General features: G+C 67.3%; 103 protein-coding genes and 2 tRNA genes. 64 read left to right on the top strand and 41 right to left on the bottom strand.

Annotated features, from left to right (window positions below; all coding sequences use genetic code 11):
- Complete coding sequence (gene tuf / locus ACO1BU_RS18895; RefSeq protein WP_424137502.1) at positions 1-1,188, top strand: elongation factor Tu; 1,188 nt, start codon at positions 1-3, stop codon at positions 1,186-1,188.
- A 96-nt stretch (positions 1,189-1,284) separates the two neighbouring features.
- Entirely contained in the window at positions 1,285-2,841 is a 1,557-nt protein-coding gene (locus ACO1BU_RS18890) for a hypothetical protein (protein ID WP_424137512.1), read from the top strand.
- Between the two features lie 4 nt (positions 2,842-2,845).
- Here ACO1BU_RS18890 and ACO1BU_RS18885 read toward each other — a convergent pair whose 3' ends face one another.
- Positions 2,846-3,907 carry a glycosyltransferase family 4 protein gene (locus tag ACO1BU_RS18885; protein WP_424137511.1) on the bottom strand — a complete coding sequence of 354 codons (1,062 nt, stop codon included), beginning with the start codon at positions 3,905-3,907 and terminating at the stop codon, positions 2,846-2,848.
- Positions 3,908-4,216: 309 nt separating this feature from the next.
- Between ACO1BU_RS18885 and ACO1BU_RS18880 the strand changes: the two genes are divergently transcribed.
- The 43 genes from ACO1BU_RS18880 to ACO1BU_RS18670 all read left to right on the top strand — a co-directional run bounded on the left by ACO1BU_RS18880 (position 4,217) and on the right by ACO1BU_RS18670 (position 36,331).
- Entirely contained in the window at positions 4,217-6,073 is a 1,857-nt protein-coding gene (locus ACO1BU_RS18880) for an ABC transporter ATP-binding protein (protein WP_424137510.1), read from the top strand.
- 52 nt (positions 6,074-6,125) lie between these two features.
- The gene (locus ACO1BU_RS18875) at positions 6,126-6,557 is read left to right on the top strand and encodes an RDD family protein (RefSeq protein ID WP_424137509.1); all 432 of its coding nucleotides are present in this window, start codon (positions 6,126-6,128) and stop codon (positions 6,555-6,557) included.
- A gap of 121 nt (positions 6,558-6,678) precedes the next feature.
- Positions 6,679-6,755 (top strand) — tRNA-Trp (locus ACO1BU_RS18870).
- A gap of 85 nt (positions 6,756-6,840) precedes the next feature.
- The gene (gene secE, locus ACO1BU_RS18865; RefSeq protein WP_424137508.1) at positions 6,841-7,035 is read left to right on the top strand and encodes a preprotein translocase subunit SecE; all 195 of its coding nucleotides are present in this window, start codon (positions 6,841-6,843) and stop codon (positions 7,033-7,035) included.
- A gap of 90 nt (positions 7,036-7,125) precedes the next feature.
- Positions 7,126-7,662: a transcription termination/antitermination protein NusG gene (nusG, locus tag ACO1BU_RS18860; protein ID WP_209379229.1), complete on the top strand. Its 537-nt coding sequence runs from the start codon at positions 7,126-7,128 to the stop codon at positions 7,660-7,662.
- A 198-nt stretch (positions 7,663-7,860) separates the two neighbouring features.
- Positions 7,861-8,295 carry a 50S ribosomal protein L11 gene (rplK, locus tag ACO1BU_RS18855; protein WP_424137507.1) on the top strand — a complete coding sequence of 145 codons (435 nt, stop codon included), beginning with the start codon at positions 7,861-7,863 and terminating at the stop codon, positions 8,293-8,295.
- 3 nt (positions 8,296-8,298) lie between these two features.
- Positions 8,299-8,994 (top strand): 50S ribosomal protein L1, encoded by a 696-nt coding sequence (gene rplA / locus ACO1BU_RS18850; protein WP_424137506.1) that lies wholly within the window; start codon positions 8,299-8,301, stop codon positions 8,992-8,994.
- A 318-nt stretch (positions 8,995-9,312) separates the two neighbouring features.
- Positions 9,313-9,849, top strand: coding sequence for a 50S ribosomal protein L10 (rplJ, locus tag ACO1BU_RS18845; RefSeq protein WP_424137505.1), 537 nt, complete (start codon positions 9,313-9,315; stop codon positions 9,847-9,849).
- 88 nt (positions 9,850-9,937) lie between these two features.
- Entirely contained in the window at positions 9,938-10,321 is a 384-nt protein-coding gene (gene rplL, locus ACO1BU_RS18840) for a 50S ribosomal protein L7/L12 (RefSeq protein ID WP_377116314.1), read from the top strand.
- A 207-nt stretch (positions 10,322-10,528) separates the two neighbouring features.
- On the top strand, positions 10,529-14,719 hold the full coding sequence (gene rpoB, locus ACO1BU_RS18835) for a DNA-directed RNA polymerase subunit beta (protein WP_424137504.1): 4,191 nt from the start codon (positions 10,529-10,531) through the stop codon (positions 14,717-14,719).
- 95 nt (positions 14,720-14,814) lie between these two features.
- Positions 14,815-19,053, top strand: a complete 4,239-nt coding sequence (gene rpoC / locus ACO1BU_RS18830) for a DNA-directed RNA polymerase subunit beta' (protein ID WP_424137503.1) — start codon at positions 14,815-14,817, stop codon at positions 19,051-19,053.
- A 373-nt stretch (positions 19,054-19,426) separates the two neighbouring features.
- Positions 19,427-19,798 carry a 30S ribosomal protein S12 gene (rpsL, locus tag ACO1BU_RS18825; protein ID WP_073139794.1) on the top strand — a complete coding sequence of 124 codons (372 nt, stop codon included), beginning with the start codon at positions 19,427-19,429 and terminating at the stop codon, positions 19,796-19,798.
- A 12-nt stretch (positions 19,799-19,810) separates the two neighbouring features.
- Positions 19,811-20,287, top strand: coding sequence for a 30S ribosomal protein S7 (rpsG, locus tag ACO1BU_RS18820; protein ID WP_184518573.1), 477 nt, complete (start codon positions 19,811-19,813; stop codon positions 20,285-20,287).
- Between the two features lie 33 nt (positions 20,288-20,320).
- A complete protein-coding gene (tuf, locus tag ACO1BU_RS18815) occupies positions 20,321-21,508 on the top strand; it encodes an elongation factor Tu (RefSeq protein ID WP_424137502.1) in 1,188 nt (395 codons plus the stop codon).
- A gap of 1 nt (position 21,509) precedes the next feature.
- Positions 21,510-21,824 carry a 30S ribosomal protein S10 gene (rpsJ, locus tag ACO1BU_RS18810; RefSeq protein ID WP_043835383.1) on the top strand — a complete coding sequence of 105 codons (315 nt, stop codon included), beginning with the start codon at positions 21,510-21,512 and terminating at the stop codon, positions 21,822-21,824.
- A 20-nt stretch (positions 21,825-21,844) separates the two neighbouring features.
- Entirely contained in the window at positions 21,845-22,531 is a 687-nt protein-coding gene (gene rplC, locus ACO1BU_RS18805) for a 50S ribosomal protein L3 (RefSeq protein WP_424137501.1), read from the top strand.
- A 10-nt stretch (positions 22,532-22,541) separates the two neighbouring features.
- Positions 22,542-23,162 carry a 50S ribosomal protein L4 gene (rplD, locus tag ACO1BU_RS18800; protein ID WP_424137500.1) on the top strand — a complete coding sequence of 207 codons (621 nt, stop codon included), beginning with the start codon at positions 22,542-22,544 and terminating at the stop codon, positions 23,160-23,162.
- Positions 23,163-23,188: 26 nt separating this feature from the next.
- Positions 23,189-23,485 (top strand): 50S ribosomal protein L23, encoded by a 297-nt coding sequence (locus ACO1BU_RS18795; protein ID WP_424137516.1) that lies wholly within the window; start codon positions 23,189-23,191, stop codon positions 23,483-23,485.
- Positions 23,486-23,488: 3 nt separating this feature from the next.
- A complete protein-coding gene (rplB, locus tag ACO1BU_RS18790; protein ID WP_424137499.1) occupies positions 23,489-24,325 on the top strand; it encodes a 50S ribosomal protein L2 in 837 nt (278 codons plus the stop codon).
- Between the two features lie 5 nt (positions 24,326-24,330).
- Positions 24,331-24,609 (top strand): 30S ribosomal protein S19, encoded by a 279-nt coding sequence (gene rpsS / locus ACO1BU_RS18785; protein ID WP_073130835.1) that lies wholly within the window; start codon positions 24,331-24,333, stop codon positions 24,607-24,609.
- 4 nt (positions 24,610-24,613) lie between these two features.
- Positions 24,614-25,015 (top strand): 50S ribosomal protein L22, encoded by a 402-nt coding sequence (rplV, locus tag ACO1BU_RS18780; protein ID WP_424137498.1) that lies wholly within the window; start codon positions 24,614-24,616, stop codon positions 25,013-25,015.
- Position 25,016: 1 nt separating this feature from the next.
- Positions 25,017-25,697 carry a 30S ribosomal protein S3 gene (gene rpsC, locus ACO1BU_RS18775; protein WP_184518583.1) on the top strand — a complete coding sequence of 227 codons (681 nt, stop codon included), beginning with the start codon at positions 25,017-25,019 and terminating at the stop codon, positions 25,695-25,697.
- 24 nt (positions 25,698-25,721) lie between these two features.
- A complete protein-coding gene (gene rplP / locus ACO1BU_RS18770) occupies positions 25,722-26,144 on the top strand; it encodes a 50S ribosomal protein L16 (protein WP_424137497.1) in 423 nt (140 codons plus the stop codon).
- Between the two features lie 4 nt (positions 26,145-26,148).
- Positions 26,149-26,355, top strand: coding sequence for a 50S ribosomal protein L29 (gene rpmC / locus ACO1BU_RS18765; protein ID WP_073130843.1), 207 nt, complete (start codon positions 26,149-26,151; stop codon positions 26,353-26,355).
- Between the two features lie 16 nt (positions 26,356-26,371).
- Positions 26,372-26,680 (top strand): 30S ribosomal protein S17, encoded by a 309-nt coding sequence (rpsQ, locus tag ACO1BU_RS18760; RefSeq protein ID WP_424137496.1) that lies wholly within the window; start codon positions 26,372-26,374, stop codon positions 26,678-26,680.
- Positions 26,677-27,045, top strand: coding sequence for a 50S ribosomal protein L14 (gene rplN / locus ACO1BU_RS18755; RefSeq protein ID WP_263966711.1), 369 nt, complete (start codon positions 26,677-26,679; stop codon positions 27,043-27,045). The genes rpsQ and rplN overlap by 4 nt, the downstream gene beginning before the upstream one ends.
- Positions 27,045-27,359 (top strand): 50S ribosomal protein L24, encoded by a 315-nt coding sequence (gene rplX / locus ACO1BU_RS18750; RefSeq protein ID WP_424137495.1) that lies wholly within the window; start codon positions 27,045-27,047, stop codon positions 27,357-27,359. The genes rplN and rplX overlap by 1 nt, the downstream gene beginning before the upstream one ends.
- A complete protein-coding gene (rplE, locus tag ACO1BU_RS18745; protein ID WP_424137494.1) occupies positions 27,356-27,919 on the top strand; it encodes a 50S ribosomal protein L5 in 564 nt (187 codons plus the stop codon). The genes rplX and rplE overlap by 4 nt, the downstream gene beginning before the upstream one ends.
- A gap of 66 nt (positions 27,920-27,985) precedes the next feature.
- Complete coding sequence (rpsN, locus tag ACO1BU_RS18740; RefSeq protein ID WP_424137493.1) at positions 27,986-28,291, top strand: 30S ribosomal protein S14; 306 nt, start codon at positions 27,986-27,988, stop codon at positions 28,289-28,291.
- 11 nt (positions 28,292-28,302) lie between these two features.
- Positions 28,303-28,701, top strand: a complete 399-nt coding sequence (gene rpsH / locus ACO1BU_RS18735) for a 30S ribosomal protein S8 (RefSeq protein WP_424137492.1) — start codon at positions 28,303-28,305, stop codon at positions 28,699-28,701.
- Between the two features lie 16 nt (positions 28,702-28,717).
- Positions 28,718-29,251, top strand: a complete 534-nt coding sequence (rplF, locus tag ACO1BU_RS18730) for a 50S ribosomal protein L6 (RefSeq protein ID WP_424137491.1) — start codon at positions 28,718-28,720, stop codon at positions 29,249-29,251.
- A complete protein-coding gene (gene rplR / locus ACO1BU_RS18725) occupies positions 29,251-29,613 on the top strand; it encodes a 50S ribosomal protein L18 (protein ID WP_424137490.1) in 363 nt (120 codons plus the stop codon). The genes rplF and rplR overlap by 1 nt, the downstream gene beginning before the upstream one ends.
- A 12-nt stretch (positions 29,614-29,625) precedes the next feature.
- Positions 29,626-30,294, top strand: coding sequence for a 30S ribosomal protein S5 (rpsE, locus tag ACO1BU_RS18720; RefSeq protein WP_424137489.1), 669 nt, complete (start codon positions 29,626-29,628; stop codon positions 30,292-30,294).
- On the top strand, positions 30,287-30,475 hold the full coding sequence (gene rpmD / locus ACO1BU_RS18715; RefSeq protein ID WP_424137488.1) for a 50S ribosomal protein L30: 189 nt from the start codon (positions 30,287-30,289) through the stop codon (positions 30,473-30,475). The genes rpsE and rpmD overlap by 8 nt, the downstream gene beginning before the upstream one ends.
- A 3-nt stretch (positions 30,476-30,478) precedes the next feature.
- The gene (gene rplO / locus ACO1BU_RS18710) at positions 30,479-30,964 is read left to right on the top strand and encodes a 50S ribosomal protein L15 (RefSeq protein ID WP_424137487.1); all 486 of its coding nucleotides are present in this window, start codon (positions 30,479-30,481) and stop codon (positions 30,962-30,964) included.
- A 96-nt stretch (positions 30,965-31,060) separates the two neighbouring features.
- Positions 31,061-32,449 (top strand): preprotein translocase subunit SecY, encoded by a 1,389-nt coding sequence (gene secY / locus ACO1BU_RS18705; protein WP_424137486.1) that lies wholly within the window; start codon positions 31,061-31,063, stop codon positions 32,447-32,449.
- Complete coding sequence (locus ACO1BU_RS18700; RefSeq protein ID WP_424137485.1) at positions 32,446-33,096, top strand: adenylate kinase; 651 nt, start codon at positions 32,446-32,448, stop codon at positions 33,094-33,096. The genes secY and ACO1BU_RS18700 overlap by 4 nt, the downstream gene beginning before the upstream one ends.
- 205 nt (positions 33,097-33,301) lie before the next feature.
- Positions 33,302-33,679: a 30S ribosomal protein S13 gene (gene rpsM, locus ACO1BU_RS18695; protein ID WP_424137484.1), complete on the top strand. Its 378-nt coding sequence runs from the start codon at positions 33,302-33,304 to the stop codon at positions 33,677-33,679.
- 1 nt (position 33,680) lies between these two features.
- Positions 33,681-34,079, top strand: a complete 399-nt coding sequence (gene rpsK / locus ACO1BU_RS18690; RefSeq protein WP_424137483.1) for a 30S ribosomal protein S11 — start codon at positions 33,681-33,683, stop codon at positions 34,077-34,079.
- Between the two features lie 27 nt (positions 34,080-34,106).
- Positions 34,107-35,120 carry a DNA-directed RNA polymerase subunit alpha gene (locus ACO1BU_RS18685; protein ID WP_424137482.1) on the top strand — a complete coding sequence of 338 codons (1,014 nt, stop codon included), beginning with the start codon at positions 34,107-34,109 and terminating at the stop codon, positions 35,118-35,120.
- Positions 35,121-35,146: 26 nt separating this feature from the next.
- Entirely contained in the window at positions 35,147-35,572 is a 426-nt protein-coding gene (gene rplQ, locus ACO1BU_RS18680) for a 50S ribosomal protein L17 (protein WP_424137481.1), read from the top strand.
- Between the two features lie 59 nt (positions 35,573-35,631).
- Positions 35,632-36,054, top strand: a complete 423-nt coding sequence (locus ACO1BU_RS18675; RefSeq protein ID WP_424137480.1) for a hypothetical protein — start codon at positions 35,632-35,634, stop codon at positions 36,052-36,054.
- Between the two features lie 91 nt (positions 36,055-36,145).
- Complete coding sequence (locus ACO1BU_RS18670; protein WP_424137479.1) at positions 36,146-36,331, top strand: hypothetical protein; 186 nt, start codon at positions 36,146-36,148, stop codon at positions 36,329-36,331.
- A 1-nt stretch (position 36,332) separates the two neighbouring features.
- On the opposite strand, the gene ACO1BU_RS18665 is transcribed toward ACO1BU_RS18670, so the two are convergent.
- Entirely contained in the window at positions 36,333-37,301 is a 969-nt protein-coding gene (locus ACO1BU_RS18665) for a Bug family tripartite tricarboxylate transporter substrate binding protein (RefSeq protein WP_424137478.1), read from the bottom strand.
- Between the two features lie 260 nt (positions 37,302-37,561).
- Between ACO1BU_RS18665 and ACO1BU_RS18660 the strand changes: the two genes are divergently transcribed.
- Complete coding sequence (locus ACO1BU_RS18660) at positions 37,562-38,389, top strand: NAD kinase (RefSeq protein ID WP_424137477.1); 828 nt, start codon at positions 37,562-37,564, stop codon at positions 38,387-38,389.
- A 4-nt stretch (positions 38,390-38,393) separates the two neighbouring features.
- Here the strand turns inward: ACO1BU_RS18660 and ACO1BU_RS18655 are convergent, their stop codons facing one another.
- On the bottom strand, positions 38,394-39,275 hold the full coding sequence (locus ACO1BU_RS18655) for an alpha/beta fold hydrolase (protein ID WP_424137476.1): 882 nt from the start codon (positions 39,273-39,275) through the stop codon (positions 38,394-38,396).
- Between the two features lie 186 nt (positions 39,276-39,461).
- Between ACO1BU_RS18655 and ACO1BU_RS18650 the strand changes: the two genes are divergently transcribed.
- Complete coding sequence (locus ACO1BU_RS18650) at positions 39,462-40,448, top strand: Bug family tripartite tricarboxylate transporter substrate binding protein (protein WP_424137475.1); 987 nt, start codon at positions 39,462-39,464, stop codon at positions 40,446-40,448.
- Positions 40,449-40,651: 203 nt separating this feature from the next.
- Here the strand turns inward: ACO1BU_RS18650 and ACO1BU_RS18645 are convergent, their stop codons facing one another.
- The 3 genes from ACO1BU_RS18645 to trxB all read right to left on the bottom strand — a co-directional run bounded on the left by ACO1BU_RS18645 (position 40,652) and on the right by trxB (position 43,210).
- The gene (locus tag ACO1BU_RS18645) at positions 40,652-41,032 is read right to left on the bottom strand and encodes a DUF6481 family protein (RefSeq protein WP_424137474.1); all 381 of its coding nucleotides are present in this window, start codon (positions 41,030-41,032) and stop codon (positions 40,652-40,654) included.
- A 295-nt stretch (positions 41,033-41,327) separates the two neighbouring features.
- Positions 41,328-42,221: a LysR family transcriptional regulator gene (locus ACO1BU_RS18640; RefSeq protein ID WP_424137473.1), complete on the bottom strand. Its 894-nt coding sequence runs from the start codon at positions 42,219-42,221 to the stop codon at positions 41,328-41,330.
- Positions 42,221-43,210, bottom strand: a complete 990-nt coding sequence (gene trxB, locus ACO1BU_RS18635; protein WP_424137472.1) for a thioredoxin-disulfide reductase — start codon at positions 43,208-43,210, stop codon at positions 42,221-42,223. The genes ACO1BU_RS18640 and trxB overlap by 1 nt, the downstream gene beginning before the upstream one ends.
- A 174-nt stretch (positions 43,211-43,384) precedes the next feature.
- Here trxB and ACO1BU_RS18630 point away from each other — a divergent pair, with 174 nt between their 5' ends.
- The gene (locus tag ACO1BU_RS18630; protein ID WP_424137471.1) at positions 43,385-43,864 is read left to right on the top strand and encodes an Lrp/AsnC family transcriptional regulator; all 480 of its coding nucleotides are present in this window, start codon (positions 43,385-43,387) and stop codon (positions 43,862-43,864) included.
- 375 nt (positions 43,865-44,239) lie between these two features.
- On the opposite strand, the gene ACO1BU_RS18625 is transcribed toward ACO1BU_RS18630, so the two are convergent.
- From ACO1BU_RS18625 to carA, 7 genes are all read right to left on the bottom strand, one after another.
- Positions 44,240-46,432, bottom strand: a complete 2,193-nt coding sequence (locus ACO1BU_RS18625; protein WP_424137470.1) for a transglycosylase domain-containing protein — start codon at positions 46,430-46,432, stop codon at positions 44,240-44,242.
- Positions 46,433-46,534: 102 nt separating this feature from the next.
- Positions 46,535-47,782, bottom strand: a complete 1,248-nt coding sequence (locus ACO1BU_RS18620; protein ID WP_424137469.1) for a threonine ammonia-lyase — start codon at positions 47,780-47,782, stop codon at positions 46,535-46,537.
- Between the two features lie 16 nt (positions 47,783-47,798).
- Positions 47,799-48,272 (bottom strand): transcription elongation factor GreA, encoded by a 474-nt coding sequence (gene greA, locus ACO1BU_RS18615; protein WP_424137468.1) that lies wholly within the window; start codon positions 48,270-48,272, stop codon positions 47,799-47,801.
- Positions 48,273-48,477: 205 nt separating this feature from the next.
- Positions 48,478-51,726, bottom strand: a complete 3,249-nt coding sequence (carB, locus tag ACO1BU_RS18610) for a carbamoyl-phosphate synthase large subunit (RefSeq protein WP_424137467.1) — start codon at positions 51,724-51,726, stop codon at positions 48,478-48,480.
- 71 nt (positions 51,727-51,797) lie between these two features.
- Entirely contained in the window at positions 51,798-52,046 is a 249-nt protein-coding gene (locus ACO1BU_RS18605; RefSeq protein WP_424137466.1) for a hypothetical protein, read from the bottom strand.
- Positions 52,043-52,687, bottom strand: coding sequence for a LysE family translocator (locus tag ACO1BU_RS18600; protein WP_424137465.1), 645 nt, complete (start codon positions 52,685-52,687; stop codon positions 52,043-52,045). The genes ACO1BU_RS18605 and ACO1BU_RS18600 overlap by 4 nt, the downstream gene beginning before the upstream one ends.
- A 1-nt stretch (position 52,688) precedes the next feature.
- Positions 52,689-54,098 (bottom strand): glutamine-hydrolyzing carbamoyl-phosphate synthase small subunit, encoded by a 1,410-nt coding sequence (carA, locus tag ACO1BU_RS18595; RefSeq protein ID WP_424137515.1) that lies wholly within the window; start codon positions 54,096-54,098, stop codon positions 52,689-52,691.
- Between the two features lie 152 nt (positions 54,099-54,250).
- Here carA and ACO1BU_RS18590 point away from each other — a divergent pair, with 152 nt between their 5' ends.
- From ACO1BU_RS18590 to ACO1BU_RS18565, 6 genes are all read left to right on the top strand, one after another.
- Positions 54,251-54,709, top strand: coding sequence for a GatB/YqeY domain-containing protein (locus ACO1BU_RS18590; RefSeq protein ID WP_424137464.1), 459 nt, complete (start codon positions 54,251-54,253; stop codon positions 54,707-54,709).
- A 41-nt stretch (positions 54,710-54,750) separates the two neighbouring features.
- Positions 54,751-56,667, top strand: a complete 1,917-nt coding sequence (gene dnaG, locus ACO1BU_RS18585) for a DNA primase (protein ID WP_424137463.1) — start codon at positions 54,751-54,753, stop codon at positions 56,665-56,667.
- 71 nt (positions 56,668-56,738) lie between these two features.
- Complete coding sequence (gene rpoD / locus ACO1BU_RS18580) at positions 56,739-58,676, top strand: RNA polymerase sigma factor RpoD (RefSeq protein WP_424137462.1); 1,938 nt, start codon at positions 56,739-56,741, stop codon at positions 58,674-58,676.
- 111 nt (positions 58,677-58,787) lie between these two features.
- On the top strand, positions 58,788-59,342 hold the full coding sequence (locus ACO1BU_RS18575) for a GNAT family N-acetyltransferase (RefSeq protein ID WP_424137461.1): 555 nt from the start codon (positions 58,788-58,790) through the stop codon (positions 59,340-59,342).
- A gap of 69 nt (positions 59,343-59,411) precedes the next feature.
- A complete protein-coding gene (locus ACO1BU_RS18570; protein ID WP_424137460.1) occupies positions 59,412-60,215 on the top strand; it encodes an alpha/beta hydrolase in 804 nt (267 codons plus the stop codon).
- 54 nt (positions 60,216-60,269) lie between these two features.
- A complete protein-coding gene (locus ACO1BU_RS18565) occupies positions 60,270-60,560 on the top strand; it encodes a hypothetical protein (RefSeq protein ID WP_424137514.1) in 291 nt (96 codons plus the stop codon).
- 107 nt (positions 60,561-60,667) lie between these two features.
- On the opposite strand, the gene ACO1BU_RS18560 is transcribed toward ACO1BU_RS18565, so the two are convergent.
- Together ACO1BU_RS18560 and ppa are read right to left on the bottom strand one after the other, a co-directional pair.
- Positions 60,668-62,359, bottom strand: coding sequence for an HWE histidine kinase domain-containing protein (locus tag ACO1BU_RS18560; protein WP_424137459.1), 1,692 nt, complete (start codon positions 62,357-62,359; stop codon positions 60,668-60,670).
- A gap of 288 nt (positions 62,360-62,647) precedes the next feature.
- Positions 62,648-63,175, bottom strand: a complete 528-nt coding sequence (ppa, locus tag ACO1BU_RS18555) for an inorganic diphosphatase (RefSeq protein ID WP_424137458.1) — start codon at positions 63,173-63,175, stop codon at positions 62,648-62,650.
- Positions 63,176-63,332: 157 nt separating this feature from the next.
- On the opposite strand from ppa, the gene ACO1BU_RS18550 reads away from it, so the two are divergent.
- A complete protein-coding gene (locus ACO1BU_RS18550; protein ID WP_424137457.1) occupies positions 63,333-64,613 on the top strand; it encodes an E22 family MetX-like putative esterase in 1,281 nt (426 codons plus the stop codon).
- 26 nt (positions 64,614-64,639) lie between these two features.
- Positions 64,640-64,712, top strand: a tRNA-Ile gene (locus tag ACO1BU_RS18545).
- A 22-nt stretch (positions 64,713-64,734) separates the two neighbouring features.
- Here the strand turns inward: ACO1BU_RS18545 and ACO1BU_RS18540 are convergent.
- Together ACO1BU_RS18540 and ACO1BU_RS18535 are read right to left on the bottom strand one after the other, a co-directional pair.
- Complete coding sequence (locus ACO1BU_RS18540) at positions 64,735-67,293, bottom strand: AsmA family protein (protein WP_424137456.1); 2,559 nt, start codon at positions 67,291-67,293, stop codon at positions 64,735-64,737.
- 28 nt (positions 67,294-67,321) lie between these two features.
- Entirely contained in the window at positions 67,322-68,296 is a 975-nt protein-coding gene (locus ACO1BU_RS18535) for an RluA family pseudouridine synthase (protein ID WP_424137455.1), read from the bottom strand.
- 125 nt (positions 68,297-68,421) lie between these two features.
- On the opposite strand from ACO1BU_RS18535, the gene ACO1BU_RS18530 reads away from it, so the two are divergent.
- Together ACO1BU_RS18530 and ACO1BU_RS18525 are read left to right on the top strand one after the other, a co-directional pair.
- Positions 68,422-68,973, top strand: a complete 552-nt coding sequence (locus ACO1BU_RS18530; RefSeq protein ID WP_424137454.1) for a GNAT family N-acetyltransferase — start codon at positions 68,422-68,424, stop codon at positions 68,971-68,973.
- A gap of 94 nt (positions 68,974-69,067) precedes the next feature.
- Entirely contained in the window at positions 69,068-69,535 is a 468-nt protein-coding gene (locus ACO1BU_RS18525) for a YybH family protein (protein ID WP_424137453.1), read from the top strand.
- Positions 69,536-69,544: 9 nt separating this feature from the next.
- On the opposite strand, the gene crcB is transcribed toward ACO1BU_RS18525, so the two are convergent.
- Together crcB and ACO1BU_RS18515 are read right to left on the bottom strand one after the other, a co-directional pair.
- Positions 69,545-69,934 carry a fluoride efflux transporter CrcB gene (crcB, locus tag ACO1BU_RS18520; protein ID WP_424137452.1) on the bottom strand — a complete coding sequence of 130 codons (390 nt, stop codon included), beginning with the start codon at positions 69,932-69,934 and terminating at the stop codon, positions 69,545-69,547.
- 54 nt (positions 69,935-69,988) lie between these two features.
- The gene (locus tag ACO1BU_RS18515) at positions 69,989-70,372 is read right to left on the bottom strand and encodes a VOC family protein (protein ID WP_424137451.1); all 384 of its coding nucleotides are present in this window, start codon (positions 70,370-70,372) and stop codon (positions 69,989-69,991) included.
- Positions 70,373-70,518: 146 nt separating this feature from the next.
- Here ACO1BU_RS18515 and ACO1BU_RS18510 point away from each other — a divergent pair, with 146 nt between their 5' ends.
- Together ACO1BU_RS18510 and ACO1BU_RS18505 are read left to right on the top strand one after the other, a co-directional pair.
- On the top strand, positions 70,519-71,505 hold the full coding sequence (locus ACO1BU_RS18510) for a Bug family tripartite tricarboxylate transporter substrate binding protein (protein ID WP_424137450.1): 987 nt from the start codon (positions 70,519-70,521) through the stop codon (positions 71,503-71,505).
- Positions 71,506-71,722: 217 nt separating this feature from the next.
- Complete coding sequence (locus ACO1BU_RS18505) at positions 71,723-71,944, top strand: hypothetical protein (RefSeq protein WP_424137449.1); 222 nt, start codon at positions 71,723-71,725, stop codon at positions 71,942-71,944.
- 67 nt (positions 71,945-72,011) lie between these two features.
- Here ACO1BU_RS18505 and ACO1BU_RS18500 read toward each other — a convergent pair whose 3' ends face one another.
- The 8 genes from ACO1BU_RS18500 to cyoA are packed head-to-tail and all read right to left on the bottom strand — an operon-like array spanning position 72,012 to position 80,570.
- Complete coding sequence (locus ACO1BU_RS18500; RefSeq protein ID WP_424137448.1) at positions 72,012-72,821, bottom strand: alpha/beta fold hydrolase; 810 nt, start codon at positions 72,819-72,821, stop codon at positions 72,012-72,014.
- 14 nt (positions 72,822-72,835) lie between these two features.
- A complete protein-coding gene (locus ACO1BU_RS18495; RefSeq protein ID WP_424137447.1) occupies positions 72,836-73,672 on the bottom strand; it encodes an SDR family oxidoreductase in 837 nt (278 codons plus the stop codon).
- Between the two features lie 27 nt (positions 73,673-73,699).
- Positions 73,700-74,233 carry a response regulator transcription factor gene (locus ACO1BU_RS18490; protein ID WP_424137446.1) on the bottom strand — a complete coding sequence of 178 codons (534 nt, stop codon included), beginning with the start codon at positions 74,231-74,233 and terminating at the stop codon, positions 73,700-73,702.
- The gene (locus ACO1BU_RS18485; RefSeq protein WP_424137445.1) at positions 74,223-76,385 is read right to left on the bottom strand and encodes an SURF1 family cytochrome oxidase biogenesis protein; all 2,163 of its coding nucleotides are present in this window, start codon (positions 76,383-76,385) and stop codon (positions 74,223-74,225) included. The genes ACO1BU_RS18490 and ACO1BU_RS18485 overlap by 11 nt, the downstream gene beginning before the upstream one ends.
- A gap of 2 nt (positions 76,386-76,387) precedes the next feature.
- Positions 76,388-76,792 (bottom strand): cytochrome o ubiquinol oxidase subunit IV, encoded by a 405-nt coding sequence (gene cyoD / locus ACO1BU_RS18480; protein ID WP_424137444.1) that lies wholly within the window; start codon positions 76,790-76,792, stop codon positions 76,388-76,390.
- Positions 76,789-77,436 carry a cytochrome o ubiquinol oxidase subunit III gene (gene cyoC, locus ACO1BU_RS18475; RefSeq protein ID WP_424137443.1) on the bottom strand — a complete coding sequence of 216 codons (648 nt, stop codon included), beginning with the start codon at positions 77,434-77,436 and terminating at the stop codon, positions 76,789-76,791. Before cyoC ends, cyoD begins: the two co-directional genes overlap by 4 nt.
- Before the next feature lie 4 nt (positions 77,437-77,440).
- The gene (gene cyoB / locus ACO1BU_RS18470; RefSeq protein ID WP_424137442.1) at positions 77,441-79,441 is read right to left on the bottom strand and encodes a cytochrome o ubiquinol oxidase subunit I; all 2,001 of its coding nucleotides are present in this window, start codon (positions 79,439-79,441) and stop codon (positions 77,441-77,443) included.
- A 7-nt stretch (positions 79,442-79,448) separates the two neighbouring features.
- Entirely contained in the window at positions 79,449-80,570 is a 1,122-nt protein-coding gene (gene cyoA, locus ACO1BU_RS18465; protein ID WP_424137441.1) for a ubiquinol oxidase subunit II, read from the bottom strand.
- 215 nt (positions 80,571-80,785) lie between these two features.
- Between cyoA and ACO1BU_RS18460 the strand changes: the two genes are divergently transcribed.
- Positions 80,786-82,132: an MFS transporter gene (locus ACO1BU_RS18460; RefSeq protein ID WP_424137440.1), complete on the top strand. Its 1,347-nt coding sequence runs from the start codon at positions 80,786-80,788 to the stop codon at positions 82,130-82,132.
- A gap of 24 nt (positions 82,133-82,156) precedes the next feature.
- Here the strand turns inward: ACO1BU_RS18460 and ACO1BU_RS18455 are convergent, their stop codons facing one another.
- Positions 82,157-83,524, bottom strand: a complete 1,368-nt coding sequence (locus ACO1BU_RS18455; RefSeq protein WP_424137439.1) for a replication-associated recombination protein A — start codon at positions 83,522-83,524, stop codon at positions 82,157-82,159.
- 113 nt (positions 83,525-83,637) lie between these two features.
- Between ACO1BU_RS18455 and ACO1BU_RS18450 the strand changes: the two genes are divergently transcribed.
- The 3 genes from ACO1BU_RS18450 to panB all read left to right on the top strand — a co-directional run bounded on the left by ACO1BU_RS18450 (position 83,638) and on the right by panB (position 85,958).
- Positions 83,638-84,618: a Bug family tripartite tricarboxylate transporter substrate binding protein gene (locus ACO1BU_RS18450; protein ID WP_424137438.1), complete on the top strand. Its 981-nt coding sequence runs from the start codon at positions 83,638-83,640 to the stop codon at positions 84,616-84,618.
- The gene (arsC, locus tag ACO1BU_RS18445; protein WP_424137437.1) at positions 84,618-84,971 is read left to right on the top strand and encodes an arsenate reductase (glutaredoxin); all 354 of its coding nucleotides are present in this window, start codon (positions 84,618-84,620) and stop codon (positions 84,969-84,971) included. Before ACO1BU_RS18450 ends, arsC begins: the two co-directional genes overlap by 1 nt.
- Positions 84,972-85,133: 162 nt before the next feature.
- Positions 85,134-85,958, top strand: coding sequence for a 3-methyl-2-oxobutanoate hydroxymethyltransferase (gene panB / locus ACO1BU_RS18440; RefSeq protein WP_424137513.1), 825 nt, complete (start codon positions 85,134-85,136; stop codon positions 85,956-85,958).
- Positions 85,959-86,010: 52 nt separating this feature from the next.
- Here panB and ACO1BU_RS18435 read toward each other — a convergent pair whose 3' ends face one another.
- The 13 genes from ACO1BU_RS18435 to ACO1BU_RS18375 form a co-directional block, all read right to left on the bottom strand.
- Positions 86,011-86,415: a hypothetical protein gene (locus ACO1BU_RS18435; RefSeq protein WP_424137436.1), complete on the bottom strand. Its 405-nt coding sequence runs from the start codon at positions 86,413-86,415 to the stop codon at positions 86,011-86,013.
- A gap of 35 nt (positions 86,416-86,450) precedes the next feature.
- A complete protein-coding gene (gene moaA, locus ACO1BU_RS18430; protein WP_424137435.1) occupies positions 86,451-87,452 on the bottom strand; it encodes a GTP 3',8-cyclase MoaA in 1,002 nt (333 codons plus the stop codon).
- A 105-nt stretch (positions 87,453-87,557) separates the two neighbouring features.
- Positions 87,558-87,740 carry a DUF3553 domain-containing protein gene (locus ACO1BU_RS18425; RefSeq protein WP_424137434.1) on the bottom strand — a complete coding sequence of 61 codons (183 nt, stop codon included), beginning with the start codon at positions 87,738-87,740 and terminating at the stop codon, positions 87,558-87,560.
- 78 nt (positions 87,741-87,818) lie between these two features.
- The gene (locus ACO1BU_RS18420) at positions 87,819-88,676 is read right to left on the bottom strand and encodes a tyrosine-type recombinase/integrase (protein WP_424137433.1); all 858 of its coding nucleotides are present in this window, start codon (positions 88,674-88,676) and stop codon (positions 87,819-87,821) included.
- A gap of 64 nt (positions 88,677-88,740) precedes the next feature.
- The gene (locus ACO1BU_RS18415; RefSeq protein WP_424137432.1) at positions 88,741-89,013 is read right to left on the bottom strand and encodes a helix-turn-helix transcriptional regulator; all 273 of its coding nucleotides are present in this window, start codon (positions 89,011-89,013) and stop codon (positions 88,741-88,743) included.
- The gene (locus ACO1BU_RS18410) at positions 89,013-89,585 is read right to left on the bottom strand and encodes a hypothetical protein (protein WP_424137431.1); all 573 of its coding nucleotides are present in this window, start codon (positions 89,583-89,585) and stop codon (positions 89,013-89,015) included. The genes ACO1BU_RS18415 and ACO1BU_RS18410 overlap by 1 nt, the downstream gene beginning before the upstream one ends.
- The gene (locus tag ACO1BU_RS18405) at positions 89,578-89,970 is read right to left on the bottom strand and encodes a hypothetical protein (RefSeq protein ID WP_424137430.1); all 393 of its coding nucleotides are present in this window, start codon (positions 89,968-89,970) and stop codon (positions 89,578-89,580) included. Before ACO1BU_RS18405 ends, ACO1BU_RS18410 begins: the two co-directional genes overlap by 8 nt.
- A gap of 97 nt (positions 89,971-90,067) precedes the next feature.
- Positions 90,068-90,265, bottom strand: coding sequence for a hypothetical protein (locus ACO1BU_RS18400; RefSeq protein ID WP_424137429.1), 198 nt, complete (start codon positions 90,263-90,265; stop codon positions 90,068-90,070).
- Positions 90,262-90,471 carry a hypothetical protein gene (locus ACO1BU_RS18395; RefSeq protein WP_424137428.1) on the bottom strand — a complete coding sequence of 70 codons (210 nt, stop codon included), beginning with the start codon at positions 90,469-90,471 and terminating at the stop codon, positions 90,262-90,264. Before ACO1BU_RS18395 ends, ACO1BU_RS18400 begins: the two co-directional genes overlap by 4 nt.
- Entirely contained in the window at positions 90,464-90,871 is a 408-nt protein-coding gene (locus ACO1BU_RS18390; protein ID WP_424137427.1) for a hypothetical protein, read from the bottom strand. The genes ACO1BU_RS18395 and ACO1BU_RS18390 overlap by 8 nt, the downstream gene beginning before the upstream one ends.
- Complete coding sequence (locus ACO1BU_RS18385; protein WP_424137426.1) at positions 90,864-91,085, bottom strand: hypothetical protein; 222 nt, start codon at positions 91,083-91,085, stop codon at positions 90,864-90,866. The genes ACO1BU_RS18390 and ACO1BU_RS18385 overlap by 8 nt, the downstream gene beginning before the upstream one ends.
- 223 nt (positions 91,086-91,308) lie before the next feature.
- The gene (locus ACO1BU_RS18380) at positions 91,309-91,713 is read right to left on the bottom strand and encodes a hypothetical protein (RefSeq protein WP_424137425.1); all 405 of its coding nucleotides are present in this window, start codon (positions 91,711-91,713) and stop codon (positions 91,309-91,311) included.
- Positions 91,710-92,011: hypothetical protein (locus tag ACO1BU_RS18375; RefSeq protein ID WP_424137424.1), on the bottom strand; the 302-nt coding region annotated here is incomplete at its 5' end. The genes ACO1BU_RS18375 and ACO1BU_RS18380, both read right to left, overlap by 4 nt.

The following is a 92,011-nucleotide window of genomic DNA, read 5'->3' as shown; positions in this document are numbered from 1 at the left end:
ATGGCGAAGGCGAAGTTCGAGCGGACGAAGCCGCACTGCAACATTGGGACGATTGGCCATGTGGACCATGGCAAGACGTCTCTGACGGCAGCGATCACGAAGGTTCTGGCGAAGTCGGGTGGTGCGTCCTTCACGGCGTATGACCAGATCGACAAGGCTCCGGAGGAGCGGGCGCGCGGCATCACGATCTCGACGGCGCATGTCGAGTACGAGACGGCCAACCGGCACTACGCTCACGTGGACTGCCCTGGTCACGCGGACTACGTGAAGAACATGATCACGGGTGCCGCGCAGATGGACGGCGCGATCCTGGTGGTTTCGGCGGCTGACGGCCCGATGCCGCAGACGCGCGAGCACATCCTGCTGGCCCGCCAGGTGGGCGTGCCTGCGCTGGTCGTGTTCCTGAACAAGATGGACCTGGCCGATCCGGACCTGGTCGAGCTGGTCGAGATGGAGGTGCGCGAGCTCCTCTCCTCCTACCAGTTCCCGGGCGACGACATTCCGATCATCAAGGGCTCGGCGGTGGCCGCGCTTGAGGACAAGACGCCTGAGATCGGCGAGCAGGCGATCCTTGCGCTGATGGAGGCGGTGGACAGCTACATTCCGCAGCCGGAGCGCCCGAAGGACCTGCCCTTCCTGATGCCGATCGAGGACGTGTTCTCGATCTCGGGCCGCGGCACGGTGGTGACCGGGCGCGTGGAGCGCGGCATCGTCAAGGTGGGCGAGGAAGTCGAGATCGTCGGCCTGAAGGACACCGTGAAGACGACGGTGACCGGCGTCGAGATGTTCCGCAAGCTGCTGGACAGCGGCGAGGCGGGCGACAACATCGGCGCGCTGCTGCGTGGCACGAAGCGTGAGGACGTGGAGCGCGGCCAGGTTCTGGCCAAGCCCGGCTCGATCACGCCGCACACGAAGTTCAAGGCCGAGGCCTACATCCTGACGAAGGAAGAGGGCGGCCGCCACACGCCGTTCTTCACCAACTACCGTCCGCAGTTCTACTTCCGCACGACCGACGTGACGGGCGTGGTGCAGCTGCCGGAAGGCGTCGAGATGGTGATGCCGGGTGACAACGTGGCCATGTCGGTCGAGCTGATCGCCCCGATCGCCATGGACCAGGGCCTGCGCTTCGCCATCCGCGAGGGCGGCCGTACCGTCGGCGCCGGCGTCGTCGCCAACATCGAGAAGTAAGCCTCCGCCGCAAGGCGGGTGCTGGAAGAGGGGGCGGGCTGCCGGAGGGCGGCCCGCCCCTTTTGACTCCAGACTTCCGCTGGTAAATGGCGCGCGATGGAGGATCGTTCCGCGATGTTGCCCGATGAGGTTCTCCTTCCTCCGCCCTGGAACGAGCCCGAGGCGGAGGCGACCCGGCAGGCGATTCGCGACCTCGCCATCCTATGCGGCCTGGATGCCCGCCACTTCCGTCATCCCGGCAAGAAGACCCCGCCCGATTTCGGGGCCAGGGCACTGGCCGCGACCTGTGAGATCCTTGACCCCCTCGGCGGAGTCGGGCCGGAAGGGGATGGCAGCAGGCGGGATGCCGACCTGCCGCTGCGGGCACGGCAAGCCTATGCCCACAAGCCGGGCCTTGCGCGCTACGAGGCGCTGAACGCCGCCTTCCTGGCACATGAGAAAACCCGCCGCATCCCATCGCCCCTCTCAGGAGGGGAAGCCTCTATCCTCGGCAGCCTTCCCGTCGGGCCCTACCAGGTCACTTCCTGCCTGGAACAAGGGCGGCTGATCCTGCATCTCGGCGTCGGCTATATGACCGTGGGCCTCTATGACCCGGCCGAGAACCTGCTGCTCGTGCTCAACCCTTTCCGGCTCGAGTTCCGCAAGGTGCTCTACATCGCGCTGTCCTATCTCTTGGACCGCCCGCTTGCCTATGCCGGCTGGCTTCGGCGGGCCATGACCACGGGGCTGCGCCGGGCCTATGTCATCGGTGACGAGCGGCCCAGCCACTTCATCCGTCAGAGCCTCGCCTATCTCGACCAGCAGGAAGCGGCGGTCCTGGAATTTGGCCGGCGCGGCGGCCTGCTGGTGGCCGTTACGGACTGGTGCGCGATGGACCCCTTCGCGGTCATCCCCTCCCTGGCCTCACTGGACCGGCTGTCGCTGCGCAGCGAGCGGCTGACCGACACTCTCCTCCAGGCGGGCGTCGACGGGCACCGCGTCTACCGTGTCGATCTCCGCCGCAACGCCGGCTGGTTGCGTGCCCGCCTGCTGCCCGGGGCCCCATCACAACCCGCGCCTGCGACGAAGGGGCGGTTCCGGGTCATGTTTTCGGTCGATGCGGAACGCCAGCGCTTCGTGAACCAGGTCGAGGCCTTCCGCCTCGTCCTGCGCTGGCTGGGCGAGGCCTGCCAGGACAGCAAGCTCATCCTCGACCTGGTCTGGGATGGCTGGACGGTCCCTGGCGAACCTTCGGCGCGCGATCGGGAGGTGATGGGCCGGATCGAGGATGTCATCGCCCGTGTCACGGAGGAGCTGCCTGTTTCACTTGGCGAGCAGCTGCGGATCTTCAGCCTCTCCTCCCTCGCCAAGGTGCCGGAAATCGCGCGTTGCGACCTCGCCCTCACGACCCGGGGAACGGGCGCGCTCATCTCCTCCTGGCTACTCCGGCGGCCGACCATCGTCTATCACGCGGCTGCCGGGGCAGGGCACAACGCCGAGCTGGACGAAGCCACCGTCGTCCCGGTCGATCAGCGGGCAATCAGCGAGCCGCCAGCCGATCCGGCCAGGCCGGGGCTGTGCTTCTCCATCGCGCCCTGGGGGCTGGAGGAGGCGCTGCGCCGGGCTGTCGGGGACCGGCTGGCCATCCGGTCCGAATGCGCGGCCCCGGCCTGACGCTTCAGTGCCCGGCCACCACGCGCAGATGCGGCCGCCTGCCGGCCACCATCTGTGCGTAGAGCGCCTCGTAATCCGCGGCCATCCGGTCGGCGGTGAAACGCTCCTCGAAGCGCGCCCGGATTTTCGCGCGATCCAGTTCGCCCAGTCTTGCGACCGCGGCAGCGGCCTCTTCCTCGTTCCGGACGATGAAGCCGGTCAGGCCGTCCTCCACCACTTCCGGCACCGATCCAGCGGGATAGGCGATCACCGGCGTGCCGCAGGCCATGGCCTCGATCATCACCAGTCCGAAGGGCTCCGGCCAGTCGATCGGCACCAGCAGCGCGCGGGCTTTCGACAGGAAGTCCGGCTTCTGCCGGTCACAGATCTCACCGATGAACTCGACATGGGATTGGCCGAGCAGCGGCTCGATCTCCTCGGCGAAGTAGGTCGCATCGGCCCGGTCCACCTTGGCGGCAATCTTCAGGGGCAACCCGGCCAGGCCCGCGATCTTGATCGCGCGGTCCGGCCGCTTCTCCGGCGCGATACGGCCAAGGAAGGCGAGATAACCGTCAGAGCCATCGGCCTGGGGCGTGAGCAGATCCCGGGGCAGCCCGTGATGGATGGTCGCGGCCCAGTTTGCACGGGGCAGGGGGCGGCGCTGTGCGTCTGAAATCGAGACCACCCTGGCCGTCGGGAAGGTATCGAAGACCGGCTCCAGTTCCGGCAGGTCCAGCCGTCCATGCAGGGTGGTCACCCAGGGCACTGGCTGCCGGCTGAAAAGCGGGAAGGGCAGGTAATCCAGGTGGAAGTGGATCACGTCGAATTCATCGGCCCGGCGCAGGACCGACTCAAGCAGGAGGGTGTGAGGGGCGCCGGGGTCCCGGACAGTGGGGTCCAGCCGAAGCGCCTTCTCGCGTACCGCCACAAGCTCGGCCTTGGTCACGGCGTCGCCGGTGGCGAAAAGGGTCACGTCATGGCCCCGCTCTACAAGGGCCTCAGTGAGGAAGGAGACGATCCGCTCCGTCCCGCCATAGAGCTTTGGGGGCACCGCCTCATAGAGCGGGGCAACCTGAGCGATACGCATGCGTGGTCCTTTCATGCGGTTCCGCGCACCTCCCCGTCACTTCTGTTCTGTCTGAGTTGAAACACACCTATTGCGACAGGAAGGAGGCAGCGTCGTCCAGATTTTGCCAGAAACCGTGGCCATTCCCTGCGTTTCCTGTCCGGCCCGGTCCGCAGGCGTGTTCCGTCGGGACCGGCAGGCAGGCCATCGCGGCGCACAGGACCGCGAGCTGGGGAGAGACGCAGACCCATGCAGAGCGGCAGGGCGGGCAGCCGCCTGAACCGGCGCTGCACGATCCGGAGCCACTAGGCCCGGGCGCAAGGAGAACGCATGTCGGCCACAGCCTATGGCGCATTTCGTCCAACGCCTCGCGCGAACCTGACCGCAGCTTCCCCCGAAGGGCAGGGAGGGCGGGAGGAGGACCACACCGCCCTGCTTCCCTATGCGAGCAGGCCCATCGGCTTCCTCTTCCGCTACGTGCTGCTGCACCGTCTGGCCCATGCGGTGGTCCTGGCAGCCGTGCTGGCGGCGGTGGCCTGCTCGGTCGGGTCTCAATATGCCGTGAAGCACCTGGTGGATGTTCTCTCCGCCGGGCCACGGGAGGGTGATGGGCCCTGGATGGCCCTGGCCGTTCTGGCGGCGATCATCGCGGGCGACAACCTGCTCTGGCGCCTGGGCGGCTGGGTCTCGGCCGACAGCTTCACGCGCGTGACCGGCGCCATGCGGGCGGACCTGTTCCACCACCTTTCCGGCCACGCCCCGGACTATTTCGCCGACCGCTCCCCAGGCGTGCTGGCCAGCCGGATCTCGGCCACCGCCAATGCGGCCTGGACCGTGCTTTCCACCATGACCTGGAATGCGCTGCCGCCCACCGTGGCCGTCTGCATTGCCATCGCCTTCCTGGTGACGGTGGACCCGGTGATGGCCGGCACGCTTTTCCTGATCGCCAGCTCCATGGCCTTCCTGCTGACCTGGCTGGCCGGGCGGGGGCGGGACCTGCACCAGGATTACGCCGCCAAGGCCGCTGCAGTGGATGGCGAGCTGGTGGATGTGGTCCAGAATATCAGCCTGGTCCGAGCCTTCGGCGCCACCATTCGCGAACGCGAGCGCTTCGGCGCGACGGTCGGGAGCGAGGTCGCCTCCCGCAAGCGCAGCCTGCGCTACCTGGAAAAGCTGCGGCTGGCCCATGCCGTCATGACCGCGCTGCTGACGGTCGGGCTGCTCTGCTGGGCGCTGGCGCTGTGGCAGGCCGGCCGGGCGACCACCGGCGACATCGTCATGACCTGCGGCCTGGGCTTCACCATCCTGCACGGCACGCGGGACCTGGCGGTGGCGCTGGTGGATCTGATCCAGCACGTGGCGCGGCTCTCTGAGGCGGTGCAGGCGCTACTCGTGCCCCATGCACTGCCGGACCGGCCCGATGCCCGCCCGATTCGCCCCATGGGCGGCGCAGTCGCCTTTCAGGACATATCCTTCATCTACCCCGGGAAAACCGAGCGGGTGCTGCGGAACCTGAACCTTTCCATCGCTCCCGGTGAGCGGGTCGGTCTGGTGGGGCGCTCCGGGTCGGGCAAGTCCACGGCGCTGGCGCTGCTGCAGCGCCTCGCGGCGCCTCAGGCAGGCCGGATCCTGATCGACGGCCAGGACATCGCCGGCGCCACCCAGGCCAGCCTGGCCGCCATGCTGGCCGTGGTGCCGCAGGATGTGTCCCTCTTCCAGCGTTCGGTGCTGGAGAACATCCGCTATGGCCGCCCCGACGCCACGGATGCCGAGGTGATGCGCGCCGCCGAGGCTGCCCATTGCCGCGAGTTCATCGAGGCCATGCCCGAGGGCTTCCACACCCAGGTTGGTCAGCGCGGCGTGCGGCTCTCCGGCGGGCAGCGGCAGCGCCTCGCCATTGCCCGTGCCCTGCTGAAGGACGCCCCGATCCTGCTGCTGGACGAGGCGACCTCCGCCCTGGACAGCGAATCGGAGATGGCGGTGCAGGCAGCTCTTGAGCGGCTGATGCGCGGCCGTACGGTGATCGCCGTAGCCCATCGCCTGGGCACGCTGCGCCATTTCGACCGGATCGTGGTGATCCAGGACGGGCAGGTGCGGGAGCAGGGATCCCCCACCGAACTGGCTGCGCGGCCCGGCATCTACCGCGACCTGCTGAACAGCCAGGGCATGACGGCCGCTGCGGCCTGAGGGCTGGACAAGGCACCGTGCCCCACGGACAAACCCTCAACTGGAGGGCGGCATGACCGAGCAGCGCGGGACGGAACTGGCCGGATTCGGCGTACGGCTGGTGGCGCAGCTGCTGGATGCGGCCTGGATGCTGCCCGTTGGGGTGCTCCTGGCGATGATCGGCGAATTCGTGCAGGGCGGGCGCGGACTCTCGCCCGGCGCGAATTTTTTTCTGCAGCTGATCTCTGCGCTGCTGGTCATCCTTTTCTGGGCCTCGCGGGAAGCGACCCCAGGCAAAATGCTGATGCGGCTGCGCATCGTTGACGCCGATACTGGCCGGACCCCGGCCCTGCCGCAGCTGGTAGCCCGCTATGTCGGCTATGTGCTGTCCGGCATCTGCCTTGGCCTCGGCTATCTCTGGGTTCTCTGGGACCCGCGCCGCCAGGGATGGCACGACAAGATCGCCCGCACTCTGGTGGTGCGGGACCCGCCGCTGCGGGGATGAGGGCAGGATCCGGCGCCCGGGAATAACGGGGCGAAGGAGGCTGGCGTGCCTTTGCTGGCCGGGGCCCTCTCGACAGCGGCCGCGCCTTGCCGTAAGGCACGCCCCCTGCGCGGACCCGCTTAGGGGCGTAGCTCAATTGGCTAGAGCGCCGGTCTCCAAAACCGGAGGTTGGGGGTTCGAGACCCTCCGCCCCTGCCAGGGCGGGCCGCGCATGAAGTTTCGAGGCATCGCGCCGCAGCGTCCAGGGGCGGTCCCAGGGGGCCCGGCGCCGGGAGGGGGCCACGTGGCCGGTTTCAACCCCGTTGGCTATCTGCGCGACGTCCGGCAGGAGATCGGTCGCGTCACCTGGCCGAGCCGGAAGGAAACCCTGATCACCACAGGCCTGGTGTTGGGGCTTTCGGCCCTGGCTGCAGTTTTCTTCCTGGTAACCGACTGGCTGATCCAGCTTGCCATGCGGCTGCTTTTCGGATTCGCCTGAGGACATAGGTTTTCCGCGCCCCGCGCCGGAGGCCGGGACCGATTCCCGGGCCGGAGGTGAGGGGCGCCACAGATCGGGAGCTTCGCGGCCATGGCCGACAAGAAGTGGTACGTGGTCCACGTCTATTCCGGCTTCGAGAAGAAGATCGCGAGCCAGATCAAGGAGCAGGCCGCCCAGAAGGGCTTGGCCGACAAGATCGAGGACGTGCTCGTTCCCTCAGAGGAGGTGGTCGAGGTACGCCGCGGCCAGAAGGTCAACACCGAGCGCAAGTTCTTCCCCGGCTATGTGCTGGTGAAGATGGAAATGACCGACGACGCCTGGCATCTGGTGAAGGACACGCCCAAGGTCACGGGCTTCCTCGGCGCCCGCAACAAGCCCAGCCCGATCCCGGAGCGTGAGGCGATGCGCATGCTCCAGCAGGTCCAGGACAACGCCGAAAAGCCCCGTCGTCCCTCCATCACCTTCGAGGTGGGCGAGAATGTCCGCGTGGCGGATGGTCCCTTCACCAGCTTCAACGGCGTGGTCGAGGAAGTGGACGAGGAGAAGGGGCGGGTGAAGGTCTCCGTCTCGATCTTCGGCCGCGCGACGCCGGTGGAACTCGAATACGGGCAGGTCGAGAAGGCCTGAGGTCCTTTTCAGTAGGGTTCCAGCTTTTCGCTGGACTCCTGTCACGTGGGCGCCTATATGCGGCCCCCGCGCCGGCCGGGCTGGGGTTCTCCCCGCCCGGCCGCCGCGCGTTTATCAGGAACGCGGGAGGTCCGGCCCCAGCCTAGATGGGGCGGGCCGTAGGCACCGCGGGCCTCTGAAGTAGAGAGGTGCCAGAGAATGGCGAAGAAGATCGTCGGCTACATCAAGCTGCAGATTCCGGCGGGCAAGGCGAACCCCTCGCCGCCGGTCGGCCCCGCGCTGGGTCAGCGCGGCCTGAACATCATGCAGTTCGTGAAGGAATTCAACGCGGCTACCCAGGGCATGGAGCCCGGGACCCCGACGCCGGTGGTCATCACCGCCTACTCGGACCGCACCTTCTCCTTCATCACCAAGACCCCGCCCAACACCTACTTCCTGCTGAAGGCGGCGAAGATCGAGAAGGGCAGCCAGACTCCGGGCAAGGGTGGCGTCGTGGGCCGCGTGACGAAGTCGCAGCTGGCCGAGATCGCCAAGGTCAAGATGAAGGACATGAACTGCGAGACCGAAGAGGCCGCGGTTCGGATGCTGGCCGGGTCCGCCCGTGCCATGGGCATGAGCGTGGTGGAGGGCTGATCGATGGCCAAGCAGGGCAAGCGTCTCCGCAAGATCGCCGAGAGCCTGGATCTCGAGAAGGCCTATCCGCTGGCCGAGGCCATCGCGACGGTGAAATCCACGGCGAATGCCAAGTTCGACGAGACCGTTGAGATCTCGATGAACCTGGGCATCGACCCGCGCCATGCCGACCAGATGGTTCGCGGCGTGGTAGGCCTGCCGAACGGCACCGGTAAGACGGTGCGCGTGGGCGTCTTCGCCCGCGGCCCCAAGGCCGAGGAGGCCCGCGCCGCCGGTGCTGACGTGGTGGGCGCCGAGGATCTGATGGAGGCCGTGCAGGCCGGGACGATTGATTTCGACCGCTGCATCGCGACCCCCGACATGATGGGCCTCGTGGGCCGTCTGGGTAAGATCCTGGGCCCGCGCGGCCTGATGCCGAACCCCAAGCTCGGCACTGTCACCATGGACGTCCGTGGCGCCGTGACGGCGGCCAAGGCTGGTCAGGTGGAGTTCCGTGCCGAGAAGGCTGGCATCGTCCATGCCGGCATCGGCAAGGCGAGCTTCGACGCTGAGAAGCTGCTCGAGAATGCGAAGGCCTTCGTGGACGCCATCCAGCGCGCCCGCCCGGCCGGCGCCAAGGGCACCTATGTGAAGAAGGTGGCTGTCTCCTCTTCCATGGGCCCGGGCCTGAAGGTGGATGTAGCGAGCCTCTCCGCCTGAGTGAAAGCCTCGGGCTTCGGCCTGGGGCGCGAAATACGCCCGCCCTGAAAAGGGCGGGCGGGCAGGGCGGGGAAACCCGCCTGACCTGTCCGAGACCCGGTGTGTCCCCAGCCATTGCTATGGCGGGACTTGATGGGCGAGAGCCCGCAACGGGGAGACGGGGTGCCAGAGACGATGATCCGCCGGTCCTCCGGCGGGCTTGGCTTGGCTTCCGGCTTAGATCTGACAGGCGAACCGGGGTGGCCTTTTGCGAGGTCATCCCTGCGTGAACCGGCCGGGGCCCCTCCACAAGGCGCCGGTTAATCGTAGGAGACGGGAATGGACCGTACGGAGAAGCGCGAGTTCGTCGCCACCCTCGGTTCGGTGTTCGCCGACACCTCCTTCGTGCTCGTCGCCCAGAACAATGGGCTGACGGTCGCGGCGGTGGATGATCTGCGGCGCCGGATGCGGGCGGCTGGTGCGACGTACAAGGTCGCGAAGAACCGCCTGGCCAATCTCGCCCTCGAAGGCACCCGCTTCCAGGGCATCTCGCCGCTGCTGAAGGGTCCGACCGCGCTCGCGTGGTCGAAGGATCCGGTGGCGGTGGCGAAGACCGCCGTGGAGTTCGCCAGGGGTAACGACAAGTTCGTGATCCTGGGCGGGGCGATCGGGAACCAGACCCTGGACGTCAATGGCGTCAAGGCTCTGTCCGAGCTGCCCTCGCTCGAAACGCTGCGGGCGCAGCTGCTGGGTCTGATTCAGACCCCGGCGACGCGCATCGCGGGCGTGCTGCAGGCTCCGGCCGGGCAGCTGGCGCGGGTGTTCAAGGCCTATGCCGACAAGGATGGGTCTACCGAGGGCGCGGAAGCCGCCTGAAACGCCGTATCCCCGGGCCGGTTGCCTATAAAGGCATCACCTGGGGTTGCAAACATCAAGCCAAGCCATTAGATCGAAGGACACAATCATGGCCGATCTCGCGAAGCTCGTCGACGAGCTGTCCTCCCTCACCGTCCTGGAGGCCGCTGAGCTCTCCAAGATGCTCGAGGAGAAGTGGGGCGTTTCCGCCGCGGCTCCGGTTGCCGTGGCTGCTGCCCCGGCCGCTGGCGGCGGCGCTGCTGCTGCCCCGGTTGAGGAGCAGACGGAGTTCACCGTTATCCTCGCCTCCGGTGGTGACAAGAAGATCAACGTCATCAAGGAGATCCGCACGATCACCGGCCTGGGCCTGAAGGAGGCCAAGGACCTGGTCGAGGGCGCTCCGAAGACCGTGAAGGAAGGTGTCTCGAAGGACGAGGCGGAGAAGATCCGCAAGGTTCTCGAGGAGAACGGTGCCAAGGTCGAGGTCAAGTAAGACCCCGATCGGCGTATCCCTGGCCGCCTGCCTTGGTAGGCCGGCCGGGGGACAGAGTGGTTCGAAGGGCCGGGCGGAAACCCTTGGGGTTTCCGCCCGTGTCCGCTTTTCGCCGGACGGCGGGTGCCGTGCGGTGGTGATGCGAGGGGTTGGGGCGCGCGGCGGCGCCCAGGCCGCTCGGGTAGGGTGAAGGGACGCAGGGCTGGCATGAACGCGATCTCGAAGGGTTTCGAGGGCAGGGGCTTCACCGGGCGCAAGCGCATCCGCAAGTCCTTCGGGCGGCTGCCCGAGGTGGCGCCGATGCCGAATCTGATCGACGTGCAGCGCGCGTCTTATGAGGCTTTCCTGCAGATGGAGGTGGCGCCCGAGATGCGGGCGAATGCCGGCCTTCAGGAGGTCTTCAAGAGCGTTTTTCCGATCAACGACTTTGCCGGCCGCGGCAGCCTGGAATTCGTACGCTACGAGTTCGAAGAGGCAAAGTACGATGTGGAAGAGTGCATCCAGCGCGGGCTGACCTATGCCGCCCCGCTGAAGGCCCATCTGCGTCTGATCGTCTGGGACATCGACGAGGATACGGGCAGCCGCTCCATCCGCGACATCAAGGAGCAGGGCGTCTACATGGGCGACATCCCGCTCATGACGGACAACGGCACCTTCATCGTCAACGGGACCGAGCGCGTAATCGTGTCGCAGATGCACCGTTCGCCCGGTGTGTTCTTCGACCACGATAAGGGCAAGACGCACTCCTCCGGCAAGTTCCTCTTTGCCGCCCGCGTGATCCCCTATCGTGGCTCCTGGCTCGACTTCGAGTTCGACGCCAAGGACATCTGCTATGTGCGTATCGACCGGAAGCGGAAGCTGCCGGCCTCTACCCTGCTCTATGCGCTGGATTCCGCCGATACCGAGGCCAAGCGCGCTGAGCGTGGTGAGGCCCTGGAGCCGGGTGAGGTGCGCGGCATGGACGCGCAGGAGATCCTGGGTACCTTCTATGGAAAGGTCATCTTCTCCTTTGGCAAGCAGGGCTGGTCGCGCCCCTATGAGCCTGAGGCCTTCCGCGGCCTGAAGCTGACCGAGGATCTGATCGACGCCGCTACCGGGCAGGTCGTGGCCGCCAAGGACACGAAGCTGAATCCGCGTGCCGCGCGTAAGATCGCGGAGGAGGGCACCAAGGAGGTGCTCGTCGGCCGCGCCGACCTGCTGGGCCGCTTCGTGGCCGAGGATCTGGTGGACATGTCCACCGGTGAAATTCACGCCGAGGCCGGCGAGGAGCTGACCGAGGCCAAGCTCGCCGCCATCGAGGCCGCGGGCTACGACCGCCTGCCTACGCTGGCCATCGACTCGAGTGTCGGTCCCTGGATGCGCAACACGCTCGCGGTGGACAAGAACGCCAACCGCGACGACGCGCTGATGGATATCTACCGCGTCATGCGCCCCGGTGAGCCGCCGACGCCGGAGACGGCCGAGACGCTGTTCAAGGGCCTGTTCTTCGATCCGGAGCGCTACGACCTCTCGGCCGTTGGTCGCGTGAAGATGAACATGCGGCTCGGCTTCTCGCTGGAGGATGTGCCGGACACGATCCGCACCCTGCGCAAGCAGGACATCCTGGCCACCGTAAAGACGCTGCTCGAGCTGAAGGACGGCAAGGGCCAGATCGACGACATCGACAATCTCGGCAACCGCCGGGTGCGTTCGGTCGGCGAGCTGATGGAGAACCAGTACCGCGTTGGCCTGCTCCGCATGGAGCGCGCCATCAAGGAGCGCATGGGCTCGGTCGACATCGACACGGTGATGCCGACCGACCTTATCAATGCCAAGCCGGCTGCTGCCGCTGTGCGCGAGTTCTTCGGTTCCTCGCAGCTGTCGCAGTTCATGGACCAGACCAACCCGCTTTCGGAGGTGACGCATAAGCGCCGCCTCTCGGCGCTTGGCCCGGGTGGTCTGACACGTGAGCGCGCCGGCTTCGAGGTGCGCGACGTGCACCCCACGCATTACGGCCGCATCTGCCCCATCGAGACGCCGGAAGGCCCGAATATCGGCCTGATCAACTCCCTGGCCACCTTCGCCAAGGTGAACAAGTACGGCTTCATCGAGACGCCGTACCAGATGGTCCGTGACGGCAAGATCACGGGCGAGCCGCGCTACCTCTCCGCCATGGAAGAGGAGAAGCTGGTCGTCGCGCAGGCTGATGCCGAGGTGGACCGCGAGACGGGCGAGTTCCGCTCCGAACTGGTTTCCGTCCGCCAGGGCGGCGACTTCCGGCTGGTGAAGCCGGAGGAGGTGACCGCCATTGACGTGTCGCCGAAGCAGCTGGTCTCGGTTGCCGCCGCGCTGATCCCGTTCCTTGAGAACGACGACGCGAACCGCGCGCTGATGGGCTCCAACATGCAGCGCCAAGCGGTGCCGCTGGTGAAGTCCGATGCGCCGCTGGTGGGCACGGGCATGGAGGCCGCGGTTGCGCGGGACTCCGGTGCCTCCATCGTCGCGCGCCGTGACGGCGTGGTGGACAGCATCGACGGTGCCCGCATCGTGGTGCGCGCCACCGGCGAGGACGGCACGACGCAGGGCGTGGATATCTACCGGCTGCGGAAGTTCCAGCGCTCCAACCAGTCGACCTGCATCAACCAGCGTCCGCTGGTGCGCGTGGGTGACCAGGTGCAGGCCGGCGACATCATCGCCGACGGACCGTCGACGGAGCTGGGCGAGCTGGCCCTGGGCCGGAACGCGCTCTGCGCCTTCATGCCCTGGAACGGCTACAACTTCGAGGACTCCATCCTGATTAGCGAGCGTATCGCCCAGGATGACGTCTTCACCTCGATCCACATCGATGAGTTCGAGGTCAGCGCCCGCGACACCAAGCTGGGCCAGGAAGAGATCACCCGCGACATCCCGAATGTCGGTGAGGAGGCGCTGCGGAACCTCGATGAGGCCGGCATCGTCTATATCGGCGCCGAAGTGAATCCGGGCGACATCCTGGTCGGCAAGGTGACGCCGAAGGGCGAGAGCCCGATGACGCCGGAGGAGAAGCTCCTCCGCGCCATCTTCGGCGAGAAGGCCTCTGACGTGCGCGATACGTCGCTGCGTCTGCCGCCGGGCGTCTCTGGCACGATCGTGGACGTGCGCGTCTTCTCCCGCCGCGGCGTGGACAAGGACGAGCGCGCCATGGCGATCGAGCGCGCCGAGATTGAGCGTCTGGCCAAGGACCGCGACGACGAGCGTGCCATTCAGGAGCGTTCCTTCACGGGCCGTCTCCGCGAGGTGCTGCTCAACCGGAAGGCGGGTGGCGGCTTCAAGGGCGTCAAGCAGGGCACGGTCATCACCGACGAGGTGCTGAACGAGTTCAACCGCATGACCTGGCGCCAGATCACGGTTTCGGACGACGCCGCTCAGGCGCAGCTCGAGGCCCTGAAGCGCGAGTTCGACGCTGCGGTGGAGCGCCTGCAGAAGCGGTTCGAGAGCAAGGTCGAGAAGCTGCAGCGCGGCGATGAGCTGCCGCCCGGCGTGATGAAGATGGTCAAGGTCTTCGTCGCGGTGAAGCGGAAGCTGCAGCCGGGCGACAAGATGGCCGGCCGCCACGGCAACAAGGGCGTGGTCTCCCGCGTGGTGCCGATTGAGGACATGCCGTTCCTTGAGGACGGTACCCCGATCGACCTCGTGCTGAACCCGCTCGGCGTGCCCTCGCGCATGAATATCGGCCAGATCCTCGAGACGCATCTGGGCTGGGCCTGCGCCAACTTGGGCAAGCAGATCGGTGAGGTGGTCGAGGATTACCGCCGGGCCGGTGCCGCCCGCGAGGCGCTGATCGACAAGCTGCGTGACGTTTATGGCGACGAGATCACCGACCGTGAGATCGTCAACATGAGCGAGGACCAGCTGCTTGAGCTCGGGGAGAACCTGAAGCGTGGTGTGCCCATCGCCACGCCGGTCTTCGACGGCGCGCGCATCTCGGACATCGAGAGCATGCTGACCAAGGCGGGGCTCGACACCTCCGGCCAGGTCCAGCTGGTCGATGGCCGTACGGGTGAGCTGTTCGAGCGCAAGGTGACCGTCGGCTACATCTACATGCTGAAGCTGCATCACCTTGTGGACGACAAGATCCACGCCCGCTCCATCGGCCCCTACTCGCTCGTCACCCAGCAGCCGCTGGGCGGTAAGGCGCAGTTCGGCGGCCAGCGCTTCGGCGAAATGGAGGTTTGGGCGCTGGAAGCTTACGGCGCCGCCTACACGCTGCAGGAGATGCTGACGGTGAAGTCGGACGACGTGTCCGGCCGTACCAAGGTCTATGAGGCGATCGTCCGTGACCAGGACAGCTTCGAGGCCGGTATTCCGGAGAGCTTCAACGTTCTGACGAAGGAGCTGAAGAGCCTCGGCCTGAACGTGGATCTCGAGAACCGCGGCTGAACCAGAAAAGGATCGCGCCGGCCCCTTCCCAGCGGGGCCGGCCGCTGATTTCGCTGCGCTTCGGCGTGGCAGGCTGGACCTAGAAGGAAGGCCCCATGAACGAGCTGATGAAGATCCTTGGCCAGACTGGCCAGGCCGTGAGCTTCGATCAGATCAAGATCACCATCGCCTCCCCGGAGCAAATCCGCTCCTGGTCCTATGGCGAGATCAAGAAGCCTGAGACGATCAACTACCGCACCTTCAAGCCGGAGCGGGACGGGCTTTTCTGCGCGCGCATCTTTGGTCCGATCAAGGACTATGAGTGCCTGTGCGGCAAGTACAAGCGGATGAAGTTCCGCGGCATTATCTGTGAAAAGTGCGGCGTCGAGGTGACCCTGGCCAAGGTGCGCCGCGAGCGCATGGGCCATATCGAGCTTGCCTCGCCCGTCGCCCATATCTGGTTCATGAAGTCCCTTCCGAGCCGTGTCGGCCTGATGGTCGATATGTCGCTCAAGGAGCTGGAGAAGGTCCTGTACTTCGAGAGCTATGTGGTTCTCGAGCCGGGCCTGACGGACCTCAAGCTGCACCAGCTGCTGACTGAGGATGCCTACCAGACGAAGATGGACGAGTTCGGCGAGGACGCGTTCACCGTCGGCATCGGCGCCGAGGCCGTGAAGCAGATGCTGACCGGTATCGACCTGGGCAAGGAGAGCACCCGGCTGCGCGCCGAGCTGAAGGAGACGACCTCCGAAGCCAAGCGCAAGAAGCTGGTGAAGCGGCTGAAGCTGATCGAGGCTTTCGCCGAAGGCGGCGCGCGCCCGGAGTGGATGATCCTGGACGTGGTGCCGGTGATTCCGCCCGAGCTGCGTCCGCTGGTTCCGCTGGATGGTGGCCGCTTCGCGACCTCCGACCTGAACGACCTGTACCGCCGCGTCATCAACCGTAACAACCGCCTGAAGCGGCTGATTGAGCTGCGCGCTCCGGACATCATCGTCCGCAACGAGAAGCGCATGCTGCAGGAGGCTGTGGACGCGCTGTTCGACAATGGCCGCCGCGGCCGCGCCATCACGGGCGCCAACAAGCGCCCGCTGAAGTCGCTCTCCGACATGCTGAAGGGCAAGCAGGGCCGGTTCCGTCAGAACCTGCTCGGCAAGCGTGTCGACTACTCCGGCCGTTCGGTGATCGTCGTCGGTCCCGAGCTGAAGCTGCACCAGTGCGGCCTGCCGAAGAAGATGGCGCTCGAGCTGTTCAAGCCCTTCATCTACAGCAAGCTCGAGAAGTACGGCCACGCCACCACCATCAAGGCCGCGAAGCGGATGGTGGAGAAGGAGCGTCCCGAGGTGTGGGACATCCTCGAAGAGGTGATCCGCGAGCACCCGGTCATGCTGAACCGGGCGCCGACGTTGCACCGCCTGGGCATTCAGGCCTTTGAGCCGATCCTGGTCGAGGGCAAGGCGATCCAGCTGCATCCGCTGGTCTGCACCGCCTTCAACGCGGACTTCGACGGCGACCAGATGGCCGTGCACGTCCCGCTGAGCCTCGAGGCCCAGCTGGAGGCGCGTGTGCTGATGATGTCGACGAATAACATCCTCAGCCCGGCCAACGGCAAGCCGATCATCGTGCCGTCCCAGGACATCGTGCTCGGCCTCTACTATCTCAGCCTGGAGACGCCGGAGTTCCGGACGGACCAGGCCAAGATCGAGGCTATGCGGTCTCTGATCGCGGGCATCGCCGGCAAGTCTGTCGCCCAGCTCACCGACGAGGAAAGGGAGGCGCTCTCCTTCCGCCCCACCGTCTTCGACGGCCTGGGTGAGGTGGAGCAGGCCCTGGCCGCCGGTACCGTGAACCTGCACACCGCCATCCTGGCGGCTGTACCGGGCTTCAAGGACGGCAAGCCGAGCCGCGAGACGGTCATCACCACGCCGGGCCGCCTGATGATGGGCACGCTGCTGCCGCATCATCCGAACGTGCCCTACTCGATCATCAACCGGCAGCTGACAAAGCGCAGCATCTCGGACGTGATCGATGCCGTGTACCGCCATTGCGGCCAGAAGGAGTCGGTGATCTTCGCCGACCGCCTCATGGGTCTTGGCTTCCGCAACGCGGCGAAGGCAGGCATCTCCTTCGGTAAGGACGACATGATGATCCCGGCCTCCAAGGCCGAGATGATCGATCGCACCAAGAATGAGGTGAAGGAGTTCGAGCAGCAGTATCTCGACGGCCTGATCACCGCGGGCGAGCGCTACAACAAGGTGGTGGACGCCTGGTCACGCGCGACCGAGGAGGTCGCCGGCGCGATGATGAAGGAGATCTCCCGCCAGGAAGTGGGCAAGCAGACCAACTCGGTCTGGATGATGTCCCACTCCGGTGCGCGTGGGTCGCCGGCGCAGATGCGTCAGCTCGCGGGTATGCGCGGCCTGATGGCCAAGCCTTCGGGCGAGATCATCGAGCAGCCGATCATCTCGAACTTCAAGGAAGGCCTGACCGTTCTCGAGTACTTCAACTCCACCCACGGTGCCCGTAAGGGCCTGGCGGACACGGCGCTTAAGACGGCGAACTCGGGCTACCTGACCCGTCGTCTCGTCGACGTGGCGCAGGACTGCATCATCGTGGACCAGGATTGCGGCACCGAGCGCGGCATCACGGTTCGCGCCGTGATGGACGGCGGCGAGGTGGTGTCCTCGCTCTCCGAGAGGATTCTGGGCCGGACGTCGCAGCGCGATATTGCCGACCCGGAGACGGGCGAGGTGATCGCGCCGCGCGGCACGCTGATCGACGAAGTGGTTGCTGATCGTGCCGAGAAGGCCGGGGTGGAGGAGGTCTATATCCGCTCCGTCCTGACCTGCGACGCGCGGCAGGGCGTCTGCGGCATGTGCTACGGCCGTGACCTGGCCCGCGGCACGCCGGTGAACACCGGTGAGGCCGTCGGCGTCATTGCCGCGCAGTCCATCGGGGAGCCCGGTACGCAGCTGACCATGCGCACCTTCCACATCGGCGGTGCGGCGCAGCGCTCGGCTGAGCAGGCGCATGTCGAGGCGACCAGCGACGGCGTGGCCAAGGTGGTCAACAAGCAGGTCGTGACGAACAGCGAGGGCGTCACGATCGTCATGAGCCGTAACTGCGAGATCGTGCTGAGCGATGCGCAGGGCCGTGAGCGCGCCCGCTACCGCGTGCCCTATGGCGCGCGGCTGCTGATTGGCGACACGGCGGAGGTCACGCGCGCCCAGAAGCTGGCCGAGTGGGACCCCTTCACCCTGCCCATCATCATCGACCGTGCCGGTATCGTGGAGTACACGGACCTCATCGAGGGCTTCACGCTTTACGAGGAGACGGACCCGGTGACGGGCCTGACCTCGAAGGTGGTGCGCGAGCCGGTCGAGCGGGCCAAGAACGCCAATCTCCGCCCCAGCGTCGTGCTGCGGGAAGGAGGTAAGGTGGTGGCGCAGTTCGCGCTGCAGCCGGCCTCCATCCTGAACGTGGAGAATGGCGCGACGGTCCATGCCGGCGACATCATCGCCCGTCTGCCGCGTGAATCCTCCAAGACCCGCGACATCACCGGCGGTCTGCCGCGTGTGGCGGAGCTCTTTGAGGCTCGCCGGCCCAAGGATGCCGCGATCATCAGCGACATCGATGGGCGGGTGGAGTTCGGCAAGGACTACAAGGCCAAGCGCCGCATCATCGTGGTGCCGGACGCCGTCGGCGACGAACAGCCCGCCTCGCGCGAGTACCTGGTGCCTAAGGGCAAGCACGTCTCCGTTCAGGAGGGCGACTATGTCCGGGCCGGTGACCCGCTGGTGGACGGCCCCCGTGTGCCGCACGACATCCTGCGCGTGCTGGGCGTGGAGGCTCTGGCCAACTACCTGGTCAACGAGATCCAGGACGTCTATCGCCTCCAGGGCGTGAAGATTAACGACAAGCACATCGAGGTGATCGTTCGCCAGATGCTGCAGAAGGTCGAAATCATCGAGCCCGGCGATACGACTTACCTGATCGGCGAGCAGGTGGACCGCATCGAGTTCGATATCGAGAACGAGAAGCGGATCGCGGCCAAGGAGCGGCCTGCGCGGGCCGAGCCGGTGCTCCAGGGCATCACCAAGGCCAGCCTGCAGACCAACTCCTTCATCTCCGCCGCCTCCTTCCAGGAGACGACCCGGGTGCTCACCGAGGCGGCCGTGGCCGGCAAGGTGGACCGGCTGGAGGGCCTCAAGGAGAACGTGATCGTCGGGCGCCTCATCCCGGCGGGTACAGGCTCCGTCATGAACCGCCTACGGGCCCTGGCAGCCCAGCGGGACAAGGGGCGCCTGCCAGGCTCCCCGCCCGCCCTGCCGGGCGGCGAGCAACAGGCCGCAGAGTAAGCTGCCGAGTAAGTAGAGTGCATTGGGCGGCCCCCCAGGGGGCCGCCCGGCCAGCCATGGACCGGGCCGGGGTCTGATCCCCGGCCCAGTTCTTTTCAAAATAGCCTAAATCGCTTGACTCTGGGGGTAGGGGGGGGTAGGTGTCCGGCCCTCCACGGACCCCACCGGCAGCGCCACGGGTTCAACGAGTTTGGACGACCATTCAGCGTCGCCGACGCCTCCGCCCCAGATGGAACACGGGTAACCAATCCCGGGTTTGGTGGGCGGGTCAGGCCGGGGACGGGAAGTAGCCCGCAGGGCCGCAATGCGGCTTGGCGGGCGCCTTCGCTTGGACGCTGGTTGGTCGACTTGAGAGACGGGTCAAAGGGGCGTCATGCCGACGATCAACCAGCTTATCGCGCAGGGGCGCGAGCCGAAGCCGAGCCGCAACAAGGTGCCGGCCCTGCAGAGCTGCCCCCAAAAGCGCGGCGTTTGCACCCGCGTGTACACCACCACGCCGAAGAAGCCGAACTCGGCTCTTCGTAAGGTCGCCAAGGTGCGCCTGACGAATGGCTATGAGGTGGTGAGCTACATTCCGGGTGAAGGCCACAACCTTCAGGAACACTCGGTCGTCCTGATCCGCGGCGGTCGCGTGAAGGACCTTCCGGGCGTTCGTTACCACATTCTGCGCGGCGTGCTCGACACTCAGGGCATCGCCAAGCGCCGCCAGCGCCGTTCGCTGTACGGCGCGAAGCGGCCGAAGTGAGGAACTGAGAGCATGTCGCGTCGCCATCGCGCAGAGAAGCGTGAGGTTCTCCCCGATCCGAAGTTCGGGGATGTTGTGCTTAGCCGTTTCATGAACGTGCTGATGTATGACGGCAAGAAGAGCACGGCCGAAGGTATCGTCTACGGCGCCATGGACACGCTGAAGCGCCGTGGCGGCGCCAACAGCGATCCGCTTCGCTTGTTCCATGAGGCCATGGACAATGTGAAGCCGGCCGTTGAGGTGCGCTCCCGGCGTGTTGGCGGTGCCACCTACCAGGTGCCCGTCGAGGTCCGCCCCGAGAGGCGTCAGGCTCTGGCGATCCGCTGGATCATCGAGTCCGCCCGCAAGCGGGGCGAGCACACGATGGAGGACCGCCTCTCCGCTGAGCTGATGGACGCGGCGAACAACCGCGGCGCGGCTGTGAAGAAGCGCGAAGACACGCACCGGATGGCCGAAGCCAACAAGGCTTTCAGCCACTACCGCTGGTAACCCTTAGAAGACCCATCCGGGCAGAGGCATACAATGGCGAAGGCGAAGTTCGAGCGGACGAAGCCGCACTGCAACATTGGGACGATTGGCCATGTGGACCATGGCAAGACGTCTCTGACGGCAGCGATCACGAAGGTTCTGGCGAAGTCGGGTGGTGCGTCCTTCACGGCGTATGACCAGATCGACAAGGCTCCGGAGGAGCGGGCGCGCGGCATCACGATCTCGACGGCGCATGTCGAGTACGAGACGGCCAACCGGCACTACGCTCACGTGGACTGCCCTGGTCACGCGGACTACGTGAAGAACATGATCACGGGTGCCGCGCAGATGGACGGCGCGATCCTGGTGGTTTCGGCGGCTGACGGCCCGATGCCGCAGACGCGCGAGCACATCCTGCTGGCCCGCCAGGTGGGCGTGCCTGCGCTGGTCGTGTTCCTGAACAAGATGGACCTGGCCGATCCGGACCTGGTCGAGCTGGTCGAGATGGAGGTGCGCGAGCTCCTCTCCTCCTACCAGTTCCCGGGCGACGACATTCCGATCATCAAGGGCTCGGCGGTGGCCGCGCTTGAGGACAAGACGCCTGAGATCGGCGAGCAGGCGATCCTTGCGCTGATGGAGGCGGTGGACAGCTACATTCCGCAGCCGGAGCGCCCGAAGGACCTGCCCTTCCTGATGCCGATCGAGGACGTGTTCTCGATCTCGGGCCGCGGCACGGTGGTGACCGGGCGCGTGGAGCGCGGCATCGTCAAGGTGGGCGAGGAAGTCGAGATCGTCGGCCTGAAGGACACCGTGAAGACGACGGTGACCGGCGTCGAGATGTTCCGCAAGCTGCTGGACAGCGGCGAGGCGGGCGACAACATCGGCGCGCTGCTGCGTGGCACGAAGCGTGAGGACGTGGAGCGCGGCCAGGTTCTGGCCAAGCCCGGCTCGATCACGCCGCACACGAAGTTCAAGGCCGAGGCCTACATCCTGACGAAGGAAGAGGGCGGCCGCCACACGCCGTTCTTCACCAACTACCGTCCGCAGTTCTACTTCCGCACGACCGACGTGACGGGCGTGGTGCAGCTGCCGGAAGGCGTCGAGATGGTGATGCCGGGTGACAACGTGGCCATGTCGGTCGAGCTGATCGCCCCGATCGCCATGGACCAGGGCCTGCGCTTCGCCATCCGCGAGGGCGGCCGTACCGTCGGCGCCGGCGTCGTCGCCAACATCGAGAAGTAAGATGGCCGCTGACGCGCAGAACATCCGGATCCGCCTCAAGGCGTTCGATCACCGCGTGCTGGATGGCAGCACGCGGGAGATTGTGAACACCGCGAAGCGGACCGGCGCTCGGGTGCGGGGTCCTATCCCGCTTCCGACCCACATCGAGCGGTTCACCGTGAACCGCTCCCCGCATGTCGATAAGAAGTCGCGCGAGCAGTTCGAGATTCGGACTCATCGCCGTCTTCTGGATATCGTCGACCCCACCCCGCAGACCGTGGACGCGCTGATGAAGCTCGACCTCGCCTCGGGCGTGGACGTCGAGATCAAGATCTGAGTCTGAGGGGCGCATACACCATGGCCGCGAAAGATGGCCGCACTGGCCTGATCGCCCGGAAGCTGGGCATGTCCCGGCTGTTCAACGAGGACGGCTCCACCGTGCCGGTGACGCTGCTGCACGTGGATGACGTTCGCGTCGTGGCGGTGCGCTCCGCCGACAAGGACGGGTACACCGCCGTTCAGCTTGGCGCCGGGCATGCCAAGGCGAAGAATGTCTCCAAGCCGAACCGCGCACACTTCGCCAAGGCTGGCGTTGAGGCGCCGGCCAAGGTGGTGGAGTTCCGCACTGCCGCCGATGCGGTGCTGGAGGCGGGCGTGAAGCTCTCCCCGGCCCACTTCGTGAAGGGTCAGAAGATCGACGTTACCGGCGTCAGCAAGGGCAAAGGCTTCGCCGGCGCCATGAAGCGCTGGAACTTTGCCGGTCTCGAAGCTTCGCACGGCGTGTCGATCAGCCACCGTTCCCATGGCTCGACCGGTAACCGTCAGGATCCGGGCAAGGTCTTCAAGAACAAGAAGATGGCCGGTCACCTCGGCGTCGAGCGCATCACCACCCAGAATCTGGAAGTGGCGGGTGTGGACGTTGAGAAGGGTCTGCTTTTCGTGAAGGGCGCCGTCCCCGGCGCCACGAACAGCTGGGTAATGGTGCGCGACGCCGTAAAGCGGAAGCGCCATGCCGACGCGCCGTATCCGGCGGCGACGGCCTGAGGATCGGGTGATGCAAGTGAAGGTCATCACGCTCGACAACGCCGAAGCCGGCGAGATCGAGCTTCCCGCGGAGGTGTTCGGCGCCGAGCCGCGCGCCGACATCATGGCGCGGGTCGTGCACTGGCAGCTGGCGAAGCGCCGCGCCGGGACGCACAAGGTAAAGGGCATGGGCGAGGTCTCCGGGACCACGAAGAAGCCTTATCGCCAGAAGGGTACGGGCAACGCCCGCCAGGGCTCGCTGCGGGCACCGCAGTTCCGCACGGGCGGCATCGTTCACGGCCCCGTCGTCCGGAGCCACGAGTACAGCCTGCCGAAGAAGGTCCGTAAGCTGGGCCTGATCAGCGCGCTGAGCGAGAAGGCGGCGACCGGCAAGCTGGTTGTTCTGGACGCTGCAGCCCCGGGCGAGAACGCGAAGACGAAGACCCTGGCCGCCCAGGTCAAGGCCCTCGGCTGGAACAGCGCGCTGCTGTTCGACGCGACGCCGGATGCCGGTCTGGTACGCGCTGCGCGGAACCTGCCGAAGATCCAGGTTCTGCCGACCGTCGGTGCCAATGTGTACGACATCGTCCGCCACGACGTGCTTGTCGTGACACGTGCCGGCGTTGAGGCCCTGAAGGAGCGTCTGTCGTGAGCGAGACGCAAGCGAAGAAGCCGGTCATCTCGCAGGAGCGGATGTACCAGCTGATCGTTGCCCCGGTGATCACCGAGAAGGCGACGGTTCTGAACGAGGTTGGCCAGGTCACCTTCAAGGTGACTTCGGACGCCACGAAGCCCGAGATCAAGGCGGCCGTCGAGGGGCTCTTCGGCGTGAACGTCACCGCGGTAAACACCGTGGTGGTCAAGGGCAAGTCCAAGCGGTTCCGCGGCCGTCCCGGCCAGCGTTCCGATTGGAAGAAGGCGATCGTGACGCTGGCCGAAGGCCAGAGCATCGATCTCACGACGGGGCTCGCGTAAGCCATGGCGCTGAAGCAATTTAATCCGGTCACCCCGAGCCTTCGCGGCACGGTGCTGGTCGACCGTTCGGAGCTGTGGAAGGGGAAGCCCGTCAAGCAGCTGACCGAGGGCAAGAACCACACGGGCGGCCGTAACAATCACGGCCGCACCACGGTTCGGTTCCGTGGTGGCGGACACAAGCAGTCCTACCGCTATGTGGACTTCAAGCGCCGCGCGAAGTTCAACGTGCCGGCGACCGTCGAGCGCCTGGAATACGATCCGAACCGGACGGCCTGGATCGCTCTGATCAAGTATGAGGACGGCGAGCTGTCCTACATCATCGCGCCGCAGCGCCTGAAGGCCGGCGACACGGTGATCGCGGGCGACCGCGTGGACATCAAGCCGGGCAACGCCATGCCGCTGGCCTCCATCCCCGTGGGCACGATCGTGCACGCGCTGGAGATGAAGCCGGGCGCCGGTGCCAAGATCGCGCGTTCGGCCGGCACCTACTGCCAGCTGGTCGGCAAGGATGCCGGTTACGCCCAGGTGAAGCTGATGTCCGGCGAGGTACGGCTCCTCCGCGCCGAGTGCCTGGCCTCGATTGGCGCCGTGTCGAACCCGGACAACTCCAACCAGCAGCTTGGCAAGGCCGGGCGTAGGCGCTGGATGGGCTTCCGTCCGCATAACCGCGGTGTCGTCATGAACCCGGTCGACCATCCGCATGGTGGTGGTGAGGGCCGGACCTCGGGCGGCCGTCACCCCGTCACCCCGTGGGGCAAGCCGACCAAGGGCTACAAGACCCGCACCAACAAGCGCACGGACCGTCTCATCGTCCGTCGTCGCACCGCGAAGAAGGGCTGATCGCCATGTCGCGCAGCGTTTGGAAGGGGCCGTTCGTTGACGGCTACCTGCTTAACAAGGCGGAGGCGGCTCGCAGCTCCACGCGCAACGAGATCATCAAGATCTGGTCGCGGCGCAGCACGATCCTTCCGCAGTTCGTGGGTCTGACCTTCGGCGTCTATAACGGCAAGAAGTTCATCCCCGTCCAGGTGTCCGAGAACATGGTGGGCCACAAGTTCGGCGAGTTCTCGCCGACACGCACCTTCACCGGGCACTCCTCGGATAAGAAGGCCAAGCGGGGCTGATCTGATGAGCAAGCCGAAGCACGAGCGCAGCCTCGCCGACACCGAGGCTCAGGCCGTTACCCGGAACATCCGGGTTTCGCCGCGCAAGCTGAACCTGGCCGCCGGCCTGATCCGCGGGCGCGCGGCGTCCGACGCGGTTGCCGTGCTGACCTTCAGCAAGCGTCGCATTTCCGACACGGTGAAGAAGACGCTCGAGAGCGCTATCGCCAATGCCGAGAACAACCACAGCCTGGACGTGGACAAGCTGGTGGTTGCGCGGGTTGAGGTGGGTCGCTCGATCGTCATGAAGCGCTTCCAGGCGCGTGGTCGCGGCAAGGCGGCCCGCGTGGAGAAGTGGTTCAGCCACCTGAAGATCGTCGTCGCCGAGCAGCAGCAGCCGGCGCCGGTGGCCGAGGAGGCCGCGTAAGATGGGTCACAAAGTCAATCCGATCGGGCTCCGGCTCGGGATCAACCGCACATGGGACAGCCGCTGGTATGCCGGCGACGCCGACTATTCCGGCCTGCTCCATGACGATCTGAAGCTGCGCAACAAGCTGCGCGAGCGGCTGAAGGGCGCGGGCGTGGCAAAGGTCGTGATCGAGCGCCCGGCGAAGAAGCCGCGCGTGACGATCCACGCCGCACGGCCGGGCGTCGTGATCGGCAAGAAGGGCGCCGACATCGAGGTGCTACGCAAGGACCTGGCGAAGATGGCCGGGGCCGAGGTGGCGCTGAACATTGTCGAGATCCGCAAGCCGGAGCTGGACGCCACTCTGGTGGCCGAGAGCATCGCGCAGCAGCTCGAGCGTCGTGTGGCGTTCCGCCGTGCGATGAAGCGCGCCGTGCAGTCCGCCATGCGCCTTGGCGCGGGTGGCATCCGTATCAACTGCTCCGGTCGCCTGGGCGGGGCCGAGATCGCGCGCATGGAGTGGTACCGCGAGGGCCGTGTGCCCCTGCACACGCTCCGCGCCGATATCGACTTCGGTGTGGCGACCGCGAAGACGACCTATGGCACCTGCGGTGTGAAGGTCTGGATCTTCAAGGGCGAGGTGATGGCCCATGATCCGATGGCGCAGGACAAGCGCGCCGCGGAGCAGGCGCCGCAGCGCTGAGCGACGGTCTGAGGAACACGTAACATGTTGTCGCCGAAGCGCACGACGTATCGGAAGGCCCATAAGGGCCGCATCAAGGGCGTGGCCAAGGGCGGGTTCACCCTGTCTTTCGGCGGCTATGGCCTGAAGGCGCTGGAGCCGGAGCGGGTGACCGCCCGGCAGATCGAGGCGGCCCGCCGCGCGATCACCCGCGCCATGAAGCGCCAGGGGCGCGTGTGGATCCGCATCTTCCCGGATGTGCCCGTTTCCACCAAGCCGGCCGAGGTCCGCATGGGCTCCGGTAAGGGCGCTCCTGAGTACTGGGTGGTCCGGATCAAGCCGGGCCGCATTATGTTCGAGATCGACGGCGTGAGCCAGGAGACGGCCCGTGAGGCGCTGGCTCTCGGGGCCGCCAAGCTGCCGATCAAGACGAAGGTCGTCGCCCGTCTGGGCGCGACGGAGGCTTGAGGCCATGACGAAGATCGCGGATGTCCGCGGCAAGACCGCGGATGAGCTGAAGACGATGCTGCTCGACCTGCGGAAGGAGCAGTTTAACCTGCGCTTCCAGCGGGCGACCGGGCAGTTGGAGGCGGTGGGGCGTATTCGTGCTGTTCGGCGCGACATTGCTCGTGTAAAGACCGTCCTGGGCCAGCAGGCCCGTCAATCCCAGAAGTCCTGAGAGGAGACCGCGGCATATGCCGAAGCGCGTCCTCACCGGGCGGGTGACCAGCGACAAGCAGGACAAGACCGTAACGGTCTTGGTCGAGCGTCGCGTGATGCATCCGCTCTACAAGAAGTTCATCCGTCGCTCGAAGAAGTATGCGGCGCACGACGATACCAACCTGTGCCGCGAGGGCGACACGGTGTTGATCGAGGAGTGCCGCCCGATCTCCAAGCGCAAGTCCTGGCTGGTGATCCAGCGCAACGGCGAGGCCGTGGCGCGCCCGGCCGCCTATGAGCTGCTCGAGAACATCGTGCTGCCCGAAGACCAGGTGTCGGCATGATCCAGGTCGAATCCAATCTCGACGTCGCCGATAATTCCGGCGCGCGTCGCGTTCAGTGCATCAAGGTGCTGGGCGGCTCCAAGCGCAAGACGGCCTCGGTGGGCGACATCATCGTCGTCTCCGTCAAGGATGCCATTCCCCGCGCCAAGGTGAAGAAGGGCGAGGTGCATCGCGCCGTGATCGTGCGGACGGCCTATGCCGTGCGCCGTCAGGACGGTACCGCGATCCGCTTCGATAACAATGCGGCTGTTCTGATCAATAAGCAGAATGAGCCGATTGGCACCCGCATCTTCGGGCCGGTGGTGCGCGAGCTTCGCGCCCGTCGTTACATGAAGATCATCTCCCTGGCTCCGGAGGTGCTGTGATGGCCGCGAAGATCAAGAAGGGCGATCGCGTCCAGGTCCTCGCCGGCAAGGACAAGGGTAAGCGCGGCGAGGTTCTCTCGGTGATCCCCGCTGAGAACCGTGCCGTGGTGCAGGGCGTGAACATCGTGAAGCGTCACAGCAAGCCGACGGGCATGAACCAGCCCGGTGGCATCCAGGAGAAGGAGGCCCCGATCCACCTCTCCAACCTGGCGCTGATCGACCCGAAGAGCGACAAGCCGACCCGCGTGGGCTTCCGCATGGACGGGGACAAGAAGGTCCGGGTGGCCAAGGCCTCCGGCGAGGTGATCGCATGAGCGAGACCCAGACGAAGGAGCTGCCGCGTCTGCAGCAGCACTACCTTGAGCAGGTCCGTAAGGCCCTGGTCGAGGAGTTCGGCTACAAGAACCCGATGGAGGTTCCGAAGCTGGAGAAGATCGTCATCAACATGGGCGTGGGTGAAGCTGCGGGCGACCAGAAGAAGCTGGACGCTGCGGTGGCCGACCTGACGGCTATCGCCGGCCAGAAGCCGGTGAAGACCCGTGCCAAGAAGGCGATCGCCGGCTTCAAGATCCGCGAGGGCCAGGCCATCGGCACGAAGGTGACGCTCCGGCGTGCCCGGATGTACGAGTTCCTGGACCGCCTGGTGACGATCGCGCTGCCGCGCGTGCGTGACTTCCGCGGCGTTTCCGGCAAGGGCTTTGACGGCCGTGGCAATTACGCCATGGGCCTGAAGGAGCAGATCATCTTCCCGGAAATCGCCTACGACAAGGTGGACGCGATCCGCGGCATGGACATCGTTTTCGTCACCACGGCGAAGACGGACAAGGAAGCCAAGGCCCTGCTCAAGGCCTTCCAGCTTCCCTTCATCAATTGATCTTGGAAAACCACCGGGCCGGCGTCCTGCGCCGGCCCCGGACAGGTTCCGGAGGACACTGATCGAATGGCCAAGACTTCGTCAGTCGAGAAGAATAAGCACCGCATGCACCTTGCCAAGGCGCATGCCGCGAAGCGTGCCGCCCTTAAGAAGGTGGTGATGGATCGCGAGTTGCCTGTCGAGGACCGCTTCGAGGCGACGATCAAGCTCGCCCAGCTGCCGCGGAACGGTGCGAAGAACCGCATCCGCCTGCGCTGCGAGCTGACCGGTCGTCCGCGCGGCAACTACCGCAAGTTCAAGTTGAGCCGGAACATGCTCCGGGAGCTGGCCTCGAACGGCCAGATTCCGGGGCTGGTCAAGGCCTCCTGGTAAGGTAAGGGGCCATGCAGCTCTCCGATCCATTGGGTGACATGCTCACCCGCATCCGCAACGGCCAGCGCGCTCGTCATGCGCGCGTCGTTTCCCCTGCCTCCCGGCTCCGCTCCGACGTCTTGGACGTGCTGAAGCGCGAGGGCTATATCCGCGCCTGGCGCGCGGAGGAGCTCCGCCCCGGTATCAAGGTGCTCGATATCGAGCTCAAGTATTCCGAGGGCGAGCCCGCCATTAAGGAGATCACCCGCGTGTCCAAGCCGGGCCGCCGGGTTTACTCCAAGATCAAGGAGCTGCCGAAGTTCTACAACGGGCTCGGCATTTCGATCCTCTCCACGCCCCGCGGCGTGATGAGCGACCTTGAGGCTCGCGCCGCCAATGTGGGCGGCGAAGTCCTCTGCCGCGTATTCTGACGGAGGGCAGAGGAACATGTCTCGCGTAGGCAAGTATCCGGTGAAGGTGCCCGCTGGCGTCACCCTCACCGTTCAGGACAATGTCGTGGTGGCGAAGGGCAAGCTCGGCGAGCTGCGCCTGCCGCTGACCGACAAGGTCGACGTCAAGGTCGAGAACGGTGAGGTCGCCGTCGCTCCGCGCGGCGACGACCGGGCTGCTCGGACGATGTGGGGCACCACGCGCTCCCTCATCAACGGCATGGTCACGGGCGTCTCCACTGGCTTCTCGAAGTCGATGGAGATCACGGGCACGGGCTATCGTGCGGCGGTGCAGGGGAAGGACCTGGTCCTGAACCTCGGCTACTCGCACGAGATCCGGTACCCGATCCCCGAGGGCATCAAGATCACGACCGAGCGCCCGACGGCCATCAAGGTCGAGGGTGCTGACAAGCAGCGTGTCGGTCAGGTTGCGGCGGAAATCCGGGCGTATCGTGGTCCCGAGCCCTATAAGGGCAAGGGGATCAAGTACGACAACGAGACGATCCTCCGGAAGGAGGGTAAGAAGAAGTAATGTCCAGCAAGCTCGTACTGACGCAGCGCCGCCGTTCGCGTGCGCGCTACCAGATCAAGCTGAAGGGCGGTGGGCGCGTGCGCCTCTCCGTCCATCGCTCGGGCCGGCACATCTACGCCCAGGTGATCGACGACAAGGCGGGCCGTACGCTCGCCGCGGCGTCGACGCTGGAGAAGGCTGTGCGGGAAGGCAGCAAGACCGGCGCCGACGTCGACGCGGCGGCGGCCATTGGCAAGCTGGTGGCCGAGCGTGCGCTCGCGGCCGGCGTGACCGAGGTGGTCTTCGACCGCGGTCCCTATCTCTACCACGGCCGGGTCAAGGCCCTGGCGGACGGCGCCCGCGAGGGCGGGCTGTCGTTCTGAGGAGCCGATAGAATGGCATACGCACCGCGTTCCAACGCGCCGCGTCCGGGCGGAGAGGGCGGCGACGGCGCCGACCGCCGCCGGGGCCGCGGCCGTCGTGACGACAATCGTGATCAGCGTCAGGATCGCGAGAACGACGAGTTCAAGGACAAGCTCGTCACCATCAACCGTGTCGCCAAGGTCGTGAAGGGCGGCCGGCGCTTCTCCTTCGCGGCCCTCGTGGTCGTGGGCGATGAGAAGGGCCGCGTCGGCTGGGGCGCCGGCAAGGCGCGCGAGGTGCCGGAGGCGATCCGCAAGGCGACGGAGCGGGCCAAGCGCGGCCTGATCCGCGTGCCGATGCGCGAGGGCCGCACCTTGCACCACGACGTCGTCGGTGAGTTTGGCGCCGGCCGGGTGATCCTCCGTGCGGCTCCGGCCGGTACGGGCATCATTGCCGGTGGCCCGATGCGCGCGGTGTTCGAGGTACTGGGCATGGGCGACGTAGTCGCCAAGTGCACGGGCACCACGAACCCCCACAATATGGTCAAGGCGACCTTCGCTGGCCTGGCCCGCTGCAGCTCCCCCCGGGCTGTTGCCGCGCGCCGTGGTAAGAAGGTGGCTGACCTCCTCCCGAGCCCGCGTGGCGGCGACGCCGCCAACGTGTCCGGCGAGGCGTCGTCCACGGAGACGGCCAATGTCTGAGACCACGAAGAAGACGGTGAAGGTGACCCAGATCGGGTCGCCGATCGGCCGCAAGCCCGGTCAGCGCGAGACGCTGATCGGCCTCGGCTTGAACAAGATGCACCGGAGCCGCGAGCTGGAGGACACCCCTGCCGTGCAGGGCATGATCCGCAAGGTCGCGCATCTGGTGAAGGTGGGCTGAACCATGAAGCTCAATGAGCTGCGCGACAACGAGGGTGCCCGCCCGAAGTTCAAGCGCATCGGCCGGGGCATTGGCTCCGGCAAGGGCAAGACCGGCGGACGCGGCGTGAAGGGTCAGAAGGCCCGCACCGGCGTGTCGCTGAACGGCTTCGAGGGTGGTCAGCTTCCGCTGTACCGTCGACTGCCGAAGCGCGGCTTCAAGAACCTGTTCCGCAAGGAATACGCCGTTATCAATCTCGGGACGCTGGAGAAGGCGTTCGAGGCCGGCGTCCTTCCGGCTGGCGAGACGGTGGACGAGGCGGCGCTGGAGAAGGCGGGGCTGGTCCGCGTTGGCAAGAAGGCGGGTGTCCGCCTGCTGGCCAAGGGCGAGATCAAGCGCGCCGTGACCCTGTCCGTGACGGGTGCCTCCGCCGCTGCCATTGCGGCGGTGCAGGCCGCTGGCGGCAGCGTGACGGTGCGCGGTGCCGCTGAGGAAGCCCCCGCGGCTTGATCGCGGCGGTTGCGGCCGCTACCTGACATGACGGAATGTACTGCGGCGCCGCGGGCCTATCCCCCGGCGCCGCAGTCGTGAGAGAGGGGCATCCCCATGGCGTCCGCCGCCGAGCAGCTCGCGGCCAATCTCAACCTCGGCGTGCTGTCCCGCGCGACCGAGCTGAAGAATCGGCTCTGGTTCACCCTGGGTGCACTGATCGTGTACCGCCTGGGCACCTACATCCCGGTGCCGGGCGTGGACGCGGCGGTGATGGCCGAGATCCTGTCGCAGCATGGCGGCGGCATCCTCGGCATGTTTGACATGTTCACGGGCGGCGCCCTGGGACGGATGACCGTCTTCGCCCTGAACATCATGCCCTATATTTCGGCCTCGATCATCGTTCAGCTGATGTCGGCCGCCATCCCGTCCTGGGAGGCGCTGAAGAAGGAGGGCGAGTCCGGCCGGAAGCGGCTGAACCAATATACGCGCTACCTGACCGTCCTGATCGCGTTCTTCCAGGCCTATGGTATCGCGGTCGGGCTGGAAGGAATGCGCGGTAATTTCGGCGCGGCCGTGCTCGACCCTGGCCTGTTCTTCCGCGTCTCCTGCGTCACCACTCTGGTGGGTGGGACCATGTTCCTGATGTGGCTGGGCGAGCAGATCACCGCCCGGGGTGTCGGCAACGGCATTTCGCTCATTATCTTTGCCGGTATTGTGGCGAACCTGCCCCATGCCCTGATTTCCACCCTGGAGCTTGGACGGACGGGGGCCTTGTCGCCCTTCTTCATCCTGTTCTTCCTCGTCCTGGCGCTGGCCGTGATCGCCTTCGTGGTTTTCATGGAGCGGGCCCAGAGGAAGATCCCGGTGCAGTATCCCAAGCGCCAGGTCGGCAACCGCATGTTCGGCGGCGACGCGACCCATTTGCCGTTGAAGCTGAACACGGCCGGCGTAATTCCGCCGATCTTCGCCTCCTCTCTGCTTCTGCTTCCGGCGACCTTTTCGGGGTTCGCCGCCACCCAGGGCACCGAGAACTGGCTGACCCGCGCGGCAGCGCTCCTTGCTCATGGCCAGCCGCTCTATATGGGCCTCTATGTGGCCCTGATCATCTTCTTTGCTTTCTTCTACACGGCCGTGGTCTTCAACCCGACCGAGACGGCGGACAACCTGAAGAAGTATGGCGGCTTTGTCCCGGGCATCCGCCCTGGCGCAGCCACGGCCGAGTATTTCGACCGTGTTCTGACCCGGCTAACCCTGGTGGGCGCCGTCTATCTGTGCATCGTCTGCCTCATCCCCGAGTTCCTGATCAGCCAGTACGGCGTGCCCTTCTACTTTGGTGGCACCAGCCTGTTGATTATCGTGTCCGTCACCATGGACACGGTGGCTCAGGTACAGTCCCATCTGTTCGCGCATCAGTATGAAGGCCTGATTCGGAAGGCCCGCATGGGTGGCCGGGGCACCGGCCCCAGCCCCGTCACCCCGCGCGGAGGGAACTCGCGTCGATGAACCTCATTCTTCTCGGCCCGCCCGGAGCGGGGAAGGGGACCCAGGCGAAGATGCTGCAGGATCGCCACGGGATCGCCCAGATCTCGACGGGCGATATGCTGCGGGCCGAGGTCAAGTCCGGCTCGGAGATCGGGAACGAGGCCAAGGCCATTATGGAGCGGGGTGAACTGGTTCCGGACGCCATCATCACCGCCATGCTGGCCATCCGGGTGCAGAAGCCCGATTGCACCCGAGGCTTCATCCTCGATGGCTTCCCCCGGACCGTGCCCCAGGCCGAGGCGCTGGACGTCATGCTTGAGGAAATGGGCCTGGCGCTGAACCATGTGATCGAGTTGAAGGTGGATGACGGCGCTCTGGTGGAGCGCATCGCTGGCCGCTTCACCTGTTCGGCCTGTGGTACCGGCTACCACGACCACTTCAAGCCGACCCAGGTTCCGGGGGTCTGTGACGTCTGCGGCAGCCATGAGTTCAGCCGCAGGGCGGACGACAAGGCGGAGACCGTGGCGGCCCGCCTGGACGCCTATCACCGCCAGACCGCACCCCTGCTGCCCTATTACGCCGCCCAGGGTAAGCTGAAGCAGGTGGATGGCATGGCCGATATGGCCACCGTCTCTAGCCAGATCGAGGCTATCCTCGATGGTGCTTGACTCAACCGGGTCAAGCCCGTAAATCGCCCACCTTCGCGGCGGGGCCATGTCCTGCCGCAATTCCGCTTGCACGGATGCCGTCCGGTCAGCCCGTGACGGAGTCCTTCCAAGATTGGCCCGGCCGCTGCGGCGGAGGGGTCAGGATCACCTCGCCGGGCGGCTCCACCGACCGGCCCGAACGGAGCATCGGCTCCAGGAGAGCAACGTGGCGCGCATCGCCGGCGTGAACATCCCCGACAACAAGCGCGTGCACATTTCGCTGCGCTACATCTATGGCATCGGTCCGAAGAACGCGGCCGACATCTGCGCGAAGCTCGGTATCCCCGAGGAGCGCCGGGTGAACCAGCTCTCCGAGGACGAGCTGCTCCGCCTGCGCGAGACGCTTGACCGCGATTTCCGCGTTGAGGGTGACCTGCGCCGCGAAGTGGCGATGAACATCAAGCGGCTGATGGACATGGCCTGCTACCGCGGCCTCCGTCATCGCCGCGGCCTGCCGGTGCGCGGCCAGCGCACGCACACGAACGCGCGCACCCGTAAGGGCAAGGCCGTGGCGATCGCCGGCAAGAAGAAGGTGACCAAGTAAGATGGCCCGTCAGCCGACCGGGGGCGCCCGTCCCCGCAAGAAGGAACGGAAGAACATCTCTTCCGGCGTGGCACACGTCCTCGCCTCCTTCAACAACACGATCGTCACGATTACGGACAGCCAGGGCAACGCGATCGCCTGGTCGTCCTCCGGTTCCCAGGGCTTCAAGGGCAGCCGCAAGTCCACTCCCTATGCCGCGCAGGTCGCGGCCGAGGACGCGGGCAAGAAGGCGCGCGAGCACGGCATGGAGACGCTGGAGATCATGGTCTCCGGTCCCGGGTCGGGCCGCGAGAGCGCGCTTCGTGCCCTCCAGGCCGTCGGCTTCTACGTCACCGCGATCAAGGACGTGACGCCGATTCCGCACAATGGCTGCCGCCCCCGCAAGCGGCGCCGCGTCTGAGGGGGTAAGACCACCATGAGTGGCGCGATGGATCGCAATTGGCGGTCCCTGATCAAGCCGGAGCGGCTTGAGGTCGAAGGTGGGCAGGATCCTGCTCGCTCGGCGACCATCATTGCCGAGCCGCTGGAGCGCGGCTTCGGCATGACGCTGGGCAACGCGCTGCGCCGCGTCCTGCTGTCCTCCCTTCAGGGGGCGGCCGTGACGGCGGTGCAGATCGAGGGCGCGCTGCACGAGTTCAGCAGCCTCCCCGGCGTACGCGAGGACGTGACGGACATCGTCCTGAACATCAAGCGTCTGGCCATCCGTATGCAGGGCGAGGGCTCCAAGCGCCTCTCCCTGACGGCGACTGGCCCGGGCGAGGTGACGGCCGGCCAGATCCAGGTGACGGGCGATATCGAGATCGCCAACCCGGAGCTGGTCATCTGCACGCTCGATGATGGCGCGCGGCTGAACGCCGAGCTGACGGTCGCGACGGGCAAGGGCTATGTTCCGGCTTCCGAGAACCGGCCCGAGGATGCGCCCATCGGCCTGATCCCGGTGGACGCAATCTACTCGCCGGTGCGCCGCGTGGCCTATCGCGTGGAGCCGACCCGCGTTGGCCAGCGCACGGACTACGACAAGCTCGTACTGAACGTGGAGACGGACGGCACGGTCTCGCCGGATGACGCCGTGGCTCTGGCCGCCCGTATCCTGCAGGATCAGCTGCAGCTCTTCATCAACTTCGACGAGCCGCGTGAGGCACGCGCCGCCGAGGTCGAGGATGACCTGCCGTTCAACCGCAACCTGCTCCGTAAGGTGGACGAGCTTGAACTCTCCGTCCGCTCGGCGAACTGCCTGAAGAACGATAACATCGTCTATATCGGTGATCTCGTTCAGAAGTCTGAGCAGGAGATGCTCCGCACTCCGAACTTCGGCCGTAAGTCTCTCAACGAGATCAAGGAGGTTCTTACCTCCATGGGCCTGCAGCTCGGCATGAATGTCCCCGGCTGGCCGCCGGAGAATATCGAGGACCTGGCCCGCAAGGTCGACGAGCCCTTCTGAGCGGCCTGTAGGAAAGGACTAAGTTAATGCGTCACGGGATCTCGGGCCGGAAGCTCGGCGTCACCTCCGCTCACCGGATCTCCATGTTCCGTAACATGGCGACCAGCCTGCTCAAGCACGAGCAGATCACCACCACCCTGCCGAAGGCCAAGGAGCTGCGCCCGTATGTCGAGCGCATCATCACCCTCGGCAAGCGCGGCGACCTGCATGCCCGCCGTCAGGCGGCTGCGCAAATCCGCGATGAGGCGGTAGTCCGCAAGCTGTTCGACACGCTCGCGCCGCGCTACTCGGCTCGGAACGGCGGTTACACGCGCGTGCTGCGCGCTGGTGTCCGCTACGGCGATGCCGCCCAGATGGCGGTGATCGAACTCGTCGAGCGCGATGTGGCCGCCAAGGGCCTGGACAGCGGTCCGAAGCCTGAGGTGGCGGAGGAAGAGACGGCCGAGGCGTGAGCACGCCTCGCCGAAGGGTTTGGTGGAGGGCGGGTGGGAGACCACTCGCCCTTCTGCTTTTGGTAACCCTCCTCTTTGCCACACCGGCCCGGTCGGACTATGTGCCGGAGCCGTCGCCCCTCACCCTCGTGGGGCAGCCCGTGGCGGCGCTCGCGGCTCATCCGGACGTCTCGATCGGGTTCCGCTCAGTAGTTCGTGGGCGCCAGACCTATATCCTGCGCCATCTACATGCCGCTGATCCCGGCTCGCTACGGGCGGCGAGGAACCGCTACATCTTTGGATGGACCTGCGACGGGGGCGATTGTGCCGAGGCCGGCCTGTTCCTCGGCTATGACAGCAAAACTGAGCGCTTCTACTTGCTTCTGCTCGACGAGGGCGTGGCCAGCCTCACTGTCCCGACACGGGGTGCACCCTGGCCTGCGCCGCTGGCCGAGGCGGTCCTGGCAGTGAAACCAGATCTCCGGTCCTTCCGATCGGAATAGGGCTGGGATCCAGCGTGCCCCGAGGCGCTATCCCGGCAACGTGGGGCCGGGCCGGCCGTTCCAGAGACGGATCTGGAAAGGACTGCATGCGATGATGCGTTGGGCTCTCGGCCTCGCCGTCGTTTTTGCCCTGCTCGCGCTGGTGGCGCGCATTGTGCAGTTTGGTTTCTCGGTCGCGCTACTGATCGTGGCCGGGCTCGCCCTCATCGCCGCCCTGGTCACCGGGTTGATGGGACGGGCCTCCGCGCGCGGAGGTCCGCCCGGCCGAGGGAGCTAACCTATTCCGCCCGGATATTGGCCTCCCGTACCAGCGTGGCCATGGTGGCGCGTCCCTCTTGGACGAAGCGCGCGAAATCGGCCGGGCTGGAGCCGACGGGCACGTCTACCAGCTGGTCCAGCCGGGCCTTCACCTCGGAATCCTGCAGGGCCGCGACGGTGGCGGCGTGCAGCCGCTCCGCAACTGGCATCGGTGTCCCCGCGGGGGCGAAAAGGGCGCACCACTCCGCGATGGTGAGCCCGGGCACGCCCGCCTCCGCGAAGGTCGGAAGATCAGGGCGCGACGGCAGGCGAGCCTCCGTTGCTACGGCGAGCAACCGGGCCCGCCCGGAATCTGCGATGGGCCCGGCGGATAGCGCCGTGATGAAAGCCCCGTCCAGGACGCCGGCTGCGAGGTCGCGAGCCGCATCGGCGCCGCCACGATAGGGCGCATGGGTCAGCTCGATCCCTGCCAGGCGCTGGAAATGCGCCAGCGCCAGGTGCCCGGCCGTTGCATTGCCCTGGGTTCCGATGTTCAGCCTACCTGGCTGTGCCTTTGCCTGGGCTATGAACTCCGCCACGCTCCGCGCCGGATTGTCTGCCTTCACAGCCAGTACCTGGGGGAAGGTGGTCGCCAGGGTGACCGGCAGGAAGGCTGTCGCGTAATCGAAAGACAGGCCCTTGAGCAGGCTCGGATTCACGATGTGCGAGGACGCATCCCAGAGCAGCGTATGGCCGTCCGGCGCCGCCTGCGCGACCACGGCGCCACCATTCGAACCGCTGCCGCCCGTGCGGTTCTCCACCACCACGGTCTGTCCCAGCTTTTCGCCAATCCGCGGGGCCAGGACGCGAGCCACGCTGTCCGCTGCCCCGCCCGCAGCGAAGGCCACGATCAGGCGGATGGGGCGGTTCGGCCAGGCGGGCTGGGCTTGCAACACGCGCGGTGCGGCCAGCACGGCTGCACCGCCCAGCAAGGCGCGACGATGAAACATGGAAGACGTCCTCCAGCGCATTTGCGGGGATGGAGGCCACTCTGCACCTCCCGCGTCAACCCCGCCCTACCCACCCTTGCCGCCGGCCACCGGGACGCGCTTGATGCGACACCCTGGCCGCATTTCGCTGCTCTGGAGCCCCGTATTCGCGTCATGGTCGTGCAAATGAATCCCGGCGCCGCCCCATCCGCCCCGACTGGGTCAGCCATGATGGGGAAGGGAAGGCGCAAAGGCCCGGCGCTGGCCGTCGGGGGATGCACATGACCGCCGCCCTTCTGGGTGGCGCGCCCGACCCGGACGCGGTACGCGAGCTGCCGGAAGACCTGACGGGCCGCATCGCCTTCGTGGCCGCCGCCACCGAGGAGGCCAATGCCGCCCGCGAGCGCCTGGCCCGCCTCTATGGGGATGCCCCGGCGGAGGAGGCCGCGGTGGTGGTTGCCCTGGGCGGCGATGGCGCGATGCTGGAAACGCAGCACCGGTTCCTTGGCAAGAATATGCCGATCTATGGCATGAATCGCGGCAGCGTCGGCTTCCTGATGAACCCCTATCGCGAGGATGGCCTGCTCGAACGCCTGAGATCCGCCCAGGCCGCCTCCCTCCAGCCCCTCCGAATGCGAACGACCGATGCGGCCGGCACGGTGAATGAGGCCCTGGCGATCAACGAGGTCTCCCTGCTGCGTGAGACGCGGCAGGCCGCCAAGATCCGCATTCTCGTGGATGGCAAGGTTCGCCTGCCCGAGCTGATCTGCGATGGTATCCTGGTCGCTACCCCGGCGGGCAGCACGGCCTACAACCTCTCCGCCCATGGTCCGATCATCCCTTTGGGGACGAATCTGCTGGCCATGACGCCGATCTCCGCCTTCCGCCCCCGCCGCTGGCGCGGCGCGCTGCTGCCCGGCAATGCCAGCGTCGCCTTCGACATTCTGGAAGCGGAGAAGCGCCCCGTCGCAGCCGTCGCCGATTACACGGAGGTGCGCAACATTTACCGCGTGGAAATCTGCGAGGATCACCGCGTCCGTCTGACGATGCTCTTTGATCCGGATCAGGGACTGCCCGAGCGCATCCTCGCAGAGCAATTCACGGTCTGAGAGGTCAGCCCAGGAACCCGTCCAGCGCCGCCAGCACCTCCTCCGGCGCTTCCTCCGCCAGATAGTGCCCGCTGTTCACCGGTCCACCCGTGACCGGCCCGTCCGCGTATTCGCGCCACAGCGACAGCGGCTCGTACCACTGCCCGATCTTTCCTTTCGTGCCCCAAAGCGCCAGCAATGGGCAGCGCAGCCGCTGCCCGGCCTCGCGAGAGGCACGGTCATGCTCCAGGTCGATCCCGGTCGCGGCGCGGTAATCCTCGCAGATGGACTCGACCGTGCCGTCCAGATGCAGCGCGGCGATGTAGTCGGTGCGCGCTTCTGGATGGAAGAAACCATCATCCTTCGGCTCCCGGCTGGTGTGCAGGCGAAACCAATCCTCCACGTCCCGCCGGATCATGCGCTCGGGGATGGGATGCTTCTGGGCCAGGAAGAACCAGTGATAGTAGCCCATGGCGAAGGCCATGTCGGTCCGCTCGAAATGCGCGAGCGTCGGCACGATATCCATGGTGCAGAGCCGCTCCACCCGATCGGCATGATCCAGCGCCAGCCGGTGCGCCACGCGCGCGCCGCGATCATGGCTCACCACACCGAATCGCTCGAAGCCTAGCCCGACCATCAGCGCCGCCATATCGGCCGCCATCTCGCGCTTGGAGAAGGGCAGGCTCCCCGGTGAGACGGCGGGCTTGCCGCTGAAGCCGTAGCCGCGCAGGTCCGGGCAGATCACGGTGAAGCGCCGCGCCAGCACTGGTGCGACCTTGTGCCACATGACGTGGGTTTGCGGGTTGCCGTGCAGCAGCAGCAGTGGCGGCCCCTCGCCGCCACGGCGCAGGCGCAGCGAGATCCCGTTCGCCTCGCGTGTCTCGAGTGTGAAGCCCTCGAAGAACATGCTGCCTCCTTGCCGGCGCCTGTGCCGCGAGAACCCATCCTGCCCCGGCTGACGTCTGCCGTCATCCTGGCCCCGCAGGTGGCACACCCCCCGCCATCGCAACGAGGCCGTTCCGCCATCCGCAGATCCATGCCATCCGTCACCTCATCCCCGTGCCGGGAGCAGGACGGGAAGGGAGATTCCCCAATGGCCATTACGATCAGGCGCCGCCACGCCCTCATCCTTCCCACGGCGGCGCTCCTGCCTGGCGCAGCCCGCGCGCAGGCCGCCTGGACCCCCACCCGCCCGATCGCACTGGTCGTGCCCTATCCGGCTGGGGGCTCCACCGATGTCCTCGCCCGCCTCGTTGCCGCCGAAATGGCGAAGGATCTGAGCGTCCCTGTGGTTGTGGAGAACCTGGCAGGCGGCGGCGGTTCGATCGGTTCGCGCCGCGTCGCCACGGGGCCGGCGGATGGCACACAGATCATGCTCGCTTCCAACCAGACCCATGCCACCAATGTCTCGCTGCTGCCCGATGGCGGTGGCTACGATCCTCTGAAGGATTTTGCCCCGATCGCCGGGCTGGCCGACCTGCAGCACATCCTGGTGGTGCGCCCAGACGTGCCGGCGCGCAGCGTGTCAGACCTGCTGGCCCTGGCCCGCGCGCAACCCGGTCAAATCACCTGCGCCTCGACTGGCCAGGGCTCAGCCTCGCACCTGACCCTGGAACTGTTCAAGACCAGGACCGGCGTGGACATGGTGCATGTTCCCTATCGCGGCTCCTCGCCCATGCTGAACGACCTGCTGGGCGGCCATGTGCAGGTGAGCTTCGCGACCACCCCGACCATCCTTTCCCAGGTGCAGTCTGGCAAGCTTCGCGCCCTGGCCGTGGCCTCGCCCCGCCGCTCGCCGCATCTGCCGGAACTGCCCACCCTGGCCGAGGCCGGCGTGCCAGGCGTAGAGGCAGATGCCTGGTTCGGCCTCTTCGCGCCCGCTGCCGTGCCGGCACCCGCCTTGGCTCGGCTGCGGGAACTGGCCCTCGCGGCCATGGCGCGAGAGCCTGTCCGCACCCGCACGACCGAAGTCGGCATGACCGTCAATATCCGGGACGCCGAGGCGATGGGGGCCTTCCTGAAAGAGGATATTGCGCGCTGGGCCGAAGTCATTCGCGTGGCGAACGTAAAGCCGGACTGACCGCGTGCGGCACGGGCGCAGCACCTCAGCCAGGTGCTGCAGCGAGGCCCTGTCAAATGGGCGGCCTGGCGGATCTACTGGGCTCGCCGGCCGGATTCCGCCGCCTCGGGGCAGAGCCGGTCATCCGTCTCCCCGCATGAAAACGCCGCCGGCCCCTGAGGGAGCCGACGGCGTCCAACGCAAATCCTGGAAGACGAGGCGGCTTACTTCTTTCCCTTCGCCCGAGCCTTGCGCGCCGCGTAACGGCGGTCGCGCTCCAGCTTCGCCTCGATCAGGGCCTGCCGGGCCGCCTCGGCGGCTTCGGCCGCCTGTCGGGCGAGTTCGGCCTGGCGGGCCTCCTCCTCGGCGATCAGTCGCAGGCGCTCGGCCTCCTGGCGGGCCTTCTCCTCTTCCTTCAGGCGACGCCGCTCGGCTTCCCGCGCCTCGCGGGCCTCGATGATCTGCCGGCGCTCTTCCTGCCGGGCCAGCACCGTCGGGTCATCCGCCGTCGGCCGCGCCTTGAAGCGCTCAAGGAGAGCCTTTTTGGCCTCCAAGGAATTCTTGCTGCGGTCGTTGAAGTCTGTGCCCTTAAGGGTTCGCATCATGGTTCTCTGTCGGGGTCCTTTTCCGGCCCTGGCCTGTCATTTTCGGATCCGGCGAGCCGCGCCGCGGGATGCGCGTCAGGTGGCACTGCACACAGGAAAAAGAAAGCCCGGAAAGCAAGAGCCTTCCGGGCAAGTGACATACAGGGAGGCTTCACGTCTGGGAGACGCGGGGTCCATCGACCCCGTTCGGCTCAATTACCGAACGAAACCGAGCCTATGCTTCGTTTGGTCATGCTGCGCGTGCGAAGTGCGGGTGCCGGCCATGCGGACAGCGCATAACGCGATGCAACATGCCTTAGCCTGTTCCGCCAGCCAGTTCCGCGACCAGGAAGTCGCGGAACACCGCCACACGCTTCGAGTTCCGCATCTCCTCCGGATAGACGAAGAAGGCCTCGATCTTCGGCGCTTTCAGATCGGTCAGCACGGGTACAAGGTCGGCAAGGTCGTCGCCCATATAGTCCGGCAGCGCAGCCACCCCGAGGCCCGAGCGCACGGCCCGCAGCATGGCTGGGAGGGAGTTCACCTCCACCACCGCGCGTCGCGGTGATCCCGGACGCCGCCCGGCCTCTGCCAGCCAGTTGATGTCGTCCACCGGCGGCCGGTAGTCGCCGTAGATGATCAGGCGATGGGCATCCAGGTCCTCCGCCCGCTGCGGAATTCCCGCGGTGCGCAGGTATTCCGGCGATCCCACCACCTTCCAGCCGAAGGTCGCGATATGACGTTGGATCAGGTCGGGCTGGCGGGGCGGGTGCATGCGGATGGCCAGGTCCGCCTCGCGCATCGCCAGGTCCAGCTCCGTGTCGTCCAGCAGCAGGGTGACGGTCACCTCCGGATGAAGCTTCAGGAAGCGCTCCAGCCTTGGCGCGAGCCAGGTTGATCCGAAGCCTGTGGTGGTCGTCACCTTCAGCCGGCCTGCCGCACGCTCTCGGCTCTCGGTCAGCAGGGCCTCGGTCATGGCCAGCTTCGCAAAGACCTCGCGCACCGTCTTGTTCAGCGTCTCGCCCTGCTCCGTCAGGATCAGGCCGCGCGCATGGCGGTGGAAGAGCGGCACCTGAAGGCTTTCCTCCAGCGCCTGGATCTGGCGGGAGACGGCGGACTGGCTGAGATTCAGCGTGTCACCGGCATGGGTGAAGGATCCTGCCTCCGCGACGGCGTGGAAGACCCGGAGCTTGTCCCAATCGAGCGGCATCAGCCGTCCACCGCGTCATAGGCCGCGACTGCTGGGGCGTCGTCCGGCATGTGGGCCAGCCATTTCTCGGCATCCAGCGCGGCCATGCACCCGCTGCCGGCCGCCGTGACGGCCTGGCGATAGATCCGGTCCTGCACGTCGCCCGCGGCGAAGACCCCCGGCACGCTGGTGCGGGTGGAGCCCGGTTGGGTCACGATATAGCCGTCCTCATCGGTCTCGAGCTGGCCGCGGAAGAGGGAAGTGGCGGGGTCGTGCCCGATGGCCACGAACATGCCGTCCACCGGCAGCTCGAACCGCCCGCCGCCCTGAGTATCGTGCAGCTTCAGCGCCCGCAGGGCGCGCAGCTTGCCCTCGGTGGGCAGCGCCTCCTCGACCACCGTGTTCCAGAGGATCGAGATCCGGGGGTGGCTGAACAGCCGCTCCTGCATGATGCGCTCGGCCCGCAGGCTGTCCCGGCGATGGATCAGCGTGACCTTGGAAGCCAGCCCGGCGAGGTAGAGGGCCTCCTCCACCGCCGAGTTGCCGCCGCCGATCACCGCTACCTCCCGGCCGCGGAAGAAGAAGCCATCGCAGGTGGCGCAGGCGGAGACGCCGAAGCCGGAGAGCTCCTTCTCCCCGGGGATGCCGAGCCAGCGCGCCTGGGCGCCCGTGGCGATCACCATGGCCGAGGTCTCATAGAGATCCCCCGAATCGCCGGTGGCGCGGAGAGGCCGTGTGGAGAGGTCCACCTCCGTGATCACGTCCTGGATGATCCGCGTACCCACATGTTCGGCCTGGGCCCGCATCTGGTCCATCAGCCAGGGGCCCTGAACCGCGGCTGCGAAGCCCGGGTAATTTTCCACATCGGTGGTGATGGTCAGCTGCCCGCCGGGCTGGAGGCCCGCGACCAGGATCGGCTCCAGCCCTGCCCGTGCCGCATAGATGGCCGCGGTATAGCCGGCCGGCCCGGCCCCAAGGATGAGTAGTCGCGTGCGGTGGGTTTCGGCCACGTCCATGTTCCAAGTGCAGTACAGAGTCGCAAGCCTACCATATCGGTGTGCGAAGTGCGTTGCACCACCCCTGTGTTACCTCGGCCGGCACCCTTGAAGACGCCCCCCCTGACGGGGGATAGTCCGCCGCCCTGGAGCGTCCAGACCCGAACGGCCCCGAGAGAAGACCCACCCTTGAGCAACCTCGGCCCTGCCGCCCTCGACGCCACCGACCGCGACATTCTGCGGGAGCTGCAGGCCGACGGCCGCATGACGAATGTGGCCCTGGCCGCGAAGGTCGGCCTTTCCGCTCCCCCCTGCCTGCGCCGGGTCCGGCGCCTGGAGGAGACGGGCGTGATCCGCGGCTACCACGCCGATGTGGACCCGACGGCGCTCGGCTGGGAAATCACCTTCTTCGCCGTGGTCGGGCTGGAGAGCCAGAAGCTGCCAGTGCTGGAGGCCTTTGAGGCTATGGTGCGCGAATGGCCGGAAGTGCGGGAATGCCACATGATTCGTGGCGGCGGCGACTTCCTGTTGCGCCTGGTGGCCCGCAACCCCGCCCATGAGAACGAGCTGACCAACCGCCTGACCGGTGCGGCCACCGTGATGCATGTCCGGACGCTGCAGACCATCCGCACCTCCAAGGACGAGGCCGGGGTGCCGGTGGAGGGGTAGGCCTACCCTTAGCCCAGCGAGCGACGTATCCGACCCGGCCGCCGGGCCAGGTTTTCGGACCCGCCGCAGTACCCGGGCCGTGAGTGATCAGACCGCCAGTCGCTGACGCGGCGTCGGCGGAGCCCGGGGCTCGATGCTTTCTCGACCTTATGCGGCGCGTCAGACGCGGCCGGGACGGAGGACGTGTCTTTCGACATCTGGGCCGGCTGTCGACAGGAATCGGGAGGGCTCCGGCCGGCTCAGATTACCGAGGCCTGGGGGTTCGATTTCGTTCCCCCTGGCTGATGGCACGGCGCGCGCCCTAACCCGCGCAGATTGGAACCGGGAGAAAGAACGATGGGAGCGCGGGGAAGAGGTTATTCTTCCCCCTCCTTCTTATCGCCCGCCCCAGATCCCCAATCCCCGCGCGCGCGCCGCGGCCTCGTTCCGCCGCAGCACCGGGGAGGCTTCCGCTGAGGCCCGTCCACCTCCATTGGAGAGCACCACCTCGGACAGGTCACGCCCGCCTACTGTGCAGCGATGTGCGCCGTCACCTGCTGGTTCGCACACCACGTCGCGCCCGCCGATGAAGGATTCCATGTCGCGGGCGTATTCCCCGCCCATGCCAACCACGCCGACCAGTTGCACGGCCCGGTCCCCGATCCGCAGCGTGGCCGTGTCCACCACCCTCGCCGGGCCGCGGAGCGGGGCCACCTGGCGCGGTGCCTCGGCGGTGGTGGCGGGGGCTTCCGCCGGAAGCGGGGCCTCAACGGTCTTCACGCGGTCGGCCTCGGCTACGAAGTCGTGCCAGATCCGTGCCGGCAGCCCGCCGCCGCTGACATTCTGCATGGGCGAGTTGTCGTCATTTCCGACCCAGACGCCGACAACCACATCGGCCGTCATGCCGATGAACCAGGCATCGCGGTTGTCCTGCGTCGTGCCGGTCTTGCCGGCCACCGGGCGGTCCAGCCGCGCCGCACGCCCCGTGCCTTCCCGCACCACCGAGAGCATCAGGTCCAGCATGCCCTGCTGCGCCGCGGAGGAAAGGACCGGCGCGCCGGCCTGCATCCCTTCCGGCCGCGTGTAGAGCGTCCGGTCCCGCGCTCGCACGCCGCGCACCACATAGGGTTCCACTGCATGATTGCCGGGGATGGAGGCAAAGGCCGAAACCATCTCCAGCAAGGTCACCTCGCCGCTGCCGAGGGCGATGCTCGGTCCCTCCGGCATCTGCGAGCGCAGCCCCATCCGCTTCGCCACGTCCAGCACCCGGCCCCGTCCCGTAGCCTGGAAGAGTTGTACCGCCACTGTGTTCACGGATTGGGCGAAGGCCTGTCGCAGGGTCATGGGGCCGCGAAAGCCACCCGAGGCATTGCCTGGGGACCAGTTTCCGATGGTGACAGGCTGGTCCACCACCATGCTGTCGGGCCGCATCCCGCCCTCCAGCGCCGCCGCATAGGTGAAGAGCTTGAACAGCGACCCGGGTTGCCGGCGGGCCTGGGTGATGCGGTTGAACTGGCTGGCCGTGTAGTCCCGGCCGCCCACCGCCGCCAGCACCGCACCCTCATGCGAAATCGCCAGCAGCGCGGCCTGTCCGACCTTCTGCCGCTCGCCCTCTCGGTCCAGCCACCGCGCCACGATGCGCTCGGCCAGATCCTGCAGGGCGGGGTCCAGCGTACTGCGAACCGCTAGGTCGATCGGAATCGGCCCAACCAGGCGCCGCGCCTCACTTTCCACCCAGTCGGCGAAATAGCCACGGCCGGGCTGGGTTTCGGGCGGGGTGCGCAGGGCAGGGGGCGCAGCGCGGGCGGCCGCCACTTCCTCAGGCGTGGTGCGACCCGTCTCCTCAACGACCGAGAGCACCAGATCCGCCCGGCGCCGGGCCGCTTCCGGATTGCGCGTGGGCGCCAGGGCGGAAGGCGCGCGGACCAGCCCGGCCAGCATGGCAGCCTCGGCCAGGTTCACCTCCGTGGCTGGCTTGCCGAAGTAGCGCCGCGCCGCCGCATCCGCCCCGGTGGCCCCTGCGCCGAAATAGGCGCTGTTCAGGTAGCGGGCGAGGATCTCTTCCTTGCTCAGCCGCGTCTCCAGCCACAGGGCGAGCATCGCCTCCTGCGTTTTCCGGATCAGGCTCCGTTCCTGGGAGAGGTAAAGCAGTCGTGCGAGCTGCTGGGTGATGGTGCTCGCCCCCTCCGGCCGGTTGTCGCCGGTGAGGTTGCGCCAAAGCGCGCGAGCGATGCCGCGCAGGTCCACGCCGTGATGTTCGAAGAAGCGCCGGTCCTCGATGGCCACCACCGCATCCATCAGGGGCTTGGGGATGGCATCCGGCTGGATGGGGTCACCATGCAGGCTGCCGCGTGCCGCGAAGGCCGCGCCGTCCCGCGCCTCCAGGATCAGGGAGGCCGGCGAGGCGTCAGGCGTCATTCCGCCGCCCACGGGGATGCGGATCAGGCACCAGCCAAGGAAGGCCACAACCGCCAGGGCGGCGAGGGAGAGGCCGAGCAGGACATGCGCCGGACGGAAGACGGCCCGTAGGACCCGAACGGTTCGTGAGCGCGGCCGGGCGTCGGCCGCTGCGGCAGTGGCGCCCGGCATCAGCCTCTGCCTGCCCTTTCCGCGATTCCCGTCACATCGGCCCCCCGCCAAGCTCTCAGGGGCCAAGACCCCTCATTTAGGACAGCTCCCGGTATGGCGGGCTTACCCGCGCCGTACCACGTAGTCGCCTGCCTCCAGCGCCGCGACGATGGCGGCGCCCTGGGCGGCGTCGCGCACCTCCACCATCAGCTCCAGCTCCGCCGTCTGGACGGAGGGCGCGGCAAAGAGACGCTGATGGCTCACCTCGATCACATTGCCGCCGGCAGCGGCGACGCGGGTGGAGATGTCGGCCAGCACACCCGGGCGGTCGGGGATATCCAGATGCAGGCGCAGGATGCGCCCGTCACGCAGCAGGTTGCGCAGCAAGACATTGGCGAGGATGCGGGGGTCGATATTGCCACCGCAGACCGTGGTCGCCACGCGCTTGCCAGCAAAGAGGGCAGGGTGGGCCAGCACGGCGGCAAGTCCGGCGGCGCCAGCGCCCTCGGCCGTCACCTTGGCGTTCTCGGCCAGCACGGCGATGGCCTGCTCCACTGCCGCTTCAGGCACAACCAGAACCTCAATGCCCATGTCGCGCAACAGGGTGAAGGGCAACTCGCCCACATCACGCACCGCGATGCCCTCGGCCACGGTGGGCCCGCCGACGAGGACCGGCTTGCCTGCCAGGCGCTGGGCCATGGCGGGATAACCTTCCACCTCCACGCCATAGACCTTCAGCCCCGGGCGAGCCTCGGCAATGGCAGCGGCGCAGCCGGCCAGCAACCCGCCCCCGCCAACCGGCAGGATGATGGCGTCCAGTTCCCCGGCATCCTCCAGGATCTCCAGGGCCATGGTGCCCTGGCCGGCGATCACGGCGGGATCGTCATAGGGGTGCACGAAGACCAGCCCGTCCCGCAGCGCCAGCTCATGGGCATGGGCCGCAGCCTCGGCCAGCGTCTCCCCATGCAAGACGACATGGGCGCCCCAGCCCTCGGTCCGGACGACCTTGGTGGCCGGGGTGAAGCGCGGCATCACGATGGTCGCGCGGACCCCCAGCAGGGAGGCATGCCGCGCCACGGCCTGGGCATGGTTGCCCGCCGACATGGCGATCACCCCCGCCTCCCGCTCCCGCGCGGAGAGCAGGGCGAGCCGGTTCGCTGCCCCGCGCTCCTTGAAGGCGCCGGTAGCCTGGAGGCTGTCCAGCTTCAGCAGCACACGGGCGCCGGCGATCCGGGCCACGGCATGCGGCTCCACCAGCGGGGTACGCAGGATGGCGCCGCGGATCCGTTCCGCCGCCGCCTGAACATCGGCCAGCGTCACGGCAGGCGCCGAGACGACCGGATGGGCCGTGACCGCCCGCGCCAGCGACATCGCTAGACCCCTGAAATTAGGTGTAGGAGACGGCAGTGATCTCGACGGAGCGCGAGCCGCCAGGCGCCGGAACCTCGACGCTGTCGCCCACCTTGCGCCCGATCAGGGCCTTGGCGAGCGGGGAGGAGATGGAGATCGACCCGTTCTTCATGTCGGCCTCATAGGCACCGATGATACGGTAGGTCTTTTCTTCCTCCGTCTCCTCGTCAACGATCGTGACCTTGGCGCCGAAGCGAACCTGGTCGCCCGAGAGCTTGGAGGTGTCGATCACCTCGACCGAGGGGATGACGGATTCCAGATCCGCGATCCGGCCCTCGATGAAGGACTGCTTCTCGCGCGCCGCGTGATACTCGGCATTCTCGGAAAGGTCGCCATGGGCGCGGGCTTCGGCAATGGCGCGGATCACGGCCGGGCGTTCCTCGGCGCGCAGGACGCGAAGCTCTTCCTCGAGACGGGCGAGGCCCTCGGCGGTCATCGGGAACTTCTGCACAGCGGCGATCCCTCAATACGACATAAGGCTCATGGCCACCTCTGCACCCCCGGAATGAGGGCGCATCGGACGGCTTATGATGCATCCGCCGCGCCCCCCTCCCGGGAGGCGCGGCGGGGCTGAAAACGCTTGAGGCGGGCGCCGGCTCACCCCGATGGAGGATGCCGGTCCCGCCCCAACCCAGTGCAGGTTTGTTCAGAACCCGCTAGGAGAACGAAGGCTGAAAATACGCCTGAAGGGGCGCCACATCAAGGGTCCCCGCCCGGAGGGCCGCGATGGCATGCACCGCAGCCCGGGCGCCTGCGATCGTGGTGTAGTGCGGAACGCCCTGTGTCAGGGCGCTTCGGCGGATGTCGAAACTGTCGCTGACTGACCGCCCACTGCCTGTGGTGTTGATCACCAGCTGGATCTCGCCGGACTTGATGGCATCCACGCAATGCGGCCGCCCTTCAAGAACCTTGTTCACGACGCGGACCGCCAGTCCCGCTTCCCGCAGGCGGGCTGCGGTGCCACGGGTGGCCAGGATGTCGAAACCCATCTCCGACAGACGGCGGGCGAGGGAGACCGCCGCCGCCTTGTCGGAATCCTTCACCGAGATGAAGGCCGTGCCGCCCTCTGGCAACTTCACGCCAGCCCCCATCTGGGACTTGAGGAAGGCCCGCTCGAAGGAAAGATCCAGCCCCATCACCTCGCCCGTGCTCTTCATCTCCGGCCCGAGCAGCACATCCACGCCCGGGAAGCGGTTGAAGGGGAACACCGCTTCCTTCACCGCGACATGGCGGTTGATCAGGCTGTCATCGAGGTGGAACTCGGCCAGCTTGGCGCCCGCCATGACCCGCGCGCCGATCTTGGCCACCGGCACGCCGGTCGCCTTGGCCACGAAGGGCACAGTGCGGGATGCGCGCGGATTCACCTCCAGGACGAAGATCTCTCCGTCCTTCACGGCATACTGCACATTCATCAGGCCCTGCACCTTCAGGGCCCGCGCCATGGCCTCGGTCTCGGCCTTCAACTCGGTGATGATGGCCGGCGGCAGGGAATAGGGGGGCAGGGAGCAGGCGCTGTCGCCGGAATGGATGCCGGCTTCCTCGATATGCTCCATGACGCCCGCGACATAGACCTCGCCCGCGGCATCCGCGATGCAGTCCACATCCACCTCGATCGCGTCCTGCAGGTATTGGTCGATCAGGATCGGGTTCTCGCCCGAGACCTTCACCGCCTCCTTGCCGAAGCGCAGCAGCTGCTCGTGGTTGTAGGCGATTTCCATCGCGCGCCCGCCGAGCACATAGGATGGGCGCACCACCACCGGATAACCGATCCGCTCGGCTTCCTTCGCCGCCTCCTCGAGGTTGCGGGCAATCCCGTTCTGCGGCTGCTTCAGGCCGAGGCCCTTCAGCAATTGTTGGAAGCGCTCGCGGTCCTCGGCGATATCGATCGCCTCGGCGGAGGTGCCGAGGATCGGGATCCCCGCCTTGTCCAGAGCCTGGGAGAGCTTGAGCGGCGTCTGCCCGCCATACTGCACAATGCAGCCCAGCAGCGTGCCCTTCTCCTGCTCCTTGCGGATCAGGGCGATCACGTCTTCAGCCGTCAGCGGCTCGAAATACAGCCGGTCGGAAGTGTCGTAGTCGGTGGAAACCGTTTCCGGGTTGCAGTTGACCATGATGGTCTCGAACCCGGCCTCGCGCAGCGCATAGGCGGCGTGGACGCAGCAGTAGTCGAATTCGATGCCCTGGCCGATGCGGTTCGGGCCGCCGCCGAGGATGACCACTTTTTTCCGGTCGGTCGGGTCGCTCTCGCAGACCGGCGTGCCGAATCCGCCCTCATAGGTAGAGTACATATAAGGCGTGCTGGAGGCGAACTCGGCCGCGCAGGTGTCGATGCGCTTGTAGACGGGCTGCACGCCCAGCCGCGTGCGGCGCGTCTCGACCTCGGGCTCGGAAAGGCCGGCGAGCTTCGCCAGGCGCTTGTCGGAGAAGCCCATGGCCTTCAGGCGGCGCATGCCGGTGGCGTCGGTCGGCAGGCCGTTCTGGATCACGCCGGCCTCGGCCTGCACCAGCTTCTCGGTCTCGCGCAGGAACCAGGGGTCGAACTTGCAGGCCTCGTGAATCGCATCAACGCTGAGCCCGGCGCGGAGAGCCTGGGCCACGATGAGGATGCGGTCCGGCGTCGGCGTGGCGAGGGCCGCGAAATAGGCCTCCGGCGAGCCATCACCCGGGACGGCCACATCATCCAGGCCCGAAAGGCCCGTCTCCAGCCCGCGCAGGCCCTTCTGCAGCGCCTCGGGGAAAGAGCGGCCGATCGCCATGGTCTCGCCGACCGACTTCATGCTGGTCGTCAGCGTGTTCGGCGTGCCCGGGAACTTCTCGAAGGTGAAGCGCGGGATCTTCACGACGACATAGTCGATGGTCGGCTCGAAGGCGGCTGGCGTGGTCTTTGTGATGTCGTTCGTCAGCTCGTCCAGCGTGTAGCCCACGGCCAGCTTCGCCGCGATCTTGGCAATCGGGAAGCCGGTGGCCTTGGAGGCGAGCGCCGAGGAGCGTGAGACGCGCGGGTTCATCTCGATGACGACCATGCGGCCATCGGCGGGGTTGATGCCGAACTGCACATTCGACCCGCCGGTATCGACGCCGATTTCGCGCAGGCAGGCGATGCTGGCATCGCGCATGCGCTGGTATTCCTTGTCGGTCAGCGTCAGCGCCGGGGCGATGGTGACGGAGTCACCGGTGTGCACGCCCATCGGGTCCAGGTTCTCGATGGAGCAGACGATGATGCAGTTATCCGCGGAGTCGCGGACCACCTCCATCTCGTATTCCTTCCAGCCGAGCACGCTCTCCTCGATCAGCACCTCGGTCGTCATGGACGCATCAAGGCCGGAGGCGACGATCTGCTCGAATTCCTCGCGGTTATAGGCGATGCCGCCGCCCGTGCCGCCGAGGGTGAAGGAGGGGCGGATGACGCAGGGCAGCTTCACCTGCTCCAGCCCTTCCCAGGCCTCCTGCATGGTGTGGGCGATGTGACTGCGCGGGCTCTCGATGCCGATCTTGGTCATGGCATCGCGGAACTTCAGCCGGTCCTCGGCCTTGTCGATGACCTCGGCCTTGGCGCCGATCAACTCGCAGCCATGCTTCTCCAGCACGCCTGCATCGGCCAGCTTCAGCGCCGTGTTCAGCGCGGTCTGCCCGCCCATGGTCGGCAGGAGGGCGTCCGGCTTCTCCTTGGCGATGATCTTCTCAACCACCTCCGGCGTGATCGGCTCGATATAGGTCGCATCCGCCAGATCCGGATCGGTCATGATCGTGGCGGGATTGGAGTTCACCAGGATCACCCGGTAGCCCTCGGCGCGTAGCGCCTTGCAGGCCTGAGCGCCGGAATAGTCGAACTCACTGGCCTGACCGATGATGATCGGGCCGGCGCCGATGATCATGATGGATTGGATGTCGGTGCGCTTCGGCATGGCTCAGGCCCTCCGGGGCAGCAGGAACAGGATGATGGCGCCGGGGGCGCCCGAGTGAGGAAAGGGGCTGCTCACCGCGCGCGCCCCAGGAAGGGCCAGAGCACGAGGAACAACAGGAGATGCACGCCGGCCCAGAGCCCGGCGGCCAGGCTGCGCCCGGTCTCGAACCCGTCACCGGAGAAGAACACGACGCCGCCGAGGGCGATGAAGGAGATGGCGACGCCGCCCATCCAGGCCTTGTCGCGCGGCTGGCCCACGCGGCGCAGCGTCCACCAGCCCAGAAGCGAGAGCGGCAGTGCCAGGAACAACAGCCGGATCACGCGCGGGAATCCGCCGTCAGCAGCTTCACCGCCAGAAGGGCCAGCGCCGCGCCAAGCACCCAGCGCTGCACCGCCAGCCAGACCGGCCGTGCGGAGAGAAGGCGCGAGACGCCGCCCGCGCCCGCCACGATCAGCGCGTCGAAGATGGTGCAGATGCCAATCTGGATCGCGCCCAGCACCAGCCCCTGCATGAAGAGGCTGCCGCGCTCCGGATCCATGAAGGCCGGCAGCACGGCCACATAGAACAGCGCCACCTTCGGGTTCAGCGCGGCCGTGGCGAAACCCAGCGAGAAGAGGCGCAGGCCGCCCTCCGGAGGAATGGGCCGCGGCGAGAACAGCGCAGCCCCGCCGGGCCGCACGCTCTGCCAGGCCAGCCAGGCCAGCCAGGCCAGATAGCCCGCGCCGCCCAGCCGCATCGCGTCATAGGCATAGGGCACGGCCAGCAGCGCCGCCGTGATTCCCGCCGCCGCGCCGAGCATGATGACCAGGCTTCCCGCCTGGCACCCGATCAGCGACACCATGCCCGCCCGCGTTCCCTGAGTCAGGCTGCGGGAGACGAGATAGAGGAGGTTCGGCCCCGGCGTGAGCGCGAGACCGACCGACAGGGCCGCGAAGGCGAGTAGGGAGGCGAGGGAGGGCAAGCTACCCCACCTTTGTCATCATGTCGGTGAAGCGATGGAACAGGTAATGGCTGTCGCTCGGGCCGGGGGAGGCCTCCGGGTGGTACTGCACGGAAAAGGCGTTCCGCGCCTCGCAGGCGATGCCCTCGTTGGAGCCGTCAAACAGGCTCACATGCGTCACCCGTACGCCCTCGGGCAGAGACTTGTCGTCCACCGCGAAGCCGTGATTCTGAGAGGTGATCTCCACCTTGCCCGTGGCGAGGTCCTTCACCGGCTGGTTCGCGCCGCGATGGCCGCGATCGAGCTTGTAGGTCTTGGCGCCGAGAGCGAGCGCGAGAAGCTGATGCCCCAGGCAGATGCCGAAGACCGGCTTGCCCGCATCCAGCACGCCCCGGATGGCCGGAACCGCATATTCGCCCGTCGCCGCTGGATCGCCGGGACCATTGGAGAGGAAGACGCCATCCGGCCCGTGCCGCAGGATCTCCTCGGCGGTGGCGGTGGCGGGAACCACGGTCACCTCGCAGCCGGCATCGGCCAGGCAGCGCAGGATGTTGCGCTTGGCGCCGTAATCCACGGCCACGACCCGGTGCTTCGGCGCGGTCTGCTTGCCGTAGCCCTGGCCCCAGGCCCAGAGCGCCTCGTCCCACTTGTAGGATTGGCGGCAGGACACCTCCTTCGCCAGGTCCATGCCCTCCAGCCCCGGCCAGCCTGCGGCCTCGGCCCGCAGCGCGGCCAGATCAAATTTTCCGTCCGGCGCGTGGCAGATCACGCCGTTCGGGGCGCCGGCATCGCGGATCAGGACAGTCAGGGCGCGGGTGTCCACACCGGAGATGCCGGGCACGCCATGGCTCTTCAGCCAGTCATCCAGGTGCCGGGTGGCGCGGTAGTTGGAGGGCTCGGTGAGGTCCTGCTTCACCACCAGGCCGCGGGCGGCGGGGGTGATCGCCTCAATATCCTCAGCATTGGCGCCGACATTGCCGATATGCGGGAAGGTGAAGGTGATGATCTGCCCGGCATAGGAGGGGTCGGTCAGCGTCTCCTGATACCCGGTCATACCCGTGTTGAAGCAGACCTCGCCGGCCTTCCGGCCCGGGGCGCCAAAGCCGCGGCCCCAGATGACCTTGCCATTGCTGAGCACCAGGCAGGCCGTCGCTCCCTCAGGAACGGCATTGGCATCCAGGGCGTTCGTCGAGGCAGAGGTCATCGAGGGCTCCTGGGCCGGGTGGGCAGCGGAATGGGTCAGCGGATCGGCATCGGCGCGGGGCAGGTCTTCCAGCGAAAGCCCGGTTGCGGTCAGCACCGCCGGCCAGTGACGGGGTGGAATCGCTCGAGCCTGACGCCATTTGCGGATGGCTTCCGTGCCTATGCCGCAATGCGCCGCTGCCGCGCTGGCGCCACCCATCAGGGTCAGAATCTGCTCGACCGTCCGCATGCCCTGAATATGTGGGAAATGGCTTCCCAGGGGAAGGACGAATTGCATGCTGGATTGGGAAGTCACTTCCCAGGCTCTCGCATGGCGCCCCTCCATGGCTCCCTGGCCCGATCCGCTCTAAACCCCGCGCCCGAACTCAGGAGACCCCGATCATGAGCCTGCGCGCCCGCTTCACCGAGGAATTGAAGGCCGCCATGCGGGCCGGCGACACCGCCCGCGTGTCCACCATCCGCATGATCACGGCCAAGCTGAAGGATGCCGACATCGCTTCCCGCCCCTCTGGCGTGGACCAGATTCCGGAGGAGCAGATCACCTCCCTTCTGCGCGGCATGGTGAAGTCCCGGCGGGAAAGCGTGGAATTGTACCGCCAGGGCAACCGCCCCGAGCTGGCGGAGAAGGAAGAGGCCGAGATCGCGGTGATCGAGTCCTTCCTGCCCCAGCAGTTGGATGAGGCCGCGATGCAGGCTGCCGTGAAGGAGGCTGTGGCCGAGACCGGCGCCTCGTCCATCAAGGATATGGGCAAGGTCATGGCCGCGCTGAAGGCGAAGCACGCGGCGGTGCTGGACATGGCCAAGGCCGGGCCGATGGTGAAGGCCGCGCTGGGCGGTTGAAGCTGGGGCTCTGAGCCCGGGAATGCTACAGGGGAGGGCCCATGGCCCTCCCGCCCAACTTTCTTGACGAGCTGCGCGCGCGCACACCCTTACCGCCGCTTATCGGCCGGAAGGTCAAGCTCACCCGCAACGGGCGTCAGTGGAAGGGGTGCTGCCCCTTCCACAACGAGAAGACTCCCTCCTTTTACGTCTATGACGACCACTACCACTGCTTCGGCTGCGGCCAGCACGGGGATGCCATCGGCTTCACCATGCAGACCGAGGGCCTGCCCTTCCGGGAAGCAGTGGAGCGCCTGGCCCATGAAGCCGGGTTGGAGGTTCCGAAAGAATCCCCCCGCCAGGCAGCGCGGGAGGCCAAGGCCCGCACCCTTCACGACGTGCTGGCCGCCGCCGCCGAAGTCATGCAGCGCCAACTTCACTCGCCCGAGGGGCGGGAGGGCCTCGATTACCTCCGGCGCCGCGGCCTGACAGATGAGACTATTGCCCGCTTTGGCCTTGGGTGGTCCGGCGCGGGCCGTGGCGCCCTGGCCGCCGAACTGAAATCCCTGGGCATCGAGCCGCGCCAACTGGCCGAAGCCGGCCTCCTCAAGCCCGCCGAGGGACGGGAAGGGGCCTATAACGACTTCTTCTATAACCGCGTCATGTTTCCCATCCGGGACCGCCGGGGCCGCATCGTCTCCTTCGGTGGCCGGATACTGGGGGACGGCCAGCCCAAATACCTGAATGGCCCGGAGACCGACGTCTTCTCCAAGCGCCGCACCCTCTACGGCCTGGACATGGCGCGGGAGGCGGTCTTCCGTGGCAAGGCCGAGCTGATCGTGGCCGAGGGCTACATGGACGTCATCGCCCTGCACCAGGCGGGGTTCGAGGGTGCCGTCGCTCCTCTCGGCACCGCCCTGACGCCGGAGCAGATGGAGGAGATCTGGAAGGTCACCCCCGCGCCCATCCTCTGCTTGGATGCCGACGCCGCCGGGATACGCGCGGCCGCCCGCACCGCCGATATGATCCTTCCCCTGCTCGGCACCGAGCGCACCTTGCATTTCGCGACAGTGGAGGGCGGCAAGGACCCGGATGAGCTGATCCGCGCCAAGGGGCCGGCCGCTTTCGACGCGGTGCTGAAGGCGAAAAAGCCATTCTCCGCGGCTCTTTACGACCTGATGGCCGGCGACCGCCCCTTGGGCACGCCGGAGGGCCGCGCGGCGTTCCGAAACGACCTGGCCGCCGCCGCCAGCCGCATCCCCGACAAAGCCCTGGCCGCCGAATACCGCCGCGCCCTGCTGGACCGCTTCTTCGAGAGCACGCGCCCTCCGCGGCCCCAGCGCACCGGCGGGGGAGGGGGAGGGGGCTTCCTGCCCCGTGGCGCCCGCCAGGGCTTCAAGCCCCCGCCGCGCCTGCCCCCACGTCCCTCCCCAGCCATCGAAGCGACACGGATCGAACAGGCCCGCTGCCTTCTCGCCATCACCCTGGCCCATCCCTGGCTGCTGAATGAGGTAGAGGAGGCCTTTGCCCTGCTGGAGCTGCCCCATGGCCATCCCTCAGCGCTCCAGGCGGCCCTCCTGGCTTGGCATGCCGACCAGGCCCTGATGGAAGAGGCACAAGGCCTCACGGAACCGTCAAATGGCGGGGATAGCTCGCTTGACTCGGCTGATCTGGTTGCCCACTTGGACGCGACCGGCCTGAACGAGGCCCGGGCTTGGGTCATGCGCGCGACTGGCCTCCCGCGGGAAGCCAGCCCCGATGCCCAGCCCGGTGAGACCCTGGCAGGCTGGTGGCACTTCTTCGGCTTCCTGCGGGGCGAGGGCGCGCTGGTCGAGGACCTGGAAGAGGCGGTGCGCGAATCGAAGGCGGCGAATGACGCCGTGGCCCATTCGCGCGTCATCCGCCTCAGCTTGGCCCTTTCTGCGCTCCGCCGTGGTGAGACGGGGCTGGAGGACGGCGCTGACAGCGCCACTCCATAGGGTAGAGGCTTCATTCTCTGGCGGCGGCCGCACCCGTCCGCCGGAGTTTCCATCCGTGGCGGGAGACAGGCATGGCGACGAAGGTGGCAGGCGGCACGGAGACGGCGGAGCACCGGGATGAAGCGGTGGAGGGCGCGCTGCTCGACAGCCTGCTGGCCTCCGTCAAGAAGATGCTCGCGAAGGGCAAGGAGCGTGGCTACGTCACCTATGATGAGCTGAACGCCGCCCTGCCGCAGGAACAGGTCTCCTCGGAGCAGATCGAGGACACCATGGCCCTCCTCTCCGAGATGGGCATCAACCTCGTCGAGGCTGAGGAAAGCGCCGACGAGGATCCGGAAAAGAAGACTGCCGCCAAGGCCGAGGGCGAGGAAGAGGAAGGCAAGGAGAAGTCCGAGGACGACGAGGAGGGCGGCGGCAACGTCGACGAGGAGTCCCTCGGTCGGACCGACGACCCCGTCCGCATGTATCTCCGCGAGATGGGCAGCGTGGAGCTGCTCTCGCGTGAGGGCGAGATCGCGATCGCCAAGCGTATCGAGGCTGGCCGCGACATGATGATCGGCGGGCTGTGCGAGAGCCCGCTTACCTTCCGCGCCATTGTCGGCTGGCACGAGGCCGTGCGCGACGGGAAGATGCTCCTGCGCGACGTGATCGACCTGGAAGCCACCAACAACGCCGACATGCCGGACGGCCCGCCGCCGGAGGCCGAGGAGTTCGAGGAAGGCGAGGAGGGCGAGGGTGTCGGCCTGTCCCTCTCCGCTCTGGAGGAAAAGCTGAAGCCGGAGGCGCTGGCTGCCTTCGAGGCGATCGAGGCCGCTTACTCCAAGCTCGAGAAGATGTCCTCCAAGCGTATGGAGGCCTATACCTCCGGCGAGGAACTCGCGGGCAAGTCCGAGAAGTCCTACGAGAAGCAGCGCCAGGAACTGGTTGCGCTGGTGCAGAAGGTGCATCTGCACAACAACCGGATCGAGGAGTTGGTCGACCAGATCAAGGGCCTCTACCGCAAGCTGGTGGGCCTTGAGGGCCAGATCCTGCGCCTGGCGGAGAGCCACAAGGTCAAGCGTGCCGAGTTCCTGGAGCAGTGGCAGGGCTCGGAGATGGATCCGGCCTGGTTCGACCGTATTTCCAAGCTGAAGGGTAAGGCCTGGCAGAGCTTCGTGGCGAACAGCCGCGAGGATGCCGAGGCTGTCCGCGCCGAAATTGGCAAGGTTGCCGCCCTGACCGGCCTGCCGGTGGGCGAGTACAAGCGCGTCTACTCCACCGTGTCCCGCGGCGAGCGGGACATGACCCAGGCGAAGAAGGAGATGATCGAGGCAAATCTCCGCCTCGTGATCTCCATCGCCAAGAAGTACACGAATCGCGGTCTGCAGTTCCTGGACCTGATCCAGGAAGGCAATATCGGCCTGATGAAGGCGGTGGATAAGTTCGAGTACCGCCGCGGTTACAAGTTCTCCACCTATGCCACCTGGTGGATCCGTCAGGCGATCACCCGGTCCATTGCGGACCAGGCCCGCACCATCCGCATCCCCGTGCATATGATCGAGACGATCAACAAGCTGGTCCGCACTTCGCGCCAGATGCTGCACGAGATCGGCCGCGAGCCGCAGCCGGAGGAACTGGCCGAGAAGCTCGGCATGCCGCTGGAGAAGGTCCGCAAGGTCCTGAAGATCGCCAAGGAGCCGATCTCCCTCGAGACGCCAATCGGCGACGAGGAAGACAGCCATCTCGGCGACTTCATCGAGGACAAGGCAGCGATCATCCCACTGGACGCCGCGATCCAGTCCAACTTGCGCGAGGCGACCACCCGCGTGCTGTCCTCCCTCACGCCGCGTGAGGAGCGTGTTCTTCGCATGCGCTTCGGCATCGGCATGAATACGGACCACACGCTGGAAGAGGTCGGCCAGCAGTTCAACGTGACGCGCGAGCGCATCCGCCAGATCGAGGCGAAGGCGCTGCGCAAGCTCAAGCACCCGACCCGCAGCCGTAAGCTGCGTTCCTTCCTGGATAGCTGAAGGACGGGTGAATGACCGCCGGGCCGCATGGCCTGGCGGCGTGACATGGAACTTCCCGTAACAGGCCGGAGTATCGGAAGTGAGCCTGCGCGAACGGAATATACTCTAGCCATGGCCGAGACTGTTCCGGTTCAGGTCGAGGTCACCTTTCTCCGCATGGAGAACCCGCCGGCCGACCCGCCGCCACCATTGCCGCCCGAGGTGAGTGTGGTGCCGGTGCACCGCTGCACCGTCGGATTTTATCGCTATCTCTATGACACGGTGGGCCGGGACTATTGCTGGTGGCTGCGGCGCACCATGCCGGATGACCGGCTCGCGGCGCTGCTGCGGGATCCGGCTGTTTCCATCTACACCCTTTACCGTGATGGCGAGCCGGCCGGTTTCTACGAACTGGAGCGCCGCTGGGACGGCACCACCAACCTTGCCTATTTCGGTCTGCTGCCCCACGCGATCGGGGGCGGTCTGGGGCGCGCCTTCCTGCGCCACGCCATCGACACCGCCTGGGCTGGTTCCTGTTCCCTGCTGACGGTGAACACCTGCACGGCGGACCACCCGCGTGCCCTTCCCAACTACATTGCCGCCGGCTTCAGGGTGGTGCGGCGGGTGCGGGAGGAATGGCCGGTGCCGGTGGGGCTGGGCCTGCGACTGCCCCAGCGGGCCGGTTAGCCGCCGCCCGTTGACCCCCTTCCGACTGGCCCTCTAGGCTTCCACCCAAGAAGACCGGGAGGAAGCTGCATGCAGCGCAGGAGCATGATCGCCGCCTTGGCCACCGCGCCCGTGGCGACCAGCCTGGCCCAGGCACAAGGGCAGGCACCTGCCGCCTCCGCGCCCAAGACCTATGTCCTCGTCCACGGTGCCTATGGCGGTGGCTGGATCTGGCGCGACGTAGCGGAGGGCCTGCGCCGCCAGGGCCACCGTGTCTGGACTCCTACCCAGACCGGGCTCGGCGAGCGCAGCCATTTGCTGTCCCGCCAGATCACGGTGGAGACCCATATCCAGGACGTCGCCAATGTCATCGAGACGGAGGAGTTGCGCGACATCATCCTAGTCGGCCACTCCTATGGCGGCGTGGCGGTCACGGGCGTGGCCGACCGCCTGACGGACCGGATTCGCCATATCGTCTACCTCGACGCCCTGATCCCCGAGAATGGCGAGACGGTCTTCCAGATCCTGCCGCCCGGCATGGCGGATGCCCGCCGGAAAGTAGCGCAGGAGCAAGGCGGCGGCGTGGCCCTGCCGGTGCCGGGCCCCGAAGGCTTCCCGATCCCGGATAGCCCGGGCAAACAATGGTTCATGCGTCGCCTGCGGCCGCATCCGATCGGTACCTATGAGAGCGTGATGCATCTCGTGAAGCCCGCCGGCGCCGGCCTTCCCGTCACCTATGTGGCCTATACTAATCCGGCCCTCTCCTCGATCGAGCCCAGCAGGCAGCGTGCCCGCGCCAAGCCGGGCTGGCGCTACATCGAGCTTCCCGTCCCGCATGACGTGGAAATCCCCGAGCCGGGCCGTGTTGTAGAGCTTCTCGCCGGCATCGGCTGAGCACGCCGCACAACCGCCGGCGGTGCCGGCGGTTCTCCCGGGCAGCTTCTCAGGCTGCGGCGGGGCACGGAGCAACTGGCCGCTCATGCGGGCCCGGCCATCGGCGGGCTCCTGAATGTCAGCTTCGGCAGCGTGGCGGAGCTGATCCCCGCCCTCTTCGTGCTGACCGGCGGGCAGGTGGCGGTGGTGCAGGCCCAGATCACCGGCTCCCTCCTCGCCACCACCTTGCTTGGCCTGGGCCTCGCCATGCTGGCCGGTGGGATCGGGAGGAAGAAGCAGGACTTCAACCCGGCCAATGCCGGGCTGCTCTCGACCATGCTCATCCTGCTGATCAACCTGGCTTGAGGGCCTGTTGCTCGTCAGCGTCTATGTAACGCTCGGCGTCGCCTTCTTCTTTCTAGAGACGGCTTGAGTAGGCCGGCCCGAAAACGCATCGGGGCTCTGCCGAAGCCTCAGGCGGCGGCGCTTTCCTCATGTGCCGGGTCCTGTGCCAGGCGGGCGAGCGGCACCTCGATCTCGCAGATAAGGCCAGAGGTCATCCAGGACAGCGAGATCTGCCCGCGAAGCTGCCCACGGACCGTCGAGACCAGCACCCTGGTTCCAAAGCCGCGCCGCGTCGGTGGAGCAGCAAGCAGAGGGCCATTGAGTTCGGCCCAGCGGAGCAAGAGGGTAGCGCCGTGCTCATCATCATTGCGGGCAAGCCACCAGGAAACGCTGACCCGCCCGCCGGGGGTGGAGAGCGCGCCATGCTTCACCGCGTTCGTCGCCAGCTCATGCGCCACCATCGCAACGGGCTGCGCGGCGATCGCGGGAAGCAGGACAGAGGGGCCGTCCAGATCGGCCCGGGGTCCAGCCTCGCCCAGGCCGTCCGTAACGAAAGGCGCGAGTTCCGCCTTCAGCAGCGCATGCAGGCTGACGCCCCGCCAGCGGTCCTCCGAAAGCAGGGTCTGCGCCCGTGCCAAGGCCGTCACGCGCCCCTCCACCGCCTTCGCATAGCTCGCGGCATCGCTGCGTGGCGTGAGCTGAAGTGTCGCCAGAACGACGGCAAGCGCGTTCTTCGCACGGTGGTCAACCTCCCGCGCCAGCAGGCGCACCTGGGCCTCGCTTGCCTGGATCTCAGCTGTCCGCTGCGCGACGCGCTGCTCGAGGCTGGCGTTGAGATCGTGCAGTTCCCGGTGGCGGCGCCTGGAGAGGAGGGCCAGGGAAGCCAGTGTCAGACTGGTCAGGAGTGCAAAGCCACCATAGATCACGAGGCGCTCGTACCACCGCCCCAAGGCGGCGGCCCGGGGCACGCCATAGGCGATGTTGACCGGAAAGGGCCCGACGCGGCGATAGGCGATCAGCCGATCAACTCCGTCCAGCGGCGAGATGCCCTTGACGACCCTGCGCTCCGCGCCGGAACTGATGGCCTGCGCCAGAGGGGCAGTCCGGGAGATTCGGCTGCCATCCGTCACCTCCACGGGGGGGCGGCGCGCCAGGATGACGTCGTCGTTTCGGCTCAGATTGACGATCTCGCCCGGACCGAGCGCGGCGCGGTTCCAGTAATCCAGAAAGGTGCTCTGCTGGATGCCGACGGCAACCACGCCGAGGAAGGAGCCATCGGGCGCGGATCGCCGTGCCGTCATGAAGAAGACTGTCCCGCTTCCACCTCGGCTGCGGACCGGCCCGGCCATATAGGGCTGCGTTTCCGGATGGTCGCGGTGCCAGCGGAAATACTCCCGGTCGCTGACGTCGAGATGCTCCGGGGGCTGCGACCGGGCGGATTCAACGAGTGGGTGGCCCTCCGCGGAGAAGATGACGATGCCGAGGGATTCGTTGGCGTGCTGCCTCAGGTTGCGGAGAAATGCGTGATGGCTGGCTCGCGCAGCGCGGATTTCCTCGTCTGACTGGCTTCCCAGCCTTTCGGTAACGGCGCCGATCGCGATCGCCTGGAGCTGGAAGACCTTCTCGGCATGCCCCTGGATCGTGTCGAGGGTGGCCAGCAGGTCGCGCTTCGCGGTGCCGAGCGCCTCGGTGCGGTCATAGGCTGCCACCCCGGCGAAGAGCAGGGCTGGAAGAACGAAGGAGGCGAGGAGTTGGATATCGAGGACGCGCGGCCACCAGCGACTTCCCGGTTCCCTGTGCAGGGCCGGCTGCCGGACCATGTCATCTCCAGGCATAAAGGCTCCTGGCGGGGGCTGCCGATCCGGCGTGACGCCCACGCACGCGTATACGTTGTATTTAACGGACTGCTGCGCGCTTAGGTGGTTCTTGCCTGGAAGCTGTCAAGGCTTCCAGGGGTCAGGCGGTCGTTATGGACCGGACGGACTGCTGGATGTTGCTTGCCCGTGCCGAGCAGGGCTGGTGGTGGAGCGGCCGGGCGCTATTGCCTGAAGCAGGCGGCGGGGCCGTCCCGCCGCTCCATTTCCGCCCGGCGCCGGAGTGAGCTGCGGCTACTTGGTCGCGGCGGCCGCGATGCCCTTCTGGATCAGTTCAGCCGCCTGATCCTTCGTTCCCCAGCCCGTGATCTTCACCCACTTGCCGGGCTCCAGATCCTTGTAGCGAGAGAAGAAGTGCTCGATCTGCTGCCGCGTGATCTTCGGCAGGTCGTCGCAGGACTGGATATCGGAAAAGAAGGGGTGGATCTTGTCATGCGGCACGCAGACAAGCTTCTCGTCCTGCCCCGCCTCGTCCTCCATCAGCAGCACGCCGATCGGGCGGCACCGGATAACGCAGCCCGGCACAACCGGGGCAGGGATCAGCACCAGGGCGTCGGTCGGGTCGCCATCATCGGCGATGGTGCCGGGGATGAAGCCATAGGCCGCCGGATAGGCCATGGGGGTGAACAGGAACCGGTCCACCACCACCGCGCCGGTCTCCTTGTCCAGCTCGTACTTGACCTGGCTTCCCTCGGGGATCTCAACAACGACGTTGATGTCGTGCGGTGGGGCCTTGCCGGTCGGGATCAGACTGGGATTCATGCGGCTGTGATCCTGGATCTTAACGCGTCGACGCGGAATGCGACGAAATGTCGCCGCCTCTAGCAGCGCATGCGCCCAGCGTCCATTCGACGGCTTGTCCCGCGCCGTGCCCGCCCTCAGCATGGCGGGAGCGATCCCGGCAGGGAGAGGAATGCCTGTGACCGAACCTACCATCCGCCGCCGCGCGGTCCTGACCGCCTCCATGCTCGCTGGAACCCTGGCTGCCCCCGCCATCCAGCCCGCGGGCCCTGCTGCTGCCCAAGGCAGCGCCCCGACACCGGCCCCGACACCGGCCCCGACACCGGCCCCGGCACGGGCTGCGGATGCCGCGCCGTTGATCGTACGTAAGCAGGTCTTCGAGGGCGGCACCTACCAGACCCGCTCCGGCGGCACCGTCCCCAATATCCGCATCGGCTACCAGACCGCGGGCATGCTGAATCCGGCCGGCGACAACGCCGTGCTGATCACGCATTTTTTCTCGGCCAATAGCCATGCCTTCGGGCGCTACACGCCCAGCGGCCCTGCCGGCTACTGGGACGACATCATCGGCCCCGGCAAGGCGATCGACACGAACCGCTTCTTCGTTATCTCCTCCGACACGCTGGTGAACCTGAACATCAACGATGATTCGACGACCAGCACCGGCCCGTCGGCGCTAGACCCCTCCACTGGCAGGCCCTTCGGGATGACCTATCCCGTGGTCTCCATGCGGGACTTCATCGAGGTGCAGAAGCGGCTGCTGGACAGCCTGGGCGTAAAACGCCTGGCGATGGTGGCTGGCCCCTCCATGGGCGCTCTGCAGGCCATCGAATGGGCCTGCGCCTATCCCGAGATGATCGACCGCGTGATGCCTGTGGTCGGAACGGGCGAGTTCGACGCCTTCCTCCTGGGCTGGATGGATATCTGGGAGGTTCCGATCCGCTCCGACCCGAACTGGCGCAACGGGGAATATTACGGCCAGGGCCGGGAGCCGCCCACGCGTGGCCTGGCGGAGGCATTGAAAATCGTCACCCTCCAGGCCCGCGATCGTGGCTCCCTGGCGCAGTTCGGCCGCCGCCCCGCGGAGGGGCAGGATCCCGCCCGCAGGATCGGCGACAGTTTCGCCATAGAGAAGTTCCTCAACGACGCCGCCATGGCACGCGCCAGAACCTCCGATGCCAATGCGTTCCTCTATCTCACCCGCGCCAACCAGCTTTTCCTGAACGAGTATCCGGACACCGCCACGGCCCTGGCCCGCAGCAAGGGGAAATGGCTTGTGGCGCCTTCCGCCGGGGACCGCATTTTCCCTGTGACCTATGGGCGTGACCTGGCTGAGATGCTCCGCAGGGCGGGGCGCCCCGTGACGCTGGTGGAGCTCGAGGGCGGTCTCGGCCATCTGGAGGGGGTAGCCGGGATGGCGAAGGCCGAGAGCGCAATCCGCACCTTCCTCGCGGCCTGACCCTGTTCTAGAGAAATCCCTGGGATGGGCCGGTAGCTCAACGGTTAGAGCTGGCCGCTCATAACGGCTTGGTTGCGGGTTCGATTCCTGCCCGGCCCATCCCGGACCTTACCAATCCGCCTTACCGCCCGAGCAGCCCGCGCAGCAGATCCTGCACGGCCGGCCGGCGCTCATGCTGCGGGGCGGCCTGTGCGGGCGGGGGCGTGCCGACCGCCGGCGCCGCGCCCCGGGCCACCGCGAGTTGCCCCGCGCAGTCGGCGGCAGGCGCCGCGCCGCTGCGGCCACCCAGCAGCCCCTCCACCAGGGATCCGATCGCGGCCGTGTCCTGATCATTCGAGCGCTGCGCCAGCCCGCCCAGCACCCCTGCCGCTGCCGCCGTCGCGGCGTTCGGATCGACGCTAAAGCGCGGATCGGCGAAGCGGCCGGTGATGCCCAGCGGCGTGGTGAGGGAGACATCGCCCACCCGCACCACCGGGCGCAGCCGGAAGGCCAGGGTCTCGTCACCCAGATTGGCCGCGCCGCCGCCCGTGGTGCTTGCGACGCCCGTCTGCACCAGCAGCGCGCGGGACTGTGCGACGCCGCGCGTCAGTTCGAAGCGCAGGGCGAGGCAGCGGATCTCGGCTGCGTCGCCCAGCGTATTCCCGGGCACCACGCCGCGTAGGGCGGAGGTGGCGCCGGCCAGCAGGCGCGGATCGAGCTGCCCGCCCGTCATCGCCAGGCCGAGATGCCCAGCCAGGCTGCCTGCCACGGCCCGCAGCCCCGCGCCTTCGCCTCGGAGCGAGAGGTCCAGCGCTCCCTTGCCCGAGACGGGCGAGCGCGTGCCGAAGGCAGCCAGGAGCGGGGCGGGATCGACTCCGCCCTCGCCGCTGAGCAGGGTCAGGGACAGACGCGGTACCGCCCCATCCGCCTCGGCCGAGAGGCTGCCTGAAACCGGCCCGCCCGGCGTGGCGGCCGCGAAGCGCTCGACGGTCAGCTTCTTTCCATCCAGCGCGGCGCGCAGCGAAACGTCACGCCAATCAGCCCCATGCATCCGGAGCGCGGCGATGCTCGCTTCGGCATCCAGGGCCAGGGAAGCGTCCCGGATGGCGGAGAGGTCGATCGGCGTGTCGGGAATGACCCTTCCATTGGGCCGCGCCGCCGGAGCGGGCGCAGGGGCGGGGGGCGCCGGCGGCGGGGATGCCGGCGCGGGGGCAGGGGCTGCTGTGGCGGGCCTGGCCGTCAGCGCGTCCGCATCCACCCGGTCCAGCCTCGCCCGCAGGGTCACGCGCGGCAGGACGCCGCCCCGGCGCCAGGAGAGGCTGCCCTGGCCGGCGGCCTCGCGTGCGGTCAGGGTCAGTTCAGGCAGGTCGCCGCCATCGGCCAGCAGGCGCAGCCGCCCCTCGGCCGTGGCATCATGCAGCGCTGGCAGGCCGGCCGCCCCGGCCTGAGTAGCGGCGGCCCGCAGATCGGCGGCGCGCAGCGAGACTTGCCACTCCGTCCCCTCGGTCCGGTGCCCCGGCGCGAGCGCCCCCTGAATAGAGGCGGCGAGGCCCTCGCCGTGCAAATTCACCACCAGGGGCAGCGGCGCATCGCTACGCGCGGCGGCAAGGTTCGGCCCCTGGGCGGAGAGGTTCAGAGGCAGCTCCCCGATCCGCAGCGTGCCTGTCAGCGTCACCGGCCCATCCGGTGACGGGGCGCCGAATTGTGCGCCGGCGAGGGCCACGGTGCGGCCGCCGGCCTGGAAGGCCAGCTCGGCGGCGGAGGCGTTCAGTGTTTTCAGGCCCGAGGCGCCATCAGCCTCCGCCACCAAGGAGAGGCCCTTCGCGGCAGGTAGGGTGACGCCCGGCAGGGCCGGGGCCAGCCGGTCCACGGAATCGGCCGTCACCGCCAGGCGGGCGTGCCAGCCATCGGTCCGGAAGGGCAGGGCGAGGGCCCCCGTCGCCTCGGCATTCAGGCCGGGGACGGAAAGGCTGGCGCGGAAGGGCCAATCGCCCGGACGATTGGTGAGCAGCGCGGCCAGGGGACCCGTGCCCGCCTTCACCGCGGCGGTGACGCCACGTGCCACAACCTGCCCCTCGGCCTGGATCGCCTGGTCAGAGGCGCGGAGAGTCAGATGGGGCAGCTCCACCACCTCCTCGCGGCCCGGAGCGCGCCAGGTGACGCGGCCGCCCTCGATATTCACAGCGTCCACATCCAGGGTGAGAGGCTGGGATGGTTCCGAAGGGGCGGTGGGCTGCTGCGCCACTACCTCTGGCCTCGCGGCCGGGCCGAGCTGCCAGTTGCCATGGCCCTGGGCATCCGTCTCCAGCAGCAGGTCCGGGGCGACCAGGGTCAGGCGGCGTACCTGCACCTGGCGGGAGAGAAGAGGCATGAGAGCCACTTCCGCCTCGATCCGCCGGGCACGCAGTATTTCCGGGCGCGAGCCACCCGGGACATTGGCCAGGGTCGGCCCCTCCAGCGTGATGGTGGGCACGAGGGAGGGGCGGAGGCCGACAGGGCCGGAAAGGGTAAAGGCGCGGCCCGTCGCAGCCTCCACCGCCGCCTGCAGGCGGGGGCGGATGGCGTCGGAACGAACCAGCAGCAGCAGGGCCACATAGCCGGCCAGCGGCAGGCCAATGACGAGGATGCCCAGGCCGATCAGCCAGGGGCGCAGGCGGCGGAGGCGCCCATGGGGGGCGCCGGGACGCGCGGGCTCGGTCATGGCAGGGCTCCCGGAGTTCTGGCGGGCGTCAGCGCGAATGCTTGGCCGGCGGCATGCGAGGCCGGTCGAAGCCGAGGAATTCGAAGCTTTCGTCCATATGGGGCGGAAGAGGTGCCGATACGGTCAGCGTGCCGCCCTCGGGATGGGGCAGCTCGATCGAGCGGGCATGGAGGTGCAGCAGGTTCGACATCCCCTCCAGATGCGCGGCTGCGCCACCGTACTTTCCGTCGCCGAGGATCGGGCATTTCAGCGCGGAGGCCGCATGAACGCGGAGCTGGTGGGTGCGGCCGGTGAGCGGGTTCATCTCCAGCCAGGAGACGTGCTTCCGGGCATTGTCCACCACGCGGAAGTCGGTGATGGCATGCGCACCCTCCTCGCCTTCCTCGGCGGGGGCGGTGCGTTCCCCGCGGGGGCCGCCCTGCCTGGCCAGGGGCATGTTGATCCGCCCGGCCAGCGGATGCGGGCGGCCGACGACGAGCGCCCAATAGGTCTTGTGGGCGTCCCGGCTGCGGAAGGCCGAGGCGAGCTTCGCGGCGGCGCCGGCGCTGCGCGCCAGGAGCAGGACGCCGGAGGTGTCGCGGTCCAGCCGGTGGACGAGGCGGGGGCGTTCCTCGGCGCCGAAGCGCAGCGCGTCCAGCATGCCATCCAGATGGCGGGCGATGTTCGGGCCGCCCTGCACGGGAAGGCCATGTGGCTTGTTCAGCGCGATGACGGAATCATCGCGGTAGAGGACCATCCGCTCCAGCATCGCGGCGTCACGTTCCGAAACGGCAGGGCGGGCGGGCTCGGGCGGCGGCGCCTCGGGCATGGGGGGAACGCGGATCTGCTGGCCCGGGGTGAGGCGCGTGCTGGTTTCCGCCCGCTTACCGTCCACCCGCACCTGACCGGTGCGGAGCATCTTCTGGAGCGCACCCTGGGTGAGGTTAGGGTGATGGCGGCGGAACCAGCGGTCGAGGCGGAGATCGGCCTCATCGTCGGCGACGGTGCGGAGAGTGGCGGGCATGGAGGGGAGGTAGCGATGGCGGGGGCCCGCGTCGAGATTGGCCCGACGGAAAGGAACCGGGACGGGGGTGGCTCGACGGGGCGGCGCCGCTCCGGAATGATCCTGCCGGCCGAGAGGAGGACCTGATGCACGAGGTGACCCGGGCCGTTCCGGCCGATCGAGCCGTCGGGCTGCCGATCCGCACGCCGAGGCTCACGCTTCGTCTTGCGGAGGCCAGCGATGCCGCCCCGCTGGCGGTGCTGATGACCGATGCGATTTCCGCCCGTCTTTCCGCCTGGCCCATGCCCTGGACGGAGAAGCGCATGGCTGCCCGCATTGCGGAGTGGCGCCAGATCGGCCTGCCCTGCGTCGTGGAGCGGAATGCGGATGGCGCCCTGGTCGGCTGGGTACATGCCCTGCGTGGGCGCGAAGATCCGGAGCGCGCCAGCATGGGGTGGTGGTGTGCCGAGGCGCATCGGGGGCAGGGCTATGTGCGGGAGGCGGCAAAGGCGCTGTTGCCCGTTGCCTTCGCACGCCTGGGCGTAAGTGTGGTGGAGGCCGGGGCGCAGCCAGACAACCACGCCTCATTCGCGGTGATGCGCGCGCTGGGCATGGCGCCGGTGGGGGTACGGATCACCCATGCTCCGGCGCGCGGCCGGAACGAGCCGACCTTTTTTCACGAGGTGCGACGCGGCTGATCGGCGGGAGCCTTGCGGGGCCGTTTGTCTCGGGGGCTTGCAGCTCTGGGCCGGCCCGGCCTCTAACCGCCTTGAGTCCAGTCGGAGAATCCGCATGCCCGTGAAGGCGGCTGCCGCCGTGGACCCGCGGGACCTCGCCCTGATCCGCGACTGGTTCCGGCGCCTGGCGGAGCATGTCCGGGCCGTGGACTTCGTTCCGGCCCGCCCGCTTTTTGCGGAGAATTTCATTGCTTTCGGAACTTACGGCGATCTCATGCAGGGGCGCGATCTCGCGGAGAAAAACCAGTGGCGCAAGGTGTGGCCGACCATTGACGGCTTCACCTGGCGACTGGACGGCGTGCAGGCCGTGGTTTCGCCGGATCGGCTGCATGCCACGGGCATGGCGGTATGGGATTCGACGGGCTACCGGCCGGACGGATCGCCCTTTGAGCGGCTGGGCCGCGCCACCGTGACCTTCGCGCGGGAAAAGATAGGCGGTCCCTGGGTGGCGACGCACACGCATATGTCGCTGTTCCGCGGCACGCCGGAGGTATCGCACGGGAAGAAGCCGCTGAAGAGCTGAGGCGCCCGGTCAGGCCGCGCGCTGTCCGATCCACCAGCCCAGTGCGAAAGCCGCGAGCCCGCCCAGGATGGTCGTGACGAGATAGAGGGCCGCGAGCGCTGGTGCACGCTGGAACAGCGCGCCAGTGTCGAGCGAGAAGGAAGAGAAGGTGGTGAAGCCGCCGAGAATCCCGGTGACGAGGAAGAGCCGCAGTTCCGGTGCCACCGCCGTGCCCGCCGCCATCATGCCGCCGATCACGCCGATGACGAGGCTGCCCGCGACATTCACCGTGAGCGTCCCCCAGGGGAAGGCGGCGCCGAGATAGCGCAGTGCCATGACGCCGAGCGCGTGGCGTGCCACCGAGCCGAGCGCGCCGCCCAGCGCGACGCAGAGGACCGGAACGGGTGAAAGTGGATTCATGGGCCGCCTTCCTGATGCGCCGGCGGAGCGCTTAGAGCCGTCCCGCAGGTTGCGCTAGGCGGCCCTGTCGATCAGTTCCAGCCGGACGCCGTCTGGCGCCTCGATGAAGGCGTAGCGGACCCCCGGACGTAATTCGCGGGGCTCCACGGTGAAGGTCACGCCCTTGCTGCGCATCTCCTCCGCAACGGCATCCAAGCCGTTCACGGCCAGGCAGATATGTTCGAGGCCGACATAGGGCGGATGCGGCGCGACCGGAGTGCCCTGGGGCATCTGGTCGATGAACAGGGTCAGCTCGCCGATCGAGACGGCTAGGCGCGCCATTCCGTCCACGGCCCGGCCGAAGAGGAACCGGGCACCGAAGACCTCCATGTAGAAGCGGGCCGCGGCCTCGGCGTCGAAGCTCCGGAGGTGAACATGGTCACAACGGAATTCCGCCATCCAGGCGCGCTCCCCTTCCAGGCTCAGACGGCCTGCTGCGGAGGAGGGGATGACTGCGTCGCCGGACTGTCAAGGGAGGGTTTCATTTCGGTGCTTGCCTAAGCCCCTGCTGTCCCGCAACGTCACGGAAAACGGGAGGAGGCGGCATGGAACCGGTATCCAGGCGCGCGCTGATGCAATCCGCGCTGGGGGTGCTCGGCGCGGCCGCAACGGGGCCGGCCCTGGCCCAGGGCGCCTGGCCCGATCGGCCAGTTCGCATCATCGTTCCCTTCCCGCCGGGCGGATCGACCGACATCGTCGCGCGTTTTCTGGCCGAGACGTTGCGGGAGCGGCTGGGGCAGCCCTTCCTGGTGGAGAACCGTGGTGGCGCGGGCGGCAATGTCGGGACGGACTTCGTCGCGAAGTCACCGCCGGACGGCTATACGCTGGTGGTCAACTCGCCTGGTCCCTTCGCGATCAACGACAAGCTCTACCGGACGATGCCCTTCAATCCCGCGAGGGACATTGCGCCAATCGGCCTCGTCGCTTCGGTTCCGATCGTCCTGATGGTTCCGATTTCCAGCCCCGCGCACAGCGTGCAGGAGTTGATCGGGTTGGCGAAGCGCCAGCCGGGACAACTGGCCTTCGGTTCATCCTCTGTAGGTGGAACCAACCATCTGGCGGGAGAACTGCTGCGAAGCATGGCGGGAGTCGATATCGTCCATGTGCCCTATCGGGGCGCAGCGCCGGCGATGACGGACCTGATCGGCGGGCGGCTGCAGATCTATTTCGACAACATGCCCGCGGTGCTGCCGCAGGTGCGGGACGGGCGCGTGCGGGCCCTGGCCGTGGCGGGCGCGCGGCGCGCAGCGGCGCTGCCAGATCTGCCGACGGTGACGGAAGCTGGGTTGCCGGGTTTCGAGGCGTCCTCTTGGTTCGGCATGGGGGCGCCGGGCGCGACGCCAGAACCGCTGCAGGAGCGGATCACCCATGAGGTGAGGGCAGCCCTCGCCGAGCCTACGCTGCGCGAGAGGCTGGCGGGTGCCGGGGCAGAGCCGGGAACGCTGTTCGGGGCTGATTTCCTGCGCTTCATCGAGGACGAACGGATGAAATGGGGCCGGGTGATCGAGGCCTCGGGCGCGCGGGCTGACTAGCCTTCTCCGGAAGCAGAGGAAGGATCCGCTCCGGCGCGTGTGGCGCGGGAGTCTTCCAATCGGCGGGTGCAGACCCTAGCTGATTCGGATCGCTGGAGGGTTGGATCGCCCGGAAGCGAGAGGCCGCTCTTCAGGCAAGGGGCTGGTCCGTTTGCAGCGGACGCAGGCGAACACTGCTCCAGGGCTGGCCCACTGTTTCACATCGTGGGAGGACGGAATGAACGGCAATGATCTCGCGCGGCGCATGGGGCCAATGCGCGCGAATACGAGGTTGCTCTCGAAGGTCTCACGTCTCTGGCGACGTGGGACGGAGTTGCCGGAAGTGACCGGGGCGGAATGCGCGCGGCAGGCAAAAGACCCGGCGCGCCGGCTGGAGCCGCTGATGCGGCGCAGCGAGGACGAACTCACGCCCGCCTTTGGCACCAGACCCTTGCAGTAAAGCTTGATCCTCCGCGGTGGCGGTTCGGGCGGGTGACCGCCCGCGCCGGAATCGCGGAGCCGCTGTGTCAGATTGTTGAGCCGCTGAACAGGAAATCGCGCACGAGTTGTGCGACCTCGTCGGGGTCGGAGGCGGCGACATGGTAGCTGTCATTCTCCAGCACCATGAGGCGCGAGTTGGGCATCCGCTCCTGCCAGGCGCGCACCTGGTCCACCGAGCCCAGGCCGCTGCCGGTCGTGGTGACAACCAGGGCGGGTGCCTGGATGCGGGAGACTTCCTCCGTCACGTCCACATTCGGAACCATCTGCAGGAAGCCGTCGAGCGTTGAGGCGGCGGTGCGGCCCATGAGCTGCGCCCACCATTCGCGCTGCTCTGGCGTCATGCGCGTGCCCATACGGCCAGTGTTGGAGCCGCGCACCCAGGGCAACACACCTTCAGTCGCGATCTGCTGCCGCCAGGCCGGGGTGCGGGCGATCATGTCCCGCAGCGAGGCGGGGGCACCGAGCACGGCAAGGCGGTCCACCAGTTCCGGATGGCGGGCAGCGACGGCCAGAGCGATGGTGCCGCCGATCTTGCCGCCGACGAGATGCACGCGAGGCAGGTCCAGCGCGCCGATCAGGCGCACCACATCCTCCACCAGGGAGTCGAAGCGCCAGGGATGGTCGGCGGGAAGGGCGGGGGAGTCGCCATAGCCCCGCAGGTCCATGCGGACGACCCGCGCCTGGCGGGCGAGATAGGGCACGAAGGCACGGAACGCCTCGCCGCTTTCCGCGAGGCCGTGAAGCATCAGCGCCGTTGGGGCGTACTTCCAGGGATCAGTGAAGTCGTCCACGCGGTAGGCAATGCTGACGCCCGGCGCGGTCTGGAGAAGCGGCATTGTCCGGTCCTTGGTTAGATGCAGCGGGTGCCGCCGCCATCAACGTCGATCATCGTGCCCGTGATGAAGCTGGCGCGTTCTGAGCAGAGAAAGGCGACGAGGCCCGCGCATTCCTCGGGCGTGCCAAGACGGCCGAGGGCGACGGTTGCGATCGCGGCGGCGTTCTCCGCGCCCGCATCGCGCCCGGCGCCCGCAGCGCCCTGATTGATCAGCGTATCCCAGCGCGGCGTTGCGATCGGGCCGGGATTGACGCCGGTGACCAGCACGTTGTCGGGCGCGCATTCCTGCGCCAGCGCATGGGTGAAGGCGAGGAGAGAGGCGTTCACCGCGCTGCCCGTGATGTAATTGGGCCGGGGCTGGTGGCCGGAGCGGCCAATGATGTTTACCACCCGGCCCCAACGGCGCGCGCGCATGGGGGGCGTCAGCACGCGGGCGCAGCGCATATAGCCCATCAGCTTGAGGTTGATGGACTTCATCCAGACAGCATCGGACGTGTCGCCGATCCGGCCCATCGGCGTAGCCCCGGCATTGTTTACGAGGATGTCGACCTCGCCCAGCGCGTCCTGCGCGCGAGCCATGGCCTGTTCGATCTGGCCGGGATCGGTCAGGTCCGCAGGAATGGGAATGACGCGGTTGCCGGTTTCGCCAGAGATGGCGGCGGCAGCCTCATCGAGCTTCGTGGGATCACGGGCCAGGATGGCCACCGTCACGCCCTCCTGTGACAGCTCCCGCGCGATGGCGCGCCCGATTCCAAGGGAGCCGCCCGTCACGACTGCCTTCCGGCCGGCCAGGCCCAGTTCCATCGCCGTTTCCTCGTTGCTCTTTCCGCCATGTGTCGTCCGTTCCGACACGGGCTGTCAACGAGGAGGCGGGCCGCCTCAGTTCAGCTGGCGCTTCTCCAGCTTGCGCGCCAGGGTGCGGCGGTGCAGGCCAAGCCGGCGCGCGGACTCCGAAACATTGAAGCCCGTATCGGCCAAAGTCTGGTGGATCCGCTCCCATTCCAGCGTCTTGATCGAGGTGGGGCGCTCACTGAGCGGAATGTCGGCATTGCCCGCGGCCTTGGCGAAGGCTGCCTCGATGTCGTCGGTGTTGGAGGGCTTGGCCAGGTAGTGGCAGGCACCGAGCTTGATGGCCTCCACCGCGGTCGCGATGCTGGCGAAGCCGGTGAGTACGACGATGAGCATGGCCGGGTCATGCGCGTGCAGGGCCTGGACACAGGTGAGGCCCGAGGCGCCTTCCAGCTTCAGGTCCACCACGGCGTATTGCGGCGTGCGCTCCTTCAGCAAGGCCTGCATTTCGTCAAAGCCCGAGGCGACCATCACCTCGTAACCCCGCCGCTCGAAGGAGCGGCGGAGCGTGCGGGAGAGGCTGACATCATCCTCCACGATCAGCAGCAGGCGATCAGGCGGCATGGGCTGTCTTCCTCTCGATGGTGATGGACTCCAGGGGCAGCGTGATGGTCACGGCCGCGCCGCCGCCGGCCCGGTTCGCAGCCGTGACATGACCGCCCAGCTTGCGCACGACATTGACCACCAGGAACAGACCGAGCCCGCGGCCCTGCCGGCCCTTCGTAGAACTATAGGGATGGCCGAACCCCTCCAGCATTTCCGGTGTGAATCCGGGCCCATCATCGCTGACGGTCAGCACGATCTCCCCGCGGTTCCGCACGGCCGTCAGGCGGATCCGGCCGGCGGATGCCTCATGGGCATTGTTGACGAGGTTGAGCAGGGCCTGTTTAAGCATTGGGTCGGCCACAATCGGGATGTCGCGGCCGAACAGGTCCACCAGCGCCAGGCTGGTGCCGGGATGGGCGGCGCTCCATTCGGCCACGAAGCCTTCGAGGAAGGTGCCAAGGGTGGTAGCAGCCGCTTCCTCGCCCCGCGTCTCTCCTGCCGAGAGGAGAATGCCGCTGATGATTGTTTTGCAGCGGGTAACCGCGGCTTGCATCTCCTCAAGTTCCTGGCGCAGGTCCGGATCAGCGCCGAAGGCCGGCATGCGCTGCCAATCACCCAGGATGACGGAAAGGGTGGCCAGCGGCGTGCCGAGCTCATGCGCGGCGCCGGAAGCAAGCAGGCCCATGCGGACGATGTGCTCCTCCTGTAGGGCATGCTGGCGCAGATCGGCCAGGCGCGTATCCCGCTCGCGCAGATTGCCGCTGATACGGGTGACGAAAACCACCAGCAGGACGGCATCGAGAAGGAAGCAGACCAGGAACCCCTGAAGATGCAGGCGGAAAGGGTCGTCGCTCAGGGGTTCCGGCAGGATCAGGGGCCGGTGGGCCATGGAAAGGCCGAGGACGCAGAGGCCGGTGATGGCCACCATGGCCCAGGCCCAGCGCAGCGGCAGCAGCACCGCCGCAAGCGTGACCTGCAGCAGGAAGAGGGAGATGAACGGGTTGGTCACCCCGCCGCTGAGATAGAGCTGTGCGGTCAGAGCTGCCACATCCAGCAGCAGCACGGCGAAGAGTTCCCAGGCCCGCACGGGCGCGCGCCAATGCAGGCGCAGCAGGCAGGCCAAATTCAGCACGATGAGCCCGGCCACCACCAGGCCCATGGGGCCGAGCGGCAGATCGACCCCCAGCATCGAGGCGACAATGCTGGTGGTGAAAACCTGCCCGGCCACCGCCATCCAGCGGAGCTGAATGAGCTGCAGCATGTTCTTCGCGCCGGCCGCATCGGCGTCGGCGGGCAGGGCGGCGGCGCCCGACGGGGCCGCGGCCGGCACTCGCCGGTCAGTCGCCCCGGTCAGTCCCATCGCATCCTGTTTCTCCACCTCCTGCGGGAGGGCGGCACCCGGGGAACGTCCAGCGCGCCATCCTTCCCGCAGGGCATAGAAGGTGGTTCCGGCAAGCATCAGCGCCAAGCCATACCAGGTCAGCGCATAGATCAGGTGGTGATTGGGAAAGGCAATGACGGTCAGCCCGCCGATGGGCGGGGTGGCGAGGGCGGGTGAGGCCTCGGCATCGATGAAATAGGGGGCGACGCCCGGGCCGGGCTCCCGGTCCAGCTGCCGGGCGGCGGCGATGGCGGCGACGTCGCGGGAGTACCAGCGGTTCGCGGCGGGGTCGTTGGAGCGGAGAAAGCCGCCACCGGGCTCGGTGATCCGCAGCAGGCCAATGACGGTGACCGGGCCCTCCGGCGGAGGAGCGGTGCGGGTGCTGGCCTCGCTGCGTTCGCCGGGCACGAAGCCTCGGTTGATCAGAACCAGGGCGCCGTCCCCGGTCCGGAACGGGGTCAGCACCCAGAAGCCGGCGCCGAGGGAGGTGGCTGCCTGGGTGAAGGTGTCCCGGCCCCGTAGATATTGGCCGGAAACCTGGACATGCCGGTATTCGTCGGAGGCGGCGCTGACCGCCTGCCAGGAGGCAGGGCCGGGAGCGGCGACGGGCGGGGCATGCACCCGGGTTTCAATCCGCTCGATCAGCTCCAGCTTCCAGGCGCGGCGTGCGACCTGCCAGTTGCCCAGGGCCACCAGCACCCCGAAGGCCAGCAGCGCCGCCGCGCCGAGCGCGAACAGCCGGGCCCTGGACCGGGGCGCTACCGCTTCCTCTCCGGCGGGGGCGGCCATGGTCAGGGCATACTGCGCATGTCGTGCGGCATGGGCATCATGTTGGCGTTCATATGGTACATGACCCAGATCGAGCCAGTCAGCGTGATCACCACCAGGACGATGGTAAAGATCAGCGCCAGCATGTTCCAGCCGCCTTCCGACCGTGTGTTCATGTGCAGGAAGTAGATCATGTGGACCACGATCTGCACCACGGCCAGGCCCATGATGAGGAAGGCCGTGACCTGCTTGTCCGGAAGCACCTCGCCCATCACCAGCCAGAACGGGATGGCGGTGAGGATGACGGCGAGGATGAAGCCGGTCACATAACCCCGGAAGCTACCGTGGCTGGCCTCGTCATGCCCGTGATCGCCATGGCCGTGACCATGATCGTGCCCGCGGGCCTGCACCATGATGTCCGGGCTCATTGCAGCACTCCCATCAGGTAAACGAAGGAAAAGACACCGATCCAGACCACGTCGAGAAAGTGCCAGAACAGGCTGAGGCACATCAGGCGACGCTTGTTGTCCTCCACCAGGCCGCGCTGCATCACCTGCACCATCAGCACCACGAGCCAGATGATGCCGAAGGTCACGTGCAGCCCGTGCGTGCCCACCAGGGTGAAGAAGGAGGACAGGAAGGCGCTACGCTGGGGACCGGCGCCCTCATGGATCAGGTGGGCGAATTCATAGAGCTCGAGAAAGAGGAAGGCAGCGCCGAAGAAGCCGGTGATACCCAGCCAGAGCAGGGTCATCCCGCGCCGGTTCCGCGCCATCTCCAGCATGGCGAAGCCATAGGTGATGGAGGAGAAAAGCAGCATGGCCGTGTTCAGCGCCACCAGGGGCAGGTCGAACAGGTCCTTGGGGCCGGGCCCGGCCGCATAGTTGCGGCCGAGCACCCCATAGGTGGCGAAGAGCGCCGCGAAGATGAGGCAGTCGCTCATCAGATAGATCCAGAAGCCCAGCATGGTGCCGGACCCCGGATGCGCGTGCTCCTCCTCCTTCACGTAGAAGGCGATCTCCTCCTCCCGCGCAGCGGGGGCGGATGAACGGGCCATGGTGGATGCGGACATCGGCTTATTCCCCCGCGATCAGGGCGGTGCGGCCCTGCTCGGTGCGGAGAACCTCCTCGGCCGGGATGTAGTAGTCCCGGTTGTAGTTGAAGGTATGGGCGATGGCGGTGACGAGGATCAGGGCGAAGCTCGCGATCGCCAGCCACCACATGTACCAGATCATGGCGAAGCCGAAGGCGGTGGACAGAGCGGCCAGGATGACGCCAGCGCCCGTGTTCTTCGGCATGTGGATGGGCCGGAAACCCTCCAGCGGCCGCGCACAGCCCCGGCGCTTCATGTCATGCCACGCGTCGAGGTCGTGAATGATCGGCGTGAAGGCGAAATTGTAGGCCGGCGGCGGGGAAGAGGTGGCCCATTCCAGCGTGCGGCCCTCCCAGGGGTCGCCCGTGACGTCGCGCAGCTCATGCCGCCTGCGGAAGGAGACATAGAACTGGACGAGCATGGAACCGATGCCGCAGGCGATCAGCACCGCGCCGAAGGCGGCGATGACGAACCAGATCTGGAGCGAGGGATCCTCGAAGTGGTTCACGCGCCGCGTCACGCCCATCAGGCCGAGAACGTAGAGCGGCGTGAAGGCAACCCAGAAGCCGACGAGCCAGAACCAGAAGGACATCTTCCCCCAGAACGGGTCGAGCTTGTAGCCGAATGCCTTGGGGAACCAGAAGTTGATGCCCGCGAACATCCCGAAGACCACGCCGCCGATGATGACGTTGTGGAAGTGGGCGATGAGGAAAAGGCTATTGTGGAACTGGAAGTCCGCCGGGGGCACCGCCAGCATCACGCCGGTCATGCCGCCGATGACAAAGGTGACCATGAAGCCCACGGTCCACAGCATCGGCACCTCAAACCGGATCCGGCCGCGGAACATGGTGAAGAGCCAGTTGAAGATCTTCGCGCCCGTCGGGATCGAGATGATCATCGTCGTGATCCCGAAGAACGAGTTCACGCTGGCACCCGAGCCCATGGTGAAGAAGTGGTGCAACCAGACCAGGTAGGACAGGATGGTGATGACCACGGTCGCGTAGACCATGGAGGTGTAGCCGAAGAGGCGCTTGCCGCAGAAGGTGGAGGTCACCTCCGAGAAGACGCCGAAGGCCGGCAGGATGAGGATGTAGACCTCCGGATGGCCCCAGATCCAGATGAGGTTCACATACATCATGGGATTGCCGCCCAGGCCGCTCGTGAAGAAGTTTGTGCCGGCGTAGCGGTCGAGCGTGAGCAGGACGAGGGTGGCGGTCAGGATGGGGAAGGAGGCGACGATCAGCACGTTGGTGCAGAGCGAGGTCCAGGTGAAGATCGGCAGCTTCATCATGGTCATGCCCGGCGCGCGCATCTTCACGATGGTCGCGAGCAGGTTGATGCCTGAGAGCGTTGTCCCGACACCTGCCACCTGCAAGGCCCAGATATAGTAGTCCACGCCGACGCCGGGGCTGTTGGTGATGTCTGAGAGCGGCGGATAGGCGAGCCAGCCGGTTTGGGCGAACTCACCCACAAAGAGCGACATCATCACGAGGACGGCGCCGCCCACCGTCATCCAGAAGCTGAAATTGTTCAGGAAGGGGAAGGCGACGTCGCGCGCGCCGATCTGCAGCGGCACCACGTAGTTCATCAGCCCCGTCACCAGCGGCATGGCCACGAAGAAGATCATGATCACGCCATGGGCCGTGAAGATCTGGTCGTAATGGTGCGGTGGCAGGTAGCCCTCGGACCCGCCGAAGGCGATGGCCTGCTGGAGGCGCATCATGATGGCGTCCGCGAAGCCGCGCAGCAGCATCACGATCGCCAGGATCATGTACATGATACCGATCTTCTTGTGGTCCACGCTCGTGAACCACTCCTTCCAGAGATAGCCCCAGAGGCGGAAATAGGTGAGCGCGGCCATCAGGCCGATGCCGCCCAGCACGACGCCGATGAAGGTCGCGATCAGGATCGGTTCATGAAGCGGGATGGATTCGAACGAGAGCCGCCCGAAGACGGTGGCCCAGAAATCCGGGTTGGAGGACATAAGGTTCTTACTCTGCCGTTCCGGAGGAAGAAGAGGCGGCGGCGGCGAGCGCCGGCTCCGCGTCACTGATTTCGGTGGGAAGGCCGGTGGGGCGGGTCGGCGTGCAGAAGGCCAGCACCACGGGAAGCTCGACGTCCTGGCCCACGCCCTCAGCCCGCGCCACGCCACCGCGGCGCATCGTGCGGGTCACCACGTTCAGCGTACCGGCCATGCCGGTTCCGCCCTGTGCATCCAGGCGCATCATCTCGCTGGCGCACATCTGCCCTTCCTCGACGCACATGTCGGCGATGGCGCCGAAGAGCTGGGGATCAATGCTGGCGTAGCGGCGCACCGGCTCCTTGATGCTCGGCCGAGCCAGGGCGGTGTACTCCGCCCGGCCCAGGTTGCCGCCGTTGGAGGACTTCGCCTGGGCCACCCAGCGGTCAAAATCGGCCTGGGACATGCCATGGAACTTGAAGGTCATGTTCGAGAAGCCGGCGCCGCTGTAGTTGGCCGAGAGGCCGGCATATTCGCCGGGCTTGTTGATCACGGCGTGCAGCTGCGTGACCATTCCCGGCATCGCATAGACCATCCCGGCCAGGGCGGGGATGGAGAGGGTGTTCATCACCGAGGAAGCGGTGATGCGGAACTTGATCGGCACGTCCACGGGCGCCGCCAGCTCATTCACTGTCGCGATTCCCTGCTCCGGCAGGATGAACAGCCACTTCCAGTCGAGCGCGACGACATCGACTTCCAGCGGCTTCGCATCCGCCGGCACCGGGCGGTTGGCGTCGATGCGGGCGATGGGGCGATAGGGATCAAGGAGATGGGTGCTGACCCAGGTCAGCGCGCCCAGGGCGATGATGATCACCAGCGGGGCCGTCCAAATGACGACCTCCAGCCCCGTGGAGTGGGACCATTCCGGATCGTATTTGGCGCTGGTGTTCGAGGCGCGGTAGCGCCAAGCGAAGAACAGCGTCAGCGCGATCACCGGAACGATGATGATCAGCATCAGATAGGTGGAATAGGCGATCAGCTCGCTCTGCTGGGCGGCGACATCGCCCGCTGGATCGAGGACTGTCAGCTTGCAGCCGGACAGGAGGCCCCCGAGGGCCATCAGGGGCAGGATGCGCAGGATCTTGCTGGACATGCCGTTCTATCGAGGAGCCGTGGTGCAGTGCACCGCTACATAGTCGGGCGGAACGCACTGGGGGATTGGACACTTTGTCCTATCGGCGTGCCCCGGAACCGCGTGCTACGGGACGCGCGTTACGCATCAGGCCGGCATGGCGGCGAACTTCCGCGGCAGCGGGAGGCGGCCATGGCCGGGCAGGCACCGCGGCAGGTTGAAGCGAGGATTCTTTCTTGAGCACGAGCACCCGGGCCCAGGGATCGCCGCACTCGACGGCACTCGAGCGCGACGCGCGGCTGGCCAATGCCGGCGGGCACCACCATGCGGTTCCGCCAGGCGAGATCGCGATCGGCGTCGTGATCGGGCGCACCTCTGAGGCTTTCGACTTCTTCGTCTACGCCATCGCCTCGGTACTGGTGTTCCCGGCCTTCCTGTTTCCGGAAGCCTCGCCGAATACGGGGATGCTCGCCTCCTTCGCCTTGTTCTCGCTGGCCTTCATCGCGCGGCCGGTGGGGTCCTACATCTTCATGGCGATCGACCGCCGGCATGGGCGTGGGGTGAAGCTGACCATCGCGCTCTTCCTGCTGGGCTTTTCCACGGCAGGGATCAGCTTCCTGCCGGGCTATGAGCGGGTCGGCGCCTGGGCGGTGCTGCTGCTGGGCCTGTTCCGCTTCGGACAGGGCATGGCGCTGGGCGGCGCCTGGGACGGGCTGGCCTCGCTGCTAGCGTTGAACGCGCCGGAGCGGAAGCGGGGCTGGTATGCGATGATCCCGCAGCTCGGCGCACCGCTGGGCTTCCTGCTGGCCGCGGCGCTCTTTGCCTTCCTGATCGCGACGTTGCCGGAGAATGATTTCCGGGAATGGGGCTGGCGCTATCCCTTCTTCGTGGCTTTCGCGATCAATGTCGTCGCGCTGTTCGCACGCCTGCGGCTGGTGGCCACGGATGAATTCGCGGGGCTGCTGGAAAAGGACGAGCTGCGGCCGGTGCGTATCCGCGAACTGACGGCAACCGACGGACGCAACGTGCTGATCGGTGCCTTCGTGCCGCTGGCCTCCTTTGCGCTGTTCCACCTCGTTACCGTCTTCCCGCTGGCCTGGATCACGCTCCGGACGGATCGCGAGGCCGGGGAGTTCCTGACCACCCAGATGATGGGGGCAGCGATCATGGTTCTGACCGTCCTCTTCTCCGGCTGGATCGCGGACCGGATCGGGCGCCGGCGGACACTGGCGATCGGGGCGGTGCTGATCGCGATCTTCAGCATTGTCGGGCCGTTCCTGCTCGCGAACCGCGATGCGGGCAGCACCAGCTTCGTGCTGGCCGGCTTCGCCCTGCTGGGGCTTTCCTTCGGGCAGGCGAGCGGCGCGGTGGCATCTAACTTCACCCGCCACCTCCGCTACACCGGCTCGGCGCTCACCTCGGATATCGCCTGGCTCATTGGCGCCGGCTTCGCACCGCTGGTGGTGCTGGCGCTTACCGACCTGTTCGGCCTGGCGTCAGTGGGCGCCTATCTGCTCTCCGGCGCGGTCTGCACGCTGGTGGCCCTGACCACCAACCGGCAGTTGGAAATGCAGGACCGCTGATCGGTTCCGCAGGCGGGCAGGGAGCTACTCCCGCTCGCTCCGCCGGCGGTTCCAGAAGTCCAGGCGGCGCGTGACCTCCTTCTCGAAGCCGCGCGGGGAGGGATGGTAGAAGGCGGGGCGGCCTTCCCGCGTCATGGGTTCAGGGAAGAACTCATTGGCGCCGAAGGCGTCGGGCTCGTCGTGGTCGTAACGGTAGCCCTCGTGATAGCCGAGCTGCTTCATCAGCCGGGTCGGGGCATTCTGCGCGTTCAGGGGCGGGTCGAGCACCGCCGTCTGCTCGGCCGCGGCCAGGGCTTCCGTCAGGGCCATGTAGGCGGCGTTGGATTTGGGGGCTGTCGCGACATAGGTGATGGCCTGGGCGAAGAAGAGGCGTCCCTCCGGCCAGCCCACGCGCTCGAAGGCCTGCCAGGCCGTGATGACCTGCACGAGGGCCTGGGGATCGGCCATGCCGACATCCTCCGTGGCGGCACAGGCCAGGCGGCGGAAGACGGTGGGCGCGAGGTCCGGGCCGAAATTCAGCATCCGGCTGGCATAGTAGAGCGCCGCATCGGGGTCGGAGCCGCGCAGGCTTTTATGGAAGGCCGAAAGCAGGCCATTGAGCTGCTCCGCCTCGCTGCGCACGAACCCGCCATGGGCGCTGCCGCGGCGGGTGAGAAGGGTTGCAAGGCCAGTGGTGTCCAAGGCCGGGCTATCGGCGGGCAGGGCCTGAAGTTGTTCGGCCATGTTCAGGAGGTAGCGGCCATCGCCATCGGCCATCGCGCGCAGGGCGGCACGGGCGCTGTCGTTCACGGGAAGGGGGCGGCCAGCCTCGGCTTCTGCGCGGGCCAGCAACTGGTCCAGCGCGGCATCGTCCAGCCGCTTCAGCACCATGACCTGACAGCGTGACAGAAGGGCGCCGTTCAGGGCGAAAGAGGGATTCTCGGTGGTGGCACCCACCAGGACCACCGTGCCGTCCTCCACCACCGGCAGGAAGCCGTCCTGCTGGGCGCGGTTGAAGCGGTGGATCTCGTCCACGAAAAGAAGGGTCGACTGGCCATTGGCCCGGCGGGTGCGGGCCTCCTCGAAGGCGCGCTTCAGGTCCGCCACGCCGCTGAACACGGCGGAGAGGGCGGCGAAGCGCAGCCCGGCCTCCTCGGCCAGCAGGCGGGCGATGGTGGTTTTCCCGACGCCCGGCGGACCCCAGAGGATAAGGGAGGCCAGCGTTCCCCGCCCTAGCATCCGGCGCAGGGCGCCATCGGGGCCGAGCAGGTGGTCCTGGCCCACCACCTCCGCGAGGCTATGCGGGCGCAACCGGTCCGCCAGCGGGCGCGGGCCGGTGGGGGCGGGTGCCTCGGGCGGCGGTTCGGGCGAGCCGAACAGGTCCTGGGCTGCGGCGGGGCGGCGGGGTGGCATGGGTAGAAGATAGGGCAAGGCCGCCCGCGCTTCGATGGCCGGGCAGGCAAGGCGCGGAGTCCCGGCGCGAAGGGAACGGAATCGCGCTAGAAGCGATCCCGAGGAGACTTCCAATGACCGGAACAAGCCGCCGCGCCCTGGGCGCCGCCCTGCTTACCCTGCCAGCCCTGCGGATTCGCCCGGCCACGGCCCAAGCCGCCTGGCCCAGCCGGCCGATCCGTCTTCTGGCGCCCTATACGCCCGGGGGCGGGGTGGACACGACGGCCCGGCTGATGGCGGGGCCGATCGGCACCGCGCTGGGCCAGACGGTCATCGTGGAGAACCGGCCTGGCGCTGGCGGCAGCCTCGGCGCAGGCGAACTGGCACGTTCCGCGCCGGATGGGCACACGATCATGGTCGATGCGCTGGCCCATGTGGTGAATCCCTTCGTGCTGAAGGGACTGCCTTTCGATTACGCCACCGCCTTCGCCCCGATCAGCCAGGTGGTGGTGCTGCCGCAGCTTCTGGTGGTCGATCCCAGCAAGGTGCCGGCGCGCAATGTTCCGGAGTTCGTTGCCTGGGCCAAGACGCAGCGGAACCTGTCCTACGGGTCCTCGGGCAATGCCACGGCGGCGCATCTGGGGGCGGCGCTGTTCCTGCAGCGGGCGGGGCTCGAGATCCAGCACATTCCCTATCGCGGCGGCACGGCAGCGCTGCAGGATGTGCTGGGCGGCAGCCTGGCCTTTGTTTTCGGCACCGTCTCCTCCTCCCTGCAACTGGTGCGCGACGGGAAGCTGCGGGCGCTGGGGGTGACCACCGCCGAGCGCATCCCGCCGCTGCCGGAAATTCCGACCATCGCTGAGCAGGGTTTCCCGGGATACGAGCTGAACGAGTGGAATGGGCTCTATGCCCCGGCGGGCACGCCGCAGCCGATCGTGCAAAAACTGTATGAGGCGTCGAAGGCGGCCTTGGCGGATACGACGGTGAGACAGCGGCTGGATGCGCTGGGCGCGATTCCCGTGGGCACCGACCCCGTGGCATTCGCCAGCTTTGTCGCGGCGCAGCGCCGTGCAATGGAGGAGATCGTTCGCACGGCTGGTATCGAGGTGGGATAATGAACGAGGGCAAGGTCACGATCTGGCACAACCCGGCCTGCGGCACCTCCCGCACCGTGCTGGCGGCGTTGCGCGAGGCCGGGATCGAGCCCGAGATCTACCAGTACAAGGTCACGCCGCCCTCGCGGGAGGCGCTGGCGGCCGTGATCGCCGCGGCTGGGATCACGCCGCGCCAGGCGATGCGGAAGAAGGAGGGAGCGGCCCTGCTCGCGGATCCCGCCCTGGATGATTCGGCGCTGCTGGATGCGATGGCGGCCGATCCGGCGCTGATCGAGCGGCCCTTCGTCGTCTCGCCGATGGGCACGCGGCTGTGCCGCCCGGCCGAGACGGTGCGGGAGTTGCTGCCGGCCTGATCCGGCGCGGTTCCGCTCACCGGCACGGATTGCCGGACGGGCGAGGTCACGACGGCATTTCAGGGAACTGGCCCTCCGCGCCACGCCTTGCGAAAGGGCGCCGATGCGGCCATCCCCGGCCAGTCCAGGATCCGAGGGGAGGACGAGGAAGTGAGCACACCGGTGCGCGGCAAAAGGTTGAACATTCCGGCGATCCGGGCCCGCAAAGGCGGTGAGAAGCTGGTGAGCCTCACCGCCTATACGACGCCGATGGCGCGCTCCCTTGATCCCCATGTCGATATCCTGCTGGTCGGTGATTCCCTGGGCATGGTTCTCTACGGCTTCGAGAGTACCCTGCCGGTCACGCTGGACATGATGATCGCCCATGGCGCGGCGGTGGTGCGTGGGAGCAGCAAGGCCTGCGTGCTCGTGGACATGCCCTTCGGCAGCTATCAGGAGAGCCCGGAGCAGGCCTTCCGCAATGCGGCGCGGGTGATGGCGGAAACCGGCGCCTCCGGCGTGAAGCTGGAGGGTGGGGCGGAGATGGCACCGACCATCCGCTTTCTCTCCGAGCGTGGCATCCCGGTCTGCGCGCATGTCGGGCTGATGCCGCAGACCGTGAATGTCGCCGGGGGCTTCCGCGTCACCGGCCGGTCCGAGGAAGAGGCGGCCAAGGTGGCGGCCGATGCACGCGCGGTGGCGGAGGCGGGTGCCTTCGCGGTGGTGCTGGAGGGCACGCTGGAGCCGGTGGCCGCCGCCATCACCGCCGCCACGCCGGTGCCGGTGATCGGGATTGGGGCTTCCCCGGCCTGTGACGGGCAGGTGCTGGTGGCGGAAGACGTGTTCGGCCTGTTTAGCGATTTCACGCCGCGTTTTGTGCGCCGCTATGCGGAACTGGGCCGTTCGATCGATGAGGCGGCAGCCGCCTATGCGGCCGATGTCCGGGCCGGGCGGTTCCCGGGGCCGGAGCACTGCTTCCACCCCGCGCGCCCAAAGGCACAAGGCTGAGATTTCCGGCTGGGTTTACCCTGCCGCGCTTTCTGCGCGGCGGCGGTCCGCTTTAGCGCCGCGGCCCGCCCAGGCGGGGTTCGGCGCGGCGGCCAGGGCCGCCTTCCGGCCAGGTCGGCGGCGGGGGAATCGGCGGCGTCATGCGCGGGGAGCGATCTGCCCGGAGCGACGACTCCTCCCGGTCCAGAAGGGGCGGTTCGTCATAAGCATCCTCCATCGCCGTGGGGCGGCGGCGTATGGAGGGCTCGGGCAGGCGCAGCGCCAGGCTGCGGATCTCCTGCTGCACGTCGTCGAGTTGCGCCTCAATCGCGTCGAGCCTCGATTTCAGGCCGATGACGCTGAAGGGCATAATCAGGAAGGCCAGCAGGAAAAGCAGGCCGAGCAGCAGGATAATGAGCCCGGTCCATTCCGGCAGTCCCGGAATGGCCAGCCGGGCGACGAGTTCCGAATTCAGCACGCCCGCCATCCCCTTCTTCGGGCCTCAGCCCGGGATCACCCGCCCGTCACGCTCATGTGCCGGCCGACCGAGGGACGCTGCTCCCGCCCAATGACGAAATCATGGCCCTTCGGCTTGCGCGCAATGGCCGAGAGGATCGCCTCCTGCAAGCCCGCCTCATCCACGGAGGGGTCGCGCAGCGGCGCCCGCAGGTCCGCCGCATCCTCCTGGCCCAGGCACATATAGAGGGTACCGGTGCAGGTCAGGCGCACGCGGTTGCAGGATTCGCAGAAGTTGTGGGTCATCGGCGTGATGAAGCCGATGCGCCGGCCGGTTTCCTGGATGGTCTCGTAACGGGCGGGGCCACCGGTCTGATAGGTGCTGGGCAGCAGGGTCCAGCGCTCCGCCAGGCGGCGGCGGACAGTGGAGAGGGGAAGGTACTGGTCGGTCCGGTCCCCGGTGATGTCGCCCATCGGCATGGTTTCGATCAGAGTCAGGTCGAAGCCATGTTCTCCGCACCAGGCGATCATGCGGTCATATTCGTGCTCGTTCACGCCCTTCAGCGCGACCGCGTTGATCTTGACCTGGAGGCCGGCAGCCTTGGCCGCGAAGATGCCGTCCAGGGTCTGTTCCAGCTTTCCCCAGCGGGTAATGGCCTTGAAGGTCTCGGGGTCCAGCGTGTCCATGGACACGTTGATCCGCCGCACACCTGCCTTGAACAGGTCATCGGCCATCTTGGTGAGCTGCGTGCCGTTGGTGGTGACCGTGAGCTCCTGCAGCCCGCCGCCTTCCTCTTTCGGCCCGATGCGCCGCCCCAGACCCTGGAAGAGCTGGAGGACGCCGCGGCGAACCAGCGGTTCACCGCCGGTCAGGCGAATTTTGTCCACGCCCAGGTCGATGAAGGCGCCGCAAAGCCTTTCCAGCTCCTCAAGGGTGAGGAGTTCCTTCTTCGGAAGGAAGGTCATGTCCTCTGCCATGCAGTAAACGCAGCGGAGGTCACAGCGATCCGTCACCGAGACACGGAGATAGGAAATCCGCCGGTCGAACGGATCGAGCATGGGTGGAAGGTACTCCTGCGGACAAGATACGCGGCTGTCACCGATTTGGGCTGCCTGCCCCATATTTTGCAAGGGCATGGGAGGCCGGCCGGCTATGCCGACCGATCAGGGGTCGGGCGTGTCCACCACCTCCAGCACGATATGGGCGGTGTTGATCAGGAGCTTGCCCGCATTCTCAAAGTTCACGGTCACCCGGTCACCCACCACCGACTGGACCTGGCCCAGGCCCCAGTCCGGCCGCTGCGGGTGGCGAACGAACTGCCCGGGTTCGAATAGGCTGTCGGACATGGGCTGATGCTTTCCTGCAATTCGGAACGTCGCTTCGGCTTCTGCCCGGAGTCGGGGTTTACTAGCCAAATTCCCAGGCTAATTGTTTTTCCTATCTTTTTTGGCGATTGTATTTCGTTGTCCGACAAGCCTCTGGATGGCCGCTTCGGCCAGTTTCGCCTGGTCGGCAGAGGCCGTGTAGTGCCGAACCATCGCAAGGGTTTGATGCCCCGTGATCGCGGCGATTTCCAGGGCACTGCACCCCGCCTCCGCCAGCCGCCGGGCCGCCGCCTTCCGAAGGCCGTGCACATTGAGGCGCGCGGGCAGGCCGATGGCAGTTAGGGCCGACCGCATCTCCGTGGTCAGGTGCTCGGGCGACCAGTATCCGGTCTTGGGACTGGAAAGGATCAGCGGACCCTGTCGATTCGGCTTCCAAGCATCCAGCTCGGCCCGCAGGTCCGGGTGGCAGGGAATCGTCAGGGCAGTCCCTGTTTTGCCCTGGCGAAGCCGAATCGTATTCCCATCATACTGCGCCCAGGCCATCTTGCAGAGGTCGCCTCGCCTTTGCCCCGTGTGGAGGGCCAAGACCACCACCCGGCGCAGTGCCTCGGGTAGGCTGACCAGGGCATGGGCTATCTGCACCTCGGTCCAAGCAGGCAGGCTGCCCCCAGGAAGAGCCTTCATCTTCGTGGCCGGGCTATGCTCAATCCATTCGCGGTCCAGGGCCCAGGCGAAAAGTGCGGCCGTGACACGGCCAAAGGCGGTGGCTGCCCCGGCTCCCCGGGTCTGAGCTATGGCATCGCGAGCATCCAGAACCTGCCGGCGGGTCACTTCTCTGACCAGAGCGTCCGGCTCATCCAGCCACACCTTCAGGTAAATAAGGTAGTGCTTCTGGGTGGCTGTGGAGAGGGCGGCGAACTCCGGGCTGCGCTCATAAGCCCGGAGCAGGGCCCGCATGGTATCCCCGCTTGTCGGCTTCTTGGCCGTCCCCTCCCACGGGCCATAGTGATAGGTCTTGAGGCTACCGTCCTTGAGCCGTCGCGTAACGACGCGCCCGGCCTTTTTCGAGGATTTTGCTGGCAAGGCCGGATGCTCCGGTTGAAGCTGCCGAGGCTGCCGAACGCGCCATGCGGGCGTCAAGCTCCAGCCGGTCCCATCGAAGGCAGCGGGCGCCCAGGTGGGCGCTCGCCTTCGGCAGGTCGCCGGCCGATACCCGGCGGTTGAAGGCGACAATGGACAGGTCGAGATAGGCCGCCGCCGCCTCGCGGGATAGCCAGCGGGTATGGTCAGCCATCAGATCCGCCTCCCCAGGTGCCAGAGGCCGAACCCCATAAACAAGGCGAGGGGCACCATTCCCCAGATCCCCCGGTCGTAGGTGGTTAGGTAAAGGGTGGCCGTGACGGGGCCTACCGCCAGCAGCGCGGGCAACACCTGCCTCGGACGCCTCCACGGCAGCGGATCGGCCGCCACATAGTGCTTGCCTTCTGGCCCGCACGCCTCGCCGCGGTCCCGCAGTGACTTAGCGGATCTGGCATCAGGCTCTACCCCGTGGCCAAGCAGATGGGCGGACCCGGTGACGGCGCTTGGGTGGAGGCACTGAGCGTGCCTCCAGGCGAGCGGCGAGTTGATGATCTGACCGCCAAGCAAGCCCCGCACGGTCCAATGGTCAGACGGCCGGGCATAGACGCACCCGCTGCACATCGGGACCGCCTTGCCGTCCACGGCGGCCAGGGCAAGCCGCGCCGCTTCCTTGCGTACCCGGTGGCCCGAGAACGACCACTCGATCCGGAAGACCTCGCGACCCTCGGTGGTGGTGTCCGACGCCAACTGCACGAAGCCGAGGGAGAGGTGCGTCTTTTCACCCACGTCCGTGGTCCTCCTCTGCCACCCCCGGGGCGGGGGCGGGCTTCACTGGCGGGAAGCGCCCCTGCGATCCATCGGCCAGCGTGAAGGCCACGAACGTGTCCTCTATGCGGATCGTCGAGACCTTGGGGTGCAGCGCCAGCATCTCCAGCGCCTCCTTCCGCGCATTCCGCCGGGGCAGCGCCGCTATCCGCGCCTCCAATGTCTCGACGGTGTCCCGCTGCTGAAGGGCATTCCAAAGCAGACGACGAACAGCCTCCGTCTCATTGGTCAGATGGACATCGGCCATGTAGGCCCGGATGCCGTCAATCAGCGCCTCGGGCAGGACATAGACGCGGCGGTGCAGATCCCCCCGCCCCGCGCCGTCTTGCTTCTTGTCAGGGGCCATCACCACACGCACCCATCGCAACTGCACTGGGCGACGATGGCCAGGACGACGGCCAGACCGAGCCATTCGACGGCTCTGAAGGCAACATCCTTCCACGTCATTCTCGCACCTCCACCCCGGCCGCCTTAGCGGTCAGATACTCCACCACCGACTGGTAGGACGGTGCCTTGCCACCATTTGCCGCCTTGCAGGCGACCAGGGCGCGCTCCAGCACGTCATAGCGGTGCCCAGCCAGGGCAAAGAGCTTGTCGAAGGCCGGCTGCATTGCGGGGTCAGCGCGGTAGGCGATGGTCATGGCTTCCCCTCCACCCCCGGCACAGGGCGGCGAGCCTCCAAGCTGCGGAGGGCTCGATGAGCCGCCAGCGCGTCATTGAGGGCGCTGCACCGGATCGAGGGGAAGGCATCCTTCCAGGCCATCCCATACCGGCGCTCGTAGATGGCCTTCGCCATTGCCTCTATCTCTTCACTCTGGGCCGGCGGGTTCAGTTGCTGATCAGCCATCATTCCCCTCCACCCCCGGCACCCCGGCGGCATCGAGGCGCCAGAGAAGCGCCATCATCTGGACTACCGCTGCCGGCAGCGCGTCGGCATTGGGGACGGGCAGGAAGAGGGTGACCTCTTCCTCGTCCAGCCTTGCCCCAGCCGCCGCGATGACGGGCGGAAGCATGCCGTCTCGGCAGACCATGGTCAGGCCATCGTCCTCGATGCGCCAACCATCCGACCGCAGCACCGCATAGACGCCGCAGCGGTCGCCGTCGCGCTTCACCCAGGCGCTGGTCGAGATAGCGACCCCGGCCGGCACTTCCCGCACGATGAGATCGGGCAGCACGTCGAGCGCGCGGAGAAGGTGCTCCATTTCCTTCCCCCGCCCCGCGCCGCCCTGGCCTGGGGGGCTAGTCATGGGTGGTGGCCTCCTTCTTGCTCCAGATGCGCTGGAAGCCCTGCCACATGAGGCCGCCGACGCCGCCGAAGCGGCGCTGCTTCGGGCTGAGCATTCGTTCCGGTTCAACCTCTTCGACCTCGACAGTCGGATCGTGCCAGACGCCGATCACACGCCAGAGCTTCCCGTTAGCGTCGGCGTAAACGTCGCCGGGCTTCGCGTCGTGCACGCTCATCCCGCACCTCCCCCCCCGCCCGCCGGAGGGGTGGGGAGAGGCATCCAGTGGGTCACCCAAAGCCAGGAGTACGGTGCTACCGGATCGCCCTCAGCCGTGAACCAGCGATCATTGCGAAAGTGGCAATCGGTCCATCTTTCGCCGTCCTGCCGCAGGCTGTCATGAACCCAAAGGTCCACGAAGCTACCATCCCTGGGGGCAGTCTCAACCTCTTGCCACTCGCTCATCCCCGACCCTCCCCCTCGGCCTGGCTGGGGCGGGTGCCGCGGGCGCGGATGGCGCCCTCCACGTCCGCTAGGGCACGCAAATAGCCGAGCGGCCCGCCCGTGCGCTCCACAATGTCCGCTGTGCGCTGTGGCTCGGCTTCGTGCAGCCTGTCGAGGATAGCGAGTGTCGCCTCCCGTTCCTCCTCCACGCGGGCGGCGACTTGGGCTTCGGTGTAGAGCGGGCCGCCGTAGCTCTTTGAGGCGGCATGACTGTGGGTGATGTAGCCCTCGTTCCCAGGCTCGATGCTCCACCATTCATCGCCGCGCCACAGGAATGGTTCGCCGCCCAGAAGGTGCAGTGTCTCCTCCACCTCCGCGTTCACCGGCACGCCGGGCTCTCCCGGCCATCCCCCCGCGCTCATCGCGCCGCCTCCCTCTGAGCATCCTGCCGCACACGCACTGGCGCGGGCTTATCCTGCCGCACCAGCATGGACAGCCCACGCACCAACGACGGGATAGCCACGCCCACACGTTTGGCCGTGCGGTCCACGGTCACCCTCTCCGCCACGCAGCGGCGCAGCTCCTCCAGCATGGGCTCCGTCCAGCGCACCGGGCCGTGCTGCTTCCGGGCGAGGGAGATGCCCAGGCGCCGGGCGGTGGCACGCGCGCTCTCCCGCGAGGTGCCGACCCGGTCTGCCAGTTCCGCCGAGGTGAGGGGGC

Source organism: Roseomonas chloroacetimidivorans (genome assembly GCF_049629625.1).
GTDB classification, from domain to species: Bacteria; Pseudomonadota; Alphaproteobacteria; order Acetobacterales; family Acetobacteraceae; genus Roseomonas; species Roseomonas chloroacetimidivorans.
The sequence above is the reverse complement of the archived record's forward strand: the minus strand, read 5'-3'. Positions and strand labels throughout refer to the sequence as shown.

Coding starts and splice junctions, on each gene's coding strand:
- tuf (WP_424137502.1), top strand. CDS start 1: ATGGCGAAGGCGAAGTTCGAGCGGACGAAGCCGCACTGCAACATTGGG.
- ACO1BU_RS18890 (WP_424137512.1), top strand. CDS start 1,285: ATGGAGGATCGTTCCGCGATGTTGCCCGATGAGGTTCTCCTTCCTCCG.
- ACO1BU_RS18885 (WP_424137511.1), bottom strand. CDS start 3,907: ATGCGTATCGCTCAGGTTGCCCCGCTCTATGAGGCGGTGCCCCCAAAG.
- ACO1BU_RS18880 (WP_424137510.1), top strand. CDS start 4,217: ATGTCGGCCACAGCCTATGGCGCATTTCGTCCAACGCCTCGCGCGAAC.
- ACO1BU_RS18875 (WP_424137509.1), top strand. CDS start 6,126: ATGACCGAGCAGCGCGGGACGGAACTGGCCGGATTCGGCGTACGGCTG.
- nusG (WP_209379229.1), top strand. CDS start 7,126: ATGGCCGACAAGAAGTGGTACGTGGTCCACGTCTATTCCGGCTTCGAG.
- rplK (WP_424137507.1), top strand. CDS start 7,861: ATGGCGAAGAAGATCGTCGGCTACATCAAGCTGCAGATTCCGGCGGGC.
- rplA (WP_424137506.1), top strand. CDS start 8,299: ATGGCCAAGCAGGGCAAGCGTCTCCGCAAGATCGCCGAGAGCCTGGAT.
- rplJ (WP_424137505.1), top strand. CDS start 9,313: ATGGACCGTACGGAGAAGCGCGAGTTCGTCGCCACCCTCGGTTCGGTG.
- rplL (WP_377116314.1), top strand. CDS start 9,938: ATGGCCGATCTCGCGAAGCTCGTCGACGAGCTGTCCTCCCTCACCGTC.
- rpoB (WP_424137504.1), top strand. CDS start 10,529: ATGAACGCGATCTCGAAGGGTTTCGAGGGCAGGGGCTTCACCGGGCGC.
- rpoC (WP_424137503.1), top strand. CDS start 14,815: ATGAACGAGCTGATGAAGATCCTTGGCCAGACTGGCCAGGCCGTGAGC.
- rpsL (WP_073139794.1), top strand. CDS start 19,427: ATGCCGACGATCAACCAGCTTATCGCGCAGGGGCGCGAGCCGAAGCCG.
- rpsG (WP_184518573.1), top strand. CDS start 19,811: ATGTCGCGTCGCCATCGCGCAGAGAAGCGTGAGGTTCTCCCCGATCCG.
- tuf (WP_424137502.1), top strand. CDS start 20,321: ATGGCGAAGGCGAAGTTCGAGCGGACGAAGCCGCACTGCAACATTGGG.
- rpsJ (WP_043835383.1), top strand. CDS start 21,510: ATGGCCGCTGACGCGCAGAACATCCGGATCCGCCTCAAGGCGTTCGAT.
- rplC (WP_424137501.1), top strand. CDS start 21,845: ATGGCCGCGAAAGATGGCCGCACTGGCCTGATCGCCCGGAAGCTGGGC.
- rplD (WP_424137500.1), top strand. CDS start 22,542: ATGCAAGTGAAGGTCATCACGCTCGACAACGCCGAAGCCGGCGAGATC.
- rplB (WP_424137499.1), top strand. CDS start 23,489: ATGGCGCTGAAGCAATTTAATCCGGTCACCCCGAGCCTTCGCGGCACG.
- rpsS (WP_073130835.1), top strand. CDS start 24,331: ATGTCGCGCAGCGTTTGGAAGGGGCCGTTCGTTGACGGCTACCTGCTT.
- rplV (WP_424137498.1), top strand. CDS start 24,614: ATGAGCAAGCCGAAGCACGAGCGCAGCCTCGCCGACACCGAGGCTCAG.
- rpsC (WP_184518583.1), top strand. CDS start 25,017: ATGGGTCACAAAGTCAATCCGATCGGGCTCCGGCTCGGGATCAACCGC.
- rplP (WP_424137497.1), top strand. CDS start 25,722: ATGTTGTCGCCGAAGCGCACGACGTATCGGAAGGCCCATAAGGGCCGC.
- rpmC (WP_073130843.1), top strand. CDS start 26,149: ATGACGAAGATCGCGGATGTCCGCGGCAAGACCGCGGATGAGCTGAAG.
- rpsQ (WP_424137496.1), top strand. CDS start 26,372: ATGCCGAAGCGCGTCCTCACCGGGCGGGTGACCAGCGACAAGCAGGAC.
- rplN (WP_263966711.1), top strand. CDS start 26,677: ATGATCCAGGTCGAATCCAATCTCGACGTCGCCGATAATTCCGGCGCG.
- rplX (WP_424137495.1), top strand. CDS start 27,045: ATGGCCGCGAAGATCAAGAAGGGCGATCGCGTCCAGGTCCTCGCCGGC.
- rplE (WP_424137494.1), top strand. CDS start 27,356: ATGAGCGAGACCCAGACGAAGGAGCTGCCGCGTCTGCAGCAGCACTAC.
- rpsN (WP_424137493.1), top strand. CDS start 27,986: ATGGCCAAGACTTCGTCAGTCGAGAAGAATAAGCACCGCATGCACCTT.
- rpsH (WP_424137492.1), top strand. CDS start 28,303: ATGCAGCTCTCCGATCCATTGGGTGACATGCTCACCCGCATCCGCAAC.
- rplF (WP_424137491.1), top strand. CDS start 28,718: ATGTCTCGCGTAGGCAAGTATCCGGTGAAGGTGCCCGCTGGCGTCACC.
- rplR (WP_424137490.1), top strand. CDS start 29,251: ATGTCCAGCAAGCTCGTACTGACGCAGCGCCGCCGTTCGCGTGCGCGC.
- rpsE (WP_424137489.1), top strand. CDS start 29,626: ATGGCATACGCACCGCGTTCCAACGCGCCGCGTCCGGGCGGAGAGGGC.
- rpmD (WP_424137488.1), top strand. CDS start 30,287: ATGTCTGAGACCACGAAGAAGACGGTGAAGGTGACCCAGATCGGGTCG.
- rplO (WP_424137487.1), top strand. CDS start 30,479: ATGAAGCTCAATGAGCTGCGCGACAACGAGGGTGCCCGCCCGAAGTTC.
- secY (WP_424137486.1), top strand. CDS start 31,061: ATGGCGTCCGCCGCCGAGCAGCTCGCGGCCAATCTCAACCTCGGCGTG.
- ACO1BU_RS18700 (WP_424137485.1), top strand. CDS start 32,446: ATGAACCTCATTCTTCTCGGCCCGCCCGGAGCGGGGAAGGGGACCCAG.
- rpsK (WP_424137483.1), top strand. CDS start 33,681: ATGGCCCGTCAGCCGACCGGGGGCGCCCGTCCCCGCAAGAAGGAACGG.
- ACO1BU_RS18685 (WP_424137482.1), top strand. CDS start 34,107: ATGGATCGCAATTGGCGGTCCCTGATCAAGCCGGAGCGGCTTGAGGTC.
- rplQ (WP_424137481.1), top strand. CDS start 35,147: ATGCGTCACGGGATCTCGGGCCGGAAGCTCGGCGTCACCTCCGCTCAC.
- ACO1BU_RS18670 (WP_424137479.1), top strand. CDS start 36,146: ATGATGCGTTGGGCTCTCGGCCTCGCCGTCGTTTTTGCCCTGCTCGCG.
- ACO1BU_RS18665 (WP_424137478.1), bottom strand. CDS start 37,301: ATGTTTCATCGTCGCGCCTTGCTGGGCGGTGCAGCCGTGCTGGCCGCA.
- ACO1BU_RS18660 (WP_424137477.1), top strand. CDS start 37,562: ATGACCGCCGCCCTTCTGGGTGGCGCGCCCGACCCGGACGCGGTACGC.
- ACO1BU_RS18655 (WP_424137476.1), bottom strand. CDS start 39,275: ATGTTCTTCGAGGGCTTCACACTCGAGACACGCGAGGCGAACGGGATC.
- ACO1BU_RS18650 (WP_424137475.1), top strand. CDS start 39,462: ATGGCCATTACGATCAGGCGCCGCCACGCCCTCATCCTTCCCACGGCG.
- ACO1BU_RS18645 (WP_424137474.1), bottom strand. CDS start 41,032: ATGATGCGAACCCTTAAGGGCACAGACTTCAACGACCGCAGCAAGAAT.
- ACO1BU_RS18640 (WP_424137473.1), bottom strand. CDS start 42,221: ATGCCGCTCGATTGGGACAAGCTCCGGGTCTTCCACGCCGTCGCGGAG.
- ACO1BU_RS18625 (WP_424137470.1), bottom strand. CDS start 46,432: ATGCCGGGCGCCACTGCCGCAGCGGCCGACGCCCGGCCGCGCTCACGA.
- ACO1BU_RS18620 (WP_424137469.1), bottom strand. CDS start 47,782: ATGTCGCTGGCGCGGGCGGTCACGGCCCATCCGGTCGTCTCGGCGCCT.
- carB (WP_424137467.1), bottom strand. CDS start 51,726: ATGCCGAAGCGCACCGACATCCAATCCATCATGATCATCGGCGCCGGC.
- carA (WP_424137515.1), bottom strand. CDS start 54,098: ATGCGGACGGTCGAGCAGATTCTGACCCTGATGGGTGGCGCCAGCGCG.
- ACO1BU_RS18590 (WP_424137464.1), top strand. CDS start 54,251: ATGAGCCTGCGCGCCCGCTTCACCGAGGAATTGAAGGCCGCCATGCGG.
- dnaG (WP_424137463.1), top strand. CDS start 54,751: ATGGCCCTCCCGCCCAACTTTCTTGACGAGCTGCGCGCGCGCACACCC.
- rpoD (WP_424137462.1), top strand. CDS start 56,739: ATGGCGACGAAGGTGGCAGGCGGCACGGAGACGGCGGAGCACCGGGAT.
- ACO1BU_RS18575 (WP_424137461.1), top strand. CDS start 58,788: ATGGCCGAGACTGTTCCGGTTCAGGTCGAGGTCACCTTTCTCCGCATG.
- ACO1BU_RS18570 (WP_424137460.1), top strand. CDS start 59,412: ATGCAGCGCAGGAGCATGATCGCCGCCTTGGCCACCGCGCCCGTGGCG.
- ACO1BU_RS18560 (WP_424137459.1), bottom strand. CDS start 62,359: ATGGTCCGGCAGCCGGCCCTGCACAGGGAACCGGGAAGTCGCTGGTGG.
- ppa (WP_424137458.1), bottom strand. CDS start 63,175: ATGAATCCCAGTCTGATCCCGACCGGCAAGGCCCCACCGCACGACATC.
- ACO1BU_RS18540 (WP_424137456.1), bottom strand. CDS start 67,293: ATGACCGAGCCCGCGCGTCCCGGCGCCCCCCATGGGCGCCTCCGCCGC.
- ACO1BU_RS18535 (WP_424137455.1), bottom strand. CDS start 68,296: ATGCCCGCCACTCTCCGCACCGTCGCCGACGATGAGGCCGATCTCCGC.
- ACO1BU_RS18530 (WP_424137454.1), top strand. CDS start 68,422: ATGCACGAGGTGACCCGGGCCGTTCCGGCCGATCGAGCCGTCGGGCTG.
- ACO1BU_RS18525 (WP_424137453.1), top strand. CDS start 69,068: ATGCCCGTGAAGGCGGCTGCCGCCGTGGACCCGCGGGACCTCGCCCTG.
- crcB (WP_424137452.1), bottom strand. CDS start 69,934: ATGAATCCACTTTCACCCGTTCCGGTCCTCTGCGTCGCGCTGGGCGGC.
- ACO1BU_RS18515 (WP_424137451.1), bottom strand. CDS start 70,372: ATGGCGGAATTCCGTTGTGACCATGTTCACCTCCGGAGCTTCGACGCC.
- ACO1BU_RS18510 (WP_424137450.1), top strand. CDS start 70,519: ATGGAACCGGTATCCAGGCGCGCGCTGATGCAATCCGCGCTGGGGGTG.
- ACO1BU_RS18505 (WP_424137449.1), top strand. CDS start 71,723: ATGAACGGCAATGATCTCGCGCGGCGCATGGGGCCAATGCGCGCGAAT.
- ACO1BU_RS18500 (WP_424137448.1), bottom strand. CDS start 72,821: ATGCCGCTTCTCCAGACCGCGCCGGGCGTCAGCATTGCCTACCGCGTG.
- ACO1BU_RS18490 (WP_424137446.1), bottom strand. CDS start 74,233: ATGCCGCCTGATCGCCTGCTGCTGATCGTGGAGGATGATGTCAGCCTC.
- ACO1BU_RS18485 (WP_424137445.1), bottom strand. CDS start 76,385: ATGGCCGCCCCCGCCGGAGAGGAAGCGGTAGCGCCCCGGTCCAGGGCC.
- cyoD (WP_424137444.1), bottom strand. CDS start 76,792: ATGAGCCCGGACATCATGGTGCAGGCCCGCGGGCACGATCATGGTCAC.
- cyoC (WP_424137443.1), bottom strand. CDS start 77,436: ATGTCCGCATCCACCATGGCCCGTTCATCCGCCCCCGCTGCGCGGGAG.
- cyoB (WP_424137442.1), bottom strand. CDS start 79,441: ATGTCCTCCAACCCGGATTTCTGGGCCACCGTCTTCGGGCGGCTCTCG.
- cyoA (WP_424137441.1), bottom strand. CDS start 80,570: ATGTCCAGCAAGATCCTGCGCATCCTGCCCCTGATGGCCCTCGGGGGC.
- ACO1BU_RS18455 (WP_424137439.1), bottom strand. CDS start 83,524: ATGCCACCCCGCCGCCCCGCCGCAGCCCAGGACCTGTTCGGCTCGCCC.
- ACO1BU_RS18450 (WP_424137438.1), top strand. CDS start 83,638: ATGACCGGAACAAGCCGCCGCGCCCTGGGCGCCGCCCTGCTTACCCTG.
- arsC (WP_424137437.1), top strand. CDS start 84,618: ATGAACGAGGGCAAGGTCACGATCTGGCACAACCCGGCCTGCGGCACC.
- moaA (WP_424137435.1), bottom strand. CDS start 87,452: ATGCTCGATCCGTTCGACCGGCGGATTTCCTATCTCCGTGTCTCGGTG.
- ACO1BU_RS18425 (WP_424137434.1), bottom strand. CDS start 87,740: ATGTCCGACAGCCTATTCGAACCCGGGCAGTTCGTTCGCCACCCGCAG.
- ACO1BU_RS18420 (WP_424137433.1), bottom strand. CDS start 88,676: ATGCGGGCCCTGCTCCGGGCTTATGAGCGCAGCCCGGAGTTCGCCGCC.
- ACO1BU_RS18415 (WP_424137432.1), bottom strand. CDS start 89,013: ATGGCTGACCATACCCGCTGGCTATCCCGCGAGGCGGCGGCGGCCTAT.
- ACO1BU_RS18405 (WP_424137430.1), bottom strand. CDS start 89,970: ATGGCCCCTGACAAGAAGCAAGACGGCGCGGGGCGGGGGGATCTGCAC.
- ACO1BU_RS18400 (WP_424137429.1), bottom strand. CDS start 90,265: ATGACCATCGCCTACCGCGCTGACCCCGCAATGCAGCCGGCCTTCGAC.
- ACO1BU_RS18395 (WP_424137428.1), bottom strand. CDS start 90,471: ATGGCTGATCAGCAACTGAACCCGCCGGCCCAGAGTGAAGAGATAGAG.
- ACO1BU_RS18390 (WP_424137427.1), bottom strand. CDS start 90,871: ATGACTAGCCCCCCAGGCCAGGGCGGCGCGGGGCGGGGGAAGGAAATG.
- ACO1BU_RS18385 (WP_424137426.1), bottom strand. CDS start 91,085: ATGAGCGTGCACGACGCGAAGCCCGGCGACGTTTACGCCGACGCTAAC.
- ACO1BU_RS18380 (WP_424137425.1), bottom strand. CDS start 91,713: ATGAGCGCGGGGGGATGGCCGGGAGAGCCCGGCGTGCCGGTGAACGCG.